This is a genomic window from Chitinophaga sp. 01L420, assembly GCF_056399985.1.
In genome coordinates, this window is sequence record NZ_JBFTSK010000010.1 from 1 (window position 1) to 115,343 (window position 115,343).

A 115,343-nucleotide genomic window follows, 5' to 3' on the forward strand; every position below is an offset into this window, starting at 1 on the left:
CCTGTACATATATACCTACTCTGTTCGTAGGTGCATTAGATACCGATTTAAGGGTATCACCAGGCATATCGGTACGGCGTGGGTACATAGAAGGATTCAGTACATTGATGCTATCATAGATACCAGTAGTCTTATTAATAGAAGGCACCCCGTAAGCATAAGTACCCGTCAGATATCTGTCTGCATCTACACCAGCCAGGACAGTATGTTCCAGGGAACCGGTTTTAAATGTACCGGTTAAATCCACCTGACCGGAATAATAATCTTCGTTGGTAGCATTAGCGCCCAAAGGACGTAAGAAGTTACCGTTTCCTTTAGCCTGTATTCTTTCCAGTGAGTAATAATCACGTTGGTATTTGGAGTAAGAAACAATACCATTCAGCGTCCATCTTTCATTCAGCTTATGTCTGATACTGGCGGAAGTGCTGGTTTGTTGTGTATGTGCATAGTTCCATCCTTCGCCATAGAAAGTATTGCGGGATACTTTATTAATAGCAGTATCACCAATGGATCCAATACCAAAATCAGGCGTAAAATCATGTTTCAGGTAATCCGCCTGTACCAGTAATTCCGTACGGTCGCTCAGTTTGAACAACAGGGAAGGATTTATATAATAACGTTTGGAGTGTACCTGGTCACGGTAGCTGTCTGCTGTTTCGAAGGTACCATTTACGCGGTACGCTACTTTGGAAGACAATGGGCCATATATATCAAATGCTGGTTTTAATAAACCATAGCTACCAACGCGCAGATTTACTTCTCCACCGAAATTAAACTTAGGTTGTTTGGTGACCATGTTCAAAATCGCACCTGGTGCTACGTTACCGTATAAGATAGCCGCACTGCCTTTCAGTACCTCCACTCTTTCCAGGGAGCTCATTTCCGGCATCGCACCGGAGTTAACACGGGCGCCATTTTTAAAGGTATTGGTGCTGGAAAAGCTATAACCACGGGCGTTAAAGGTTTCCTGGGTACCGGCTCTGGTAGAAGCCATGTACACACCATTTATATTTTTCACCACATCGCTCATGCGTTGTGACTGTTGATTTTCAATTACTTCATGGCCTATCAGCGCTACCGCCTGTGGCAAATCCATTACGGGCACCGGTAATTTACCAATGCTGACAGGTCTTTTATTAATGGTCCGGGTGTGAGTACCATCTACCACCACCTCATTCAGCTGACTGGAAGTGGCTTCCAGTGCAAATGTCACAGCAGTTACCTGATCCGCTGCTACCGTTACCTGGCTATGCAGGGTTTTGGTGCCTGTGCAGGAGATGACCAGGGTGTAATTACCCGGTTTCACGTTTTTCAACGCAAACTCTCCCTCTTCATTGGTGAGGGTACCTTTCTTAGTATCCTTTAATCCAATAGTCACAAATGGAGCAGCATGTCCGTCTGCTGAACTGATTTTCCCTTTAATGATACCGTTTTGAGCGAGTACTGTAAGGTTAATTAAAATGAGGCCGATGATAAAATAAAAGTGCTTCAATACCGTAATTTTGCGCAAAGGAACGTTAAAGCGGGCTGTAAGGATGATCGGATCGGGAAAATGATTTACGCAATCGGGAAACATTTTCCTGATTGCGTAAACGGAAACCTTTTGATCCGGAAAGATCCCGGAAAAAATTTGGGGAGATGTATATGGATATATCCATATACATCTCCCCAAACCCTTTCCTGTCCTTGCTATTTCTTCATTTCGTTAATCCATTGCTTAATCAGCACCACCCCTTCCTTGTGAATCACGGTACGCGCCAGTTCCGGCATTGCAGTGCCTGGTTCCACGCTGTTCATGCGATAGGCCAGGATAGAATGGAGGGCATCGCCGGGAACCACGTCAAAATCAAGCCCACCTGCGCCGCCGCCGGCAGAAACAGGCGATTTCAGGATACCCAGGTGGTCAGCACCCGTTTGCTCGTACTCCAGGAAAAGGCCGGTATTATAGGCATCTCCACCCTGGGTATGACAATGGGCGCAGTTTACGTCCAGGTAGGCCCGGGCCCTTTCGTTAACGGTATAATGAACACTGTCTTTCCAGTTGGGCAGCTGTGCTACCTTGTCCATGGCAGGGAGGCCCGTCAGCAATCCGTTGGCAGCCCATTGCTGCAACTGGTTCTGCGTTTGGCCGCTGCGGGTGAAGTTCAGGTTACGCGCCTTGGGGCCAATCGGCGTCAATACGCTGTTATTAATGTGACAGCGCTTGCAGTCGTTCGTATTGGGCATCTGGTACACGGTGGACTGCTGCTGTCCGCTGTCATCCAGGAAGGTGATCGGGATCTTCTTACCCAGGATCCACTTCTCCGCATCCTGCTGGGCCGCATTCCACAGGTAGTTCATCACCTTCCATTGCTTATCTGCCGGATCTTTGAAGAGCAGCCGTGTTTCGATCATGACCTTCTGATGGGCAGGATTTGTATAGGCAAAGTTTTTAACGATGAATGTCGAATCGGGAAAATCCAACGCGCCATGGGAAGTATACTGCATTGTCTTCCCTTCGGGCAACACAATGAAACGGTCTTTTACCGAATAGTCCGTAAACAACGGGGTGGATAACTCATAGTTCTGTACTCCTTTACGTGGCAACAAATCCTTGAGCGCACCGGTAAAGAAGCCATAATCCGATAATTTCTCTTTGAACTGAAACGGCCCTGCTGCCGCAGCAGGTGCCGGTTTCTGCTGGCAGCTCTGCGTAGCGGCGATCCAGCATATAAAACACACAATAATTAAGCAAGGCTTCCTCATCTCCCTAAAAAAAATTTAATAAAAACTATTTACAAACATAAGGCGTAACATCCGTGCTGGGATGCCAGTTCTTTGATGTCATATTCATGGCATCTACATTTACGAATAAATTGGGGCCTGTTTGTTTAATACAGAGTGAATCCGGATTTACAGCGGTACCCTTGGTCAGTATATTAGTGGTGATGCCATCGTAGGTGATGAAAGGTAAACGGGCATTTTTACGTGCCGGGTCCATCGCATTTAGCTGCTGCTCTATGCCTACCAGTATTTTACCGGTATGATGTTCGTATACAGCAGGCGGAAATGCGTTACCCACTTCCATGGTATTATCATGGATGTATACATTTTTGGGGATAGGGAAATAGTGGTCGTTAATTTTTGCACCTGCATTTTCATCTATAAAAAATCCGGATACCACAGAAATGGCACTGGAATTATTGTTGATGATACGGTTATTATACAGTTCTATATCTGAAGCGGCCAGAATCACCACACCACTGCCGGGAGCAGCATTACCAACGCCCCAGGTAGAACCGAAGCTACCGGATTTGGCAAAATTCCTTTCATTATTATCATGGAAATAATTGTCGTGTGCTTTTACAAAACCACCACGTTTTGACAGGTCAGGCAGGTCGAAAATCAGGAAGCCCGCGGTATTTCCCCAAAACTCGTTGTCATAAACCTGTGCATGTGAGGTGTTTTCTATTTCGCAGCCGGCTACATTTTTAAAGGCTTTGCATTTACGCACGATGGCGCTATCTGTTTGTCCTACGTAGATGCCCGCATCGGAAGCGCCCTGTGCATAACAGTTTTCTACCAATACATTTTTACACATCACCGGGTAAATGGCATAGCCTCCGCTGGTAGAATCGGATACCGTCCAAACAGCATGGAGATTGGTTACCACCACATTTTCGCTTTTGTTGATCTTTATCAGATCGCCTTTGGAATCGCGCAGGGTAAGGCCATCGATCGTAAAGCCTTTCACATCGGTTACCCGGATTCCTTCCCCACCCTGGCTTTGGGCCGAAAAGTCGAGAATCGTTTTGTCCGGACCCGCACCCTGGATCAGGATATGCTTTACCTGGGCAATGCTCAGGTTATCGAATTTGTAGAGGCCTTCTTTCAATGTAATGCTACTGCTGTCTGTCAGCGACAGGAAAGCTTCTGCAATCTTTGTTTCTTCACCGGGGCCGAAGTTCAGCCGTGTTTTATAGCCGCCGGTTTCTTTTACTTCCGGGTTATTATGACAGGCGGCCAGTAAGGCAATCAATAATAGGCAGACATGATATCGTTTCATATATGGGTTTTTAAAAAATCAGAAAACATTGTAAGCAAAAGTAACATAGTACATGCCACCAATAGCGGGGCTACCAAAGCCATTCCTGTAATACGTGTTGGTCAGGTTAACTCCCCCCAGTTTGATGGTGGAATGGGCCTGCAGCAGGCGATAGCTCACCTGCGCATCTATCACGGCGGAAGCTGGTACGGTACCGCTGCCAAAACCTATCTGGTAGAAATAGGCCGGGCGGTAACGGAAAGTGGTATTGAAAGAGAAATGTTCTTTCTTTCCAAAACCGGTATTACCAAAGTCTATATTGAATTTATAGTTGGGCGTATTGAAATTATTCACCTGGCTGTTGTTCCTGTTTTTCAGGAAGTCGGAGGAGAAATTCACTTTCGCCAGGAAGTGATGCGACAAGTCTACGCTTACGCTGGCAGCATAACCATAGGTATTCACTTTTTCTGCACCGTTGTAAGCAATGTTATATTGTATGTATTTGCTGTGATCCAGGAAGTCGTTCGGATCCTTGCTACCAGGTGTATTGGCCACATTAACGTATCCGATAAAATTTTTCCAGGTAGAATAGTAGCCCAGTACATCAATGAGTACACGGCCGGCGATGAGGGAAGAATAACCTAATTCAAACGCATCTACGGACTGCGGCTTGATATCACTCAATGTAAACTGCTTGAGATCTGCCGGGTTTTTGGTGCGTTTAAAACTATCTACGCTGGCCAGTGTGTAGGCAGGATACTGATCAAAATGATACACACCATTGAGCAGGCGGTCGGAGCCTCCGGAAGCAAAGCTGTTATAGTCTACCGGCGTGCTTTGCAGCGATTGTATATTAGACGGGAAGCTGTAAGCATTCTGGTAGGAGAAACGGATAAAGCTTTCCTTGTTTACTTCCAGTACGGCCGATACCCTGCTGGTGATGCGGGGTTTGGCGAACAGTGTATTTTTATCGTAGCGGAAAGCGGCCGCCAGGCTCAGTTTCTCGTGTATTACTTTTTTGGTGAGATGCGCATAAGCACTGTACTCTGCCACATCGATCGGGGAATCATTGTCGGGGAAAAGCGTCCCTTTCGAATCCAGGCGGTAGAGGCGATAGTTTAAGCCGGCAATGAGTTCCGCAAATTTTATCAGGTGTGTAAAATTATATTGGGCTTCTGCATTAAAGAGCCGGCTCCTGTCGGTGAACAAGGTACCTCCTTTCGAGGTAGGGACATTGGAGATACTGTCTTTCAGCCGCAGGAACTGCGCACTGCCGGCATCGGGTCTGCCCTGATCAGCAAATGTTCTGGCCAGGTTGCTGGCGTCCAGGTAACTTTTCCCCTGAGACATAGCTTCCAGTAAGGCACTGGTGTATTGCGGATACCAGCCATCGCCGGTGTTGCCATCGTAGCTGGGCTTCCAGGCTTCGTTGATCAACTGGGCAGTAGGCATTGCAATGATGGTATGCCCTGAATTTTCCCGGCTGGTGTAAGCACGTACAAACCAATGTTCAGCTTTCACTTCTGCACGGTACTGGCCCAGGTGAAAACCGTTCAGCGCGTAACGGGTATCATTGCTGTATACCGCATCGCCTTGTCCGTAGGTGCCGGAGAGGATCGCTTCCAGTTTGGGCCGTATCTTATAACGCAGTTCCACATTGGCTTTAAACATCTTCGCATCGCTACTGAGGTAACCATACTCGGGATAGCCGGTACGGGCTACGTTGTGATTACCTTCTGCCAGCAAAGGGTTGATGATAGGCGCCAGCTCCGGCACCTGTTGCAGGGCGCCTTCCAGGAAGGGGTTAATGTCTACAGAGGTTTTGCTACCGTAGATATTTACCCCGTTATAGTTGGGGTCCTGCAGGGGGCCACCGGGGCCGTTGGTGTTGGTGGTGTCATTGGCCATCCAGTCTTTCGCCTGGGTGTATTGCACATTTATTTTGAAGGCAAACCTGTCATTCACTTTTTTCGCCCAACGAACGGTCCAGTCGTAGTACGGTGAAGGACCCAGCGGATCGTTCGCCTTTCCTTTACTTAGGTGGTTGATGCCCTGGGTAATCTGGGCACTGAGGCCCTGGTATTTGAAAGGGTCTTTACCGGTCATGACCATGGTACCATTCAGGCCGCGGGAGCCGTATAAAGCCGAGGAGGCGCCGGAAAGCACCTCCAGGTTATCTACGTCCAGCTCTGTTAACCCGATAATAGCGCCTATGGGGAAGTTCAGGCCGGGGGCCTGGTTATCCATTCCATCTACGATCTGGGTGAAGTTAGTATTACCGCTGGTATTAAAACCGCGGGTGGTAACGGTAGTGAACAGCAGGCTGGAGGTGGTAACGTCTACCCCTTTGAGGCCCTGCAGCATATTATAGTAGCTGGGCTGGGGCGAATTAATGATGTCTTTGGTGCTGATTCTTTCAATGGTAACGGGAGATTCTATCTTTTTCTGAACAAACCGGCTGGCAGAAACCACCACTTCCTTACCCAGTACGGAGGCCGGCGACAGCTCTATTCGCTGGAATCCAGGGCCGGAAATGATGATTTCTTTTGTTTCAAAGCCTACCGATGACAGTATAAGGGTAACAGGATAACTTTTCCTGGTGGAGAATTTAAAGTTCCCCTGGTCATTGGTATAGTCGCCGTTAGGTGCTTCCTTCATGGTAACGGATACTACAGGAACCACTTCTTTAGTAACGCTGTTGCGGACGTTTCCTGAAAGTACGGTTTGTGCCAAAGCGCTATACGGTAACAGAAGCAGGCAAACCAACCCTATAATTATGGATCTTAGCATCGGCCGGGGAATTTAGATGGTTTGGTTGTAAGATTTTACGTGTGTGATACAGGTAATGTGACACAGCGATATTACCAAAATACCCTGAGTGGAAATGGCAGTGGTGGTGACTTTGGGGCGAAATAGTGGCTATTGGGGGTAAAATCAGGCGGCCGGGGCGAATCGTTCCTGGAAGGTGGGCAAGCAGGTAGCTGATACCGGGATGCTAATGTCATTTAAACCTTCCAGTTGCAGGTAATGTCCTTTTGCATTTTTCTTAAAAAGCACCACTTTGGTCAGGTTGACAAGATACGAGCGATGCGCCCGCACAAAAGTGCCGGCAGGTAAACCTGTCTCCAGCTTTTTCATGGAAGTTCTGATCAGTTCTTTGCAGATGGTATTCCCCGACAGGTAAAACACCTGTACATAATTATCTTCTGCCTTCATGAGCAGCAATTTACCCGGATGCAGGGTTAATACCGGCTTATCATGTTCATCACGGAGGAGGATACAACTGTCATCCGTTTTGGCTACCTGCTCCTGTTCCGTCTTCAGACTTTTCAGCTGGGCGATCTTTTCCCGGGTGAAAAACCATAAAAGGCAGATGCAATACGGCAAAGGCAGGATCAGCGCAGTATAATGAAGGGTATTGATAAACTCTGTCCAGGTAAAGAAGAAAGTATCAGTAATGGTTACGTTTACGATGGTAACCATGAGCGATACCAATATGATTTCACCCAGGAACCAGCAGCCATAGGTAGCGTTGGTCAGCTTGCGGCGCCACTTGAGTTTTGCCAGCCCGAATTGGGTGATACACATCACCGCCACTCCACATAAAGTAAACATGAGGAAGAGTGGCATCAGGGAAAGACCTTGCCCCTCATACCACATATTGATATTAAAGGGCAGGAAGATATACATGAACAGGAAGCTGAACACGCTGCAAAAAGCGATCAGTGAAATCCTGTTGGYGACCGGGTCCAGTAAAGTAAAGCGGGGTTGCTCTGCGGCATATTTTGAAATAAGTGGCAAAGTTTGCAAGCTTTTCATATCGTGGATGATTTTCTTCATTTAAGATAAGTAAAAAAAACCGGAATCCCGATACCCGGTTTACCATTCGCGCCATAAATCAGAGATCCCTTCTCCATCGGCATAATCCGAGGGCTGTAATCCCGCCGCTATGGTGATCATATCCAATACTTCGCAGAGGTCTTCGCGCTCTCCGGTTTCTATGAAACCGGAAATTTCATCATTCAGGTCGTTGTATGCTTTTATCGCTTTTTCAAAAAGGGCGAGTTTAGTTTGTTCGGCTGCATTTTCACCGGCAGCCTGCAGGTCTGCGATCAGTTCATCCATAATCCCGGTGGCGGTGTCACAGTTTTCAGCACTGTATTGTTCCATACCACCTACATCATTTTCGTCCGGGTAAAATGCTTCACTCCATTTTTCAAAAGGGTAATGTACTTTTACTGCCTGCAATTTCTCCTGGTATGTCATAGCTGTTTTTTGAGGCTGCAAATATATAAGATATTATATTACAGGTGTATTTTAAAAAACGTAGATATGCCACCCATTTATACCACAGAGCGGTTTCGTATACCGGATTTTTTCAGGATGATGTGTTTTGTGCTAAGCGTGGTCATGCTCATCATGGCTGGTTTCACCATTTCCATGCTCCATGTATCTCCGGTGCTTATCTTTATTGGTCTGATTTTTTTATTCCTGGCATGGTCGATGTTTACATATGCACGGCAGGAGCTGATCCTGTCAGATACCTCGATTATTTTTAAACAGGCATGGAAACCGCACGATATAGACTGGCAAACAATTACGAAGGTAGATATGGCAGAAGTGGGGAAGTACGACGATCCTCAAACCACGATCTATTACCTGGACAGGAAGCTGAAAATAGCGCACAGCATGTTTCTCCGGCGGCAGTACAAAGAGATTCTGTTGTTGCTGGAAATGAAGTTGCCTCCGGAACTATTTACCGCGAAATATCAGCAACTCCGGGAAAAGCTGGCGAAGAAATGGTGATTATTTACGGTCATAGAGCGTCATTACTTCACCCACTATACAACCGGAACAGGTAATAACGGGGGCATTTCTTTGCTTAATACGACCGTATAATTTACTATTGAGCTTATCTATGGTCACTCCTTTTTTGATCAGCAAATCAATGGCTGTTACACCGAAAGCCTGTATTTCGCAAGACAGATGTTGCAACATCGCCGTGATTTCCGGGAGCGGGTCATCTTTCAATACAAGATCATTTATACGCTTGCCTTCTTTTGTCAACGAAGCAGCAATACCGCAATTCATGGCATACATCTCGTTGCCCGAAAGCTCTACTGATACATCGTTTACCGTTTTTTCAGCGCCGTAAAAGTTATTCCGTTCTTTCAGAAAAAGGTTGGTTACAGGTGCATTATAATGTATCGCCCTGACAGTGTTATCCGCCTCTTTAAATCCTGGTCCTTCCGAAAAGGAACTGGTGGTGAAATAGACCGTACTAAAAAAAATGCTGTCATTTCTTGTCAGTAAGTTGACGAAAAAATTGTTAGGATAAAACCTGATGGCGATGCGCTGATGATTAAAAGCACCATCAAGTGGTCGGTTCAATTGTAAACCTACCCCACTACGGGATTCCATATAATTTTTCAGCAGAACATTCAATCGCGTCATTAAAGCTTTCGTTGTTTTGGCACTATCCACCACTGCGTTAATAATATCAAAATCTTTTTTTGCAAAATGCTGACTATAGCTGTTCACACACAGCAATAAGGCAAGGGCGATAAGAATATTTGTACGGAAAAACATAGTTGGCGTTATTTAAAATCTGGTATTTCTCCGGGCTTCAATTCTCTGCCACGTTTCTTTTCTGCTATCACGAAAGCTTCGTCTGTCAATGCTTTGAAGCCCTTGGGCGCTTTATTGGCCGGTCCTTTATAAATACCTATAAATGGTTTTGAAAATGTTCTGCGGGTAACGGGATCGGTCATACGAAAATACTGCGTATACCATCCTTGTACGATGCTGGTATCCGGCAGTGGTTTATTTGCCGCTTTATTCCTGTTAGCGAGTATTTTGTCCAGGGAGATATTGTCCGCATCGGCTGTAGAGAAGAAATAAACTTTGCGTCCCCGTAGCGACTGGCCGGCACTACTCTTAAATACGCCGGCATGATGCCATTCTGTAGCAAACGGCTCCAACTCCTTTGCTGCTATTTTAGTATTGAATTTCTTTGACAGCAAAGTCGCTACCTCACCGGCTTTCAGTAAACCCTTATCTTCTGCGTCCTGGTAATTTTCGGACTTCCCCTGCCGGAGGTAATGACTCATTTTCATAGCGGCAAGATACAATTTATGAGGGAGTTTGGAAATTTTGCCGCACCCTATATATTTTCATACTTCATTCTTAAAATTTCTTCTTCAATATCAACCAGTTCATGGTATTTCCTGATAATTTCATGCTCTGTACGGGGATCTTTATTCAGGTCATGCAGCACACTGCGTTGATGCTCCAGCATCTTCAGGTATACCTTTTTATACACTTTATGATCCACCCCTTCCAATTTATTGTGCATGGATACGGACTTACGGTGTATCAGGTCTTCCCGCAGCTGCTGCAGTGCAGGATTTGATTTCAGCTCCTCCGGAAAATGTGTATCCAGGTATTGCACACTGTGTTGTAATAATGCTTCGCGGATATTCTTTTCCTGTTCTGCCGGCGACAGATGATTATCCGGATCTTCCATATTTACCCACTTAATCACCAGGGGCAGGGTAAGCCCCTGCACCACGAGGGTGAGCAATATCACCGTGAAGGTGATAAACAGGATCAGGTTGCGTTGTGGAAATAGTGCACCATTGTCCATGTAAACAGGAATGGATAATGCGGCTGCCAGCGATACCACTCCCCTCATGCCTGCCCAGCCGATAAGTAATGGGCCCTTCCATCCGGGACGATTGTCGGCAGTCGTAATATACCGGCTGATGAACACCGTAAATACAGATGCTCCCAGCGTAGAAAGTAATCTTGTTACAATTAAAACGCCTGTAATGATAAGCCCGTATTTAATAGCCTCTCCCAAACTCACCGTACCCAGCTCCCTGATGATCACCGGCAATTCCAGCCCGATGAGCATAAACACCAGTCCGTTGAGTAAAAATCCCAGCGTAGACCAAACATTGGCGCCCTGTAAACGGCTTCTGTAATTGAGGATACGCTGACTCCTGGCAGAGAGAAAAAGCCCGCCACTCACCACTGCCAGCACGCCGGAGCCATGAAAGGATTCCGCCGCAATGTACATCACATAAGGCGCCGTGAGGGTTAATAGTACATCCATTTCTGTACTGGTAGGCAAAAAACGGTGCATCACATAATATAATAACCCAACCAGTAAGCCAATCGCAATTCCCATCACAATCACTACTACAAAACTCACCGCTGCGTCCCGCAACACAAATACCCCGGTCATGACCGCCACTTTGGCGAAGCCGAACACAATTAAACTGGACGCATCATTCATCAGGCTTTCCCCTTCCAGGATAGCCGACATACGTTTCGGCACTTTCACATACTTGAGGATAGTGGTGGCTGAAACAGCATCCGGCGGCGACACAATACCACCCAATAAGAATCCCAGCGCCAGGGTAAAACCAGGAATAAGTGCATGAGATACCACCGCTACCACCAGTGAGGTAACGATCACTATCAGAAAAGCGAAGCTGGCTATCACCCGCCGCCATCGCCAGAACTCCTTCCAGGAAGTATACCAGGCCGCTTCATACAGCAGCGGAGGCAAAAATATCAGTAAAATCAGTTCAGGATTAATCTGTATAGAGGGCAGAAAATGAAACATGCTAAGTATCAACCCTCCTATTACCAGTATAATAGGATAGGCTATTTTCAGCTTCTGCGCCAGCATCACCAAAAAAAGGATAATAAAAATCAGGATAATATACTCGATGACGTTAGTAAGCATATATGAGCGCTATAGATTTTGTGGCTTAAACTTTCCCGGTAAGGCCATATGCTTTCCCGATACCATAAATACCCCTTCTCCCCTGTAGTGAACAGTTCTGGGATATTTGGGATAAACGGCTGCCTGTGCCCTTACCACTTCCAAGATAAAAAAATTATAGCCGGATAACAACTGGGTGTCCACTACTTTGCATTCGTAATTGGCATAACATTCTTTTATCAACGGCGCTTTTACGATGGCTGCTTCTTCCGCAGTAAGACCAAATTTTCTGAATTTGTCCAAATGTGTCCCCGTACTGTTGCCAATTCCAACCACTTCGTTGATCAGGTCTACAGTTGGAATATTGATCACACACTCTTTGCTCTTTCGGATCATCTCATAGCTGTGATTGGCACTGGTGATCATACAGCCGATCAGAGAAGGGGAAAACTCCATGACCGTATGCCAGCCCATCGTCATGATATTCGTCTTGTTTTTCCAGCGGGAACTCACCAGCACAATAGGGCCGGGTTCCAGGAACTTGCGGATCTTCTCTACCGGAAGATCCGCTTTTTTATAGACTCTTTTCATCATATCGGCGTTTCAAATATATTAATCAACATAAGGAAGTATTACATTGTTGAGCGTTCCCCCATTTGTGTCATTTCTCCCGGTAAAAAATATACCCACCGTGATACAGCGTATCAGGATCGTTAAAATCCCCGGTGGCCGTAAAGCCGGTATCGTCCCAGTATTTAATATGATCTCCGCTGATCTCATACCTGCCTGTGTAAGCACTTTGTTTATTGCCTCTTGCCTCATCATAGCGGCCATCAGGCAGCAGCTCCTGGCGGATATAACCGTTACTGGTTACCCACATACCTACGTATTTGTGTTGTTGTTGCATGGTTGCTTTTTTATACCACAAAACTACACCGCAGCAAGGGAAGGTCGTTTACAGAAATCAAACGGATCATTGCAAAATTCAAACATTATCATATTGGTTCACCTGCTTTCCGGAAACTAAAGAACTTGTCGTTTTTCTACAAATACCCAACAGCAGTTGCTATTTACCTTTACGGCTATATGAAAACAATCACCATGTTCCGGGTATTTTGTATGGTAGCGCTGTTAGCTGCCTTCAAAGCTTCCTCACAAACAAAAACACCTGCTATGAATCAACGGTTAAGTGTAATAACCATTGGCGCAGACAATCTCGCTGCTATGCGCGCTTTTTATGTAAACAAATTTGGCTGGACACCTGTTGCAGAAAACAAAGATATCATCTTCTTCCAGCTGAATGGCTTTTTATTTAGCTTATATGGCAGCAAAGATTTATTCGCGCATGCCGGAAAGCCCGTAACAGAGAAGGCCTCAGGATCTATTACCCTGGCCTATATGGTCAATTCCAAAGAAGAAGTGCTCGCGCTATATGCTTCCCTTAAAGAGAAGGGTGTAAAGATCATTAAAGAACCATTTACGCCTCCTTTTGGAGGACACTTTTTCCTGTTGGAAGATATAGAAGGCAATGTCTGGGAAGTGGCTTATAATCCCTTTATTCCGCTGGATAAAAACGGAGAGGTGATGACACATAAGCCTATAGATCATCTGTAATGATATACTATGTGGCTTTTCCTGTGGAAGGAAAGCCACATAGTATCCTTTATCCTCACGGATTAGCGGCAGATTTGGTTTCTGCCAGCTCCGCTTCATCGGGCTCCTGTTGCAGATCTCTGTCCAGGTTGTATAAAGCATCATCAGATGCTTTTTCACCACCGGCCACTTTAATTTTATCCAACAGATTTAATGCAAGGGTTTCTTCTTCTGTTTGCTCTCTTACAAACCATTGCAGGAAATTCCAGCTCGCCCAATCTCCTTCATCGAAGCTTAGTTTCACCAGCTTATAAATCGATGCGGTGTTCTCTATTTCCTGCTGAAATACTTTCTCAAAGCAATTCTGCACACTTACCGGATCGCCCGGCGGCTGTGGAATAGCTTCTATCGTTACCTTTCCTCCTCTTTCAAGAATGTATTCCAGGAACTTCGTCATGTGATTGCGCTCCTCGTTTGCATGCCGGAAGAGAAAATTGGCGATACCGCTATAGCCTTCACCGGAAGCCCATGCAGCATAAGATAAATAGATCTGGGATGCCAGCGCTTCCTGGGTCATTTGTTTGTTCAGCCCGGTTTCCATATTGGGCGAAAGCCTGTTCCTGTTCATGGGGAAGGTTTTAGAAGGTTATACAAATCTGTGCTGTTGAACGTCGACTCAAAAACTGCACCACTAATTACATGCAGATAGCAGACTGCAGCGGTTATTTCCTTTACAAATAGTATATTTAGGAAAATATAAATCTATGTGTAGCCCCAAATTCCATAGATATCGCATGCACTTGCTGCTGGTAACCGGCATGCTGTGTATCACCAGTTGTTACACTTATCGCGTGGCTACCCACGCACTGCCTTCAACAGATACCTCTCCTCTAAACAGTAAGCGGACATACAGCCTGTTCTGGGGGCTTCTCAACAAGCCACAGGTGATCAGCACGCCCGTATGCGATTCCCTGGGGGTAAATGGTGTATCAGAAGTAACTGTCAAAACTAATTTCGGCAATGCAGTACTCACCATTTGTACCCTTGGTATTTATTGCCCGGTTAAAATAGAATGGAAATGTGCCAAGCCTTGTTCACAGGAGGCTCCGCTATAACTCATTTCTTCACCCCATTATTCGTCTGCCATGAAAATTGTTAAGCACGGCGGCTTCCCCTGGAGTAACCTGCACAATACCTTCACACAACAGGTTACAGACCTCTATGACCTCGCCAATGATGTAACCGGCACGGTACTGCAGAAGTATAATAGTACGACCAGCGGCATTCAGCAAATCATAAAAGATGCCATACAAAGTGGCACCTCTCTGCGCACACTGGGCGGGAGTTGGTCATTTTCTCCTATTGCAGCCACCAAAGGTATTTTGCTTAATACGAAGCCACTGAATATTCGTTTTACCATCAACAGCAGCAGCACCGCAGCAGCCTATACCGGCGATCCCAAAAGACTTTGTCTTGCGCAATGTGGCAATGGCATCTGGGAATTAAACGACTCCCTGCATCAGCGGGGGCTGTCTTTATCGGCATGTGGCGCCAGTAATGGCCAGACGATTGCAGGCGCCATTGCTACCGGCACACACGGCGCCGCCATTGGCTTTGGCGCCGTACAGGAAGGGGTGGTAGGCCTGCATATCATTACGGGGCCGGATAAACATATCTGGCTGGAAAGAGCTTCCTACCCGGTGGTAGCCAACTCCTTTGCGAATAAACTAGGCGCCACCATTGTGCGGGATGATGAGGCCTTTAATGCTGCTGTAGTCAGCTTTGGTGCATTCGGTTTCATACACGGCGTTATGATTGAAGCGGAAGATGATTACCTGCTGGAATATTATCTCCGTCGCGTACCTTTCGATGATGCACTGATACATCAGCTCACCACACTTGATTTTGCATACCCCCATTTGCCTTTTCCGGACATCATCCCCTTTCATTTCCAGTCACTCATCAATCCCTACGACCTGAACAAAGGCGCCTATATGACCACCATGTATAAACGTCCTTATCGTGACGACTATACAAGACCCAAACCCAATGGTGCCGGGATAGGCCCCGGTGATGATGCACCATGCTTTATTGGTAAACTGGCAGGTGTACTGCCCGCTGCCGTACCGCTATTGGTCAATAAAGTACTGGCGAAAAGTCTTACGTTATGTGAACAGCAATTTGGGCGACTGGGAGAAATATTCAACAACACAACACTCCGTGGTAAAGTATCCAGTGCGGCAGTAGGACTTCCCGTTGCTGTAGTAGACCAGGTCATCAACGGACTGCTGCGGGTAAATAAAGAGGCAGGACCCTTTGCCGGATTATTCGCGTTCCGTTTTGTAAAAGCCTCTAAAGCCACTATGGCATTTACGCATTTTACCCCCATCACCTGCGTACTGGAACTGGATGGCGTACTGTCGCCCGAAACGGTACGCTTTTATGAAGCCGTATGGAATATGCTGGACCAGTTAAACATCCCTTTTACCTTCCACTGGGGTAAAATGAATACGTTAACGCCGGAACGATTACAACATATGTACGGCGACAAACTGGATCAGTTTCTGGCGGCACGCGCCAGGATAGTAGATCCGGATATGATACGGATTTTTAGTAATGAGGCCATGCAGCAATGGGGAATTGATCCCGTGTGAGCACTGTTTTCAGACGAGGTATTTTTCCCGGAGCAGGTTACAATGATGGATGCTATGTCCTACCACCATCCAGCCTAAACTTCTGGCGGTGTAAATATCTTTGCCACCGAATCCTTTGAAGTCAAGCATTTCATCCGTCATCCCGCTAAAAAGACTGATACTCGCATCTCTGATCGTCAAAAGCTCTGCTGCGATATCAGGTAAGGTACGATTCGCGGCATTGAAGTCTTTCGTATACCGCTCCCCTGCCGGTACTTCCAGGTGAACATCTATTCCTCTGGCGTAACAAAAAATTTTATACGCATAATATCGTTCATCATCTGCCACATGAATAAGCATCTGTTTGATGGTCCATTTCCCTGGAGCATAACTAAAGTCCGCTGCTGCTGCAGGAATGGAGTGAATTAATTGTTGTACCTGCTGCTTATTATTTTCCAACGCTGTTATTAAATCATCTCCTGCAGCCAGATCAAAGAAATATGGATACCAGTAAGGTGCATCGTTTATATCGGGGCGGTGAATTTTCATCTTATTTTTTTTAATGAGTTTGCCTTTCCAGATTATCTTGTCCTAACTCCTTATCTGTTCTTCACTCAACTTATTATCTTTGTAAACACGCACTATTTTGTCACTCAATTTAAGCAAAAGCGTATGAAAACAAGCCTGGCCATCATCATTTTATGCTTAACCAAATTTCTTGCGCTGGCTCAAGCGCCCCAGCAATCGGGGATTCACTTCTTTCAGGGCTCCTATGCTGAATTATTAAAGGAAGCACAGCAACAGCATAAAATGATTTTTATAGATGTGTATACTGACTGGTGTGGACCTTGCAAAGCAATGGATAAAAACATTTTCCCTTTAAAAGAAGTAGGCGATAAATATAATCCGTTATTCCTGAGTTATAAACTAAATGCAGAAAAAGGAGAAGGCATTGCACTCGCAAAAAAATTCAACATCGAAGCCTACCCTTCTTTTCTTTACCTTAACAGCAGCGGTGATCTGATTCATAAAGCAGTGGGCGACGGCCCTGCGGCAGCATTTAACGGTCATGTAGACAAAGCAGTAACCCTCTCAGGAGATAAAAATCAGTTAAGCAACCTGGAGGCAGCGTTTACATCCGGCAACCGCCAACCCGAATTTCTGCGCACCTATATTTCAAGGAAACTGGCATTAGGACTCGACAACAGCCAGGCATTTGATGAATGGCTTAAAGTAGTACCTACCGATGATTTGAAAAAAGAAGACAACCTGGTATTTATTGGACAACATATGATCGGTACCCAAACCAGTGCCTTGGTATTTTTAATGGAGCATTATGATGCATTGAGTGAACCATCGAAGGCTGTCATCAAACGGCGGCTGTATGACCAACTGGCTGAAACGGCCATTCCAAAGGCCATCGGGGAGAAAAAACCGCTGGAAATAAAACAACTAACCAATTACGTACAGCAACTGGGTACACTCAACGAACAACAATTGGTACACATGAACCGGATCAATTTAATTTATGCAGGCATGGTAAAAAATGAGTCCCTGGCGAAAAAGTGCGGCTATACCATGGTGGGTAACTTGATGAACATCTCCATAGATTCCATTCACGCACAAGATGCCCGGCGATATGAACAACTGATGGCACCTTTCCTCAAAGGCGAACAGGATAGCACCAAAATGCCGGGCTTCCAGGAAGAAAAAAAATATATTGTCAATGTTTTTTCGAGAGAAGTGTATTCCAGGCTCTTTACTGCTGCCTCGTCCTTCAGCACGGTACTTGACAGTAAGGATAAGGCTTTGGAAGATGCACTTAAATGGGCTACAAGGGCAGAGCAGTTAATACCAGGTGTGAAACAAACCGCAGATCTCATCACTAAACTGAAAGGTAAATAGCTATTTTTTAATCAGGTGATCATTGATCAGTTTCATCAGCTCTTCTTTATAATTTTTACTCACAGGAATTTTGTGCGTACCAATTATGATTTCATTGTTGGCAATAGATTGAATTTTATCTATTGCCACAATAAATGATTTTTGTATCCGCAAAAATTTGGCCGCCGGCAGCTGTTCTTCGATGGCCTTCAGCGTACTCAGTGTCAGAAATTTATTTTGCGCCGTATAGATGGTCACATAGTTCTGGCTGCCTTCTATATATAAAATATCCTGGTAGGCTATTTTTTCGTAGCTATTACTGCATTTAATAAAGAAGAATGTGTTTGATGAAGGAGCCGCCGATTGCTGGGATTGCAAAAACTCCTGCGCGCGGTTTACGCTACGCAGAAAACGTTCCGGAGTAATCGGTTTTACAAGATAGTCGAGCACATTGAGTTCAAACCCTTCCAGGGCGAAATTGGGATAAGCTGTGGTGATGATCACGAGTGGCTTGGTAGTAAGACCCCTCAGGAAATCAGTACCCCGTATTTTCGGCATCTCAATATCCAGGAACATCAGGTCTATTTTCTCCTGTGATAATACCTGGCTGGCTTCCATCACATTCCTGCAGATAGCAGCCAGTTGAAGAAAACCGGTATCCCGCACCAGTAGTTCGAGTCCTTCCCGCGCCAGCGGTTCATCGTCTATAATAATACATGATATGTTCATAAGATATTGATCGAAAGTAACACTCCGTAATGTGTTGCACCCGGAGTAATGCGCAAGTCGTAATTCCCTTTGTAAATAAGTTCCAGTCTCCGCTTTACATTTTCCAAACCTATACCACCCCGTTTATCATCTTCCCGGGGGATAGCCGCTTCCGTGGTATTATCTATTTCCAGTGTAAATATATCATTTTGATAGTGCAGATGTAGCCGTATACTGTTTTCTTTGTTGGTATAGGTGGATACGTACTTGTAGGCGTTTTCCACGAAAGGGAGCAACAGCAGCGGCGCAATCGAAAAATTCCGCACTTCTGCACCTACCTGGTAATCCAGTTGCAGCGACTTTCCTTTACGAAGTTGTTCCAGTTGCACGTAATTATTCAGGTAATATATTTCCCGCTCTATCGGTATATTAGGGGTGTTGCATTCATACAACTGATAACGCAGCATATCCGCAAAAGTAGCCAGCGTACTGGCGGCCATTTCCTGGTCTTTTCTGATGAGCACATAAATGCTGTTAATGGCATTAAAAAGAAAATGGGGGTTCATCTGTGATTTGAGAAAGCGCAGCTCATTTTCCGTGCGTTCTTTTTCCACTGCATGATGGTGGCGATCGCTGACTATTTTATTCTTAATCAACTTTGCTGCAATAAACACAAAGGAGGTATAAAAATTAGTCATACCTATAAAGAGGGAAAAGTACAGCAAATTTGCAGACGTTTTGAGCTGCTCACTGCCTATAAGGTATATTTCTATACATGCAATCAGAAAAGCAGAAGCCACTAATAACAAGATAGCAGCTGTCATAAATTTCCCATACTTTTTCTGATAAAAATACCGCGGTAGCAGCCAGTAAATAATCAAATACACCAAAGTCGCCTGGAAAAACAGCCATATACCAGTAGATATAAAAGCAAATGGCAGAGATGCATCGTAAGATCTATAGGAAAAGACGGACCAGAAAATCAGATCGGCCAACCAGAACAGGATATGAAACCCTTTATATTTAGTAAAGAATAAACGCATAATGGGTAACAAGGTATTTTGGGTACTACAAAATACCAATATTAATTGACGAAAGCACACTGCCGGTTGATCAAATGTAAAGTAGCCGGAGGAATGAACCATAAAGTAGTGAATATCCCTTTAAATAAGACCTTATCCTTTAAAACACCTGTTTGGTCAATATGATTTCCACAGCCAGCACGTAATGCTTCTCTTTACGGAAACAATAAAACTTTTTTTATGAAACAGGTCTTTTCACATTTACCTGCCCGCATCCTCATAATAGCTTTCCTCTTTCTGGGCACCATACCCATTAACGGATACGCCGCTCATGCCTGGTCGTTTGCCGTTAAAAAAGAGGGACAGGGCAAACCGATTATTTTCATACATGGACTCTACTGTTCCGGCGCCGTTTGGGATGAAGCAGTCGCGCATTACAAAAAAGATTATACCTGCTATGAGATTACATTACCGGGCTTCGCCGGACAAGCCCCGATCCGGTCAGACAGCATTCTCCAAACCGTTACACGTGAACTGGCAGACTTTATCCGTGAAAACAAGTTAAACAAGCCCGTGATCATAGGACATAGTCTGGGAGGCTGGCTGGCCATACAATTGGGCATATGGTATCCTGATCTGCCGGGTAAGCTCGTATGTGTGAGCACAGGACCTTTTCTGCCGGCATTTATGATGGGGGCTGGTGCTACGCCGGATAGCAGCCGTGCCATGGCCCTTAAGATGAAAGAAAGAATGTCGTCCCTTACTGGTGAACAGATCCGTGCGGCGCAGAAATATATGCTGGGCGGCATGATTACGGATAGTGTCAACATTAAAAAGATAACAGAGATGGCCGTTACTTCCGATTCACCTACACAGGGAGAAGTGATGTATGAATTATATACTACTGATCTGCGGGATCAGATGAATATGATCACCTGCCCTGTTCTGGCACTGGCAGACTGGGCCGCCTATAAAAGCTATGGCGCTACCCACGAAAATGTGTTGGAGAATTATCATCAGCAATACCGGAAAGCTCCGCAAACAATTGTTGCGATARATGATGAATCCAAACATTTTATCATGCTGGATCAGCCGAAATGGTTTTTTGAACAGGTAGATGCTTTTCTGGCTAAATAAATAAAAGGGATCGTCTTGTTGGCTAAAGACGATCCCTTTTATTGGCACTAGTTGTTGGGTGCATTCCAAACACCGGCTTCAGCGGTATTTTTAGCATAGGCTGCAAAATCCCTCGGAGCTCTTCCCAATGCACGCTGTACGCCGTCAGTCAGATAGGTATTCCGACCATCCAGTACTTCTGCAAATAAATAGGTCACCAGCCAGATGAAGTCCTCGGGGATAGCGTATTCCTCCATCATGGCTTTATATTCTTCCATAGATACCTGCTGATACTGAATAGGCTTTCCGGTAGCATGGGCAATTTCTCCAACTGCTTCTGCAAAAGTCATCAAACGGGGCCCGGTGAGCTCATATAATTGCCCGGCATGGCCTTCTTCCGTAAAGGCTGCAACGGCTGCATCTGCAATATCATCCGCATCTACAAATGGTTCCACCACACTGCCGGCAGGCAGTGCCACATGACCAGCCAGCACGGGGTCTAACAAATGACCTTCACTGAAGTTCTGGTTAAACCAGGCCGCCCGGAGAATGGTCCAGTCAATACCGGCATTCATTACAATTTCCTCACAGGCCTGCGCTTCTTTTTCACCGCGGCCAGACAATAACACAATATGCCGGATACCATTTTTCACAGCAGTTTCGGTAAATGCACGAATAGTATCCACTGCACCTGGCACCGCCAGATCAGGGTGATAGCTGAGGTATACCGCATCCATACCCTGCAATGCAGGCTCCCACGTTGTTTTATTTTCCCAGTCAAAAGAAGGATTGCCTGATCTCGAACCAATACGTACCGGCCAGCCTTTCGCCCTCAGCTGCTCTGCCACTCTGCTACCGGTTTTACCGGTGCCACCTAATACAAGTACATTCAATGGGTTGTTCTTTTTCGCTTTCATAATTATTTTCTTTTCCCAAAACTAAGACGACCCACATCCGGAAAATAGAACAAAACCGACATGGGCAATAAAAATGTCCGGAAATTAAAAGAATGTTGAAAAAGGGTCCTTTGTTTTTCCACCTGCATTTACGTTGCGTTATTCCATTTTAATTTAGCCTTCTCAACCCCACCATTGACACCCTATTGCTCATCTCAAAACAATCAAACCATGAAACGTAAGCTATCTATGTTCTTATTGCTGACATTCATCTGTTCCAGCGTCTCTGTTGCAACTACTCCCACTAAAAGCACGATGAAAACGACCGTCAGTCGTGCCCGTATTCATGCGCACCTGCAGTTATCACAGCGCGTGCTGGGTATTGATGTAAACATACCTACTGCGCTGTATACTGTGGTCAACCTGAACACAAGTGCCAACGGCACTATTTACAACAGTAATTTGTATGATGTAGAAGTACAGGAGGGAGATGTACTTTATCTGAATACATTGGGATTAATACCTTCTATTACTTACACGGTGACCGCGGCTGATATTGCCAGCGCGTATATCCATGTGTCTATTTTGTCGCTTTAATGAATTTGTATGATTTAATAAACTAAGCCACCCACATGATGTGTGGATGGCTTAGTTTGTCGGATGATAACATGTCATTTATTGTACCCTAATCTTCTTTCCATATTTTTTTTATGCTACCTTCCAGATGCAGATCCCGCCAATGTCCTTTCTGATTCTCATTACTGATAAATGTTGTTAAATTATCTCTCTTCTTTATTTTAAAATACAAATTCAAATATCGTCTGGCCATACTTTCGTCTTCTAACTTGTAATACGACAAACTAATTCTATATCTGCAATCATTCTTAATTGATTTTGCTCTTCTGATATCGACATTTGTATATTTACAAATCTTCTCAATCCTCCAATTAATAATTCCCTTCGAAAGAATAATTGCTTTTTCATGCCATCCCAACATCTCTAAATCTGCAGAAAGATTGGCCATATGAATAGCATTTTTTCTATTACACATCCACGCACGCCTGTCATAAACATATGCTTTCTTAAAATTTTTCTCCCCGTAATAACTGGCTGCGATCTCACATAATATATCCGGATCTTCACCTGCTTTCTTTAAAGCTGCGAATAACTGACGTCTCGTCTTCATAATACTATTCTTATCAAAGCAGCGGGCGTAATGAACGCTCCGGCCCCATTAAATTAATACTAAAAAACATATCTTTCCTTTAAAACCCGATCATGGTAAATTACCGTCATCCTGCAAATGATGTGTAACTTCCACTATCCAAAACAGGTATTTTCTCCCATATGAAAATAAAAAAACTGACGGCTGCATTTTATCAGCAAAAAGATGTGGTGAAGATCGCCAGGGAATTACTGGGCAAAATGCTGGTCACGGAGATAGATGGCGTACGTACTGCCGGCAGGATTGTAGAAACAGAAGCTTATGCGGGTGTTACCGACAGAGCTTCCCATGCCTGGAATGAGCGGCGGACCAACCGCACCGCTGTGATGTATAGGCCTGGTGGACTGGCCTATGTGTACCTGATCTATGGCATCCATTACCTCTTTAATGTGATCACGAATGTAAAGGATACGCCTCATGCCGTATTGATCCGGGCCCTGGAACCGGTGGATGGCATTGATATGATGAAAGCCCGCTTCCTTCCCCTCCTCACCCAAAACATGACCGCCGGACCGGGGAACCTGAGCAAAGCACTGGGCATTGATATCGCGCTTACCGGGGAAAGCCTGACCGGCAACAAAGTATGGATAGAAGACGCCCCCAACCTCCCCGATGATCAGGTTGTGATATCTACCCGCGTAGGCGTGGCTTACGCCGGAGAAGACGCCTATCTCCCCTATCGCTTTAGCATAAAAGGTAATAAATGGGTGAGCAAAGGCAAAGGACTCATAAAAAATTCTCCGGGCAAAGTGTGATTTTTCAGACGTTGGTGCGAATAATGAAGAAAGCAACATTTTTTCAATCTGATACGCAGACAATTACAACGCATGAAGTCAATTGACAAATCGGAACACTTTCTTACCGTTATTCAAACGCACAAAGGCATTCTATATAAAATAGCAAATGCTTACTGCCACGATGCGGAAGATAGAAAAGACCTCGTGCAGGAAATTATTGTGCAGTTGTGGAAATCATTTGACAACTACTCCGACCAATATAAATATTCCACCTGGATGTATCGTATCGCTTTAAATGTGGCCATTTCATTTTATCGCAAAGAAAGTCGCAGAAAACAGGTAGACAATCCACTATCGGAAGGTGTATTGAATATGACAGATACAGCCGCACCGGACGAAACAGCCACCAATATTGGATTTCTACAACAGTTCATCGCTGAACTGAAAGAGTTAGACAAGGCCCTGATGCTGCTCTACCTCGAAGAAAAAAGTCATAGGGAAATCGCTGAAATCATGGGTATCTCCGTCAGTAATGTGGCAACGAAAGTCAACAGAATCAAAGCCGTTCTAAAACAGAAATTTACGCATCTCAAAACCTAGCACAATGGAAGACACAGAAATGATCCATCTCTGGAAATCTTACGACAAAAAGCTGGAAGAAAACCTGTCGTTCAACAGGCAAAATGCAGCCGATATCACCCATATGAAAGTCCAGTCAGCCCTGGCTTCCATGAAACCGCTTAAAATATTTACCATCCTTATAGGTATTATTTGGGTGATTTGGGTAGACAGTATACTGATCAGCACCTTCCGCATCGCCAACCCGTTTTTCCTGGTTTCAGCAGGAATACAGGTACTGCTGACCAAACTGGCCATTGGGATATATCTCTACCAACTCCTCCTCATTCAACAGGTAAACATTAACGCCCCGGTACTGGACACCCAGGAAAAACTATCGAAGTTGAAATCCTCTACGCTTTGGTGTGCCCGGTTGCTTTTCCTGCAGCTGCCGGTATGGACCACCTTCTACTGGAACCAAAGTATGCTGGACAATGGCAATGGCTGGCTATACGCGCTCCAAATCATCGTAACGGTATCATTTACCTACCTGGCCATCTGGCTGTTTATCAACATCCGGTATGAAAACAGCCATAAAAAATGGTTCCACTTTATTTTCAATGGCAAAGAATGGAACCCGGTAATAAAAGCGATGGAATTACTACACCAGGTACAGGAATACCGGCAATAAAGCCTGACGGCAGGTAACTCATTTGCTATCCGCTGTTAAGCTGTTAACATACGCAATCAGCTTTACCAGGTCTTCGTCATTCTTTACATTCAACTTATTACTACGGATATACGCTTCCAATGCGGTGCTATTACCACCAAGAGCTTCCAGTACCGCTTTTTCATTTTTCTTAATGATTACAGGCTCTCCGTTTTTTGCAATAAAATAGGTAGTGTATTCTTCTATCGTACGAACAGTAGTAGCAGAGCCATATGCTTTATCCTCACGCACCTTTTTCACCTTTCTGACCAGCAGCTGTATTTTACCATCGGCTAATACCTGGTAAAAGGAATTTTCGTTGCCATTCTTTACCGGGGTAAAACCATTGCGAAATAACAGCGGCTGATTGTCTTTCCGGTTGGTGATCGTAAAAGATTGTACCGGCTGCGCAAATGTGTTCATCTCGTTCTTTTCATTTCTAAACAGCAACACATCTTTTACCTGGTCATATTTCAGGGCCACGCCCTTATAAGATTTACCGTTCTTAAGTTCCACATTTCCTATTGCCCATTCCTCCTGCAGATAAGGGGATCCCTGCACATCTATGTAACTCTTTTCAAATACAGGATTACCATCTGCACCTTTGGACAACAAAGCCGCACCCGCCTGCGCAGATAGGCGTCCCAGGCTAACGATCAATACGAATCCGGTTAACAACCAACGTTTCATGATATATTCTTTTAGCATTTTATGGCGCTAAAATACGAAAGGGCAACAGGTATTCTATAGCTACTGCCTTTTATTTTTAACCCCAAACAAAAACCCGCCTCGCAGCGGGTTTCGTTTGGGGTTAATGCTTGATAATTATAAAGCGCTTACTGTTTTACCAGTGTATTGATATTAATATGCGGCCACATAATTAATCCGGCTTCACCGAAGCGGGGCAGGAAATTAAAATTCGTCTGCTGCGTATATTGCAACTGCAGGAAACTGGTATTACCCGCTGTCACCTCTTCTACCCAGAAAGTGGTGTTAAAATTATTAGGGTTTACATGCTGCGTAGTAAAAGGAATATTCAGCAGACTGGAAGTATCCAGTACAAACGTCGTTACTTTACTGATCTGTTGATTGGTTAATGCTTTCCGTAGTGTAGCATTAGGATTCTTCACATCAAAATCGGGAAACTTTGTTTGCGCCTGCAGGTATTGATCCAGGTAGCCTAAAGGCACGTTGGGACCAGCCTCCGGAGTAGAACTATTATCTGCTATAGCCGGTGTCCCCTGAGAAATAAAGGAGTTCCCCAGCACCAACACGGCATCACCATGCGGAATACTGGCCTGCCGAGCAATCGTCTGGGACGGTGGTGCCATGGGAGCCACAGCAGTAAGCTCCACTTTTTGTGGTTCTATATGAGACAGATTAAGCCACATACCATTTTCCACATGCAGCACGCCACCCGTGAGATTATCCGTTACCACCAGGTCATATAAAACAGCACCTACCATTTGTTCAATAGTACCACCACGATTAGGCACCGGCGCACTCACGGCAGTGAAGTTGATCGTTTCTGTATAATTCTGTATCAATAACAGGAAGCCTTCAGCACCATTGGGAACTGCTACCAGGTTCCAGCCACTGGAGCCCTTCCAGGTTCCGAGCAATGCCGCCAACGGGCCTAACTCTTCCTCAATCTGGGCATTGGTACCGGCCAGGCGGACAAAATTCCTTAAAGGGGGAACGTTTTGAAATGTTTGCATGATATAGCTATTTTGGGAGTGGATAAAAGCAGTGGACTACTCCGGCATCAACGGCATTACATCCCCTTACGGTAGTTGCGTACCACTGATAAATTTTCGAAGTAGGAAAATGGATGAATTTATTATTCAAACAATAATAAATTCAGCTCAACTATCGCTAAGCATCTGTCATTTTATTTTTAGTGTACGGATGTTTTTGTAAATAAGTACTGCATAGATACGCAGCTACCAAAGGTAGTCTGTGGAGAAGGGAACTGTCCTTGTAAAAAGGTACATACATTTCTTTCCTGATGTAATCAAACATGCTGTGGTGGTAAATTTGAGGGTATCATGAGAATTTCAAGGTATGCCGTAAATAGAGAGAAAACCAGCTTTGTAATTCTATTAATGGATAATTGAGTCGTTATCTTAAATTGAGCCTTTGAAATTCCTGATAGCGGTTTTATAGTCGTACACTATAAATGTAAAATAATTTTAGCTAAAAAAGAAATTGATTTCCAGTGGATAGTATATGCTGAAACGCCCTTTTTGTTTTGCCTCGCAAAGGAATTTCCCTCATCATACTATATCTTTACTTTATATTCATCAGCACTATGGATGACCAACTTTACCAGGCCGACCCGCATATTGTAGCAACATGGGCAAAAGGATGGGCTATCGCCCGGGAAGTATCCCCTCCGGTGCCCGACAGCGGTGCATTCCGGATAGAAGTGGGACTCCCCGATCACGTGAGGCGCTACATTTTTTCCGCTGCTACTGCAGCGGTGCGGCAACTCGCAGATACCATTACCGACCCTTATATTTTCCTGAAGGTATGTGCACCACCCGATGTGGTAAGCACACTCCTGCCTCCCGGCTGGATCATACAACCGCAGGCTTATATGATGACCTGCTTCGGAGCCATGGCGCCGGTTAACACCGTACTGCAGGAAGGATATGTACTGGATATCAGCGAAGACATTCCCGTTCCCATTGTCAGGATATTAACAACGCAGGGCGAAGTAGCTGCTATTGGTCGCATTGCCTTTGTAGGTGATTATGGTATCTATGACCGCATTGAAACACATGAAAGTCACCGCCGCCGCAAACTGGGAAGTGTGATCATGAAAACGCTGGAAGCCGTTGGTACCGCCCATGGTATTAACAAAGGGCTGCTGGTAGCCACCAGGGAAGGCAGAGCACTATATGAAACACTGGGTTGGCGATTACATTCACTGTATACTACTGCTGAAATTCCCGGCCCTGTATTACCTGGTTAACCAAACATTCTCAACGGAAAAGGCTAAACAGTTCACTTCTCCGCCACTATCACGAAACGATCTTTCTGCACATCCAGGTAAGGATGAACAGCGAAGTAATCTTTCAGCAAAGCCGATATTTTTGTGAAATCAAAATCATCATAGTCTTCGAATAAGTAAGGCATAGACCGAACATAAAATAACAACGCTTCCGGATCATAAAATCTCATAAAGCCCACATCCTGCGCTTTAAAGGATATTTTAAAAGCAGTGGGCACAAATTCCTGCAATGCATAGTCCAGGTTCCAATGCAAAAATTCTTCATTAGGCTTTACCTGAAGTACCGTGGCTACAGACAAATCACTTCTCCCATCGACCTGTTGTGTAATAAAATATCCGCCGGGCTTTAAGATGCGGTATACTTCGTGTACATCATAACTTTCATGACGATCTATCACCAGATCAAAAAAATTATCTTCAAAGGGAAGATGGTCGTCTGTATAGTCAGCAATCAGTGTACCACCAAATGTTTGTAATCGTTTGGTGGCCAGTTCCACATTCGGCGCATACCCTTCTGTGGCATATATCTGAAGCGATGCCTTATCCGGCAACAGGCTCAGAAACTCGCCTCCCCCTGTCCCGAGGTCAAGTAATACACTCCCGGGTTTAAGATGCTGACATATGGTCACAAAGTAATTCCAGGGCAAAGGGCTTTCCATCATCCTGCCCGTGTTCGTTAAATAAGTAAAGTCCCAACCGGTTGCTTTATCTTCCTGCATATCACGAAAATTTTCTCCAAAGAAATTAAACTTAAGTAAAAATGCCGGATTAAAAGAAAGCGATGGTGGGTCATCTGCATTAATATTTTTCGGGAGAAGATAAAGGCAAAGTTGTTTTATATAATCGTTCCGGTATTCCGGCGAGTGCAGATGAATGTACCTGTTCTCCTAATCCGTAGAATTGCTGAAAGCTCATGATCAGTGGACGCCACTTGTCAGGATCTATCCTGTTAGGTTGTCCGCTCATCAATATCGTTTCTTCCACATGTACCCTTTCTATTTTCAACTCAAAAGTAACGATGCGCCAACGTTGCTGCGGATCATCTTCTCCAATAGGATGCACAGCGGTGACAGTTGCTTCCATTTGTACCGGGCACTCTGCAACGCGGGGAGCACCCACTTTGTCGGCCGCTACGGGTGTAAGTCCTGCGGCTTCAAATTTATTGGGCTCAAAACGATAACCCCGTTGCCGTTTCCTTTCAGGCACCGGATTGGTTCCGGTAGTTAAGGCCAGCTGGTCAACTGCTGCTGCTTCATGCACGGAGGGCAGATTTAACACACATTGCCTGGTGCGCAACAGGTTCTCTGTTGTTTTAGACGACATCCCCAATCCTATTATACAACGCCATCCCAGCCAGAAAACGGAAGACATGGGCGCCAGGTTATAGCTGCCGTTTCCATTCACGGTGCTGATAAGCACTACCGGCGTACCAAAGTACAGAATGGCGGGTTCACTGATTTTATGCATATATCATGTATTAACGAATACTCAAAATTGGTGATTCTCCACCCGGAGGCAAACCCGAATCTTGCGATGTTACAGTAAACCTCCTTTGAACAAAAAAAAATACTTGTTCAGTTTCCGGTTGCCACCCAACTACAACTGGCCTACTTTTGGATAAAAGATATACATGCTGACTCATGAAATCATGTACCAGGCGCTTGTTGATAAGGACGTTTCTTACGAAGGGACTTTTATAGCAGCTGTGAAAACAACCGGCATATTCTGCCGGCCTACCTGTACAGCCCGTAAGCCGAAGCAGGAAAATGTGGAGTTCTTTCAATCAACAAAAGAGGCGATACTAAAGGGTTACAGACCCTGTAAGGTGTGTAATCCCCTGGAAAAAATGAACGAAACACCACTGCATATAAAAGAGATCCTGGACGAACTGAATGCAGATCCATCCAAAAAATTCAAAGACGCAGACCTGCTTCAAAAAGGCATTGAGCCCATTACTATCAGACGATGGTTTCTAAAAAACCATGGGGTGACGTTTCAGGCTTACCAAAGGATGTTTCGGATCAATTCTGCCTTCAAAAAAATACAAAACGGGGAACCTGTTACCTCCGTGGCTTTTGATGCAGGGTACGAATCATTAAGTGGCTTCTCTGACTCTTTCAAATCAATATTCGGGGTATCTCCCTCCAATAGCAGGGATAAACAGATCATCAATATTACCCGGCTGGAAACGCCGCTGGGGACGATGTTTGCCTGTGCAGTAACACAGGGCATCTGCCTGCTGGAATTTACCGATCGTAAAATGCTGGAAACAGAACTAAAATCCCTGGCGAAGCAACTGAATGCAAATATCATCCAGGGCGCCAATCCACATTTCGAGATGTTGAAACAACAACTGGAAGAATACTTTGAAGGAAACAGAAAAGTGTTCACCGTTCCGTTGTTTTCGCCGGGAACACCGTTCCAGGAAACGATCTGGGACATACTGCAAACCATTCCGTATGGTGCTACCAGCTCTTATAAACAACAAGCCCTGGCGGTTAACCGGCCCGAAGCCATTCGTGCCGTAGCCAATGCCAATGGTATGAACAGGATTTCTATCCTGGTACCCTGTCACCGCGTAATTGCCGAAGATGGCCAACTCACAGGCTATGGCGGCGGGATATGGAGAAAGAAATGGTTACTTGACCACGAAAAAACAAATTCAATTTAACCCGGATATCACGATTGTTATGGAAAAGAAAAGTTCTAAGTGGATGGCACTCCTCGTCATCCTCACGGCGCCCCTATTGTATGTTATTGACATTTTCATCATCAATATGGCAATCCCGGGCATCAAAAAAGGAGTACATGCCACGGATGGAGAAGTGCAACTGGTAATTGCAGGCTACCTGCTGGGCAGCGCCTCCTTCCTTATTACCGGCGGCCGCGCAGGCGACTACCTCGGCAGAAAGAAAGTATTTTTCTGGGGCATGTTCTTCTTCACATTGACATCTTGTTTATGTGGCTTATCACAAACCGCCCTGGAACTGAATATCACCCGTTTTTTTCAGGGTCTCAGCTCTTCTTTTATGGTACCGCAGTCGATCGCATTTATACAGGTACTCTTTACCGATCCACGCGAAAGGGCCAGGGCTATTGGCTGGTACGGTATCACCCTGAGCATTGCTGCCATCATTGGTCAGATATTGGGCGGTTACCTGGTAGATACACATTTCCTGATAGAAGGCTGGCGCCTGATTTTCTTTATCAACCTGCCGGTAGGTATCATCGCGTTGTGGGCCATTCACCGGTATCTGAAAGAAACACCCAGGGATACCGGGCAGCGGTTTGATTATTCAGGCGCGCTGATCCTCACTACCGGGCTTGTCTGCCTTATTTATCCATTGACCAAAGGACGTGAAATGGGATGGCCGTTGTGGAGTATTGGTGTGATGCTGCTATCGCTGTTCATTTTTGCTTTCTTTATCCGTAATCAGCAAATGAAGGTCGCCCTGCGCAAAGGCAGCTTAATTGATACTGCGCTTTTTAAGATCCGTGAATTTAATATTGGTCTGCTGGCGGTGCTGTTTCATTTTATGATGCATACTGCTTATTTGCTCATGAGCGCTATCTACTTACAGAACGGGCTTGGATTCACTGCCCTCGACTGTGGCCTCGCATTCATCCTGCATGCGGTACTATTCATGATCTCTTCTATTATCGCATCGCGGTTGATTGTGCGGTTCGGGAAGTGGGTGTTACAGGCTGGTCTTTTGATTATCCTGATTTCTTTCCTGCTGCAAATATTACTCTTTAAACCGGCCGTAAGTCCGGTTTGTGTAACGTTACTGATTGGCATTTATGGGCTGGGTAATGGACTGGTATTGCCTTTTTTGTTGAACATCGCATTGAAGAGTGTTCCGGTAAAATTCGCCGGGGTGGCCGCAGGTGTATTCTCTACTTTTCAGCAAACAGCATCTGCTTTAGGGATCAGTATACTGGGCGGTGTTTTCTACTATGTTGTCAGCCAGCAGACTTCATCTCCAAATTATCTCAAAGCATTTGATACTGGCATTGCCTTTAGTATTATTTGCCTGGGAATAGTAGGTATCATGTTATGGATGTTACCCAAAACAATGGAAGACAATGTGGTGGAKTTGCAACCCGAAGGAATCTGACAGTTATTTTATCCGGTCCCAGTAAATGGTTTTTCCCAGCAGTGAAATGCCCACATAGCCCCTGATTTCCAGCCGGCCATTCCTGACTTTCATATTGGCACGGTAAGATTTGCCAGTGGTAGCATCATAAATTTCACCACCTTCCCATTGCCCGTCCTTATATTGAAAACCAGTCAGCATCACCATATTCAGCCATTCCCTGCTTCTTAATCTTACATCGGGGTTCTTCGTATCTTTACGAAGAACTCCTTTTTCATCGAGCATGTATTTACCCCATAACAGTTTCCCCTCGTAGATATTTCCTGATTGATAGATTTCAATTTTACCCGTTTTATCTTCGTTGAACCATACACCCAGTACACTGTTGGCAGGACTATTCTGTGCATTTATTTTTATCGCGAAAGAAAAAAGACAACAAAAAAACAGAAGGGCTTTCTGGGCTACCGGATGATATTTTTTCATTAGCATTTGATTAAATAGTATGCGCATTATGGTGTTAAGATAAGCGTTCATCGCGTAATATGGCATGCACTTGTTTTTTTAAATAAAAAATTTGCTGTATACTGGCTTTTTATACAGATGAACATGAAGAAGAAATTACTTTTTTTAACGCTTGCCTGCAGCGTAGGCACTGCTTTTATAGCTCATGGACAACAATCGTCTTATGTAAGTATTTTACCGGGAGATGATGGAGCCACCATTATCCGGAAGGCAGCGAATGTACGCCCTACGGAACGGCAGTTGCGCTGGCAGGAGCTGGAAGTAACCGGCTTCCTTCATTTTGGTATGAATACTTTTACAGAAAGAGAATGGGGAGATGGCAAAGAATCACCGTCCCTCTTCAACCCCACCGAACTGGATGCCACCCAATGGGTACGGGCAGCTAAAGCCGGCGGCATAAAACAACTGATCCTGACAGCTAAGCATCACGACGGCTTTTGTTTATGGCCCAGTAAATATACAGATCATTCCGTAAAAAACAGTCCCTGGAAAAATGGGAAAGGCGATGTGGTAAAAGAAGTAGCGGATGCTTGTCACCAGTCGGGCATGGGCTTCGGCGTATACCTGTCACCATGGGATAGAAACGCTCCCATGTATGGTACCGATGCTTACAATGATTATTTCGTAAACCAGCTAACGGAGCTTTTAACCAACTATGGCCGCATAGACGAAGTATGGTTTGACGGCGCCAATGGAGAGGGCCCGAATGGTAAAAAACAAGTCTACGATTTTCAGCGTTGGTATAGCCTCATCCGCAAACTACAACCCGGCGCCGTGATTGCGGTAATGGGACCTGATGTACGCTGGGTAGGTACAGAATCCGGCTATGGCAGAAGCACAGAATGGAGTGTGGTGCCTGCCAACAATTTAGATCAGAATACAGTGGCGGCTTTATCTCAAAAAGAGCTGCTGATAAAACCCTCCGGGTATGGCAATGGCGAAGATATGGGCAGTCGCGATGCCTTATACAAAGCCAACAGCTTAGTATGGTATCCCGCTGAAACAGATGTATCTATCCGGCCAGGATGGTTTTATCACAAGCAGGAAGATGACAAAGTAAAATCGCCGGAAAAATTGCTGGACATCTACTTCAATTCCGTTGGCAAAAATGGGGTACTGCTCCTCAACATCCCACCGGATAAACGGGGACTGATAGCCGAAAGTGACGTGAAAAATCTTACAGCATGGAAAAATTCGATTGATCACATCTTCTCTGAAAACTTTATCAACAAGGCTAAAATTACTGCCAGCAGCGGTAAAAATACAAAGGGCCTCGCCGATGCGAATAAAAATACCTACTGGACAACTAAAGATAAAGACACCACCGCCACTATTGAATTCGACCTGGGTGCTGTAAAAACGTTCAATGTATGCCGCTTACAGGAATACATTAAAAAAGGGCAACGGGTAGAAAACTATGTATTGGAGTATAAAGCAGGCAATGACTGGAAAGAAGCTACTAACGGCACCACCATTGGTTATAAGCGGATGCTCACTTTCCCGGATGTGAGCGCACAATTCATCAGGTTGCGTATTACATCTTCCCGCACGGAACCGATGATTTCGGAGATAGGCATTTTTATGCAGCAAAAATAAAAGCAAATACAAGATATTTAAAGCATGCTCACCAGCACAGCCGGGTTACTCCAGCTGTGCTATTTTTTGCTGAATCGTTCGTTTATCCGTTCCCGTTTTAGCCAGCGTTAATGCGTGCTGTAAATGCTGTATGGCTCTCCTGTTATCAACATCCGTGTACAGTTCGCCCAACAACACAAAGTAATAGTGGTTGCCGGACAATTGTAATTTTTCTGCTTCGGCAATCGCCACTTCCTTTCCCTTTACTTTTGATAGCGCATAGGTTCTGTTCAGTGCCGCCATGGGTGAATATACCAGTTGTAATAAGCGATTGTATAGTTGCAGAATATGATCCCATTTTTCGGGGGTATCTGTTTTCTGCGTATTCCAGTAAGCAATCGTGGCTTCTATATGGTACCTCGACATCTGCTTTCCCTGTGATGCCGCATGAAGGAAGTACACGCCTCTGCCAATCAACTCCTCATTCCAGCGTGTTTCATCCTGGTCCTGGTATAAAACAATTTCCCCGTTTTCATTTTTCCGGGCTTCAAATCGGGAAGCATGAAAACACATCAGGGAAAACAGGGCATTTACGCGGGGCTGATTGGTCTGTTCATTTTCAATAAGCAGATAAGCCAGGCGCATGGCTTCCAGGCAAAGGTCTTCCCGCAACACCACATCCTGACTTTCGGAATAATACCCTTCATTGAATAATAAATAAAGGGTAGTCAGCACGGTGTCCAGCCGGTTATTGATTTCTCCTTTATCAGGAAACAGGATGGTTACTTTTTCGAGGCGCAATTTTTCTTTGGCCCTGAAAAGTCGTTTGTTGATCACATCTTTACTGGTGAGAAAAGCATTGGCAATTTCTTCAATACCAAAGCCACACAGAATGCGGAGCGCCAGGCCTATTTGCGCTTCCACAGGGATAACCGGGTGACAAATTGCAAATAACATTTGTAACTGGCTATCCGCTATATTTTCGGCCGATAAATTAATTTCCATTTCAACGGCTCCGGGAGTATCTGCTTTTACCTGGGCAGCAATCTTCTCTGCAAAGAGCTGGTTGCGTTGCAGATAATTTTTTGCTTTATTTTTTGCCACGAGATAAAGCCATGCGGTGGGGTTTTCCGGAATTCCTTTATAAGGCCAGGTTTCCAGTGCCGATAAAAATGTTTCACTGGCCAGGTCTTCCGCAATCTCCATATGTTCCATACCAAACACTTTACAGAGCACAACTGTAATTTTCCGGAACTCTGACCGGAACAAATGTGGTATCAATTCGGATGGCATCATACGAACAAAGGTCCCGCAATATCCTGCTGTTTATGGGGGCATTTACTTTTTAATGAACACCGTCTGCTTTGGCAATTTTACGGACTTCCACCGTATTACCTTCTCCCTGTAAAACAGGACAACCCTTTGCAAACTCCACGGCCTCTTCTACGGAATTGGCCTTCACGATGATATATCCGCCAATCGTTTCTTTTATTTCACCAAAAGGGCCATTTGTTACCATCTGATTGGAATGCACTACCCTGCTGTCATCGAAAGGAAGTCCATTCCCACCGCTGAATTTGTTCTGGGCAGCAATCCCACCTATCCAGTCCATCGTTTGTTTCATCCAGATCTGTATCTGTTCCGGAGAAGCGACCTTTTTGCCGTCTTCATGTCTGAAAATTAACATAAACTCATCCATGTTCTTAAGTTTTTAGTGTTCGGGAATAATGATACTATACCCTAATAACAAATGGAATGTCGGCAATAGGACATAGGGTGCAGAAAATAAATCGATTCTTTACAGCGCAGGCTGGTATTCTATATGGTGTTTCAGGTCTGCCAGCCGTTGTTTCACATTATTTTCCAGACGACGTCTGATAGATTTTGCCAGCAATGTAAAGGGAAATCTGACTGCAAAAGAATATAGGAAGATGACCTCCGTGGTATGATGGTCGATGGCTTTAAATGTCCATGATCCCAGGAATGATTTAAACATATAAGGCCCTTTGGTCATTCTGACGGCCGTTACTTTAGGAGGATTGAAGGTAACATACTCTGTTACCATGCCCAGTCCGTTTTGTGCCACACAGTGGGCCTTTACGCCTTTAGCGGCAGTGCTGGCGCCATCCATGAGGTCTGCCTTTTTCAGGAAGGTATCCCACTGAAGCCGCTTACCATAATCCTGCGTATAGTCAAAAACGTTCGCAGCATTTGCCTGAATGCGGATAGCTGCCGTAAATTTGATTACTTGCATAACGGGAGTAATATTTATGATGCTCTGGTTGATCTGTTGAACGGGGCGGCTGGCACCCGGCGCTTCAATAGCCACTTAAGATACGGCTTTCCTGTCAGAAAACGACTTCAACAAAGGTAAAGCCCCCAAAAGTTTAAACTTTTGGGGGCTTTACAAAAACTGCCTTATTTATTTTACCTTATCCCAGCAGTTGTGCAAAATGCTGCAACTCCTGCACATATAACGCTGGTGTTTCCAGTGCTGCAAACCTTCCACCCTGCGGCAGCTTGTTAAAGCTCTTCAGATTCACGCGGCGTTCTGCCCATTCTTTCGGTGTATTGCTGTCGGCCGGGAAGATAGATACCGCCGTAGGTACTTCTGTTCTTGGCACTGGTTTAGGTCCGTGTTCTCCAAACATAGAACGTGCATCTTCCAGGTATCTTCTGATGGAAGTATTGATGCTGGAAGACACCCAATAGATCATAATATTGGTGAGTAATTCATCTTTTGTAAAACTGTTTTCAATATTTCCTTTGGTATCGCTCCAGGCATAAAATTTCTCTAGTATCCAGGAGGCCAGTCCTACCGGTGAGTCGTTCAAGCCATAGCCCAGTGTTTGAGGCTTGGTAGATTGAATCATGTTAAAAGCGCCTTCCATGAACCACCAGCCCTGAATAAACTGTCCGAACTGTTGCTCTGCCGGCGACATGGTGGACCAGTCTTCCGTGCCATTAGGATAGCCGGTATCGGTAAGGTGAATACCTTTTACCTGTGCAGGATAGTTTTGTGCCAATGAAGTGGTAACTGCGAAATCACCTGCTGCCAGGAAGTTGGAGTAGCCGAGTACTTCCGTCATTAATTTCGCCCACAGATGTGCCGTTTTTTCAGAGGTCATAGCAACCTTGCCGGAAAAGCCGTGACCTGGCATAGAAGGAATGATCAGGTCAAAAGAAGGCGCTCCGTTTGCAGGTTCCGTGAGCATCGGAATTACTTTATAAAAACGGAAAAAAGAGTCAGGCCATTCATGTGTGAGCAATAACGGCTTTGCATCATTTCCTTTTCCTTTCACATAAATAAAATGGATCTCTACGCCATCAATTGTTGCCTTAAACTGAGGAAAGCTGTTTAACAGGGCTTCCTGTTTACGCCAGTCGAAGCTATTCTGCCAATAGTCTGTCAGCTCCCGCAGATACTGCGGATTGGTACCATAGTTCCAACCGGCATTTTCCGGTTCATCTGTCCAACGGGTTTGTTTCAGCCTTACTTGCAGGTCAGTGAGCAGGTCTTCAGATACTTCGATTTTAAAGGGCTGTAGTTGTTTCATGATCGTATTTTCTTTAAGTGATTTTTTAATGTTGCAGCGTAGGTAGCTCCTATTCTGAAACAAAGCTAGTCACGCAATGTGACAACAGTCTGTCAGTTGAAAAAAAGAAAGTTGAAATATTTTTTTAGGGAGATGAGGTGGAGGATAGCCATATCTTAGCATAATACCATTTTTTCTGCAGTCCCCGGCAAATTTCCCCGGCGGCAGAACGATCCTCCAGGTATACATCTCCCTGTACTCAAAAAAAATTTGACAAAAAACTTGTTTACTTAAACGTTTAAGCATATTTTTAAGAAATGAAGAAGGTCTCGCTGAAAGATATCGCTACAGAAGCAGGTGTGTCCACGGCACTGGTATCCTATGTGCTGACAAATAAGGAGAAAGAAGCCAGGGTTGGGGAAGAAATTGCCAAAAAGATCCGGGAGATAGCGCGCAAGCTCAACTATCAGCCCAATCATATTGCCCGTAGCTTAAAAAGTGGCCGGTCTTTCACCATAGGATTGATTGTAGCAGACATTTCGAACCCTTTCTTTGCCAACATCGCCCGTACCATAGAAGATGAAGCCAAGCGGAATAATTATACGGTGATCTTTGGCAGCTCAGATGAAAACGTGGATAAATCCAGGGACCTTATTAATGTATTATTAAACCGGCAGGTGGATGGATTAATCATTACGCCTACGGAGGGATCAGAAGAACAGATCAACCAACTGAAGGCGCAAAAAGTACCCTTTGTGCTGATTGACCGTTTCTTTCCGGATATAGAAGCCAGTCATATTGCCGTGAATAATTATGAGGCGGCGTACAATGCGGTATCGCACCTGGTAAAGATGGGCAGGAAACGCATTGGCATGGTCGCCTATAAAACAACCCTGCATCATATCAGTGAGAGAAAACGTGGTTATAAAGAAGCATTGCAGGCGCATCATATGACAGGGAATACGTTGCTTAAATCAGCAAGGTATTCACATCTGAAAGAAGATATTAAAGTATCGATCGATCAGCTGCTCAGTGGCCGTCACCCGGCCGATGCCGTTTTTTTTGCGACCAACAGCCTCGCCATGGAGGGATTGAAATATATTAACTCATTGGGAATACGCATTCCCGATCAACTGGCTGTGATCACCTTCGATGAAGGAGAAGCACTTGACCTGTTTTACTCACCCGTTACGTTTGTACGGCAGCCCATTCTGGAAATGGGAAAAGCGGCGGTACGTGTGCTGCTGGAAGAAATCAAAGACAATAAAAAAGAGATCGAACATATTTGCATCGACACGGCACTGGTGGTCAGAAAGTCCTGTGGTAGCCGCTAACAGCGGTTATCCTCTACACACCATTGCATAAGATGCCTGCTATTTTTACATTAATGCTTAAACGTTAAAGCGTYAATTAACTAAAAGCTAAACGCTAACTGCTAACAGCTAAATCAATCCACACATGATGAAAAAACTGCTGCTGCTATCTTTATCTGCCTGTCTCAGCTGGGCCACCTACGCACAACAATCCTTCAACGGATTAGACATGAACATGGGGAATCTTTTCCGTCTCTCCAATGCGAAAACACGCTCTATCAGTCCGGAAAACCTTACCGGCGAAACCGGCAAAGGAGGCATGGCCACACTCGATCAGGGCAACGCCCGCGGCGCCGCCAAGGACCTGGGTCAGGGCTGGAAAGTAAACCCTTATATTTTTATTGAACCCGGCAAAACAGTAACACTGGCCGAAATAACCGGCCCCGGCGCCATACAGCATATATGGATGACGCCCACCGGCAACTGGCGCTACTCAATCCTCCGCTTCTATTGGGATGATGAAACTACTCCTTCTGTAGAAGTACCGGTAGGTGATTTCTTCGGCATGGGCTGGGGCGAATATGCTCCCCTCAGTTCTCTCGCGGTATGCGTAAATCCCGGCAGCGCCTTCAACTGCTACTGGGCTATGCCTTTCCGGAAGAAGTGCAGAATCACCATGGAAAATATTAATACAGAAAAAATGACCCTGTACTACCAGGTCGACTATACGCTGACCACCGTACCGGAAGATGCCGGTTATTTTCATGCGCAGTTCCGCCGCAACAACCCGGTGAAAGATGCGTCTTTCACAATGTTGGACGGCGTTAAAGGACAGGGACAATACGTGGGTACCTACCTGGCCTGGGGCGTTAATAACAACGGCTGGTGGGGCGAAGGAGAAATAAAATTCTTTATGGATGGTGACGGCAAGTTCCCTACCATTTGCGGTACTGGTACGGAAGACTATTTCTGCGGCTCCTATAACTTCGATCACAAAGGGCGTTATGCAGAATTCTCTACCCCTTATACGGGTCTGCACCAGGTGATCCGCCCCGATGGATTATATAAATCGCAACAACGCTTTGGCTTGTACCGCTGGCATATTATGGATCCCATCCGTTTTGAAAAAGAACTGAAGGTGACCATACAGGATCTGGGCTGGCGCAGTGGTGGCCGTTATCTGCCACAGCAATCGGATATCAGCAGCGTGGTGTTCTGGTATCAGCGCGAACCACATGCCCCTTTCCCCAAGTTGCCATCTATGAATGATCTGGAAGTAAACTGACCACTAAAATTACCAACAAGATGAGTCGAGCATTGTTAACAGGATTACAGTTGATAGGAAATAATTTTTCCGGAGAAGGTGATCACTTATTCCGGGCATTTGATCCGGTGCAGCAACAGTGGTTGCCCCAGGAATTCAGGGAGGCGACCACCGGGGAAATAGATACCGCTTTAACCATGGCGGCCAAAGCATTTATTACCTATAAAAAAACTACGCCTGCGCAACGGGCTGCTTTTCTGCATGCCATTGCAGATGATATTGTTTCCCTCGGAGATGAATTAATCAACGTGGCCTCGGCGGAAAGCGGTCTGCCGCTACCGAGGCTACAAGGAGAAAGAGATCGCACCACCGGGCAGTTGCGGTTGTTTGCCAACACCATCAAAGAAGGCTCCTGGGTAAATGCACGTATCAATACGGGCACACCCGATGTGCGGCAGATGCAGATTCCCCTGGGTGTCATCGGCATCTTCGGCGCCAGTAATTTCCCACTGGCATTTTCCGTGGCTGGTGGCGACACGGCTGCTGCACTGGCCGCTGGTTGTCCGGTTGTATTCAAAGCACATCCGGCACACCCGCACACCTCCTACCTGGTAGCTACCGCCATCCGTAAAGCGGTGATGCGCACACAAATGCCGGAAGGCGTGTTCTCTATGGTACACGGCACCTCGCACGAAACCGGCCAATACCTGGCGGCGCATCCACTCGTATCCGCCATTGCATTTACCGGTTCTTTCAAAGGCGGTAAGGCACTATACGACACGGCTACACGCAGAGCGGTACCTATACCGGTATATGCAGAAATGGGCAGCGTTAACCCGGTGTTTTTTCTGCCGGGTATATTACGGGAGAAGGGATCCGCACTGGCCATGCAACTGCTGCAATCCGTGACCCTTGGCGTAGGACAGTTTTGTACCAACCCCGGCATGTTTATCACGCCTTCTGAAGAAACGGCTGCTGCGTTTATCAGCACCCTGCAACAAGGTATTGGTGGTATGAGCGGCGGACATATGCTTACCCCCGGTATTTTACATGYCTACCAGCAAGGCATCGACTCGCTTCAACAGGAAGGCGTTGCCGTACTGGGCACGGCCCATCCTGCGCCCGAACAGGCCACCCCTTACCTGCTACAGGTAACGGCTGCCAAAGCACTGGAAACGCCTGCTATCTGCCAGGAAGTATTTGGTCCGGCATCCCTGCATATTCAGGCAGGCAATATAGAAGAAGTATATGCCCTGGCACGCAGACTCGAAGGTCAGCTCACCGCTACCATTCACGGTACGGAAGAAGACCTGCAGGAGCATGCCGGTCTCATTGATATCCTGAGAGAAAAAGCAGGCAGGATCATCATCAACGGTTTTCCTACAGGCGTGGCCGTTAACCATGCCATGGTGCATGGCGGTCCCTGGCCTGCTGCCACCCCTGCTGCCGGCACCTCTGTAGGTACTGCCGCCATGTACCGCTTCTGCCGGCCGGTATGCTTCCAGGATTTCCCGGCCTACCTGTTGCCACCGGAACTACAGGATCATAATCCTATGCACATCTGGCGACTGGTAAATGGAAACAATGAAAAATTACGAATTACAAATTAGGAATTACGAATTACAAATTACGAATTACGATTCTGTGAGAGGACATACGAAGGTGTCACATAGGTCTCCCCACAAATCCGTAATTCGTAATTCCTAATTCGTAATTCTAAAAAACCAAATTATGGACCTGGGCTTAAAAGATAAAATCATTATAGTAACCGGCGGTGCCAAAGGTATTGGCGCTGCCATTACTTCCGTGCTTGCCGCCGAAGGCGCTATACCAGTCATCATTGGCAGAAGCGGGGAAGACAACCTCCTGCAACTGGCCCACATCCACAGTGCCGGCGGAAAAGGCGCACATGTCATCGCCGAACTCACCGACCCCGCTGCCTGCAAACAGGCAGTGGAAGAAGTTACCGCACAATTCGGCCGGATAGACGGACTGATAAACAATGCCGGCATCAATGATGGCGTAGGACTGGAAACCGGTTCCTACGAAGGATTTATGCAATCGCTGCATCGCAACCTGGTACACTATTACCTCGTGGCACATCATGCACTGCCCTTCCTGAAATCCAGCAAAGGCGCTATTGTAAACATCACCTCCAAAACCGCAGAAACCGGACAGGGCAACACTTCCGCCTATGCTGCTGCCAACGGAGGCCGCAACGCACTCACCCGCGAATGGGCCGTAGAACTCCTCCCCTTCAGCATCCGGGTAAATGCCATCGTAGTTGCGGAATCATGGACACCTTTATACGAAAGCTGGATCAACACCTTTGAAGATAAAGATGCCAAACTGTCCAGCATCGTGGAACGTATCCCACTGGAAAAACGAATGACCACCCCGGAAGAAATTGCACAGATGGCCGTATTCCTGTTGTCAGAAAAGTCCAGTCATACTACCGGACAACTCATTCATGTAGACGGCGGCTATGTACACCTGGACCGATCGCTGCTATAACTTTTTGCTCTTCTTACTTTATGCTAACGACCATGAAACAGACAACTTTAAAGATCCACCCCGGTGATAATGTATGGGTAGCGCTGCAGGACATTCCTGCCGGCACCCGCGTGGAATGCGGTGGTGAAACGGTAACGGCTGTACGTAATATTGAAGCCAAACATAAAATAGCTGCCCAACAGCTTCCAAAAGATAGTCCGGTGATGATGTACGGCGTACTGGTAGGCATCGCCAACGATGATATTCCTGCCGGTGAACTCATCACCACCAAAAATATCCGGCATGCCTCCGGGCAGTTTGCCGTGAGCGGAGAACGTCACAATGAATGGACGGCGCCAGATACATCTCCCTGGGAAAACCGCACCTTTGAAGGCTATCACCGCACAGATGGTCGCGTAGGCACCGGTAACTATTGGGTGATCATCCCACTGGTATTTTGTGAAAACAGGAATGTGCAGCTATTACATGAAGTGCTGATAAAAGAACTGGGCTACCGCAAGCAGCACACCTACGAAGCCATGTTGCAGCAACTGCTGCAGGACTTCCGGCAGGGCCATACCAGCAGCCATATCGCCACCGCGGAAAATGGCGAAGGCATCACGGTGCAGGGCCGTACTTTTCCCAACATCGATGGTATCAAACTACTCACGCATACGATGGGCTGCGGCGGTACTAAACAAGACGCTCGTACGCTTTGCGGATTGCTGGCCGGCTATATTACCCATCCCAATGTGGCAGGAGCCACAGTACTGAGCCTGGGCTGCCAGAATGCGCAGATAGATATGCTGAAAGAAGAAATAGAAAAACGTGTACCCGGATTCGACAGAACAGTGATCTACCTGGAACAACAACAAACCGGTTCCGAAAAAATATTGATGACGCAAGCCATCCAAAAAACATTTGAAGGATTAGCGAAAGCCAACACTTTCCAGCGGCAGCCTGCCCCACTCAGCAAATTATGTATTGGCATGGAATGCGGCGGCTCCGATGGATTCTCCGGTATTTCTGCCAATCCCGCAGTAGGCCGTGTTGCCGATATCCTGGTGGCCCTCGGTGGCTCCGTCATCCTCTCTGAATTTCCGGAGCTATGCGGCGTAGAACAGGAACTGAGCGACCGCTGTGCAGATGAAGAACTAGCCGCGCGCTATGTACAACTGATGCGCGACTACGCCAGCAGCGCCGAAGCAGTAGGCTCCGGATTTGACTCCAACCCTTCTGCCGGCAATATCCGTGACGGGTTAATCACCGATGCAATTAAATCTGCCGGCGCTGCCAAAAAAGGCGGCTCTTCACCGGTAACAGATGTGATTGATTATCCCGGCTGGGTGCAACGTCCTGGCCTCGCATTATTATGCACACCTGGCAGCGATGTAGAATCTACCACCGCAGAAGTGGGTGCCGGCGCTAACGTAGTGTTGTTTACCACCGGCCTCGGTACACCAACCGGCAACCCGGTAACTCCCGTGATTAAATTATCTACCAACAGTAAACTCGCTGCGAAAATGCCCGATATTATAGATCTGGACACCGGCGCTATTATCAGCGGCGATGTATCTATTGATGAAGTAGCGGCCAATATTTTTGAACTCGTGATCGCCACCGCCAGCGGACATTACAGCACAAAGGCACAACAGCTCGGACAAGATGATTTTATCCCCTGGAAGCGGGGAATATCGCTTTAGCTGTTAGCTTTTAGATTAAAGCGGAGGGATTGGTGCGGAAGGATTTTTACTTTTTATCAACTATTATTTATCATTTCAATTCCATCGATATGAAATCCATTCTCCTTTCCGGTTGTCTGGCTGCGGGGCTTGCCGCGTGTAACGGCGGCGGAACCACGCATGAACAAAACCATATGAAGCCTGTCAACTTTGGTGAAGACGTTGCTTTTCTTCAGCAGCATTTAAAAAATGTAGTCGTATTAAAACATGCCGGCGACAGCAGCGGCCTGGTGGTAACCGGCGATTATCAGGCGCGGGTAATGACCAGCACCACCGGTGGTAGTGCCGGCAAAAGTTTTGGCTGGATTAATTACGACCTCGTAGCATCGCAAAAATTCGCACCACATATCAATGCATTTGGTGGAGAAGAACGTTTCTGGATGGGCCCTGAAGGCGGTCAATATGCATTGTTTTTCCCGCCGGGAAAAACATTTGATTTCGCCAACTGGCAAACACCCGGACTGATAGACACCGCACACTATGCCGTGACTGCACAATCCGATACCGCTATCACCTATCAGCAGGAAGGCAGTCTGCAAAATTACAAAGGCAGCACCTTTAAATTACAGATCAGCAGAACCATCCGCCTGCTGGGCAACAACGATATTACTTCCCGCCTTGGATTTACATTACCGGCAGGTATTAAAAGCGTGGCGTATGAAACAGATAATGCCGTCACCAACAGTGGCGACAGCGCCTGGCAGGAACAAAACGGACTGCTGAGCATCTGGCTGCTGGGCATGTTCAAACCCTCCGACCAAACCGCTATCATTGCACCTTTTCAGCATATTCCCGATGCAAAAAATCATATTACTGATGATTATTTTGGTAAAATTCCTGCACAAAATTTATTGATAAAAGACAGCCTGTTACTGTTTCGTGCAGATGGCAAGTCACGCGGAAAACTGGGTCTGTCGCCATTGGTAGCGAAAAGAGGCGCCGGTAGTATAGACCTTCAAAACAATATTCTCACTGTACTGCTCTACGAAGTTGTTCCACAGGGCCGTTATGTCAATTCAAAATGGGAGTTGCAAAAAGAACCCTTCAAAGGCGATGCGGTGAATTGCTATAACGATGGACCACTCGCCGATGGCACACAAATGGGCCCATTCTATGAAGTAGAATCTTCCTCAGATGCACGTGCACTAAAACCAGGTGAAACGCTCCGCTACCGGCAGGTGACCATGCACTTTGAAGGCGATGCCCAGGCACTGCAAGCCATGGCTTCACAGTTATGGCAACTACCGCTGAAAGATGTAGCACAATTTCTTGCTAAAAAATAAACGTGAGACCTAACACATGGTGCCAACGATAAATAAACCCGATAACAATACCACATTTCTTCATTACCAAATAAATCAACATGGAGATCATCCGCATTTATAAAACCTCCGCCGCTTTACTGGTTGCCTACCAGGATCAGTATTACACAGTGGCCGCCAACTGGAACAGCTATGTCAACAGGTCCGGATTATTTGATTATGTAAAGGCCGATATAAAAGGGAAAACACCTGTTCCAAATGCCATAGCGGAGCAACTGCTGGCAGGCGATCTGCTGGCGCCTATTGGCGCGCAGGAAGTATGGGCAGCCGGTGTTACTTATTACCGCAGCCGTACTGCCAGGATGGAAGAATCTGAAGTATCCGGCGGTGCTACCTTCTACGATAAAGTATATGTAGCAGAAAGGCCGGAACTATTCTTTAAAGCTACACCACACCGCGTATCCGGACATGGACAAATCCTGTTCATCCGCGAAGACTCCACCTGGGATGTACCGGAACCGGAGCTGACTTTATTTATCAGCAGCCAGGGAACAATTGAAGGTTATACTATCGGCAACGATATGAGCTCCCGTAGCATAGAGGGCGAAAATCCACTGTATCTGCCGCAGGCAAAAGTATATGAGAAATGCGCAGCACTGGGCCCCTGTCTCATGGTACCGGATGCGCCTATTCCACCGGATACCGTGATCAGCATGTCGATTTTCCGCAATGATCAGCAGCAATACTCCGACAGCATACCTATCAGTCAGATGAAACGCAGTCACCAGGAACTGGTGAATTTTCTTTACAAAGGCTGCGCTTTCCCGGATGGTTGTTACCTGATGACAGGCACCTGCCTCGTTCCCGACAACGGCTTCACCCTACAGGACAACGACCGTGTAGAAATCAGCATAGATCATATTGGCCAGTTGATCAACGAGGTACAGACCTGTCGTTTATAGCCCACCATAAAACCATCTTTTATGAATTCCACTATTGACATAAAGAAAGGGGCGTCCGCGCCCCCTTCCAGCAGCAGTCAACTGAAAGTCGCCTCCATACTCATTATCAGCCTTTTCTTTTTATGGGCGCTCACCGGCAACCTCATTCCTGTACTCATCCCCCATCTGAGAAAAGCCTGCCAGCTAAACGATTTCCAGTCGGCCTTCATTGACGCGGCTTACTGGATCAGCTACTTCTTTTTTGCATTGCCCGCCGCCTGGGTGATGCGTAAGTGGAGCTATAAAACAGGTATCATTACCGGTTTGCTGATCGCAGCAGCCGGCGCAGTATTATTCTTTCCCGCCGCAGAATTGCGCTCTTTCGGATTGTTTCTTTTTGCCTTGTTCCTCGTAGCTGCCGGCATGACCTTCCTGGAAACCGCCGCCAATCCATATATCACCATGATGGGTACACCAGAAACATCGGTGCAGCGGCTCAACTTTGCGCAGGCATTCAATGGACTCGGCGCATTCGTTGCCGCATTTTTTCTCAGTAAAGTGATCCTTTCCGGGAAAGAGTTTACGCATGAACAACTCAGCAGCATGTCACCGGATGTACTCAATAACTACCTTTTATCTGAAGCCCGCTCCGTACAGGTACCTTATCTCGCTATCGCCGGGGTGCTGGTGCTTACCGCCATCCTGTTTATGATCGTACATTTCCCTAAAATACAGGAAGAACACAGCGATGGACTAAGCATCAACTTTCGTGTATTCCGGCATATACATTTTCGCTGGGGCGTGATCGCACAATTTGCCTATGTAGGTGCACAGGTATGTATCTCCAGCTTCTTTATCCGTTATGCAGGATATAGTGGGCATATGCCGGAAAAAGAAGCTACTACTTTTCTGGGATTGCTGTTACTCTGTTTTATGGTAGGACGATATGCAGGAACGCTGCTCATGCGAAAAATAGCACCCCGTCAGCTACTGTTGTTTTACAGTGTGGCCAGTGTAGTACTGTTATGCTATTGCGTGGGCATTGGCGGAAGACCAGGTGTCTATTGCTTACTCGGTGTAGAATTTTTTATGTCGATTATGTTCCCTACTATTTTTTCGCTGGCCATCCGCGACCTTGGCAATGAAACGAAATCCGGATCCGCTTTCCTGGTAATGTCTATTGTTGGCGGAGCGCTGATACCGCTGGGGCTGGGCGCCATTACGTACTACAGCAATGTACAGCTAGGCTATACGGTTCCATTGATTTGCTTTGCCGTAGTGGGTTATTATGCATGGCGACATGCACTGCCGGTATTAAAAGTGATCAGGTAAGTAATAAAAAAATGGCTGCGGGTGAGTTTCCCGCAACCATTTCTATAACAGAAATTTCAAGCCGTTATTCCGATAACAATTGTTGTATTGTTTTACGTGTAAGTCCAAAATAGATTTGCTGACCCGGACGATATTGTTCCCTCAGTTCAAAATTTTCGAAAGACGGCCCGCCTGGAATATCGATATAGTCAGCCGGATTCCGGCTACCTCCACCCCAGTATTTCGCCCTGCCATTCACACGCACCAGCAAAGAAGTATCCGCCTCATGAGCGGCTACCCGCCAGTATTGTGTGAGCTTGTAGAAAGGACGATAACGCCAGCCCCACCTGGCGGTATAAGCAGCTGTTTCCGGCCACGCAGAGAGCTCATTCAATGTTTCGTCTGGTTGCGCCATTACTATAAAATCACCACTTTTGTTATGTAACATTTGCTGCGCCGGGTAAGCTGCTTTTTCAACAAAATCAATATCCTTGTAACCGGCATATAATGTTCTTGCATTCACTACTTTATCTTTCAGGTATAAATTCCTCAACCTGGAATAATTACCCATAGTAGCCGTCACCCCACAACGCTGCATGGGAGCGCTTCCTGGCTGCTGAAATACTTCTATACATAATTCCTCCGGTTGAGCACTACGGATACTAAGACGGAGATAAGGATGCGCACCGTTCAGGAATTTCTCCATAAAAACATACAGATATAAAATAGTTTTTTCCGGATGCTGCGGATCGGGTGCTACTACGCTCATGGTATCTGACACAATTATTCCGCGGGTGCCGGCACTCGCTAAAAACCTTCCCGGATCCGACGTTTCGCCGGTCCACATCAGCTTACCCCATTTACCATCTACCTGTGAGGGAGACACTTCACTGAACTCCATCTGTCCATTTACCACCGGTTCTATGGCGATGTAGTTAATGTGATAAACGATGTGCTGCCATTCATATCCTATCCGTAATAATCCACGTGGACCGCCATCATTGCCTGGTCTGGGGTTTTCTATGGCCGCAGGCCAGAGCCCCACCACAATGCCATTCCGGATACCCCATATAGGAGGACTGCCGGCATTATCAGGCCGGATCCATTCAGTAGGTGTATTCGTTGCGGATGGCTTTTGTCCTACCATCCATGCCGGCCATAATAGTATACTAACGGCAACGCCTATGGCAAAAACACATTTGCGTTGCCCGTTGATATGATACCATTTCATGGCAGTTATCTTCTTACAAAATCTGTTCATCCTGCTTTACTTTATCGGCCACTGGTTTGTTACTGTTAATATAACCTTAATACAAAAAATCACCAACCGGGATTTTGTACCAGGTTTGGATTTTTATTTATTTCTGCCTGTTGTATTGGCCACAGGTAATGCTTAGGTGCTACAAACACACGCCTTTCTATCACTGTTCTTTTATAAAAGTTATCATCATTGAGCGAAGCGCCGGCGCCTATATTCATACCGTGAATTTCTTTATTATCAATATTCCCGGCGATTTTCCAGCGATGGGTATCAAAATAGCGATGTGCTTCAAAGGCCAGTTCTATGCGGCGTTCATGATGAATACGTTCCCGCATATCTATCTGCGATAAGCCGGAAGGCAATGCCGGCAACCCTGAGCGGTCACGGATGGCATTGATATATTTGTATACATCTGCCACCGGCCCGTCTGCTTCATTCAGTGCTTCTGCATAGTTGAGATATTCTTCGCCTATGCGGTAATAGATCCAGGTATTTAAAGAAAACCTGTTTTGGAAGATGTCGGAAGTAGGGTTGACCATTTTCTTCATCAGGTAACCGGAGATGCAATAATCGGAGCCGGCTCTCTTTCTGCCGTCCAGCCCTTCATTCCAAAATTGTATGCCGCGATTTTTCCAGATGGCGCCGTTAAAGTTGATGCTGGCATAAAAACGCGGTTCCCGTTTCACATACATATTACGCACACCTGCCGGGTAATAATTGTTAGGATGATTAGCAGCCGCATAGCCCGTTTCCACATAGCCCGAGGCGGCATTGATCACCGGTGAACCATCGGCATTATACCCGGTAATAGGCCGTTGTCCGTTGTCCATTTCATAGTCATCTACCAGTTCCTGTGTGGGGCAAAAAATAGAGTAGCCACCATAACCGATTGGATTACTGCAACGCTCAAAGTGGGAGTGTTCACCGGCATTGCGGGCAAATAACACCTCTGCGTTGTTGCGTTCAATAAATACTTCCTGGTAATTTCTTACCGGATCGTTGGAAGCTGAGCGATACAATTTATACCCATTGGCTTCTGCGCCATCGATACATGCTTTGGCGGCCGTAGCTGCCTGTCTCCATCTCTCTTTATCAAAAGCCGGAAAAAGGGCGATGCCTTCCTTGTCTTTCAGCCCCACGTAATCGGGGTTACCATTCCATAAAGGGCTGGCCATATATAGCAGGGCCTGTGCTTTCAGCGCCAGCGCAGCGGCTTTGGTTACCCGGCCGTATTTGTCGGAGGTCACTGTCCAGTCCAGCAGCCCCGCTGCCTTATCGCATTCTGCCACAATAAAGCCGATGACCTTATCTATGGGTTGCCGGCGTATTTTCGTATAGTCTTCCGTGAGCGTATATGCATGATCACCGATCGGTACCGGCCCATAAATGCGGGCCAGCATAAAGTGAAAGAAGGCTCTTAAAAAAGTAGCTTCCCCGATCCACTTCTTCCGGTCTTCTTCCGGCATAGGCACCAGTGCTACATTCTCCAGGAAGATATTTGTTTTGCGGATACCTTCATACATAAATCCCCAGATATCCGGGTAGTAGTCATTGGCACTCCAGGCGCCTGAGTTTAACATGTGCGAGTACGCTCCCAAAAAGGTGATCTCCATTTCATCACTGGCGCCGGTAAAGGGATTGCGCTGGTCCCAGTCTGCCGCTCCCAGCATCACCGGAATATTGTTATAGGCAGATGTCAAAAAGGATTCTGCAAACTTTCTTTCGGAAAAAACTTTTTTGATATCCAGGTCTTCGTCCGGTGCTTTTTTCAGATAATCTTTTGTGCAGGATGGCACTAGCAGCACCAATAATCCCAATAAAAGGATGCTGATCTGCTTTTTTATTGTTGGAAATATTTTTTTCATCTGTCAGGTTTGAAAATTGAGCATTGGTTTAAAACGTGAGCTGGGTACCGAAGTTTATGCTGCGTTGTAAAGGATATCCGCCGGTACCATATTCTGATTCAGGGTCTATCGCTTTTACCTTATCCCAGGTGATCAGGTTATAACCATTTATAAATAGTCGTATGCCTTCCAGTCCAGGTCTGCTACCATGTTTCAGGTGGATGTTGTAGGCCACTTCCGCACTTTTCAACCGCACGTAGCTCGCATTTTGCAGGAACATGGTAGAGGTCCGGTTGTTATTCGGATTTTGCAAAGGCGATACCCGGGGATATTTAGCATTTGGATTTTCCGGTGTCCAGCGGTTATCATAGTATTCATGTAAAATATTAAATGTGCCGAGGCCCATCTGGAAAGCATACATAGAAGGTCCGTCTACAAAAAGACTGGCCTTAGCTGCGCCCGTGAAAAACACACTCAGTTCAAATCCTTTCCAGGCAAAGCTGGCGCCGGCGCCATATACAATTTGTGGCGTTCTGGCATAGCCGATAGGTACACGGTCATAATCATCGATCACGTTGTCGCCGTTTGTATCCTGGTATTTAATATCACCTGGTTTTACCTGTTCCATAAAATTCTGTCTGGGGCTTTTATCGATATCTGTCTGATCTTTAAAAAAACCTAATGCCACCAGTCCCAATGGCTGACCTATCGGTTGTCCTACGAATGACTGATACGCATATTTCGGGATAGGATCATCGTTTTGTGTACAGATGCTTCGGGCATAGGTAAACGTACCTCTGAAGCTATAAAAGAACCCACTATGTGTAGTTCGTTTCACTTCCAGCATCGCATCCAGTCCGCTGTTTTTAGCCATTCCCAGGTTGGCATATGGCAGGATGCCCGGATAGTAACCGGTTACCCTGGGTATCACACCCCGTTGAATTAAAATGCCTTTCCTGTTTTCTTTAAATCCATCTACCTGCAGGGTCACTGTACCATCGAATAATTCGAGATCTATCCCAAGGTTAGACTTGGTAGCTACCTCCCAGGTCACATCATCATTACCTAATTGTGCTTCATCAAATCCCTGGTAAAAGCGTTGGTTGTCGCCGAAGAGGTAAGACTGCCCGCTGCGGTTAATGGTGGTGAGGAATAAAAAGCGGCGGGCAGCAGGATCTATACTGATCTGGTCATTACCCACCTGTCCGTAGGATCCCCTGATTTTGAGATTGGAAATCGCTTTGATATGCCAGAAACTTTCATTGCTAATCACCCAGCCGGCGGATACAGACGGGAAGAAGCCATATTGTTTTCCTTCCGGAAAATTTTCCGATCCGTTGTAGCCCGCATTCACTTCCGCGAGATAGCGGTTTTTAAAGTTGTACGTAAGTCGTCCGGCCAGCCCCTGCCGGCGATACGGAAGATTGTTAATGGTGGTGCCGGCAGTCAGGTCTATAAATTCGCGGCGGTTGCCGAGGATCATACCGGTTACGTTATGACTGCCGAAGCTGCGGTTATAGTTAATTGCCAGCTCCGTATAGATGGCACGGTTAGCCCTGTTGATGACCGTGTATCCCATAGGCTGCTCTTCTCTTATGGTTGCGTAGAGATCATTGCCATTATTATCTTTTCCTCTGTATTGCTGAATGGCGTAAGGCTTTTTACGTTCTGTGGAAGCAAAGTAATAATGATCATAGGAGAACATGCCCCGCACAGAAAGCCCTTCTGTGACGAGTGAAGACAGGTCCCATTTACCACTGAAAGTACCTTGCAGGGTATTCATGTCCTGCCGTGTGTAACCAGCGCGGGTAACGAGCCCCCAGGGATTATTCTGCAGGTAGGACGTGGAAGCGCCGGCAATGGATCCATCCGGATTTACTTTTGGATAGTTAATGGGAGAAGTAATTTTCAGTGCGTCAAAAATATCAGGTGCTCGGGTGCCCGGATAGTTACCTTGCTGGATCACCCCGCCAACGCCCAGTTCCAGGCTGATTGTTTTGGATACGTTGATGTCTACATTCGACCGGAAGTTATAACGCTTCATTTGTGCATTGGTCTTATAAGCATTGGTAGGATCCTGTTTATAAATACCATTCAGAATCGTATAGCCTACATTGGTATAATACTTTATAATTTCGCTGCCGCCTGTTACACTGAGGTTATTGATGCTCTGAAAAGTATTTTTCTTCAGTACCGCATCTGACCAGTCTACGTCGGGGTACAGGTAAGGATCGGAATGGTCTTTAAATTTCTGTAGTTCTTCCGGTGTATATTTTACGGGAAGATGATCATTGTTCAGGGCTTCATTGATTAAGCCGGCATATTCGGCGCCATTAATATAATTGGGCAGGCGCAGGGCATCGAGGGTAGCATTTTCTGTGCGGAATACCACCTGTGGTTTTCCGATCTTTCCTCGTTTGGTGGTAATGAGGATGACGCCGTTGGCACCGCGCACGCCGTATACCGCCGTGGCAGAAGCATCTTTGAGGATAGAGAAGCTTTCAATTTCCTGTGTGTTCAGGTTGTTGATATCGCGTTCTACACCATCTACCAGGATGAGTGGACTGCTGTTGGCCCAGGTGCCGAAGCCGCGGATAAAAATGGCGGCGCCGTCATAGCCGGGTTCGCCGGAACTTTGCCTGGTAATTATTCCCGGCATACTCCCTGCCAGTGCGTTAGATAAAGAAGGCGTGGCAATCCGCTGCAGGTTATTCACCGGAACGCTGGAGATAGCGCCGGTCACGGATATTTTCTTTTGCTTGCCAAACCCTACTACCACTACATCTCCTAATGTACTGGATTGTTGTTTCATGGCTACATTCAGCTCCGTCAGTGTTTCCACGGGTATCTGCTGCGTTTCATAGCCAACATAAGTAAATACCAGTGTTACGTTCTTTTCTACTTTAATAGCATAGGTGCCGTCAGGATAAGTAGTAGTGCCTACCGGTGTACCTTTTACAATCACATTCACTTCTGCGAGCGGCTTGCCATTTGCGGCGGCCGTCACTTTTCCGGTAATCACTTTTTGTGCAGATAAGGTATAGATCGAAATGAAAAAAAAGAAAAGGAAGCCTGTACATCTTTTTTTTAAAGATCCTGGCATGGGAGGCCTTCCTTGAAGGGAAGCTTTCATAAACGTGTGGATTTTGGTGATTGGTTTAATCTGGCGTTACTTTAATCGTTTAAGCAACTGGAATTAAAGACGATTTGATGATGAATGCCTGTCTGTGTATAAGCGTAAATTATTATCGGAAATAGTGCTGCAATGATGCGATGGATATTGCGCCCGGCCTGCCCTCACCGGGCGCTCTTTATCATGCAGACAATGTTATTTTTTTACCGTCCACGATTGCACGTGTGGCGGGTATGATTCCATAAGCCACCTGCAGTGACGGGATACCTTTTTTCCAGCTAACGGTACCAAATCCTTTTTCAGTAGCAATAAAGCTGCTGAAGTCTCCAATCCTGGAATCTATGTAGATGGCTTTGTCTACTGCATCGTATCGCACACCGGTGAGTCCCTGCAATAGTCCGTAGCTGGACATGGCCCTTGCGTACCAGTGACCACATTCGTACTCATTAAAAGGATTACGTACGGTACCATCATATCTCTGGCGACAGGCCCGTACAATCTCCAGCCCTTTCGCTACTTCGCCCTGGAACATCAGGTGAGAAGCTACCTGGTATTCGATGCCGGTCCATACTTCATTGCTGTATACAAAGGGGAGCGACAGCATACCACCTTTAGGCCAGGAGCATAATAACAAGCCGCCTTCATTGCCCAACGCATAGGTAGAGCGTTGCGGATTCACGTGATTACTTAAATCTTTTTTCAGATTGTATTGGTGTACTGCGAGCAAATGACTTTTTGTTTTAGCCCTATCTACGGGTTCTTCCATGCCGCATACCCGGGCTATCCAGGAGCCCAGAATACCGTCCGACAAGCATCCCGTGCCATACTGATACTTAGGCCCTTCTTTTTTCAACAGCACCACTGCCTCGTCGGCATACTGAGTGCTGAATGATTGTGCCTTCACCGGATCAGGGGCATTTAATCCTGTCCATTGTATTTTTTGTATGAAGTATTCGCCGTTATAGAGTTCTGTTTCCAGGAGTTGTTTTCCTTTGTGATAGAGCGCGGTATATTCCGCTACATCATTACCCAGGAAAGTACCCATTAATGAAAACGCCTGTAAGGCACCCAGGTAAAAGCTGGTACACATACCAGTTGCTCCCCAGAATTCAATATCATAGGTATTATGGTGTGGTTCTTCCACCAGTCCTTTGCGGCGTGGATCCCAGGTACGGATGCAATAATCCATGCTCACTTTTACAAGTGGATACATTTGCTTCAGCCATTCATTGTCACCGCTGATGCGCCATTCGCGGTATACTTTCATGATGCCTCCCAGTTGTCCGTCTGCTGCCGAATGAAAATTATGTACCAACGGAGAGATGGGGATGTTAGCCCTGAAACCCTGATGCCCTTCTGCATTCTGATTTTCGTTGAACTCCGTATGACGCAAACTTCTTTCCAGCGCCGGAAATAAATGCGGCACCGCCTGTGCATAATTCCATACATGCGTGCATGTACCATGACAACTACCCCAGGTATCGCCGGAGCCTTCCCAGCACCAGAAACGGCCATCATACTGCCGCATCACCGTAGCTGATTTCAGAATGGTGAGGTTGGCGGCTACTGCTTCCAGTACTTCGGGCGGCAATGTACTTTTATAAAAAGCAGCTGTAAACAGTGCGGTCTTTTTATACAGGTCGGCATAGTTATCTTTCCAATAATCACTGACGGCGGCGATATCTTTAAACCGGCTACTGTACCATGGTTTATAATATTTCCCGAATGCATTAGCGTGTCCACTTACGTCCTCCCCTATACGTAGTTTTGAATCCGGTACATACCAGGCCATCATAAGACGGATTACTTTTTTCTCACCCGGCTTTAAACGAAATGGTACAAACAGGGAGCCACCGGGTGCATCTTTTTCTACCGGAGGTGTATTGCGCGTGTTTCCGTCTTTCAAAGTATTCCACACCATGGTCAATGGATCAAACCAGCCACCACGGAACCAGCAATGATCCACAACGGTATTAGGCTCCGTCGTAAAAATGGCGAAGTGGCCTTGCTTTTCTGTTGCATTTTCCGGTGCGGCCTGTGTTAGTACAAATCCGTTGGACATTGCTTTTATCGTGTGCAAGGTATCAGCCTGCCGCATAAAATTGCGCGCATTATAGGAGAAGATAAATTCTTCCGCTTTATTACCGGTATTCGTAAAATGATATTCCATTGCACCAACAGGCATACTGGCATGGTCTTCATCACCTGGAATGAAAGGACTCCAACCTTTTATGGCCACCTGTACCGGCATAGCCGGATCCTGGAGTGTGATGTCTGCAAACGGAAAGCGGGCTTTCATGACCGCATTTTTAAACCGTGGGAGTCCCCAGGTAGCGCCGCCGGTGCCGCCCAGTCCGGCATCCCGCTGACCAAACTTTTTCCAGTCGGGCACAGGTCCTTCCAATACCCTGGCTCCTCCTCCTTTCATGCTGATGGCTGCAAACATGGCCGGCTCATAAAACATTTCGGGATTGTGGTGTATAGACATATGTGAAATGGCGCCTGTGCCTTCCAGGCAAAACATACCGGCGCCAATACCTCCAATAGGAAACGCGATGCGGTTATTATATTTTCCCTGATAGGCATCATTAAAACGTCGGTCTTTTTCCATCGCCGGCGAGAGTTGCTCCTCTTCTTTTTTACCGGATGTATTTTTTGCCAGTGCAACTACCGGCAATGCAGAAACGCCCAGGTAGGCGACCGCAATATTTCTCAGAAAAAAACGTCGGTTGTTACTTTTTTTCATGTATCAGTTATTTTTAAAAATCAGCTGGCAGATGCGCTGGCCGGGCAATCGAATACACACGTAGGTTCACCTGCAAAGCTGGCGTAGCATTACTTCTTCTCTTTTTTACAATAGTTTTTCATACCACACCATGCAGTGTCTGATTCGTTTTGTTTTTCCGTGGCGCTTAACGCTTAATCGTTTAAGCAAATAGGCAATAAAAAAAATACTTTATAAAATTGAAACTATAATATTTTATCTGCGCCTCCAAATTTATTTTTAGAAGTCAGATAAAATCGTTGGCATTTTCGGATTAAGGTGTGCTCACTAACCGTTGCTTTTCGACTACTGTTGTTTCAATACCTTTCTCACTGATGGTAATAATCCTGTAGCCAAAAAAATGCTTATCAAATGCAATTACTGTCGAAGTTCTCACGAATTGTAAGGAAACAGCCGGCGTTACATACTGTTGTATATTTCCCTGCGACTGCATATCATCGAGGTGAAGATGTCCGCAAAAAATATATACTTCCTGCGGATGCTGCCGCAAAACCTCTGCTATTTTTTCGCGGCCTTTTAAAGGATACGCCCGGTCTACCTCTGCATTCACCGGCAGTATGGGATGATGTACAAACAGGATCACTTTCTGGTTGGTCTGCATCTCTTTTTTAAACCATTCCAATTGTACCGGGCTTATTTCTTCGGTCGAAGAGTCCAGGAAGATGTATTTATACCCTCCCTTTTCATCTGTATAATAAAGCTCCGTTCTTTCATCTGGCAACGGATTATAAAATGGAATGACTTCTTTAAAATGATCATGATTGCCCAGTACGATGCGATAGTTACCCGGATACTTATTTAAAAGATCAAAGAAGAAAGGATGCGAAGATTGATCTCCGATATCACCTCCAAAAACCACTTCCGTGATCCCGGCTGCCTGTACTTCCTGCAAAATATTTTTCAGGTCTTCTCTTGCATCCACCTGTCTGCCAGTAGTAAAAGCTTCGTCCATATGCGGATCAGTAATAAAGGCAATAACGTTTTTCATATGCATGGTTTGATACTAAATATACGGATTACTGATTGGGTATTCACTCATCCTTTTTTATATATCTGTTCCATGGAATAATATCGCTCCTACCTGCACATGTGCTGCATCTACCGGGAAAACAGACCTGCTCTATTTTCCCGGTATGCCATTTCTTATTGCGGCAGCAGCTGTTTTTGTAAGCCTTATTTTTCTTATTTAAACCAAACGGAGTGATCGTTTACAAACGCCTCGGCAGTACGTGCTGGCTTTTGGAGTATTTCCGCAACGGCGTTGCTGACATATGCTGCATCGCCGCGGCGCTGTACTTCCGTATATGCCATCAAAGTCTGCACAGCCCAGGGAGGTAATCCTTTCTTCTCCATCCATTGTTTGCCTTCCTCCAGGGTCAGCGGAATATAGGTAACCGGCTCTCCTACCACCTGGCTGAGGATGGCAGCGAGTTGCCCGTAGTTGATAGCTTCTCCACCGGTCAACACATAAGTGGCTGCTACATGTTTATCCGGCGCTGTCAGAATACTAAAAGCTACTTCTGCGATATCCCTCACATCGATATACGCTCTTTTCCCATCACCAGTGGCCTCCTGGATATTGCGTTCGTGCTTCACCCGCTCTGAAAATTCCCCTAACCAGTTTTGCATAAAACCGGTAGGCTGCAGCACGGTCCAGGGAATACCGGCTGCCCTTAACAGTTCTTCTACTGCACCGTGCGCCTGCCCGATCTGTGAGCTGGGCATATGCGTAGGCGAGCTTTTCGCTGCTGCTGCGGAAGATAACTTCACCAGATGTCCTACGCCTGTTTCAGCAGCCACCTGTATCACCTGGTGCTGCTCGTCTACAAAATTAGGCCCCATTCCGGATGACAGGAATACGGCGCGGCTATCTGCCATCGTTTTGTGTAAACTCGCCTTATCTGCCATATCTGCTTCCACCCATTCCACAAAAGGCAGCGCTACGGCCTTGCTTTTATTACGCGTAACCCCTATGGTAGGGACTTCGTTGGCTGATAAAAACCGGAGCAGTTCACTCCCTATCTTCCCGGTGGCACCAAATACAGTGATATACTGGTTCTTTTCCATTTTAATGATTTAATTTAGTAGACCCAAAGGTAATGGCCACAGCGGCCGCCGGTTAACGGGAAAGGAAGTCTCATCAACGCAAAAAGAAGTTTTATGATCAGCAGTTGCCAGGCGGGTAGTGCAGACAACACCCCGGTTCAGGAAAAAAAAGTCCGGATCAACGATGCTTCCGGTTTTCATATACAGCTGGAAGAGCTCTCCATGAAAGAGGTAGACCTCCGTTGGGGAAATTACAGCAACCCTACCCAAAAAGTATTGTCTTTTCTCCCCGCTAAAAAAGCCATTGTATCGCATTTCCGGATACAGGACGATAGTATCACCACCGCTACTACCATACCCGAAAAACATTTTGCTATTTTCCGGGAATCGCCTGAACCCTATGAAATGATCGTATCGCCTACGCTGCATAAAAACCGCGCCTTTTTTGAACTCCTGATGTCGGAGCATTTCTATCAGCATTTTTTTACGGAAGAAAGTCCGTTCATGAGCAGCTTCCAGCGCGATGAAACCATCAATACGCCCTCTCCCGCTTTCACCGCGCAAATGATGCCCGCCATGCAGGCTATCATCAACGACATGCGGCAAACACCGTACAACGGCCATTTACAAGCGGTATACCTGGAAGCCAAAGCCATCGAGCTTTTCCTCATGCAGGTGAAACAGCTCGATCATCAACATCTCCCGAAAAAAACAAAGTTACCTGCAAAGGATATTGAAAGTTTACACGCCATAAAGCAGTACATGGAGCAACATTACGAACAGCCACTGTCCATTACGGCACTGGCCCGCAAAGCAGGGATTAACCAGATGAAGCTCAAAAATGGCTTTAAGGAATTATTCAATACCACCGTGTTTGGCTACCTCAGTGATATCCGTATGCAGGAAGCGAAACGATTACTACAGGACGAGAAACTGTATGTAGGCGAAGTAGCAGACAAAATCGGGTATAAGCATCCGCATCATTTTACTGCAGCGTTCCGGAAAAAATTCGGCATGATGCCGAAAGATATCCGGAAATAATCTATCAGGTCAGATTTTTCCTACCTTTGATTTATTTAATTTTAGGAAGTGGAAAAAGTAAAAACCGCTTTCCTTCACCTGGATAACATTATACTTAATTGTTCCAAAAAAAGTGGATCATGCCATTAAAAAATGACATGATCCACTACGAAAATAATTCTTGCAACATCTGCCCAACAGAAGAATTCAATACAACGGATTCTGCACCATCTTCGGATCCGTTTGCGTTTCTATATATGGAATCGGCCACAGATAATCCCTTCCTGCGTTAAACGTCCGCACTTCTATCACGCGCATATCTGCCCTGTTAGGTACCTGGCTATAGTCCGCAATACCGTTGGCATCAATAGCAGGGGCGCTGGCTAAAAGACCTCTCGGTACACGGCCATACAAAGGCCCTTTCATTACTTTCTCTGCAATTTTCCAGCGACGTATATCAAACAACCGGAAACCTTCATTCGCCAGTTCATACATCCGTTCTTTACGCACCGCGGAACGCAATGCTGCCTGTGTGGATCCTACCGCAATCTCCGGCATGTTTACACCGGCTCTTTGCCGCACATCGTTGATCGCTTTAAATGCGGATGCATCCAGTTCATTGGCTTCCATTTTTGCTTCGGTATAGGTGAGCAATACTTCTGCATATCTTATCAAGGTGATGCTCATGGTAGACATGCGCATATTGTCTTTATCTTTCAGATCGATGTATTTACGCCAGCAATAACCGCTGAAGGAAGCATATGCGTTAACGGCGTCCTGGTTGACAATGCGGGTAGCCGGTGTAGTATTATAGTTCCAACTCATCAAGCTATCCTTATGCGTTTCAAACTGGTAATTAAAAAAGATAGATCCCGGTAAAGCAATCGTATACCCTAATCTTGGATCACGGTTTTCAAAAGGCTTCTTAGGGTCATACAGTGGTGATTTATCAATCGTAAGCCCATCGGTACATTCATAGCTGTCTACCAGCGATTGAGAAGGTACTTTGTTGGAAGCGCCGCCGGCATTCCTGCATAAAAGCGGATAAGGGCCCCCCCAATTAAGTACGGGCAATTGGTATTGCAAAGCCAGTATAACTTCTCCGGAATTTTTATTGTCATAAGAAAACAAGCGGGGGAAATTATCTTCCAGCTTATATACATTCAGGTCCATCACAGCTTTGGCGGCATCTGCTGCCACTTTCCATTTTTCATTATACAAAGCCACTCTTGCTTTGATAGCCAGTGCGGCGCCTTTGGTGGCACGTCCCGACTCTGCAGCAGGATAGGTTTTAGGCAGCCAGGCGGCAGCGCTATCCAGTTCTTCAAAAATAAAATCCAGCACTACCTGTTTCTCACTACGGGGCAACTGTGCTGTTTCTAAAGTAAGGGTATGCGTTACCAGTGGTACACCACCAAATAAAGAAATCAGTTGTTGATACATGTAGGCCCTGACAAACCGGGTTTCACCCATACTGCGCTTATACAATGCGGCATCTGTGAGCGGTTTTACTTTCTCTGCGTTGTCCAGTATATAATTACAGCGACCAATTACTTTATAAAAGTCGGTCCATAGCCCTTGCGTATAAGTGTTGTTGGCGTCATGATTGCCGGTACCTATTTTCTGCAGGTCGCTGGCATTACGTTCATAGCCAATATCGGTGGCTGCATCCAGCATCAGGCTAACGGTGGGACCTTCCAGCTGTCCGGGATCATAGTCATCCATCGGTTTGTTCATGGCCCTGTATAAGCCGTTTACCGCCAATAACAATTCATCCTGACTTTTAAAGAAAGATGCATCAGAAGGACCTCCGAGAGGGCTTTTATCCAGGTAGTCTTTATTGCAGGCTTGTATGGCCAATAAAGAAATAGTGATGATAATATAACAAGTAAAATGCTTCTTCATGATGACGGTTTTAAAAATTTACATTAACACCAAAACTGTACACCTTCATGACAGGATAATTATCCGCCACGCCAACAGCCGTTTCTACATCATAGCCCGGCCAGAATTTAGCAACCGTAAACAGGTTAGATCCATTTACAAAAACACGCACACTATTCAGCTTCGCCGATTTTGTCAGATGCGAGGGCAACGTATATCCTATCTGCAGATTCTTCAAACGCAGGTAGGCCGCGCTTTTCATCCAGAAGCTGGAAATCTGCTGGTTGTTGGTACCACCGAATACCAGTCGCGGGAAAGCTGCATTTGTATGTTCGGGTGTCCAGTAATCCTTAAATCTTTCCTGTGCCGTACCACCTACGGAACTCACATAAAAAGGCATGATGCCCGCGCCGTAAATTAATCCATCTACCTTACCTACGCCCTGCAGAAATGCACCGAAGTCAATACCTTTCCAGGAAGCATTCAGACTGACACCGTAGGTATAGCGCGGAATAGTATTTCCCATCACCACCTTATCATTTTCATTGATGATACCATCACCGTTCTGGTCTTTGTATTTAATGTCTCCTGGTGCAATGGTACCGAATTGTGTAGCATGTTTGGCTACTTCATCTGCATTCTGAAAAAAGCCTTCTGCTTCTAATCCAAAAATAGCATTCACCGGATATCCCTCTCTGCTAACGGTTACAGCAGATTGATTGATGCCGTGCATATCCACCACTTTGTTTTTCACATCAGAAACATTCACGCCAATGTTGTATTTAAAGTCTTTGATGTTACCATCGTAATTGATGCCCAGCTCCCAGCCTTTGTTACTTACTTTACCGGCATTCTGATAGGGAGCTTTGAGCCCGGTGATGAGTGGTATATTCAGCAGCAGCAGGATATCTTTTGTTTTGCTGCTATAATAATCTGCTGTTATAGAGAGATGTGAAAACAAGGTGACATCCAGCCCTACGTCACTCATCTCGGTACTTTCCCAGGTGATATTTCTGTTTGCCAATGCGTCCATAGCAGCTGCATTTACAATTTGTCCGCCGATGGTATAAGAGCTAAGATTCACTACTGTTGCCGATGGATAATTACCTATGTTCTGATTACCCAGTTTCCCCCAGGAGCCACGAAGTTTTAGTTCGTTGATCGCAGGTTTCAGTGCCGCCATAAAGGCTTCCTCTGAAATACGCCAGCCTGCAGAAGCGGAAGGGAAAACGCCCCACTTTCGGCCTTCCGCAAAACGGGAAGATCCATCGTTACGGATGTTTAATTCCAACAGGTATCTTTCTTTATAGTTGTAATTGACCCTGCCAAAAAAAGAGCGTAAAGACCATTCTGCACCGGAACCACTATTCTTCATATTACCCGCACCACCCGCATCCAGCACCGGATAATCAGGTAGGATATAGTTATCACGGGAAGCATTCAGTATATCCTGCCGGTAGCTGTTTTGCTCCGCGCCACCCAATATTTTCACATCGTGCTTACCCCAGGTTTTGTGAAAGGTGAGCGTGCCCCGCATGTTATTATAAAACTCTCTTTGATTGGATAGTTCCAGTAAACTTACCGTTGGATTTTTATTTGCCAGGCTCCCATCCGGGTGATAGGTCTGTAATGCTTCCGTAAATTTGTTCGTATAGCTTTGCACATATTTAGGGGCAATATTGAAAGAAGCTGTTAACCATTCTACTGGTTGATAGTTAATGGTCGTGTTCATGCTACCCCAGGGAGCACTTAACTTTTTTAACCCTCCTTCTTTGGCAGAAGCAGCGGGGTTGTTACCTACCCATCCTTCTCCCCGCGTGCCATTGGAGTTCACAGCCAGCTGGTTGGGAGAAATATTATTCATGTAAGCGAACAGCACATCTGCACCTGCCGATGGCTCTGTGGTCACAGGACTGATGTATTGCAGATCGAACTGCATGTTCAGCTTTTTAGAAAAAATGATATCTGTATTGGCACGGACCGTGAGGCGCTTAAATTCCGACTGTTCGATCAATCCCTTCTGATCAAAGTAGCCTACAGACAATAGCATTTTTACTTTGTCCGTTCCACCATTCACGGTCAAAAAATGACTTTGCTGAAAACCGGAACCGGTTAATACTGCTTTCTGCCAGTCGGTGTTGGGGAGTGAGTCGGAGCTGCCATTGCCCTGCCGCCGGTACTTTTCCAGTAATGTCTCTGAATACAAAGGGGTGCGACCGGAATTTTTATAAGCTTCGTTGGTCAGCAGCATATAGTCCAGTGCGTTGGTGAGTGCAGGCAGGTTGGTCGCCTTTTGCCAGCCCACATAATTGTTATAGTTGATAGAAAGCTTACTGCTTTTGCCACGTTTTGTTGTTACCAGGATAACGCCGTTGGCTGCCCTGGAACCATAGATAGAAGCAGATGCTGCATCTTTCAGTACGGTAACGGAAGCAATCACGTTAGGGTCAATGTTATTAATAGATCCTTCTACCCCATCTACCAGTACAAGCGGATCAGGATTTTTCAGTGTACCCCATCCGCGGATGCGGATGGTACCACCGTCGCCACCGGGTTTACCATTGCCTTGTGTGATGGTGACGCCTGGCATGGTGCCTTGCAAGCCGGCGGATGTTTGTCCAACGGGTCTGGCGGCCAGTGTTTCACCGGACACGGTGGCTACCGCGCCGGTGAGATCTACTTTTTTCTGCGTGCTGTAACCTACTACCACTACTTCCACAAGTGATTTTGGTGTGGGTGATAACCGGATACGTAAATTGGTCTGATCTTTTACCGGCTCCTGTATGGTTTGATAACCGATACTGGAAATCGTGAGTACATCCTGATCACTGATGTTGTTAATGGTGAAATGTCCGTTCACATCGGTTTGTACGCCTTTTGAGGTCGACTTCACACCTACCGACACACCTGGCAACCCCATACCGGTACTATCGGTGATGGTGCCGGTAATGGTTTTGTTGGACGCTTCTTTTCCGTTACCTGACGGAGTCGACTTTGCACCTGGTGTGCTTCTTTTTATCACTACCGTTCCATATTTAATCAGGTAGGTTAGTGGCAAATCTTTCAGGCATATTTTCAATGCTTCGTCCAGGGTTTTATTTTTGATTTCCACGCTGAGCGGTGGTGTATTCTCCAGCAACTTTTCATCACAGATAAACTGGTAACCGGTTTGTTTGCTGAGTATATCAAAAACTTTATCCAGCGGCATTTTGTTAGCCGACAGTTTTACCGTTTGCGTTTGTGCGCTGGCGGATAAGGCGCCTGCCATCAGTAGCCAGATGCTCAGCTTCCTGACCAGCCATGTTTTAAGTTTAGCCGGCACGCGGCTCCTCCTCCCGTGGGAGTGGGAAATGGTAAGCAGTTCCATACTATCTTTTGGTTGAGTTTAAAGTAAAGGATCGTTAAATATAAATGCGGGTGCTAAACGTGGAAAAGCATTATTTCATCATTGCCGGCATCACGGTAATTTTATTACCGTTGGTACTGAAATGCACCATACCGGTTTGTTCCAACAGTTCCAGCAACTGGGCAACATTTTCTTTACGGGTCATGCTACCATAAAGTTTAATGCCGGATAAATCTCCTTTGTATTCGATATCCACATCATACCATCGGGCAATTTGCCGCATAATCATACTGATATCTGTTTTACGGAATCTGAATTCTCCTTCTTTCCAGGCCATTACGTCTTCTATATCGGGCTTGCTGATCATAAACGTGGTGCCTGCATCGTTGATGCTGGCTTGTTGCCCGGGTTGCATCAGCGAGGTAGCATTGCCCTGCGATACACTCACCGCGCCTTCCACCAGGGTGGTTTTTACGCGGCCTTCATCGGTATAAGCCATTACGTTGAAGTGGGTACCCAATACATTTACCTGCATACCTCGGGTGCGTACAATAAAAGGCTTGTCGGCATTTTTGGCCACTTCAAAATAAGCTTCCCCTGTTAAGGTCACGGTTCTGTCGTTGCCGGTAAATGCTACTGGGAATCTCAGGGAGGAAGCGGCATTCAGCCATACCTGGCTGCCATCCGGCAGTACTACCTGGTACTGTCCCCCTCTTGGGGTGCTGATAGTATTATACTGTGGGGCCGCATTCGCATCTCCCTGGTTGGCGGTGTAAGCCAAACGGCCGCTGTCCAGTTTAATGATGCGTGTGTTGCCCTGACTACCCAGCGCTCCGTCGCGGGCGCTGTCTAAAACAATGGTGCTGCCATCTGCCAGGGTGAGTACGGCTTTGTTACCACCCGGAATAATAGCGCGCGTTGTGTTACCAGCCACTACTGCCACGCGGTTTACAGACCGATACCACCAGGAAAATCCGGTTCCCAGCAGGATCAGCAATACCGCTGCTGCAGCCAGTTTATACAGGATATGGATATGGGAAGATGTGGAAACAACAGAAGACGTATCGGCAGCAGCGTGTTCATTTATCATGGCTTCCCGCTGTCCTGCTTCCTGCATCACATCATGGAAAGCCTGTTGCAAATCCACGTCATGTTTTTCCGTATAACGATCTTCCGCCAGGATGGCGGCAATCATTTCGCCCAGTACCTGTTCGTTGTCATTCCCCTGCACCTGTACCTGCAGGCGTTGCAACTCCTCCGGAGTGATGCGATCGCCCAGGTACTTTTCCAATAATGCTTTTAATTCCTCATTTGACATAAAACCGGATGAAATATCAGCACACTCTCATGAAGGGCTGCTATTATAAAGACGAAAAAAATAATGATCAGAATCCCTGGCAGATAAAATAAATTACGAATTACGAATTACGAATTACGAATTACGAATTACGAATTACGAATTACGAATTTGCGCGGAGACAGTAAACGCAAAGAACATCCGCTGTTATCTACCCACCAATCCGTAATTCGTAATTCGTAATTCGTAATTCTTTATACCTCCAGATGACCTGTTTTAGCAGCCAGATGTTTCCTGATCGCTACAATAGAACGGGCAATATAGTTTTTGGAAGTAACGCGGGAAATATTCATCTGCCGGGCAATTTCATCGTGTGACATGCCCTGGAAGCGGCTCAACCGGAAGGCCTGTTGCATTTGCGTTGGCAACCGGTTGATCGCTGCATTCAGCTGTATTTCTACATCTTTGAATTCCAGTTTATCCTGCGCGGAAGGGAGATCTGATTCCATGTATACATCATAGCCATTTTCCTGCACCGTAGGTAACACCCGTTTCCTGAATTCATCCAGGATCATGTTTTTAGACATGGTATACAAAAAAGCGTCAAAGCGGTTGACTGCCGTTAACCGTTCCCGGCTCATCCAGACTTTGATAAATATTTCCTGTGTAAGATCTTCTGCCTTTGCCGCCGACTTCACAAATTGCAGGGCATTGGCATACATCTTCTCCCAATAACGGTCAAATAACAGCTGGAAGGCCTGTTGGTCTCCCGCAGCCACGCGCTGCAACAGCTCTTTTTCATTATGTAAGCTATCTTTCAGCAAGGAAGGTCATGGAATTTAATACAAAATAACAATTTTGTGGAATTACACGGTATATACTACGTTACTGCTAAAGACGGTAAAAAGAATCGGTCGAATCCTTCCGCGATATTATTTTTTTAAAAAGATTTTATCTCGGTATAAATAGTACCGCATCCGCCACCACAATACCCTCTGTTTTGTGGTTATCAATTTCCACATAGGCGCCGGTGCCGGTTTTTAATTCATAACTACCCAAACTTACCCATTCTCCGGAAGTTTGCCCCAATACCTTCACCGTTTGCGCAGCAATCAGCTTCTCCGTAGTACGCTTCCCATCATTGATTTTCACATGCATATTACCATCCATACCGGGCAACCGCGGTACATAGGTGTACACTTCGTATTTGCCTGCTTTTTTCACCTCCGGCGTAAAGCGTACTGATTTGGCGGTGGCGCCTTTGCTGTCGTCTGTCAGCAAAGAAGGGCCATACCCGCCATGGATAGCCGTTTTCCATTCACCCGTAATGGTTACATGGGCAGCGTCATTATCATCTACCAAAATCTCCACCGGACTGTTATCCACCAAAGGATTGGTGAGCAACAGCTGCTGTACTTTCTTGACATCCGTTTCCTGTACAGAAGTTTTATTATCGATGGCTACAGCTGCGGCTGTTGCGGCCGATTGGCCCAACACCATAAACACCGGCTCCATGCGAATGGATCCATAGGCAATGTGCGTAGCAGACAAACAAACAGGTACCAGTACATTACGGGCATCTCCGGCTTTTGGAATAATAGAGCGGTAGGAAACAGGGTAAGGGCTCAAACCGCCAATTTCTACATCTCCTTCATTCTTCACCATACCGTTTACGACTATACGCTGGCAGTTATGAGAATCCATGTTATAAGCCGCCATGCCTACTCCATCTGTAACCACTTCCCTCCTTTCACAGTTAGCCTGCGTCATCACGTAGTCGCCTATCATCCGCCTTACTTCTCTCACATACATTTGAGGGGACCAATGGCCATTATCTTTGTATTCGTCTTTGGGATAGCCCCAGGTCAGCATTTCAGTCCGCAGATGAGCAGGCACCCGCTCATCATGTCCTATAAAGTACAGTAAGCCTTTGGTATAGATTTCATGGTCATGGATGATTTTTTTTCGCGTAGCATAAYCCGCGTCCGGATAGTCATAGTTCATCCCGATCATGTCCGTGGAAAAAGCGCCTTTATTATTGATATCTGTTTTGCCGTTGGGCATCAGGTCCAGCTTGAGCATGGGCGACAGATTTTTCGGCTTTGTGTTTTCCAGCAGGCGGAGCAATAATTCGTATTTAGTCGGATCGTATCCTTCGGGGGCTGTAATCGGAATCCGGTTAGCCGGCTCGTTAGTCAAACAAATCCTGAAATTATAAGCCTGTACAAATTTATCTCCGGCGCCATGATCTGCCAGGGTACCGCTGGCAATTCCCCAGAGCAGGCCGCTTTCCGGTTTGCCAGGTATTTTGTACGGGTCTATACCATCCGGGAACTGGTGTATTTCTCTCAACTGTACGCCGTTATAGGTTTCATTGTACTGACTGTTGGCTTCGCGGCCTACTGTATAGGCGATGCCTGCTTTCGCCATCAGATCGCCTTCATAGGAACAGTCGATGAACATTTTGGCTTTCACCACACGGGTGTCTGCACCATTCACCACAATTTCCGTGATATAGCCATTCTCCTTTTTAGCGCTGCTGATGGCATATTCATAGAGTACCGGTACATTGGCTGTTTTAATATATTGCTGAAACGCATTTTCGGCCACGCCAGGCTCAAAAATCCATTGTTCCAGTTTACCATAGTGCTGTCCCATCCGGCGATAGAAGTCGCGGGATAAGCCGGTAATCGCATATTTATTACCAATATCTGTATAACCCAATCCGCCGGAGGTGAGTCCGCCCAGGTGTTTATCGGGTGATACCAGTATCACGGTTTTGTGTAATTGCTTTGCGGTATAGGCAGCGATTACACCGGCAGAGGTGCCGCCATATACGCAGATATCTACTTCTACAGGCGCGGCAGCATAGCATAGATTACCCGCAGGAAAGAGGCAACAGGCCCCCAGGAGAACGTGCTTATATCGCCCGAGGAGGGCGGAAATGATGTTCGTCTTCATACGCAGAATATAAATAATGACCGTTTAGGAGGTCTTATGCTATAAAGACGAAAAAACAGGTAGCAGGAATTCGTTGTGCAAAAAATAAATTTTACGCCGGATAATTCCAGACCATCGGCATATGGAACTTTATAACCGGTTAAGTATCTTTGTGCCCTTCAACAACGCAGATACCGCAACAATTAACGAATAAAAGATTTTAATATGACAGCAACATCTATACTGCTAGACGGGAAAGCTTTATCCAAAGAAATGGAGGCAGATTTAAAGGTAAGGGTAGAGAAAATCATCGCACAAACAGGTGTAGTGCCGGTATTGGCCACTATCCTGGTAGGCAATGATCCTTCTTCAGAAGTATATGTAAAAATGAAAGGTAATGCCTGCGAGCGCGTGAGCATGAAGTCACTGCGGGTACATTTACCGGAAGAAACRACGACAGCGGAATTATTAGCGGAAATTGAAAAATTAAATAATGACGATCAGATCTGTGGTATACTGCTGCAGCATCCTGTTCCTCATCAGATCGATGAAAGGGCCTGCTTCGACAAAATTGCCATCCATAAAGATGTGGACGGAGTTACTTGTCTGGGTTTTGGCCGCATGTCCATGAGCGAACCCGCTTATGGCAGCGCCACACCAGCCGGCATTATGGAGCTGCTGAAGCATTACAAACTGCCTATTGCCGGCAAACATGCGGTAGTAGTAGGTCGTAGCCCTATTCTTGGTAAACCGGTAGCTATGATGCTGCTGAATGAAAATGCCACTGTAACCATTTGCCACTCCAAAACCAACAACTTAGCGGAGCTGATCAAACAGGCCGACATAGTAGTTGGCGCCGTAGGCAGACCTGAATTTATTAAAGCAGAATGGATAAAAGATGGCGCTATTGTAGTAGATGCCGGATRTCATAAAGGCGGACTGGGTGATGTGGAAATCAATAAAGTAAAAGATCGCGCCGCTGCTTACACCCCGGTACCAGGTGGCGTTGGCCCGATGACCATTGCTACCTTAATAGCACAGACGGTGGCATCTGCTGAAAAGAAAATAACCGCATAATAAAATATGGTGAAAGGTGTTACTGTATAGTGGCACCTTTTACTTTTTACCCATTACCTCTTTATAAATTTCATCGAAAGATTTTCCTTTATGCCCCTGAAATAAAGTGGAGAACTTCATTTCCGTTTCTTTTAATAACTGTATACATAAGCGCTTATCATCCTGCCCCATTTCAGCCAACATCATCTTTGCCAGTTTCCCGATGCGTTCCTGGCAAACAGCAATTACCTTTTCGCCCTGGGTTGTCAACTCCAGTCGCTTTGAACGTTTATCAGTTTTGTCGTTGATTTCCTTCAGGAAACCTTTTGCTTTCAGGCGGTTCAACATATCCGTTCCGCTGGACACCTCCAGCAGACATGCATAGATCACTTCCGATTTTTTCGGATGCTTATGTTGCTGGATCGTTAGCAGCAATCCAAATTCTTCCATCTGGGTAACGCCCGTATTTTCGAAAGCCGCATGCGCATAGGTCATGTTCAGCTTATTGATCCTCCCGATTATCCGCAGCAGCAGTCCGTCTGTATGAGGCACCACACCACCTGCCAGTGCGCCTGAGCTGTTGCTTTCTCTTGTATGAATCAGCTGATACCGGCAAAAGTCTTCAATGCTGGCTCCCGGATGCCGCTCTGCAAATTCGCCCCACCGGTTAATGAGTTCAATTGTTTTCTGCATCAGTTATTTCGTTTTCGTAGTAAAAGTAAAAAAAAGATGAGCGATACGTACCAACTATTACGTTTTCGTATTACATTTGTTATAATAAACAATGTTTACGTAATAAAACAATGATAACTATGCTTTCTCCCTATCTTCTTCCTGCGGCTTTAGTATGCCACATCGCAGGACTGGTCATGATGGCTGGTACTACTTTATCCGACTTCATTGCTTTCAAACAGTTTTGGAAACACTATCCTGGTAACCCGCTCAGTACACAGGGCTTACAACAAACCATGTCTAAATTCCCCATGATCATGGGACTCGGTGTGGGATTGCTCATTTTGTCCGGCGTAGCCATGATGGCCCTTACCCAGGGAGTGTTTGCAGAGATGCGCTGGTTCCAGGTAAAGCTGGCCGTGGTCATTATATTGATATTAAACGGGTTATTGGTGGGCAGAAAACAAGGCGTAAAATTACACCAGCTGCTAACCGTTGCAGATGGTCATATGAGTAGTGAGCTGCAACAGGTGAAGGTGAACCTGCGCCGCTTTCATATCATGCAGTTAACACTATTTGTTATCATCATCATTTTAAGTGTATTCCGGTTTAACTGAGGTGTGCGTGGCTGTCTTTTTATACGACAGCCACTTTTGACAGCCTGATGATTGTCGCTTTCGACCCGCTATATTGGCGTGTTAGCACCCGATACAAACCAATATATCCCGTTAAGTTTGCAGTAGACAAAACGATCCGCTATGAAAGCACAATTAATCAGTGAGATAGATCTCACCGGCAGCACCCTTTTACGGTTACTTTCTTCTTTTACAGAAGAACAATTAAATAAGATTCCCTTTGAAGGCAGCTGGACCGCCGGACAGGTAGCAGAGCATATATGGAAGGCGGGAGACTGCAGCCTGCTCTATGGTCCTGCCACACCAACAGATCGAGTACCCGATGAAAAGGTCGATGCCATCAAAGCCATGTTTTTAAACTTCAGCATTAAAATGACATCGCCTGACATGATTCGTCCCGGCAATGATTATCTTACTAAAGAAGTGATACTTGGCAACATTCACCAGATATGGGAAAAGCTGACCACTGCTGCACATACACTCCATTTACAGGAAGAATGTACCAGCTTTGAAGTACCTGGCTTCGGACCTTTTACCAGGTTGGAATGGATACAGTTTATCAACATTCATACACAACGACATATACATCAGCTGCAAAACATACAGGCACATTTGATAAGCGCACAATTACACGCCTAGCCCGATCTTCATTCGCTCTATTTGCCGCCGGTGACGCAAAATGTGTACTATGGCATGTTCCATCAGTTGTTCGATGTCGTATAACTGTCCCCAGTTGGTAAATATTTTCTTTGCATTATCCGGTTGTTCCAGCTCATCGTCTTTAATGTCGTTGAATACTTCGGTGGTAAACCGGAATGCATCTCTCAGATCATTTATATAATCGCCGGCGGCAGAGCGCAACTTCTTATCCGGCTTTTCATACACATGCCCCTTGAAACGGTGGATATAACCTGCGTAGGAATACATGGAACCAGCCACGTGCGCTAACACGGTTTGAATGGACCGGCAGTCAGGATTGAGGGTAAGTGGATCGGCAATAGCTACCAACGCAGTATCAGGAATACCTGTAATGCATACCACCAGTTCAGCTACCGCTCTTTCATATTCGTCCAGTAAGGCGCCAATGGCGCCTTGTCTATATACTTTATCCATTTTACAACTCCCCGGTAAAAGAGGAGCGATAAAATTAATGTTTTCCTATTTAAAATTGATGCCAAGACCAATCTGTGCCTGTTGTGTTTTCCACTGGTAGCGGTCATCAATATTATTTACATCTGATAATCCCAATACATAGCGTGCATATACATGTAATATATCAAACGTTAAAGTGGCGCCGGCAGCCAGTCCCAGGTCACTGCGTTTAAAAGCGGCCCGGCTATAAGTGAGCAGATTTTCATTGGCATAAAATAAATAACTGTACTCCGGACCTGCATTTACGGTGATCATTTTGTTGATATTGTAACGCAGCAATACCGGCACGGTAAGGTAACTTAACTTAATGCTTTTGTTGGCGCCATCATTACTGGAGTGAATATATCGGGAACTGAAGTCATCGCCACGTTTTGGAGAAGCCTGTGAAAACAATAACTCCGGCTGAATGCCCCATTTCTTTGTAAAATCATAACTCGCAAAAACACCGATTCTTCCGCCTAAGGTATAATTCGATTTTATCCCTTCTCCGTTCAGCCTAAACATATTCAGATCGGCCTTTATTCCGTAATGCAATTGTTGTGCGTTCACTACGGAAACAACAGCGCATAGGATAGCCACTGCCAATATTCGTTTTTTCATAGTTGATCAATTTAACCATAAAGAAACGAATTGATCAGATGCGTATTGCAGCCGCATTACCACTAATAGATGATCCTCCTGTTTTTCACTATCACGTGCGGAATTTCCTCGGCCAATCAGATACGGTCAAAGGCTCAGATTTACTTTTTGCCCTGTTTTGGCCGCTTTATAAATGGCATCAATGATCTTTAAGTCTTTCACGGCCTCCTCTCCGTTCACCGGCACAACCGGCTGTTTTCCTTCCAGGAGGATGCCTGCCATTTCTTCCATCTGCACGGTTTGATGGGTTACATGTGGCTGTGTTAACTCGCCCTTGCTGGTGCGTCCTTTAATAGGACCGTAGCCGGTGGATGGCCATAATTCGGCAAATCCTTTTTCGCCGTTTAAGAAAAAGCGGTCCAGGTTATTCATGTTATACGTGGATAAACAGGAGGCTACTGCCCCTCCCGGGAAGCCAAGCTGGAATTGTATGGTTTCATCCACACCTGCTTTAAATTTCACCGGATCTGTTTTTGTTTCCTGTGCAGTCACCCATACAGGATCTTCTCCTACCATATAACGGGAGCCGTTGATGGCATAGATCCCGATGTCCATCATAGATCCACCACCTGCCAGTTGTTTATTTAGACGCCACTGTGTAGGATCACCGATTTTAAAACCGCATTGTCCCTGGAAAAACAGGATCTTACCCAATTCGCCTGCATTTCTCATACGGATGATCTCCAGTGTTTTGGGCTCAAAATGCATGCGGTATCCTACCAAGAGCTGCACATTTGCCTTTTTGCAGGCATCCACCATTTCCTGCCCTTCCCGCGCATTTACCGCCATGGGCTTTTCACAGATCACATGTTTACCTGCAGCGGCTACACGTATTACCTGGTCATGATGCAGGCCGTTAGGTGTGGTGATATACACTACATCAATGTCTTTGTTATCTTTTATCTGGTCAAAGTTGTCGTAGTTGTAACAGTTCTTTTCCGGAATAGCGAAGCGGCTCTGCCAGTCTTTAATTTTAGCAGGGGTACCACTGATCACTCCTACCAGTTTAGCTTTTACGCAAGCGCGCATCGCTTCTGCTACACGGTTACCATAGCCACCTAACCCCATGATGGCCACCCTTAAAACGGGCCCATCGTAGTTATTCATGCGCGCGGCCCACCCGGTCAGCGGCATTAACGGCATTACCATAGCAGTAGCAGCAATTTTTTGCAGAAAGTCACGACGTGAGTTCATAACGGGAATATTTTGGGTTTCATGTATGGATTAATGATACAAAAAATATCCAGCATTTTTATGCGCGGAGGCAGCTAAAATATAACGAAACGGGTATACGAAAATGAGGCGGGAATAACGGTAGCAACAAACGGGGGTATCTCCTGGAGTGGTGGCAGGGCCGCTATGGGCGGCACCTGCCTTCCGGGTATATCAACAACTTAATCCTTTACATCATACAAAATAACAAACTCTACTCTTCTGTTCTTTGCCTTGCCGGCTTCGGTGTCATTGGTGGCCACCGGGTCGCGGTCAGACAGGCCCCAGGTAAACATGCGGTCATTGCTGACATTATAACTGCTGAGCAATTTTTTGGCTCCGGCAGCACGCCTTTCAGATAAATCGCGGTTATAGGTAACAGCCCCTGTATTATCAGTATGACCAGTGATCAGGATTTTTGTTTTGTTGTACTTGTTCAGCACTTCCGCAAAATGTCCGAATGTTGGCTTTACGCTTTCATTCACCTGGTCGGATGCCGTGGCAAAAAGAACGTTATTGGGGAAGATCACTTTCAGGCTGTCTTTGATGATGCTCACTTCGGCCTCGTTCAATATATTTTTCAGCTCTTCATATTGCTTGTTCATATATACATGCTGACTGCTGCTTTTCTTTGAAGCTGCGCAGGAAGCCATAAAAGCAACGGCTACGATAGCCAGCAGGTAATAACGTGAGGTCAGGAACATTCTTTTCATTATCGGGTGTGTTAGGCCACAAAGGTATGTAAAATAGCCATTATCAAGCTGTTGCACCGATAATCTATAATATTCACAAAATCATATATGCGTTAATGCTATAACTCCTCCCAGGTATCTGCGTGTATGCGTCCTGCAGGATATCGAAAACAGCTGCTTCCACGGGGAACATCCTCCCGGACCTGCATGGCAGTAAAATGACCGGCATTCAATGTGGCCAGTTTAGGAAGATCGGCTAATGTCACCGGAACGCCATTTAATGCTTGTTCGTAAATCATTTCTGTTGACATCAATTACTTTTATTTCTTTGCCACTCAAGGCTAAGGAGTATTTATTTTTTAGAAAAGATAGGGAAATATCATTTCTTTGAGACCTTTCGATCTTAAACAGCAGGAGCAAAAAACAGGTATTCCTTCGTTAACAGGCGCAGGAGCTGTATATATATTGGCAGATTTTAATGGTGAACAATTCATGAAAAAATTACTTCTACTAGTTCTTTTAGCCTTTTCGGGCGCCGCATCTTTTGCGCAGGAGGCATCGCAAAAATCCAAAGTTTTCTGGCAGGAAAATTTCAAAACCGCGGAGCTCCCGGCAGGATGGAAAAATGTGGATTCCAGCAAACGGGATTTAAACTGGATCGTTACAGATCAACCTTACCCAGGCTCCTATCAATACCAACAACAGGCACCACCCATTGCATCTAAAAGCCGCGGTCATCATTTACAATTTCAGGCAGGCTATCTTGTGGATGAAGATCAACCTTCCTGGGTGAAGAAAAAAGTATATCCGGATACCTGGATACAAACCAGCAGTATTAACTGTGCCAACAAATCATCTGTTATCCTTCGCTTCCAGCACACGTTCCGGTACAACAGCGAATTTGCTGCACCGGGAGCAGCGTTGCTCGTAGGTGTTAGCACAGACGGCATCAAATGGACCGACTACAATGTGATGAATAATGTACCGCCGGCCAATGATATGTTTATACCTATCAATCAGGAACTCAACATCACGGCGATTGCTGCTAATCAACCAAAAGTATATATCCGTTTCTATTGGAAAGGATTTTACAGCTGGTACTGGATGATAGATGACATTGAACTGGCGGAAGCTTATAAAAAAGACCTGGCAATTACCCGCCTCGTTTCACACAATGAAGAGAAGAATACCTTCACTACTGCAGATGAACTCACCGTTACGGTAAAAAATACCGGCATTGAAACATTGAAATCTGCTTTTAAAATAAGTTGCAAAATCGATCAGCAGAAAGAGATAGCCGCAGTAATACCCGCCAATAAAAAGGGACTGGCACCGGGACAGGAAATGACCGTGAAATTTCCGCCAACAGATCTAACTGACCGCACCTTGCATGCACTTGCATTCACGCTTCACTATGACGGAGATGAGCATGCGTTCAATGATACACTTCGTGCCCGGGTGAATGCCAAAGAATCACACGTTGGTAACTTAACCGACTTCAAAGGAACGGGCAATGAGTTTAATATCAAATCCGGCTTATCGGCCTTTAAACTGATTTTTTATACCGATGATATCTTCCGCATCTGGATGGCGCCGGATGGTGAGTTCAGCAATCCTGCCGGCAATGATATTGTGGTGGATTACACACCAAAGCCATCAACAGTAACGGCTACGGATAAAGGAAGTTATTACCAGGTAAAAAGTAAAGACTGTATCGTTCGTGTATATAAACAACCATTGCGGTTTGCGATGTATGACATCACAGATACCCGGGTGATCTGGGAAGAATCTGCGCCGATGTCGTTCGGATCCAGCACCACGCAAACCATGCGCCGGCAGCCCGATGAATACTTTTATGGCGGCGGCATGCAGAATGGCTACTTCTCGCACCGCGGACAGGAGGTGTTAATTGAAAAAGGTAATGGATGGGATAATGGAGGCAGACCCAACCCCGCCCCTTTCTATATGTCTACTGCCGGATATGGCGCCTTTAGAAATACCTTTGACGTGGGCCGTTATTCTTTCAAAGAAGAATTACAGTTTGCACATAATGAAAACCGTTTTGACTGCTTCTATTTTTATGGCCCTGCTTTAAAACAAATCCTCAACGGCTATACGCAGATAACAGGCCGCCCTTTCTTAATGCCACGCTGGGCGCTGAGTTTAGGCGATGCCAACTGTTACAATCGTGGTGGCAGCGGTACTGATTCAAAAGCGTATAAAGGTACCGGTACTACCGGCACCACCCCGGATGTAATTAAACTGGTGGCCGATAAATATGTGGAAAACGATATGCCCCGTGGCTGGATATTACCTAATGATGGTTACGGATGTGGTTATACGAAATTAGATTCTACCATTACAGAATTGCATAAACGCGGCTTCTATACCGGCTTATGGACTGAAAACGGTGTCGACAAAATCGCACGTGAAGTAGGCACCTATGGTTCCCGCCTCGCAAAGCTGGACGTAGCCTGGGTAGGACCAGGTTATAAATTTGCATTGGATGGCTGTAAAGCAGCCTATGAAGGTATTGAAAACAACAGCAATGCCAGGGGGTATATCTGGAGCGTAATGGGCTGGGCTGGTACGCAACGGTATTCTACTGTTTGGTCCGGCGATCAGTCCGGCAACTGGGAATATATCCGCTTCCACATCCCCACCATTATCGGGGCGGGGCTTTCTGCACAGAACGCCGCTACCGGCGACGTAGATGGTATCTTCCGCGGCAGCGACTCTACCTACGTACGCGACCTGCAATGGAAATGCTTTACGCCGGTATTTATGGTGATGAGTGGCTGGGCAAAGAAAAACAAACAACCTTATCTGCAGGGAGAAGCCAATACGGCCATCAACAGAAAATACCTGCAGCTGAAGATGAGAATGACACCGTATATGTATACCCTCTGTGCAGAAGCACATGAAACAGGAGTACCTGCTTCCAGGGCCATGGTATTGGAATTTCCGGAAGATGAGATATGCAAGGGTACCCAAACGGAATATCAGTTCATGAACGGGCCTTCCTTGCTGGTAGCACCCGTGTATAAAAGTGAAGGAAAAAGAGATAGTATCTATTTACCACAGGGCACCTGGTTTGACTACTGGGATGGCACTGCGTATTCCGGCGCTACCGTTATCAATAATTACACCGCGGGACTGGAGAAATTGCCGTTATTCGTAAAACAAGGCGCCATTATTCCGATGTATCCACTCATGAATTTTGATGGGGAAAAGAAAACAGATACACTGACACTCGATATCTATCCTTTTCACAAATCATCTTTTGATCTGTATGAAGATGATGGGCTGACACGCGACTACAAAGCCGGTGCTTTTGCTAAAACATTGATTGAAGTGGACGCTACCAAAGGAGTGCAGGTGAAGATCAACGCAGCAAGAGGTGAATTTGAAGGTAAGAATAAGCAAAGAATCTATTTGCTGGACGTGCACCAGCCGGCTAAACCTAAAAAGGTAACTGTCAATGGCCAGTCTTTGAAAATATATACGGATCTGTCAGCGTTCGACAAAGCGGCTACCGGCTGCTATTTCAGCGCAACGGAGAAAAAAGGCACCCTGCATATTAAAACGAACTGGTTAAGCACTGCTACCACACAGGAAGTGAACGTGTTATAACCAGGAATTACGAATTAGGAATTACGAATTACGGATTTGCGGGTAGATAAAAGCAGATGATCAACATTTGCCTATCTACCCACAAATCCGTAATTCGTAATTCCTAATTCGTAATTCCCTATATTTATCCCTGTTAAACACCAAAAACGATGAAAGGACTAATTCTGTCATTAGGTGCACCCAATGACACCGCCGGCAACCTCAGCCCCATAGCCCTGGACAGGTTAAATGCCGTACTGCAGATTTTCCGCTACAACCCTCAATTCCTCATTGCCTGCACCGGTGGCAAAGGACCCCATTTCAATGAAACGGAACATCCACATTATCATTATTCGCAGTGCTACCTGCAAGCCCATGGAATTCCTGCGTCCGCACTGACGAACCCGGTAAATTCCGCCAGCACCATAGATGATTTCGTGCAGGCAAGGGCGTTAATATATACCATGGCGCCGGATATATTGTGGGTGGTTACTTCCGACTTTCACGTACCTCGGGCAAAGATAGTCCAGGCACAAAAAGTCAACTATCCCAACACCATTTTCTGGGGAGCCCCTTCTTCCATGACGGCGGAAGAGCTGGAAGTATTACTCGCACATGAACAGAAAGCGATGGCTGCTTTATCGATGTAACGCTATCCTCATTGCTGCAAACAAGAAAGCAATTAATTACTATCTTGTACTGCTATGAATACCATTCCACTGATACAAAGCATACTGGGATTGCTGGCTGGCATTGCCCTGATTGTGTTGCTCACTGCCCGTTTCAGGGTACATGCCTTCTTCGCGTTATTATTGGCCAGTATACTTACCGGTGGTATCTTAGGACTGCCTGTCACTGAAATAATCGGCAGTATCAAAACAGGTATTGGTAATATCATCGGTTCATTAGGATTGCTGATTATTCTCGGCACTACGCTGGGATTAATACTGGAACATAGCGGCAGCACTACCGTGCTCGCCAATTACGTACTACGCCGCACCGGCACGGGACGCTCCGCCATGGCGATGAACATCATCGGCTACCTGGTAGGCATGCCCATCTTCTGCGATTCAGGATTTATTGTACTCAGTGGATTGAACAAAGCATTGGCCAGACGTTCCGGCATTCCGATGATCGTCATGGCTTCTTCGCTGGCTACCGGTCTGTATGCAGTGCATTGCCTGATGCCGCCGCATCCGGGCATCACCGCGGCGACCGGTACTATTCATGCCGAAACAGGAAAGGTGATGTTATACGGATTACTCATTGCCATTCCCGCTGCGGCCAGTGGGTATTTTTGGTCCGTATTTGCCGGACGCCGGATAGCCGTTACCGTTAGCAACGATGCTGTTGTTGCTGAAACAACCCTGCAAGGTCCTTCCGTCCTGATGTCCATCTTACCGGTGGCTATCCCTATTCTGCTCATTGCCATCCGTTCGCTCAGTAGCCTGGAAGTAACACATCCCTCTCCCTTTCTACAGCTCATCGCCATACTGGGGATCCCGGAAGTAGCGCTCAGCACAGGTATCCTCCTGGCGCTGACGCAACTGAAAAGTAATATGAGTACTATCCTGCAGGAAGGCGCAGAAAAAGCAGCCGGCATACTCATCATCATTGGCGGTGGCGGCGCATTTGGTGCCATTCTCGCCAAAGCAGATATAGGTAGTCATATTGCACAAAACCAATCCGTCGCTGCCATGGGGCTGCTACTGCCTTTCCTGGTCACCGCCCTGTTAAAAACAGCCCAGGGTTCTTCTACTGTAGCAGTCATTGCCGCAGCCGCCATCATGCAACCCCTGTTACCTGTGATGGGCCTCGACTCCGCAAATGGACGCATCATCTGTGTACTGGCGATGGGCGCAGGTTCCATGATGATATCACATACCAATGATGCCTATTTCTGGGTGATTTCCAAATTCTCCGGCCTGGAAATTAAAGAGATGCTGAGGGTGTACAGCACCGGGAGTATTGTTATGGGTCTGGTATCTGTGGCAGGAGTTTATTTACTATCGTTGTTGCTGTAGATAAATTCTACCTATGAATTGCTTTCTTATTTTTTACTGTTTTACTGGTCACCTTTCTGGACGGAACACGCTTCTTCTTACCGGTTGTTTTATAATGAGAAATAACCTCGCTAATCATTTTTTTATCCTTTTCCGTCAAGGGCTTGGGATCAACAACAAATTCCACACCTTTGGGTTCAGTAATATATCCCATATTATTTATTTAAAAAATACTTACAAACTAGCTTCAAAGCTGCATCTGGAAAGATATTTTGATTGTCTGGGCATCTACAAATTTACAAAAAAACATTCAGCTCAGCGCCTGCTCCAGATCCCGCAAAATATCCTCCACGCTCTCCAACCCCACACTGATACGGATCAACCCATCAGAAATTCCCGCTTTCTCCCTGTCTTCTTTCTTCATTCCGGAATGCGTCATAGAAGCCGGATGTGATACCAGCGTATCCAATGTTCCCAGCGATACGGCACGTACACACATCTGAAGCCGGTCAATAAAACGCACAGCGGCATCAAAACCGTTTTTCAATTCGAAGCTCATTACGGCACCGGGATAGCGCATCTGGCGGGCAGATAATTCATAATCCGGATGAGAAGGCAGTCCGTTGAAATTTACTTTTGCTACGGCGGCATGTGCATATAGAAATTCCGCTACGCGCATGGCATTGCTGCAATGTTGTTTCATGCGCAACTCCAGTGTTTTAATGCCCTGAACCAGCAGGAAGGTGTCGAAAGGGTTGGCGCAGCCACCCAGTAATTTGGCAGTCTTATTCACTTTCTGCATCAGTGAAAGGTCTTTCCCAAGAAGTACACCGCCAATGGCAGTGCCATGACCATTCAGGAATTTGGTGGTGGAATGAAATACGAAATCGGCGCCATACCGGAAAGGCTGTTGCAGGTATGGTGTAGCAAAGGTATTATCAACGCTTACTTTCACGGAGTAGGCATTGGCTATTTTACAAACAGCGGCAATGTCCACACAGCGCATAGAGGGATTGGCGGGCGATTCAATATGGATCATCCTGATGGTATGATCTTTCTGCAACAGTTTCTCTACACTATCCAGGTCATGCAGATCGGCGATCAGCGCTTTCACGCCGAATTTCGGGAGGAAGTCGAACAGGAACTCATGGGTCCCGCCATAGAGGGAGTAATGAGTGAGCACCGTATCTCCGGTTGCTACGTTCGCCAGGAACATGCTGGCCATAGCTGCCTGTCCGCTGGAATGCAGCAAGGCTTTCAGGGGCAAAGGGCTGCCATCTTCCTGTACAATACCAAATGCTTCCAGTGTGGCGATCAGTTTTTCCGCTACCGATACGGTAGGATTACCAAACCTGGAATAAATATACCCTGGAGCCGTGCCGGAGAAACGGTCCATTCCCTGTTGTGCGTTATCGAAGGTAAAGGTAGCGGTAGCGTAAACCGGTACCACGTGGGCATTTTCTCCCATATCAGACTGGGCGGCATGGATGGCGGCAGATGCCATTTCTGTAAATTGCGGATGATTTTCCATGCGCTAAATTAATGGTTTCTGAAATTGATTTCCAGGAAAAAAAGTCGCGGCAGAAAGAAAGCGCTTGCTGGAAAAGCGGAAATGATATAATATTGATCAATAGTTTTTGCCATAAAATCCAGAACACGCTTTGAGTTTAACTGAGGACAGGCTTCTTTTTTCAAAAATTGCAGATGGAGATGAAACAGCCTTCCGTTTATTGTATCATCGCTACAATGCAGTACTGTTAGGGTCTGTAAAAAAACTACTGAAGTCAGATGCAGCTGCAGAAGAAGTACTACAGGAGGTTTTTCTGAAAGTATGGCTCATACGTCATACCCTGGGAGCTATTGAAAATCCCGGTGGGTGGATGTATACACTGGCGTCTAACTATTCGCTTTCTGTACTGAGGAAACATGCACGGGAAAGAAACCGGCAGGATGATATCGCAGAAGATATGCCTGACAATGAAGATGTATCGGCCGGCATCTATGCCAGGGAATTACAGAAACTCATTAAACATGCAGTGGAAAAGTTACCGGCCTCCCGCAGGGAGGTTTTTATGATGAATACCCAGGACGGCAAATCCCGCAGGGAAATTGCAGAAACGCTGAACATATCCGAGCACACGGTCAAAAACCAACTGGTTACCGCCCGTAAATTTATTCGTGAATACCTGGAAAAACAAACAGGAACACGACTTCCTATCCTACTGATTATACTCCTGTCCAGATTTTTTTAATTTTTTTTAAAGACGCATAGTACAGTATCTGTTTCACAGCGTCTATGAGCAAAAGAAGGGATTGTATCGTGGAAGCAAAAGAGTACTACCGGTTTTTATTGCATCGTTATTATAACGGTACCGCTACCGCAGCGGAAGAAGAAGAGCTATTCGCTGCGCTGCGTGCAGACGGTGAGGAAGAAGAATGGACAGCCATGATCAGTGAGCTGCATGCTTCCGCTACCCCCGACCCTGCATACAACCCGGCCCTGTACGAAGCCACCATTAATCAGATCCTGCAACCGGTGGCGGTTACCCGGAAAATAAAATCTTATCGCTGGTACTACGCTGCCGCAGCTGCTGTGCTGTTGCTGATAGGCGCTGGCGGTTACCTGATGCGGCAGCATCGGGACACACAAGCACCTGTGTTAGCGGCCATTACCACCGATGTAAAACCCGGTAAGAACGGCGCGGTACTCACCCTCAGCGATGGCAGCCAGGTAGTACTGGACAGCCTGCATAACGGCATTATCAGCACACAACAGGGCACAAAGCTGCTGCTCCACAACGGACAACTGAGCTATGATGCTTCAGCCGCTGGCACGGTAAGCTATAATACCATGACCACACCCAGAGGCCGGAAATTCCAGCTGCAACTGCCCGATGGCACCCACGTATGGATGAATGCCGCCAGTGCCATCACCTTCCCTACTGCCTTTGCCGGCAACAACAGGAGTGTAACACTTTCGGGAGAAGCTTACTTTGAAGTGGCCTCCAATGCTGCGTTACCATTTATCGTACATATCAACAACGAAACAGCCGTGGAAGTCCTCGGCACACATTTTAATATCAGCTCTTACCACGATGAAAACAACATCAGCACTACCCTGCTGGAAGGTGCTGTGCAGGTAAAAGTAAAAGAACAAGCCAGGCGCCTGCAGCCAGGACAACAACTGGACATCAACAAAACATCCGGTGCAACCACGCTCAACAAACAGGTAGATACGCTCGCAGTAATTGCCTGGAAAAACGGCACACTGAACTTCCAGGATAAAAAACTTACCGCCGTCATCAGCATGATTGCCCGGTGGTACGACATTGACGTAGTATATGAAACAACACCTCCTGATATCACATTTGTAGGAGAAATAGGCAGTGATGTAACACTGGCCAGCGTACTGACATTCCTCCGGGAATCAGGTATCCACTTCCGTTTGGAAGGCAGAAAGTTAATAGTAGGATCTTAAAATATCATGTTATCAGACAACCAGAAAAAAGAATGTTATAGAAAAACGGTGAACTAAAATTCAAACATCTATGCAAGGATACCTGTAATAAAAAACCGAAGGTGTTTCGACCACCTCCGGCTAAAAGATTACAGCTATGCAAAACAGTTGAGTATTCCATACAACTATCTATTTACAAGCCAAATCAATGCAAAGCTATGCAAAAAATTGCTCTTTGTAACCAGCCCCGTCATGTACCTACATCAGGTAAAGTACTGACCAGGAGCTGGTTTCCAACCAAAATGCTGTTAGTTATGAAACTGACGTTTTTATTGCTTACGGTCGTTCTGTTAAATGTGCATGCCACGGGATTCGGGCAACTGATTACCTGGTCAGGCAGGAATGTACCGGTAGAACAAATCTTCGCTGTCATCAGAGTACAATCCGGCTACACCGTGGTAGCCAGCAGGGAAGTATTGAAAAAAGCGAATCCTGTGACCATGAAAGTGGAAAATGCATCCATCCAGGCATTCCTGGACCTGATGCTGAAAGGACAGCCGTTGAAATATGAAATCGTGAACAAATCCGTTTTCATTTCTCCCAAAGTGGCTACCCCTAAGGGAGAAGAAATAACGCTGGCCACTCCACCAACAGATGTAAAAGGAAAAGTAACCGATGAAGCAGGCGCACCTTTACCCGGTGTGTCTGTTAGAGTAAAAGGTAGTTCCCAGGGCGTGAGCACCGGCAACGACGGTAGCTATGCCCTTCACATTACCGCAGAAGGCCCCCAGATATTGGTATTTTCCTACCTGGGCATGATACCGCAGGAAGTAACCGTTACCGGCAACGGCACTTTCAATATTGTATTGAAAGCATCCGTAGAACAACAAACGGAAGTGGTAGTGGTAGGTTATGGTACCCAGAAAAGAAGTGATGTAACAGGCGCAGTGGCATCTGTTCCTAAAGAAAGGCTCCACAATTTACCCGTTACCAACGTTTTGCAATCGATTCAGGGAACAACTCCCGGCGTAAATATTGTCAGCAACAGCAGCAAGCCAGGCAGCTCCCCTGCCTTCTATTTACGTGGACTCAAATCCATCAGTGCCAGCAACTCACCATTGATCGTATTGGATGGTATCCCCTTCAGTGGCTCTTATAATGATATCAACCCGAATGATATTGCCGCCATTGATATGTTGAAAGATGTATCCGCATCTGCCATCTATGGCGCCAGAGGAGCCAATGGCGTGATCATGATCACCACCAAAAAAGGAAAAACCGGTAAACCTGTTATTTCCTACAGCGGCTACGCCGGACCGGAATATCAATCCAACACGGTACAACAAATGGATGGTGAACAATACCGCACCAAAAATCACTGGTATAATATCCAGGCCGGCCGCCCAGACGCACCAGACCTGCCTTACCTATCTGAACAACAGAATTTTGCCAATGGCAAACCAGAAGTAGACTGGCTCAAAGAAATCCAACAACAGGGATATATCCACAGTCATGAACTGAGCATTTCCGGTGGTACCGATAATGTGAAATATTATATCTCCGGTACTTACCTGAAAGAAGATGGTACCGTCAAAGGGTTCCAGTATAACCGCGCCAGCATCCGCGCCAATGTAGACGCGAATGTAACTCCCTGGATGAAAGCAGGTGTGAACATGTTCTTTGTAAACAATAACCAGGACGGTGGTAAAGCCACTCTCTTCGATGCCAATGCACTCAGTCCTTATGGTACCCTCTACAATGCCGCCGGTGACTATGAAGTATATCCCATTGCACCGCAAACACTGTATATGAGCCCGCTCATCAACCTATATAATCCCGGATTGGACCGTGGCAAAAACATCACGGCCAGCGGCTATGCAGAAATAGCACCTACCTTCCTGAAAGGACTGAAATACCGCATGAACGCCTCCTACTCTTTCCGGCCCAATCGCACCAGCGACTATTCCGGTCGCAAAATGGGCGACATGTTAGGTACTGCTAAAGTGTACAATGAAGAAAACAAACAGTGGATCGTTGAAAATCTCCTGACGTATAACCTGCATGTGAAAAAACATAACCTGGATTTCACGGCCTTATATAGTGCCCAACAGGATGAACAATTCACATCACAACTGGATGCCAACTCTTTTATAAATGATAACCTGGACTTCAGTAATATGAAAGCCGCGCAGGTACAGAAAACGACTACCTCCTATACCGGCAGTGCCCTGTTATCACAGATGTTCAGAATAAACTACAACTACGACAGCCGCTATCTGCTCACTGCTACTATCCGCCGCGATGGCTATTCCGGATTCGGCGCCAATAACAAGTATGGCGTGTTCCCGTCTATCGCTGCCGGATGGAATATCCAGCAGGAAAAATTCATGGCCGCTGTACCTACGATTTCCCAGTTGAAATTAAGGGCTTCCTATGGTAAGTCCGGCAACCAGGCAGTAGGCGCTTACCGTACGTTAACAAGAATGACAACCGCCAATTACATCTACGACGGCGCTACTGCCATAGGTGTTGTTCCCTCTACACTGGGGAACCCTAACCTGAAATGGGAAACCACTTCCGGATTAAATATTGGCCTTGATTTCGCCGTGCTGCACGATCGCCTCAGTGGTAGCATTGAAGCTTACAGCACACATACCAACGACCTGTTGCTGAGCAGAAAAATACCTGCTATCAACGGCTATACTTCTGTATATGACAACATCGGGGAAACTGCCAACAAAGGACTGGAAATATTACTGAACAGCCGGAACATTGAATCCGATAATTTCTCCTGGCAAACATCTTTCAACATCTCCTTCAATAAAAATAAAGTAGTGGCACTTTATGGTGATAATAAAGATGATATCGGCAACAACCTGTTTATTGGTAAATCAATGCTGGGTATTTACGATTATACCATGGCCGGCATCTGGCAGGTAGGTGAAGATTCCAAAATCGATCCGGGTACCAAACCAGGCTATATCAAATTCAAAGACATTGATAACAGTGGTAAAATAGATGCAGCTGATCGTTCTTATCTCGGCTCACAATTACCCAAATATGTAGCCGGCTTAACCAATACTTTCCGCTACAAAAACTTTACACTGAACATTTTCTTCCAGGACGTACATGGCTCATTACGCCCAAATAATATTCTTGATAACAGAGACCAGGCCGGTATTGTAAACCTGCCGGCAGACATTCCTTACTGGACTTCTGACAACAAGATCAATACCAATCCATCACTGCCTTATACCAATCCTAAAGGATATAAATACGCACAGGACGCCTCTTTTATCCGCCTGAAAGACGTTACACTCAGTTATAATTTTGATAAACAGGTATTACAGCGTCATAAAATTTCCAATCTGCAGGTGTATATGAGCGGTCGTAACCTCGCCACCTTTACCAAATGGAAAGGTTATGATCCGGAAACATCTCCCTCTGCTATCGCTACATCAGGTACTACTAAAGACATGCGCTTAGCCAACGGACAAGGTCCTGATCAGCAGAGTTCAAATTTTTATCCGCTTAACACCACCATCATCATGGGGGTAAATATCAGTTTCTAATCTAAAAAGATATGACCATGAAAAAGAGCTTATATATATGCGGAATGCTGGCAGCAGGTGTATTCATCACCTCCCTGTCTTCCTGCAGCAAAAGTTTTCTCAACGAACAGCTGAAATCTGATTACGCACCGGATAATACCCTCGTAGATCCATTGGGCTTTGAAGCTGCCAGCACCGGCATGTTAAGCATCGTGCGTGCCGACTATGGTGATGTGCAGGGCTTACTGGCCACTTTTTACGTAGGTACCGACATGGCTATTACCGGGCAGCCCAACACAGTACAGGCGCCTTACGAGAATTACCAGAATCTAAATTCTCAAACCGGCTCCCTGAGCAGTATCTGGAACTGGGGCTATAAAGTGATCAACGCAGCTAACGTAGTCATCGATGCTTCCGCCAATCCCAAAGCATCACTAACGGATGCACAACGTGACTTCTATAAAGCAGAAGCCTGTTTCTTCCGCGCTTATGCATACAATCACCTGTCTATTTTATTTGGCGGTGTACCACTGATTACGGCGCCGGTAGCCGTTCCACGCACTGATTATACCAGGGCTACAGAAGATGCGGTAATACAACAGATGATCACAGATCTTACTTTTGCAGAAGCACATCTTCCGGATCCTGCCAATGTGGTAAAACAGGGTCGCATCAATAAATTCGCAGCCACAGAGCTGTTAGCAGAAGCCTTACTCCGTGCCAAGAAACCGGCAGATGCAGAAGCTGCTGCCAAAAGAGTGATCGATAGCAAATTCTTTACCCTGATCACCAACCGCTATGGCACTAAAGCATCCCTGCCCGGTGATCCGTTTGCGGATATGTTCACCTACGGCAACATGCGCCGCAGCCAGGGCAATACAGAAGCCATCTGGGTAATAGAACAACAATACAATGTAACCGGTGGTGGTGCTGTTACCAACTTTGATCAGCGCCGCCGCGAATGGGGCCCCTTCTATGTGAACGTAGCCGGCATGAAAGTATGTGACTCCCTCGGCGGACGTGGCATAGGCAGGATCAGACCTACCAACTGGTGGACGTATGAACTGTACGAACAAAAAGACATGCGCAACTCTCCGTACAATATCCGCCGTAAGTATTATTACAATGATCCGGCCTCAGCTAAATACGGACAACCGGTCATCGTGAGCGGCTTCGATACTATCCAGAATATTTATGCGCATACCACTAAATGGTATGAGTTTCAACCGCAGGATATCCAAGGGGCGCAGTCTTATAAAGACAGGATACAAATGCGTCTCGGGGAAACTTACCTGCTGCTGGCGGAAGCACAGCTATTACAGGGACGTCCCGGTGATGCGGCCACCAGTATCAATGTGATCCGCGACCGCGCACATGCTACACCGGTACAGGCATCTGAAGTAACTATGGATTATATCCTCGATGAAAGAGCCAGGGAACTCACGGCCGAAGAACTACGCCGCCTCACCCTTATCCGCACCAAAAAACTGGTGGAAAGAGTCCGGAAGTATAATCCGAAAGTAGCTCCTACCATCAGCGACTTCAATATACATTTGCCTATTCCGCAATCGGAAATTGATGTGAACAAAGATGCCGTACTGCAACAGAACGAAGGATATAGCAAATAATCAGAACAGATGAACAAACACACCCTCATAACATTCCTGACTGTACTCCTGTTTTTACAGGGGTACGGACAGGAAGGAAGAAAAGTAATTCCCTTCAACGATGGATGGGCTTTCCGAAAAGGACCACTCACCGCTGATTCCAGCCAAACAGATACCACCTGGGCAAACGTGCACATTCCGCATACCTGGAATAACAAAGACATGCAGGAAGGCAAAAATTTTTATGCCGGCGATGCTTGTTATAAAAAGATTTTTAAAGTAGATCCGGCACTGAAAGGGAAACGATTATTTCTCCGGTTTGACGGAGTAGGCTCCGTGGCTACACTGTATATCAACAACCGGTTAATAGCCGAGCATAAAGGTTCTTACGCTGCTTTCTGCTTCGAAATCACCAACTCCGTAAAATATGGAGCAGAAAATACCATTGTGGTGAAAGCGAATAACCAGGCCCGGGAAGATGTACTTCCGATCAACAATTTCCTCTTTGGCATTTTCGGTGGCATGTACCGCCCCGTGAACCTGCTCATCACCAACGATATCAACATCACGACCACTGATTACGCATCGTCCGGGCTCGCGATCAGCCAGGAAAATGTCAGCGATAAAAACGCAGACATCAGCGTAGTTGCAAAAATTGAAAACAAACAATCACATCATACTACTGTACAGGTACAAACTGAGATTAAAGATAAGCAGGGAAAACGTATATCCGTAGTAGTTAAGGACGTGGTACTCAGYCCACAGGGCATTAACATCATCCGGCAGAACCTTCCCGTTACACAGCCACACCTGTGGAACGGCATGAAAGATCCGTATCTTTATTCACTCACCACTTCCATCATCGCAGCGGGTCATATCATTGACGCAGTAACACAACCACTGGGCATACGCAGTTTTGACGTGATCCCCGGCAAAGGCGTTTTCCTGAACGGACAACCCTACGTCATGCACGGTGTTACCCGTCACCAGGAATGGCAGGACTGTGGCAACGCGCTCAGCAACGAACAGCATAAAGCGGATCTGGACCTGATCCGCGAAATAGGCGCCACCACCATCCGCTTTGCACATTACCAGCAATCGGATTATCTCTACTCCCAATGTGATAGCATGGGTTTTGTGATCTGGGCAGAGATACCCTTTGTTAATAACTTCTCGGGAAAAGAAAGTGAAAACGCCCGGCAACAACTCACAGAACTGATACGGCAAAACAGGAACCACCCCGCTATTTATGTATGGGGCATGCACAATGAAGTATATTCCAAAACACCCGATGAACATGTGGCGGTGTTAACACGACAACTGAATGACCTGGCTAAAACAGAAGATCCGGGCCGGTATACAGTAGCTGTAAGTGGTTACGGTGAAATGAACCGTCCCGCTAACCTGGCAGCAGACATACAWGGCATGAACCGCTACTTCGGCTGGTACGAAGGAAAGATCAACGACATAGAAGAATGGGTAAGCGGACTGGAAAAAAATTATCCTGACTATAAACTGATGCTCACAGAATATGGTGCAGATGGAAATATTAACCAGCATACAGATAGCCTTTCTACAGATTTTGATCCGGTAAGCGGACAATTCTTCCCCGAAACCTATCAAACAGCTACTCACGTAAAACAGTGGTCTGTCATAGAAAAGCATCCTTACATTGCCGCCTCGTATTTGTGGAATATGTTTGAATTTGCCGTTCCCATGTGGAACAGAGGTGGTGTAAATGCACGGAATTTAAAGGGTTTAATCACCTATGACCGCAAGCAGAAAAAAGATGCTTTCTACTGGTATAAGGCTAACTGGAATCCGGAGCCAATAATCTACATCGCAGAGCGCCGCAATAATATCCGGAAACAGGCGCAGGTGCAGGTGGAAGTCTTCAGCAACCTGGAAAACATCACACTTACCCTCAACGATGGCAAGCCGGTAACCGGCCATCAGGGCGCTAACCATCGGGATTTTATTTTCGACAACATCCTGCTCAAAGCTGGTATAAATACCCTGAAGGCTACGGGCACTCATAATGGAAAAGCTATAACAGACACTATTACCTGGACGCATTAACTGATAACGATGAACAAATTTTGTACGGCTGCTGCCACCGCATTGCTGTTATTACAACTACAAAGCCAGGGCCAGACAAGCATACCAGCAAAAGATAGTATCACACTCGAACATGGCGCGCACCGCACCGGCAACAGAACAGATGCCGACATGGAGCGCTGGAGATCCCTGCGCCTCGGACAGTTCATTCACTGGGGATTGTACGCCATTCCAGGCGGCGAATGGAAAGGCAAAACTTACAATGGCGCAGCCGAATGGATCCGCTCCTGGAAAGAAATGCCACAGGCAGACTATGATAACTTATACAAACAATTTAACCCCGTTAATTATAACCCGGACCAGTGGGCCCAACAAGCGAAAGACATGGGCGCCGGCTACATGATTATTACCACCAAACACCATGATGGCTTCTGTTTATGGCCCAGTAAGTATAGCCGCTACACGATAGCTGCTTCTCCCTGGAAAAAAGATATCATTGGTCCCATGGTTACCGCGTATAATAAAAAAGGTATTGATGTATACCTCTACTTTTCTATCATCGACTGGAACCATCCTGACTACCGCGCGTCACTGAAAACGCCGGCGGACAGTCTTGCCAACAACCGTTTTAAAGTGTTTGTAAAAAACCAGCTACAGGAACTGCTGTTAAAATATCCAACGGTAAAAGGGTGCTGGTTTGACGGCACCTGGGATGACTCCTGGAAAAATGATGGCGCCTTTTCAGATGAACTGGAACAGTACCTGCAAAAAATACATCCGGGCCTGATCATTGGCAGCCGCTTACGCGCCGACGAAAAAGGCGCCAGGCATTTTGACTCCAATGGTCACCTGATGGGCGACTATGAACAGGGCTGGGAGCGCAAGCTACCGGAAAAATTTGCCGACATACATGGTAACGACTGGGAAGGTGTGATGACCATTCCGGAAAATCAATGGGGCTATAATGCGAAGTGGGCAGGGCATATAAAAACGTCGAACGAATTAATTGAAATGCTGGTAAAATCTACTTCCCTTGGCGGCAACTTCGTGATCAACTTTGGGCCTAAAAGCGATGGTACTTTCCGTACAGAAGAAGTGCAGCGCATGCAGGAAATTGGTCAGTGGATGAAAACAAACGGCGCGGCCATCCGTGGCGGTGGCTATGCCGGTTTTGAAAAACAGGATTGGGGTTACTATATCCGTAAAGCCAGTACCGACAGCGTTTTTATGGTGGTATGCAATGTACCGGTATCCGGTAGTCTCCGTGTAAAACTACCAACACAAACCACGCTGACAAAAGCGGCTTACCTGGACAATCCAACACAGACACTCTTACCGGAAGTAATTGGGAAAAATGAATACTTCCTTCACCTGGATGCTAAAAACTATCATACGCCGGTAGTCATTTTATTACAAACCAATCGTAGCGGCAGTGGTGATAACGGGCACTTTGAAAAAGCAAAGACCTGAATTAGAATTACGAATTAGGAATTACGAATTACGGATTTGTGGGTAGATAGGCAAATGTTGATCATCTGCTGTTATCTACCCACAAATCCGTAATTCGTAATTCCTAATTCGTAATTCTAATCTACCTTCGAAAGAAAAAAGGTTATGATAGCATTCTTAGGCATGGGCCTTCTGGGATCAAATTTCGTGAGGGCACTTATCAGTAAAGGAGAAACCGTACAGGTATGGAACCGCACTACCGCTAAAGCTACCGCGCTGGAAACCTATGGCGCCAAAGCATTTGCTGAAGTGACCGAAGCCGTAAAAGGCGCAGACCGCATACACCTGACACTTAAAGATGACCATACCGTAAATGAAGTACTGGAGGCAGCGCTCGCAGGACTGAAGCCAGGGGCGATGATCATTGATCATACCACTACTTCTGCCGATGGCGCCGTTGCAAGAACGAAAGAATGGGCCGCACGTGGATTCACGTACCTGCATGCACCCGTATTTATGGGACCTTCCAATGCGCTGGAAAGCACCGGGTATATGCTGGTTTCCGGCGATCAGACAGTGATCAGCAACATCACACCAGCCCTCGCTAAAATGACCGGCCAGGTGATCAATTTTGGAGATACTGTTGGCAAAGCAGCCGGCATAAAACTAATTGGTAACAGCTTCCTGGTTAGTCTGACGGCTGGCCTCGCAGATACCCTGTCACTCGCTAAAGCACTCGACATCTCTATCAGTGATGTCAGCACCCTATTTGGTACCTGGAACCCCGGCACAGGGGTACCAGCCAGACTGCAAAGGATGACGTCTGGTACCTATAACAATGCTTCCTGGGAACTGAGCATGGCCCGGAAAGACACGCAGCTGTTTATTGATGCCGCAAAAAAAGGCGATACCCATCTGGCAGTATTACCGGCTATCGCAGCAGAAATGGACCGCTGGATAGAGAAAGGTCATGGTAATGATGACTGGACGGTAATAGGAAAAGACAGCATAGAAGGAATTACGAATTAGGAATTACGAATTACGGATTTGTGGGTAGATAGGCAAATGTTGATCATCTGCTGTTATCTACCCACAAATCCGTAATTCGTAATTCCTAATTCGTAATTCTCTTTACTTACCCTCTCCTTTCAACGTCACCTTATAAGCGGTGCCAATAAACGTTTCTGCCTTCGGCTCTGTAATCACCTCTATGGTCATGCTACCTGGAGCAGGCGCAGTAAGCTTATAGTGAATAATGGCCTCGTTAGCGGCCGTAAAATCGATACGGGTAACACGCAGTTCATAGCCTCCGGTAGGCTTGCTGCCAGCGGAAAGTACAATACTGCTTACCTTGTCGTTTACCGGCGTGGTGGTAAAGGTAACAGCACCATCTGCCTTTTGTCCTTCTCCGGCATTTTCTTTATGCGACTGTATAAATTCGGCAGCTTTCTTTACCATAGTAGCAGCTTCTGCTTTGGTGATGTATGCCTTAGGACGGAAATTGCCGTTCTCCAGTGCCACTACATTGAATTTGATGAGCGTTTGTACGGCATTGAGAGCACTGCCTGTAAAAGACTTTTCATCTTTTATATTCAGCCACATCATATTCACCGGGTACTGGTTTTTAGCGGTGATGGCTTCATATAAAGCAAGAGCAAACTGCTCCCTGGTGGCTGGTGACTCCGGGTTCCGGTCACGGCCAGACTGGATACCGTTATTGCCGGCGATGATGAGCGACTGCGCATAAGGCGCTTTGTCATTGGCCAGTTTAAAGTAATCCGTGGCCTTAGGGGCTTTAATAAAGCGGATATTGTCGATATTTAAACCCAGACCTTTTACGATAAGATCAATGCCATTACCAAAAGAAATTCGCGATTGGGGTTTGGGGGCTGTGTATTCTGTTACAGGTTTATCTTTGCTGTAAAGGTCCTGAGGCTGTAAAGTCAGGAGGAATACCGGTAATGCTACTGCCGTGTATAGATTCATAAAAACAGGTTTTTATACGATGGGGCGAAATTAAGGTATTTGTGAATAGGTTTAAAAATCCGTGTAATCTATTACCCTCCTTCCGCCCGAATTCCACACTTTGGGGCACCCGCTCGTTTTCCCTTAATCAATAGCGGTGAGCATTAGCGGGTTTAAAATTAAAATTAATCCTAATGGCATCCACTTTGACTGTACGAAGGTGGACAAATATTAACGGATGAAAATTCTTATGGTAGATGATGATGCTGACGACCGGGATATCATTCGGTTTTCAATGGAGTCTATAAATGCACCTGATACGATTTCTTTTGCGGAAGATGGAGAACAGGCGCTGACTATTTTGCAGGAAAACGATGCACTTAGCCCGGTTCCGCTCCTCATTATATTAGACCTGAACATGCCCAGGATGAATGGCACGGAAACGCTCAGGAACCTCAAACAGGATGACCGTTTAAAAAACATACCTGTAATCATTTATTCTACTTCTATCAACCCTTTCGAAAAAGAGAAATGCATGGAACTTGGTGCACATTCTTTTATCACCAAGCCGATTTCTTACCAGGAAAGCCTGGATATTGCCCACACCTTCTTACGCTTTCTATAACTTGCTTAGTAAATAATCCTGAACGTTAAATTAATTCTTGGCTGCAAAGGTCGGGAGGACTTGGCTATACGATGCTCCCATTGTTGTTGCAGGTCTCCTTTCATGATCAGCAATGAGCCGTTGCCCAGCTTCAGGGAATATTTGCGCTGATGATCTTTCTTATGTCTGAAGTCAAAGTTCCTCGCCTGCCCCAGGCTTAAGGAAGCGATATTGGGATGCTTCCCCAGCTCTTGCTCATGATCGCTATGCCAGGCAACAGAGTCGTTACCATCCCGGTAATAATTCAGCAACACACTGTTGAAATGTAGCTGCGTGAAATCCTCCACCTTATGTCGCAATGCCAGCAATGCCGGAGTCCAGGGGAGTGGATCAAATTGTTTTTCAGAGAGACGATAACTGTATTTCGCATCTCCATACCAGGCCAGCAGTCGTGGTGTAAGGATCACTTTGTCTTTTATCGTTAGAGTAGATTGCTTCCAGGGCACGGTGCTAACCAACTCATTCAGGAGTGCGATGCCTGCTCCTCCTTCTAGGAAATGCGGATAATATTCCAGCAGATTCTCCGGAAAAAGCAAGCTCTCATTATCATCAAAAAAACTTAGCTGCGACATATGGTTGTATACTATCTCAATTTTATGCCAGAAGGTTCATTGGGTAATGAAAAACGCTATTTTACAGGTAAACGCCCCACCTCCGGAAGGGGAACTCAGGCGCTTAAAAAGAAGCAACATAGTCGTTCCGCAGCTCATCATTATTTCTTTTGCGGATTCAGTACCTGCAATGCTTTATACGCCGCGTTGTGCAAAATAGTCAGGTGCGTTTCCTCAGGCATGGGCACAAACACCACCGACATGCCCATTACCGGTTCCGCCTGTAGCTTATCTGACAGCGCCTTTGCATCATCTTCCATTTGTTTTCCTTCAGTACCCACCGCAATAAAAATCTGTGCATCTATTCCTGTATCACAGAAGGGTTTCTTTATTTTGGCCAGCAACGATTCATTGTCCCACCATAAGCTGGGGCTAATGATCACATAGCGGTTAAACAAATGAGTATGTTCCACCAGTATTTGGGTAGCCAGTAGACCGCCCAGCGATTGTCCAATGATAGTGCGGACATGGTTGGTTCTGAAATGTTGCTTTACATAGGGTTGCAATTCCTTCTCAATAAAACGGATAAATTTTGCAGATCCTCCTCCGGTAGGCAGGTCTTTTTTATCTTCCACCACCGTAGACGGAAAGGTAAAATCCCTTTTCCGGTCTATGTTCGCAATACCCACTATAATAGAAGGTGGCATTTGCTGGATCATGGTTAAAAATTGTACCAGTCCTGCTATATGCAAAAAGTCTTCATTCGCAGAACCATCCAGCAGGTATATGACCGGGTAGGTTTGTTGGATATTTTTTTCATATCCCTCCGGGAGATAAATATTCAGCGTGCGTGTTTCATTTAATTCCGTTGACCGGATCTGCTGTACTTCACCGATTGAAAAAGGAGTGGTTTGCGCATTTGCTGTACTAATGAATAAGATGCCAAGCAGAAAGATTAACAGACGCATTTTTTTCTTTCAAACTTAAGCATAAAAAAGATATCCACCGTTTGTTGGCTTAACAATGGCGTAACATGCCCCCGCTATATTTGTGATGTCATGATTAAAGTCCAGATACCCGATGGAAGATTTTTCTGCAATTGAAGTGTATGTGCGGGAGTGGCTGAATGGAAGCGACCTGCAGTTCAAACCTGTTTTTCATTATTGCTTTCCAAGGCTGTTAAGATACGCTGCCCGCTTTATCAACGATCATACGCTGAGTGAAGAACTGGCGATGAACGTACTATTTAAGGTATGGCAACAGAAAGAACGGATGGCAGGTATTGATGATTTCAACAGCTATCTTTTTATCATGATGCGCAATGAAGTAGTGAGTATGACCCGCCGGAAGAAAATGCTGACACAGGAGATCTCTCCGGACCACGACTACCCTGCTATTCAGCCCTCCGACAAGCTTCACTACCGGGAACTGGTGCAGCGCTACCAGCAATGCCTCGATAAGCTGCCCCCACGCAGAAGAGAAGCATTTGTGCTGAACCGAGAAAAGGGATTGAGTTATGCAGAAATTGCCAGCCAGCTGAACATCTCCGTTTATACCGTACAAAATCATATTGCCTCTTCTCTTAAAATGCTGCGCGCAGAGCTGCAGGACTATGCCGACCTCCTGCCATTTGTATTCCTTGCCTTACTCCCAATGTTAAGCGTATATTAATTCAACCTTTGCGGATAGTTTGACCGGTTTCTTACCTGCGTCTTATAAAGATGTAAACAGTTACCGTGGAACGACCAGCTAAAACATTCATGATTGCCTACTTCGCAGGAACCCTGCCGGAGCAGGACCGCAGCATCGCAGAAGATTATATTGCCAGTGGCCAGGATACCGCCTTTGTACAGGCCTGTATGGAAACGGCCTGGCATCAGACGACCACCGCAGGTATACATTACCTGCCCGACCAGGATGCCTGGGAAAAATTTTATCATCGTACCCGTATAGATATAATGGTGAAGGAACCTTTACCGCAACAGCAGCTGCCCCGCCGCCGTTTCCTTCGGGTTGGTATAGCCGCTGCCGTTATAGTGTTGCTTGGAACAGCCTATACTTTCTTTGCTTCCCGCTCCACACCAACACCTATCAGCTGGACCATGGTAACAGGTACGCCTATGCTGATAAAAAAGGTACAGTTGCCCGATGGTAGCAGCATCACCCTGTTTCCCGGCGCCAACATCCGTTATAATAATGAGTATAACCAGCACGAACGTACGATTTTACTGCAGGGCCGCGCCTTTTTTGACGTAGCTGCTGCCGCCGGGAAACCTTTCCTCGTTAAAACAGGTAACTACACCACACAGGTACTGGGAACACGTTTTGAAATACAGGAAGAAAGCAATCGTCAGCAACTATCCCTTATCCTCCAATCCGGTAAAGTGCAGTTATTAGCTGCAGACAAGCCGCTAGGGGACCTCCATCCGGGAGAACAGCTCCTGCTGCATACCGGCAACGGGCAGTTTAATATCCATCCTGTAGCCACAGCAACAGCTACCGCCTGGATAAGTGGAGAACTCAGCTACGAACAAACTGATCTCGTTGTAGCCTGCCGGGAAATGGAAGCATGGTATGGGGTACAGATCACCATACACCGGCCGGAACTGCTGCATAAACATATTACCGCCAACTTCCACCGTATGTCGCTGAAAAGTGTGCTGGACATCCTCTCACAAACAGCCCGCTTCACCTGGCAACAGGATCAGCAACACATACACATCTATTGAAACAGCTGTTAGCTGTTAGCTATTAGCTTTTAGCTTTTAGCCTGTAGCATTTGTTTTCAGCGATACTAATTATAAACTATTATCAACAAATAATAATCTAAAAGCTAACAGCTAATAGCTAACAGCTAACAGCTAATCATAAACTATTATCAACAAATAATAATCTAAAAGCTAACAGCTAATAGCTAACAGCTAATCATAAACTATTATCAACAAATAACAAGCTAAAAGCTAACAGCTAATAGCTAACAGCTGTTACCTGCCATCTATTCAACTATAAAATAATGAAAACTATGTCATCGCATCGCTTTATGATGTTGATCTTACTGTTATGTGTGGGACAGTACAGTCTCGCACAGCAATCACCCGGCAAACTGATCACCCTCAGCGGCAGTAAGCTGAGCGTGCAACAGTTTATCCAACAGGTGAAATCACAGCAATCCCTGAAATTTACTTTTGATGAAGAAGTAAATGAACGGATGCAGCAATCCATTAGGATCCGCAAAAGCCCGGTGGCCCTGCCGGATGCACTGGAATGGCTGACTACGGACGCGGGTATACGCTATCGTATCGTCAACGACTATATTATTCTCAGCGTAGCTAGTACCATCAATAAAAAAGAAAGTAATATCAACGGGAAAGTATTTGCCGACACACAGGAACCACTGGCCGGCGCTACAGTACGACTAACAGAAACACGTCAGACTACCGTTACCGGCGCTGACGGCAGCTTTCACCTGCCTGCTGCTCCCGGCAGTTATACCCTGGAGATCAGCTATATCTCTTTTAAAAAACAAACCATTTTTGGCGTCACCGTTAACACAGACCAGCCCACCATAGTAAATGCTACTATGCAGCCCGCAAAAAATGCGCTCAACGAAGTAGTAGTCACCGCACTGGGTATCAAAAAAAGTGAACGCTCCCTGGGGTATGCTATCTCCCAGCTGTCGGAAAAAGAGGTGAGTGATGTACCACAACCCAACGTACTCAACAACCTCACGGCAAAAGTACCTGGTGTAAATGTACGCAGCACCGGATCTGATCCGGGTTCCAGCGTAATGGTCACCATACGCGGACAATCCTCTCTCAGCAAAGACAACCAGCCTTTATATATCGTGGATGGTGTGCCGGTGGCACCCGCTATTCAGAATCCGGCACAAGCCGTTGRTGGCAAACAAACCATCGACTACGGCAGCCCTATCAGCGATATCCCGGCAGATGATATTGCCAGCATCACCGTGCTGAAAGGCGCCAGCGCCGCGGCATTATACGGCAGCCGCGCAGGTTCCGGCGTCATCCTGATCACCACCCGCTCTGGTGCACAGAAAAAAGGACTGGGCGTTTCGTTTAACTCCACCGCTATGTTCGACAAAGCCTGGATGTTTCCTCATTTTCAAAATGAATTCGGTTCCGGCGACTGGGCAGGATCAGATAATACCATCAGCACCGGGGCCTGGGGCCCACGTCTGAATACCGGTGTTAAACTGGTACAGTGGAACAGCCCCCTCGATGCCAATGGTAAACCCATTCCGCTGGAATGGAAAGCTTACCCGGATCGCGTAAAAGATTTCTTCAATACCGGTCAAACCTATACGAATAACATCGCAGTATCCAAAAGCAGCGACGCCGGCAACTTCCGCATCTCTTATGCCAACATGCAGAACAATGGGATTGTGCCTAATACCGGCATGAAAAGAAATAATCTCACTTTTTCCGGTGCATATAATATTCGTCCTTCTATTCGTATCAGCAGCAATATTGCGTATACGAATAACCGTAGTGATAACCGCCCTTCCGCCTACACGGAAAGTGTGACTATGCAGGTATATAAGCTCACACCTAACGTAAACATTCACGACCTCCGTAACTACTGGGTACCGGGGAAAGAAGGAGTGCAACAGTACAATCCCTACTCTACCGATGATAACCCTTACCTGATCGCTTACGAAGAAACCAACAGCTATAGCCGTAACCGTCTAACAGGTAACGTGCAGTTGTTTGTGGATATCCGTCCGGATCTGACGCTGATGCTGCGCACCGGCTTGGACTACTATTCTCTGAACCAGGACCAGAAGCGTCCTTTCAGTGCCAAAAGAAATCCTAAAGGCGCATTTGTATTACAGAATGATCTTTTCCAGGAACAAAACAGCGACTTCCTCCTAACGTGGAAGCCTAAACTAAAAGGTGATATTGCTTTCTCTATTGCAGCAGGTGGCAACCGCATGGATCAGCAAAGCAGCAGCAATCAGGAATCTACTGGTAGTCTTACCCTGCCAGGCATCTACAATCTTTCCAATGCTGCGGCCGGCGCCATGACTTACAGCCAGGGCAAATCACATAAAAGAATCAACAGCGTATATGCGTTAGGGGAACTCAGCTACCGTCAATATCTTTTCCTGAGCATGACGGCCCGCAACGACTGGAGCAGCACGCTGCCACCGGAAAATAATGCTTACTTCTACCCTTCTGTATCTGTCAGCGCCATTGTATCTGATATGCTGCATATGAAGTGGCAGCCACTCTCCTACCTGAAAGTACGCGCCAACTGGTCGCAGGTAGGTGCGGATACGGATCCTTATCAACTGCTGAACACTGTGCCTTTTGATACCGACTGGGGCAACGTAAAACGTGCTACCGTTACATTTAACCAGAAAAATAACCAGTTGAAACCAGAGATAGCCACCTCTTATGAAGCCGGTATAGATGCCAGCTTTCTGAAAGATCGTATAGGCTTTAACGTAACCTGGTATAAAACCAACAATCGCAACCAGATCATCCTGGCGCCTACCACCATTGCTTCCGGCGCCAACAGTATGCTGATCAATGCAGGTAATATACAAAACGAAGGATGGGAAGCCTCCCTGAACCTGGTACCGGTAAAAGGTCGCTTCACCTGGAAGTCTGATATCAACTTCACCCGCAACCGCAATAAAGTCATTGAGCTGACCAAAAGCGTGAGCAGCTACATGCTGGGCAGCACAGACGGTAGCAACATCGAATACCTGATCAAAGAAGGCACACAGATGGGCGATTTTTATACCCGCAGCTGGCTGAAAGTGAAAGATGGCGAATATGCAGGTCAGGCACTGCTGAACAGTAAAGGCCTGCAACAACAGGATAATGATTTTACCAAAATCGGTAACTACAATCCTGATTATATGATTGGATTCAATAACAACTTCCACTACCGCAACCTCACGCTGAATATGCTGATAGACTGGAGACAAGGTGGACAGTACTACTCCTATGTAGCGAAAAGCCTCATCCAGGACGGACGCACCGAAAACACACTTCCCGGCCGTGATGCCGCGCATGGCGGTCTTAACTGGACGGATGCCAACGGCAACAAACGTGATGACGGCATGATCATGCAGGGAGTGATTGCCAACGGCGATGGAACCTATCGCAAAAATGAGGTGATCATTGCAGCAGCAGATTACTACGATAATAAATACTGGAAATACTACGAGAATGAAACTTACAGCGCTACCTATGTGAAGCTGAAAGAAGTTTCCCTCACGTATGCTTTTGGTCCGCAGCTGATGCGCCGCCTGCCTTTCCTCAGCAATTTATCCTTGTCGCTGATCGGCAGCAATCTCTATACCTGGACATCCGCCAACAACGGCTATGACCCGGAAATCACGATGAGCCTTTCTAACCAGCGTTATCAGGGCGTAGGTCACTGGACTTTACCCGGTACCCGTTCCTATGGCGCAAAACTTAGCTGTAATTTTTAATACCCGCACTCATGAAAAAATATATCCGCATATACGCCACGCTTTTCGTAGCACTAACGTTCAGCGCATGTACGAAAGATTTCGAAAATATCAATACCAACCCAAACAGTCCCGTAACCACCCGGCCGGAATATCATTTCACCGAAGCCATTACGCAAACCGCCTATGCTTATGAAGAAAATGCATTTGACCGGCGCCCCGCAGCATTAGGCAGGTATATTACCCTGATCCGCAACAATGATTATGAATTGTTCCGGTGGACAGCAGTAGACTGGAGCGATATTTATCAGCGTGCCATGGTGATCAAAACCATGCAGCAGGAAGCAGGTGCCGCAGGTAAATCTACCTACGTGGCGGCAGGCAACGTACTGATGGCATTCAACATGTCGTACCTCACCGATTTGTTTGGAGATGCACCCTATTCAAAAGCACTGCAGTCATTGGAAAACGGTAACATCAAACCTGCTTACGACAAACAACAGGACATTTATATGAGTTTGTTGTCGGTATTGAAAGATGCCAACGAACAATTGAAGAATGCCGGTACCGGCATAGATGCCGGCGCCGATGCCCTGTATGCAGGCAACGCATTAAAATGGCGTAAACTAGCTAACTCCCTGCGTTTACGGTTATTGATGCGTTGTTCCAAAGTATATGCCGACGCATACAAAGACATACAGGAAATCGTTAACAACAAAGAACAGTATCCACTGATTGCTGCCAACACAGATAATGCAGAAGTGATCTATCCAGGTGTAAAAAAAGATGATAGCTGGCCGGGCGGTCCCCTGAATATGATCGACAACGATTTTCTGAAAACCAAAGCCAGCAAGGAACTGGTAGATGCGTTGCTGGAAAGAAATGATCCCCGGCTGGAATTGTGGATAGCACCAGTCAGCAGCAGTACCGGTGCTACCGTAGATCAAAACAAGTATGTAGGTGTACCGCATGCTGCGGTGAATCCTGCTGACTATAACGGTGGTGAATCACATCAGTCAGTCTTCTCGTCTTTCTTCCGTCAGAATAAATCTGCCAGTCTCAAAGCCAGTATGATGGTGTATTCCGAAGTATGTTTCCTGTTGGCGGAAGCGGTGCAGAGCGGTAAGGTAACCGTGCCCGGCACTGATGCTGCCACACTTTACCATGATGGGATTGAGTCTTCCATGGACTATTATGGTCTGAAAGCTACTGCCACCAGCCGCAACTACTACGAACAACCACTGGTGAAATACGATGGTACATTGAAACAGCTGATCACACAGAAATGGCTGGCCATGACTTTCCGCGGTGCCGAAGGCTGGTTTGATTTCCGCCGCACCGGCTTCCCGGCTTTTGTAGCAGGCCCGATGGCTTTTCAGTCAACCTTCCCGGTAAGATACGCCTGGCCCACTTCTGAGCAGGATGTAAACCTGGATAACTACAAAGCAGCGATCAGCGTTTTTGGTCCGGATGATATCAATACTAAAATGTGGTACCTGCAATCACGTTAACGGATAAACGATTATAGCTATGCAACATATGGAGAGAAGAAAATTTTTAGGCAACTTCCTCAAGGCAGGGAGCCTGCTCCCTTTTGTAGGAGGAGCCGTATTGCTGGAATCGGCCACGGCGGGTCCTGCGGCGGATAAATCTACAATACCTCATCCCGCACTGGAAAGTTTTGAGCCGCTCCCTTATCCTGCCACCAACATACCGGATCGCATTATACTAACGGTAACGGATAAACCGGCTACATCTGTTACGCTGAACTGGCGTACCGCCGATGCTACCGGCGCACATTATGCAGAATATACGATCGCGGATGCTCATCCTGATTTCGCCGCCAAAGCCAAACGTGTATCCGCAGATGCCCGCAGCTTCCGGTTTGAGCAGGTGAGCGCTGCCCATCACCGTGTGACGCTGCAGGACCTCCAACCCGCTACCACGTATACCTATCGCGTGGGCAACAACAGCGGCTGGAGTGAGTGGACCTCTTTTCGTACTGCTGCGGCAGATAACAGCAAACTGTCTTTCATCTACCTGGGAGATGCACAGGTAGGCATCCGTCCTTTCTGGAGCCGCGTGATACGGAAAGCTTATGCACAGCTACCGGATGCGCAGCTGATCATCCACGCCGGCGATCTGGTAAACCGCGCGAACAAAGACGAAGAATGGGGGCAGTGGTTTGAAGCAGGTGGTTATATACATGGCAGCATTCCGGCCATTGTAACACCCGGTAATCATGAATATACACATGAAGATGATCAGCCGCATCTGTCGGTGTACTGGAAAGAACAGTTTGGCCTGCCGGCCAATGGTACGGGAGATGACAACCTCGAAGGAAGTGTATACTATACGGATATCCAAAACGTCCGTTTCATTTCGCTGAATACCATGATGCTGGAAGAAGCGGCCAACGAAGCCCAGATACACCGGCAAACAGCCTGGCTGGAAAAGTTGCTGAAAAACAATCCCTGCAAATGGACCTGCATCACCATGCACCACCCGGTGTTTTCCACCAAAAAAGGGCGTGACAACAAGCAGGTAAAGGCCTGTTTAAAGCCACTCTTCGATCAGTATAAAGTAGACATTATACTGCAGGGACATGACCATGCATATGGCAGGGGCATGCAAAAAGTGGCTCCAGGCGGTACCATGTACCTCGTGACTGTCAGTGGCTCCAAAATGTATGAATATGATACGTCTATAGAATGGACGGATGTAGTAACAGGTGACATACAACTGTATAGTCTTGTTACTATCGATAACGATACATTGTCGTTCCGCTCCTGTCTGGCTACCGGTGAGGTATTCGATGCCTTCGACCTGGTGAAACAGCCCGGTCGCCACAACCGGTTGATTGACCGCAGGCCTTTATAACTGTCCCCTATCCCTATATGTAAGGCTGTTTCCTTTCCGGAAGCAGCCTTTTTTTGATACAATTTGTAGAAAGTTTGAGTCAATTACGATATCTCGCAAAGCGGATAAAGTATATTTTGGCATTGAAATTTATATCGACTATAAAGATGATGAAACTGATTGCTATAGCTTCCACGATATTGCTGGGTCTTTCCCTTTCCACCCTGGCACAGCAGCAACAACGTACTGTTGTGCCAACTTATTACCCGAATCGCGCACCACTCCATCCCAAACCTTACATCGCACTTCCCCTGGGGGCCATTACGCCTAAAGGCTGGTTGCTAAACATGCTGGTGCAGCAAAAGAATGGCGCCACGGGGCAACTCGACAAATTGTACCCGCTGGTAATGAACCAGCGTAATGGATGGCTGGGCGGTGATGGCGACCAGTGGGAACGCGGCCCCTACTGGATAGATGGCCTGCTGCCGCTGGCCTATATCCTGAAAGATACGGCCCTCATCGCCAAGGTAAAGCCCTGGGTGGAATGGTCGCTTAAAAGCCAGCAGGCCGATGGCTATTTCGGTCCTTCCAAAGATTATAGTCCCGAACCTGGCATACAACGGGACAACAGCCACGACTGGTGGCCCAAAATGGTGATGTTGAAAGTATTAAAACAATACTATGATGCCACCAGCGATCCACGTATTATTCATCTCCTGACCAACTACTTCCGGTATCAACTGAAAGAACTACCGCAAAAGCCCCTCGACCACTGGACGTTCTGGTCACGCTACCGGGCAGGTGATAACCTGATGGTGGTATATTGGTTATATAATATTACTGGAGATGCATTCCTGCTGGATCTTGCCAAACTGCTGCATCAACAAACATTTGATTATACCGATGCCTTTTTACATACCAACCTGCTCTCCACAGCTGGCAGCATTCATGGTGTAAACCTGGCACAGGGGATGAAAGAACCTGTGATCTATTATCAGCAGCAGCCGGATAACAAATACCTGGAAGCTACCCGTAAAGGTTTTGATGACCTCCGCAAATTTAACGGCATGGCACAGGGCATGTATGGCGGCGATGAAGCCCTGCATGGCAATAACCCTACACAGGGGGCAGAGCTGTGCAGCGTTGTAGAAATGATGTTCTCACTGGAAAGCATACTCGAAATAAGCGGAGAAGTATCTTATGCCGACCAGATCGAAAAAATTGCATTCAATGCCTTGCCGGCACAGATCTCCGAAGATTTTATGACCCGGCAGTACTTCCAGCAGGCCAACCAGGTAATGGCCACCCGGCATATCCGGAATTTTGATGTGAACCATAGCGGTACCGATCTTTGTTATGGCTTGCTCTCTGGTTATGCCTGCTGTACCTCCAATATGCACCAGGGATGGCCAAAATTCACGCAAAACCTATGGTATGCCACCACAGACAGCGGAGTGGCAGCCCTCCTGTATGCACCCAGTGAAGTAAAAGTATATGTGGGCCGGCAAATACCGGTAACGTTTAAAGAAGAAACGAACTATCCTTTTGAAGAAAGCATCCGGTTTACCCTTAGCATACCTAAGAAAGTAAGTTTTCCGTTTCACCTACGCATACCTGCCTGGTGTAAAAAAGGAACCATCAAAATAAATGGCAAAGTATGGCAGGAAGCGGGCGGCAACCAGATGGTGAAGATAGCCCGGGAATGGGCACCAGGCGATGTAGTAGAGCTGCAATTGCCGATGCACATCTTCCGGAATACCTGGTTTGAAAATTCGATGTCGGTAGAACGTGGCCCTATCACGTATGCACTAAAAATCGGGGAAGCAGAGCAGGAAGTCACCAACACAATAGATCCGGTGGATAATGGTAAAACCTATACCGAAGTGCGCCCTACCACTCCCTGGAACTATAGCCTTATCGCCACTCCCGATAATAAGATGCAAGATCGTTACAAAGTAACAACCACCGGTGTGATGCCCGCTTATCCATGGTCATCTGCGCAGGCACCCATCTCCATAAAAACAACCGCCAAACGAATACCCTCCTGGCTATTATATAATGAAATGACAGGACCCATTCCGTACAGTATTACTTATGGCATGGAAATGGGCGCCGAAGAAGAAATTACGCTCATACCCTACGGCTGTACAAAGTTGCGGATTTCACAGTTCCCGGTTGTAGGTAACTGATAAATAAATGGGGTGTATCAAAAAATGATACACCCCACTTTTTAAATTTATTTATTTTTATGCTGCAATTTTGTTTGCAGTCCTGTTTTCAGGTTTAACTCCACTTCAAACTTAGACTCTGCTAAAACAAACAGGCTGCGGATCTTCTGGATATTATCCAGCTTCGATAATTTGGTCAGGTTAAATTGTTCGTAGGCTTCCATATCAGCTACCAACACCTTCAACAGGTAATCAAACTGTCCGTTCATTTTATAACATTCCATGACTTCGGGGAAGGTATTGATCTTTTGTTCGAAGGCTGGCAGGCGGTCATGCCCGTGTTCCTTTAACGTAACGCTGGTATAGGCCACGAGGTTTTTGCCCAACTTATTTTTATTGAGCACGGCAATATAGCGTAAGATATACCCTTCTGCTTCCAGGCGTTTTACTCTTTCAAATATAGAAGTAACTGACTTACCTAACCTGGAAGCAATCTCTTTATTAGTTGTTCTGGCGTCTTCCTGTAATATGTCCATTATACACATATCAATCTGGTCAGGTATGAAACTCATGATGCTATTTTTATCAAAAATAGCGATACTGCTACTGATTTAGGAAAAAAAGTCGGTGGAAGCAGTTTTTTTTAGTTTTGTTTTCGCTTTTGAATCCGTTGTTGTCATACCATCGTCACATAGCATAATTTGCTTTCATAGAAAACAAACCACGTTTGGAAGACGTACATCATCCTTCCATTTTTTTTATTCATTAAACTCATTTTTATATGAGAGAAAGTATTGTACTGCCGCTAAAAGCGGTGGGCCTGGATGCTATTGCCCTTGTTGGCGGTAAGTCGGCCTCATTGGGAGAAATGATTGCTAACCTGTCAAAAGTAGGTGTTGCCGTTCCGGATGGTTTTGCTATCACCACTACCGCCTATTACGATTTTATGAAACAAAGCGGGCTCGAAAAATTCATTGCAGAACAGGTAGCCACCGTTGACTTTAACGATATCATCACCCTCCGCAGAGCCGGGCAGAAAATAAGACAAGCAATCAGCAGTACCCGGTTTCCGCACGAGCTGAGTGACGAGATCATTGCCGCCTATCAGCAGTTATCACAGCAATACGGACAGGAACAAACAGATGTAGCCGTAAGATCATCCGCCACCGCGGAGGACTTACCCGATGCCTCTTTTGCAGGACAACAGGAAACCTTTCTCAACGTAAGAGGGCCTGCTGCCTTAATTGATGCCGTAAGAAACTGCTTCGCCTCCCTGTTTACCGACCGCGCCATCAGCTACCGGCAAAATTTCGGCTACGACCATTTTAGTATAGGCTTGTCCGTATGTGTTCAGAAAATGGTCCGCTCCGATCTGGGAGCTTCCGGCGTTGCCTTCTCTCTCGACACCGAATCAGGATTTAAAGAAGTAGTGGTGATCAATGGTTCCTTCGGTCTTGGTGAAATGGTAGTGCAGGGTGCTGTATCACCGGATGAGTTCATCGTATTCAAACCCTGCATGCAAGCCGGTTACACCCCCATCATAGAAAAAAAGCTGGGTGTAAAAGATAAGAAAATGGTGTACGGCGAAAGCAGTGATGAAAGAACGAGGATCATCCCGGTAGAAAAAAAGCAACAGCAACATTTTTGCTTGAGCGATGCACAAATTATGCAACTGGCTACCTGGGTACGTTGTATTGAAACCTATTACTCCCAAAAGAAAGGCCGCTGGTGCCCGATGGATGTGGAGTGGGCTGTAGATGGGCTCACCAATGAACTGTATATCGTACAGGCACGCCCCGAAACCATTCACTCCCGGAAAGATCATAACATGATCACCTCTTATGCCATTGATCATACCAACACCGCCAAACAATTATTAAAAGGTATTGCCGTAGGTGATAAAATAGCCGCCGGTAAAGTCAATATCCTCTTTTCCCTCGACAACCGCTTAATTACCGGTAGTGAATTTAAACCCGGTGATGTACTCGTCACCGACATGACAGATCCCGACTGGGAGCCCATTATGAAAATGGCTTCGGCCATCGTCACCAATAAAGGAGGACGTACCTGCCACGCCGCCATCGTTGCACGCGAAATGGGTATCCCCGCTATCGTTGGCTGTGGCGACGCCACCGAGAAATTAAATGCGGATCAGGAAATCACCGTTTGCTGCGCAGAAGGCAGCGATGGTATTGTATACGAAGGCATACTGCCTTTCCGGGAAGRTCAACTGGACCTCACCAAACTCCCGGCCATACGTACCCCGCTCATGCTCAACGTAGGCTCTCCTGCCATGGCTTTCCAGTTTGCCCACCTGCCCAACAAAGGCGTGGGACTGGCCAGAGAAGAATTCATTATCAACAACTACATTAAAGTACATCCGTTAGCGTTATTAAAGCACAAAGAACTGCACGATGCAGAGCTCTCCGCTAAAATAGCCCAGCTCATTCAGGGACACGATAATGAAGTAGACTACTTCGTTAATAAACTGGCCTATGGCGTTGGAAAAATTGCGGCTGCTTTTTATCCCGAAAAAGTAATCGTACGTTTTTCCGATTTCAAAAGCAATGAGTACTTCAATCTGTTAGGTGGCAAATACTTCGAGCCTACAGAGGAAAATCCGATGATCGGCTGGAGAGGCGCCTCCCGCTACTACTCCCCACAATACAAACCTGCCTTTGAACTCGAGTGCAAGGCACTGCTCAAAGTACGGCAAACCATGGGACTGAAGAATGTAGTGGTGATGATTCCTTTTTGCAGAACCGTAGAAGAACTGCAGCTGGTACTTGCTACCATGGAAGAATTTGGATTGCGCCGCGGCGAACACGGCCTGGAAGTATACCTGATGGCAGAACTACCCTCCAATATTATGATGGCGGAAGAATTCTCCGCTTTCATTGATGGCTTCTCGATAGGATCAAATGATCTGACACAGCTCACACTTGGTCTCGACAGGGATTCTTCCCTGGTGGCCAATCTTTACAATGAACTGAATCCGGCAGTACAACGGCTCATTGCACATTTGATTAAAGTAGCAAAACAACAAAAAGTAAAAGTAGGTATCTGCGGACAAGGCCCATCGGACTTTCCGGAGTTTACTAAATTCCTGGTACAACAGGGCATTGATAGTATTTCAGTTACACCAGATGCAATCATAAAAACGGTGATGGCGATTCATGAGGCGGAGAAGTAAGAAAAGAGCGCGCTGGAGCCTGAGGGCTTCAGCGCTTTTTTGATTTGTGAATTATTCCTGCAGTTGTATGGAACATATAATATTCATTACTTTTTCGATAAACAGTTCATGTTCCTTCTTTTTACCTTTCGCCAGTAACTTAAACTCAAACATCACACCATCTCTTTTCAAAATAGCAAGAGCACTTATATTGTAGCTTTGTATATCATTTATTTCGTTGAAAACGCCCACCACCGGGATCAAATGCTTACCTACCTGCATGATAGTGTCTATCACGAAATGAGCGTGGCAATTATCTGTTAAAAACATTTTCCTAATATTCTCACGAAACTGCCTGATGGCATTTAAAGAATCTTTCGCCACCTGCGTTTCTCCCTGTTGTATAATCGTTAACTGCTCAATTGAATCGTGAGGAGACCTTGTGTACATCCATCCGTCTTCCAAAGCAATAGGAAAAACCTTAGGCTGAAACCTGTATTTAATTTGGTCGCATGGCAGGCCGCAGTCAGAATGATGTGTCCACTGTAATGCAGTATCCCAGCCCGGAGGTAAGTCCATTTTAATAATGCCGCGGTTATCTTTTAACACCAGTGTTGTCGTACGATGATGTCCCTTCGGAGAACGACAGGAGCAGGCAAGGATCACAATAATAAGGTACAGGGGAATACGCATGAACTGAGTTTACTGCCCCATAACGCCCGGGTTAAAAAAAGATTGCATAACTTTCCCCTCCGAAAATAAATATTATGCAACACTTAACCCCCAATTCTGAAGCTGATGGCTTATTAAAAGTACTCAACGATTATACTTATGCGTTAGATATACTTGACAAGTACGATCACCAGGTACTCGAAATTGAATCCACTACCCTTGAAAATATTTTTGAAATTACTTATCAGAATGCCATGAACGCGATCATGGGACTTCGCGATAAATTTGGTGGCAGCAGCCTTTTCGGCAATGAGAAAGATGAATCTTTCCAGGGATCGCTAGCGGCCATCTATCAAACTTTCGGAGGCCAATTCGTTTATCCCAGTGTAGAAGAAAAAGCTGCGCATCTTTTATACTTTGTTACCAAGAATCATTCTTTTTCAGATGGCAATAAAAGAATAGCCGCATTTTTATTTGTGTGGTTCCTCGATAAGAATGCTATTCTTTATCGTGAAGACGGGTCTAAAAAAATTGGCAATAATGCACTGGTAGCGTTTACGCTGATGATAGCGGAATCTAAGCCGGAGGAAAAAGACATGATGATAAAGGTATTGGTGAATTTAATGAATGGGAATAACTAACTCACCGCGGCATATTAATCGCCTCCATAAACTGTTTCATATATGCATCACCGATAGGCACATTATACTCTCCTGTAAAAATGCGTTGTCTTTCTATGCTATCTATTTTATCCAGGGAGATGATATAGGATTTATGCACCCGTAAAAAGCGAAACGGCGCCAGGATTTCTTCAAAGCTGCGCAGGTTCTGTAAAGTGAGTATCTTTTGCTTGGTAGTTTGTATGGCCACGTAATTACGTAATGCTTCTACAAAAAGAATATCTTTTACATCTACCCGTACAATCCGTTTATCGGTGCGAACAAAAATATAATCTGTGCCGGCAGGTTGTGAGATAGCGGGGGTGTTTTTTGCCTGTACCCGTTGCACTGCCCTGGCGAAACGTTCAAAGGATACGGGCTTAAGCAGATAGTCTACAGCTTCACGATCAAAACTCTCTACCGCGTATTCATCGTAGGCAGATACAATGACGATCTGTATTCCTGCCGGCGCTAATTGCATAAATTCAATGCCGCTGAGTTCCTGCATTTGTATGTCGAGGAATACCAGGTCTACTTTTTCCTGCTTCAGAAAAAGTAATGCTTCCTGCGGATGAAGAAATGTTTTCACTAACTGCAGGTCCGGCGTTTTATTGATGAAGGATACCAATACCTGCGCCGCCAGGGGCTCATCGTCTACCACTATACACTTTACTGCCATATGGTTACCAGTTGATCACTAAGTTACTATAATATTCGTCTTTCATATCCACTACTTCCAGCTCATGTTTTCCAGGGTAAATCAATTGTAAACGCTTACGCACATTATCAAGCCCGATACCGCCGGTTTTATCCCGCTGATGACCGGAAATATAATTATGCACCCGGAAAACCAACTGTTGTTCATCGCATTCCAAGGTAATGCGAACCGGCTTTTCCGGGCGATTGCTCACGCCATGTTTGAAAGCATTTTCTACAAACGGCACCAGTAATAAAGGTGCCACTTTTTTATCCGGCAACTGTTCCGGGAATTTAAACACCACCCCTTCATTACAACCGGTACGTATACGTTGTAAAGTTACAAAGTCCTGCAAATAACGGATCTCCTCCGCAATAGGCGCACGGTAAGCAATATCTGAAGGCTGCTCTACCATATAGGCCAGCAGATCGGTGAGGGTTTTATGCGCCGTTACCACTTCCGGTGAGTCCATCAATGCCAGTGAGTAAATGCTGTTAAGACTGTTTATAAGGAAATGAGAATTTAACTGCATCTTCAGAAAACCAGATTCCGCCTGTAGTTGCTGCTGCTGTAGCAGGGCTCTTCGCTTATCTTCCTGTAACCATAAAATAAAAAAACAATAAGCAAATGCAGCCACCACGATCACCAGACCACTCCATAAGCCGCTGACAAAATACATCCGGAAAGGTTGATATAATTGTACTTTTTCTCCGTTAACATAGCGATAACCGGTATTCAATATGATATCCCGGAAAAAATTATCTGCAATCAAATACTTCAGTACGATACTGCCCGTCATTAATGGCAGCACTGTTGCCAAAAGCCGGCCCCAATTATTGTATTGCAGAAATGGAGGTACCACCCAACGCACATACACATAGCACAACAGGAAATTCAGCAAGCCAAAAAATCCGTAATTAATATGGAAGTTGTGCATCACCAGCGGGGTACGTTTCACAATGGCAATCGCATTCAGCCCRTATACCAGCAGCATCCACACCACCATTAGTGCAAAAAACTCAATGATATTTTTACGGACATTACTCATTGGCAGGATATATATTTATTTTATCCGGTAAAACATGACCAGTAGTATTTTCCGGTGTTACAGACAAAAACACGGTATCGCCGGAAATATCAAGTGTAATCACCAACGCTCCGGGAATCCCCTGTAGTTCCCGCATTCTTTTGTCCACCAGGTACTGTAAACGCAATGCTTCCACCAGTCCGGCCGGTTCAGCGCCTGTAATCTGCAACACTATTAATTGTGATGCATTACAGAGATTACGTAGATCCAGGTAACGCTCGAGATTCAACAGCTCTCTTTTTAAACTCACTTTATCATTTTCCAGGGCTTTATCATAAAGCATATATCTCAGCAAATCCGATAATAACAGCATGGCGCGTGTACCCTCCTTTTCACGTTTCTTCGGGTCCTCCAATAACGGAGCCAGTTGCTGCAAATTATACAACAACTGCCTGGACCCTTCCTGCATCCGCTCATACCGCCGCCGGGCATGGGCGGCCGTAGTAGCCAGTAACCGGTCTTCCGGTGCTGCATTACGCCACTCCAGGAAGAGGCGGTAACTATACGCCAGTAATGCAACACCAGTACCTACCTGTATCGTCAGCGGCAGATACTGCATAAAAGTCATAGGCGCAGGCGCCGCCATCCGGCCCGCCATTGACATCATTTTCAACGGAATAGCCCTGAACAATACCTGATCAGGAAATATAAAATAACCAATGAGATATTTGAGTATGGAAAACCCCAGAATTGAGGCAATAGTATATATCACCATACGCCCGTACTGCTTTTTCTTTACTGCAGCAGGCAGGAAAAAGAATACCAGCAGGTAAAACAATTGAAAATTAATAAATCCATACAGCACATATTTTACCGAAGTCCATTTCAACAAAAACAGGTTTGACCACGCCCCCTTCATCGATGGATATATGTATAGCAGTATGAGGGCCATCCAAACAGCCAGGTGTGCAAAATAACGGTATGGTTTACTGTGTCGCATATACACTTACAACATTGAAGATAGTATTTGCAACCACTGTTTCGGCATAATTGCCTACTTATTTTTTTCGTACCTGTATAAGCGCCGTTCGTACTTCCCATTGCACTGAAAGTACCTGCTGACGGTCATTTCATGGTTGCTCACCCTCCATTGCTTCAAAATTGTTTCATCCATGCAAAAAGAGGGAATGTACATTCTGCA

General features: G+C 46.1%; 98 protein-coding genes. 45 read left to right on the forward strand and 53 right to left on the reverse strand.

Annotated elements, in window-relative coordinates:
• The 6 genes from AC1DP6_RS12120 to AC1DP6_RS12145 form a co-directional block, all read right to left on the reverse strand.
• Positions 1 to 1,492, reverse strand: a 1,492-nt coding sequence (locus AC1DP6_RS12120) for a carboxypeptidase-like regulatory domain-containing protein (protein ID WP_477055043.1), incomplete at its 3' end; no start/stop codon positions are given.
• 197 nt (positions 1,493 to 1,689) lie between these two features.
• Positions 1,690 to 2,745, reverse strand: coding sequence for an SO2930 family diheme c-type cytochrome (locus AC1DP6_RS12125; protein WP_477055044.1), 1,056 nt, complete (start codon positions 2,743 to 2,745; stop codon positions 1,690 to 1,692).
• A gap of 25 nt (positions 2,746 to 2,770) precedes the next feature.
• Positions 2,771 to 4,045, reverse strand: coding sequence for a parallel beta-helix domain-containing protein (locus AC1DP6_RS12130; RefSeq protein ID WP_477055045.1), 1,275 nt, complete (start codon positions 4,043 to 4,045; stop codon positions 2,771 to 2,773).
• An 18-nt stretch (positions 4,046 to 4,063) separates the two neighbouring features.
• Positions 4,064 to 6,814, reverse strand: a complete 2,751-nt coding sequence (locus AC1DP6_RS12135; protein ID WP_477055046.1) for a TonB-dependent receptor — start codon at positions 6,812 to 6,814, stop codon at positions 4,064 to 4,066.
• A 144-nt stretch (positions 6,815 to 6,958) separates the two neighbouring features.
• Entirely contained in the window at positions 6,959 to 7,843 is an 885-nt protein-coding gene (locus AC1DP6_RS12140) for a LytTR family DNA-binding domain-containing protein (RefSeq protein ID WP_477055047.1), read from the reverse strand.
• Positions 7,844 to 7,903: 60 nt separating this feature from the next.
• Positions 7,904 to 8,290: a hypothetical protein gene (locus AC1DP6_RS12145; protein WP_477055048.1), complete on the reverse strand. Its 387-nt coding sequence runs from the start codon at positions 8,288 to 8,290 to the stop codon at positions 7,904 to 7,906.
• 66 nt (positions 8,291 to 8,356) lie between these two features.
• Between AC1DP6_RS12145 and AC1DP6_RS12150 the strand changes: the two genes are divergently transcribed.
• The gene (locus AC1DP6_RS12150) at positions 8,357 to 8,830 is read left to right on the forward strand and encodes a hypothetical protein (RefSeq protein ID WP_477055049.1); all 474 of its coding nucleotides are present in this window, start codon (positions 8,357 to 8,359) and stop codon (positions 8,828 to 8,830) included.
• On the opposite strand, the gene AC1DP6_RS12155 is transcribed toward AC1DP6_RS12150, so the two are convergent.
• The 5 genes from AC1DP6_RS12155 to AC1DP6_RS12175 all read right to left on the reverse strand — a co-directional run bounded on the left by AC1DP6_RS12155 (position 8,831) and on the right by AC1DP6_RS12175 (position 12,666).
• Complete coding sequence (locus AC1DP6_RS12155; RefSeq protein WP_477055050.1) at positions 8,831 to 9,613, reverse strand: hypothetical protein; 783 nt, start codon at positions 9,611 to 9,613, stop codon at positions 8,831 to 8,833.
• 8 nt (positions 9,614 to 9,621) lie between these two features.
• Complete coding sequence (locus AC1DP6_RS12160; RefSeq protein WP_477055051.1) at positions 9,622 to 10,140, reverse strand: hypothetical protein; 519 nt, start codon at positions 10,138 to 10,140, stop codon at positions 9,622 to 9,624.
• 47 nt (positions 10,141 to 10,187) lie between these two features.
• Positions 10,188 to 11,780: a Na+/H+ antiporter gene (locus AC1DP6_RS12165; protein ID WP_477055052.1), complete on the reverse strand. Its 1,593-nt coding sequence runs from the start codon at positions 11,778 to 11,780 to the stop codon at positions 10,188 to 10,190.
• A gap of 9 nt (positions 11,781 to 11,789) precedes the next feature.
• Positions 11,790 to 12,353, reverse strand: a complete 564-nt coding sequence (locus tag AC1DP6_RS12170) for a flavin reductase family protein (protein ID WP_477055053.1) — start codon at positions 12,351 to 12,353, stop codon at positions 11,790 to 11,792.
• A 67-nt stretch (positions 12,354 to 12,420) separates the two neighbouring features.
• Positions 12,421 to 12,666: an Atu4866 domain-containing protein gene (locus tag AC1DP6_RS12175; protein WP_477055054.1), complete on the reverse strand. Its 246-nt coding sequence runs from the start codon at positions 12,664 to 12,666 to the stop codon at positions 12,421 to 12,423.
• 179 nt (positions 12,667 to 12,845) lie between these two features.
• On the opposite strand from AC1DP6_RS12175, the gene AC1DP6_RS12180 reads away from it, so the two are divergent.
• Complete coding sequence (locus AC1DP6_RS12180) at positions 12,846 to 13,373, forward strand: VOC family protein (protein WP_477055055.1); 528 nt, start codon at positions 12,846 to 12,848, stop codon at positions 13,371 to 13,373.
• A gap of 55 nt (positions 13,374 to 13,428) precedes the next feature.
• Here the strand turns inward: AC1DP6_RS12180 and AC1DP6_RS12185 are convergent, their stop codons facing one another.
• Positions 13,429 to 13,980, reverse strand: a complete 552-nt coding sequence (locus AC1DP6_RS12185; RefSeq protein ID WP_441574199.1) for a ferritin — start codon at positions 13,978 to 13,980, stop codon at positions 13,429 to 13,431.
• 166 nt (positions 13,981 to 14,146) lie between these two features.
• Here AC1DP6_RS12185 and AC1DP6_RS12190 point away from each other — a divergent pair, with 166 nt between their 5' ends.
• Together AC1DP6_RS12190 and AC1DP6_RS12195 are read left to right on the forward strand one after the other, a co-directional pair.
• Complete coding sequence (locus AC1DP6_RS12190) at positions 14,147 to 14,467, forward strand: Bor/Iss family lipoprotein (RefSeq protein ID WP_477055056.1); 321 nt, start codon at positions 14,147 to 14,149, stop codon at positions 14,465 to 14,467.
• A gap of 30 nt (positions 14,468 to 14,497) precedes the next feature.
• On the forward strand, positions 14,498 to 16,006 hold the full coding sequence (locus AC1DP6_RS12195) for an FAD-binding protein (protein WP_477055057.1): 1,509 nt from the start codon (positions 14,498 to 14,500) through the stop codon (positions 16,004 to 16,006).
• Positions 16,007 to 16,015: 9 nt separating this feature from the next.
• Here AC1DP6_RS12195 and AC1DP6_RS12200 read toward each other — a convergent pair whose 3' ends face one another.
• Entirely contained in the window at positions 16,016 to 16,534 is a 519-nt protein-coding gene (locus AC1DP6_RS12200) for a DinB family protein (protein WP_477055058.1), read from the reverse strand.
• Positions 16,535 to 16,657: 123 nt separating this feature from the next.
• On the opposite strand from AC1DP6_RS12200, the gene AC1DP6_RS12205 reads away from it, so the two are divergent.
• Entirely contained in the window at positions 16,658 to 17,890 is a 1,233-nt protein-coding gene (locus AC1DP6_RS12205) for a thioredoxin family protein (RefSeq protein ID WP_477055059.1), read from the forward strand.
• Here the strand turns inward: AC1DP6_RS12205 and AC1DP6_RS12210 are convergent, their stop codons facing one another.
• Both AC1DP6_RS12210 and AC1DP6_RS12215 read right to left on the reverse strand, forming a co-directional pair.
• Positions 17,891 to 18,598: a LytR/AlgR family response regulator transcription factor gene (locus AC1DP6_RS12210; protein ID WP_477055060.1), complete on the reverse strand. Its 708-nt coding sequence runs from the start codon at positions 18,596 to 18,598 to the stop codon at positions 17,891 to 17,893. It abuts the gene before it with no gap.
• Positions 18,595 to 19,401, reverse strand: coding sequence for a sensor histidine kinase (locus tag AC1DP6_RS12215; RefSeq protein WP_477055061.1), 807 nt, complete (start codon positions 19,399 to 19,401; stop codon positions 18,595 to 18,597). The genes AC1DP6_RS12210 and AC1DP6_RS12215 overlap by 4 nt, the downstream gene beginning before the upstream one ends.
• A 438-nt stretch (positions 19,402 to 19,839) precedes the next feature.
• Here AC1DP6_RS12215 and AC1DP6_RS12220 point away from each other — a divergent pair, with 438 nt between their 5' ends.
• Complete coding sequence (locus tag AC1DP6_RS12220; RefSeq protein WP_477055062.1) at positions 19,840 to 20,736, forward strand: alpha/beta fold hydrolase; 897 nt, start codon at positions 19,840 to 19,842, stop codon at positions 20,734 to 20,736.
• Between the two features lie 47 nt (positions 20,737 to 20,783).
• Here AC1DP6_RS12220 and AC1DP6_RS12225 read toward each other — a convergent pair whose 3' ends face one another.
• Positions 20,784 to 21,632: an NAD(P)H-binding protein gene (locus tag AC1DP6_RS12225; RefSeq protein ID WP_477055063.1), complete on the reverse strand. Its 849-nt coding sequence runs from the start codon at positions 21,630 to 21,632 to the stop codon at positions 20,784 to 20,786.
• A 210-nt stretch (positions 21,633 to 21,842) separates the two neighbouring features.
• Between AC1DP6_RS12225 and AC1DP6_RS12230 the strand changes: the two genes are divergently transcribed.
• Positions 21,843 to 22,208 carry a hypothetical protein gene (locus AC1DP6_RS12230; protein WP_477055064.1) on the forward strand — a complete coding sequence of 122 codons (366 nt, stop codon included), beginning with the start codon at positions 21,843 to 21,845 and terminating at the stop codon, positions 22,206 to 22,208.
• 88 nt (positions 22,209 to 22,296) lie between these two features.
• On the opposite strand, the gene AC1DP6_RS12235 is transcribed toward AC1DP6_RS12230, so the two are convergent.
• Positions 22,297 to 22,797 (reverse strand): hypothetical protein, encoded by a 501-nt coding sequence (locus tag AC1DP6_RS12235; protein ID WP_477055065.1) that lies wholly within the window; start codon positions 22,795 to 22,797, stop codon positions 22,297 to 22,299.
• Positions 22,798 to 22,958: 161 nt separating this feature from the next.
• Between AC1DP6_RS12235 and AC1DP6_RS12240 the strand changes: the two genes are divergently transcribed.
• From AC1DP6_RS12240 to AC1DP6_RS12250, 3 genes are all read left to right on the forward strand, one after another.
• Positions 22,959 to 23,591: a DNA-3-methyladenine glycosylase gene (locus AC1DP6_RS12240; protein ID WP_477055066.1), complete on the forward strand. Its 633-nt coding sequence runs from the start codon at positions 22,959 to 22,961 to the stop codon at positions 23,589 to 23,591.
• Positions 23,592 to 23,663: 72 nt separating this feature from the next.
• Complete coding sequence (locus tag AC1DP6_RS12245) at positions 23,664 to 24,173, forward strand: RNA polymerase sigma factor (protein WP_477055067.1); 510 nt, start codon at positions 23,664 to 23,666, stop codon at positions 24,171 to 24,173.
• 4 nt (positions 24,174 to 24,177) lie between these two features.
• Positions 24,178 to 24,822, forward strand: coding sequence for a hypothetical protein (locus AC1DP6_RS12250; RefSeq protein WP_477055068.1), 645 nt, complete (start codon positions 24,178 to 24,180; stop codon positions 24,820 to 24,822).
• Between the two features lie 18 nt (positions 24,823 to 24,840).
• Here the strand turns inward: AC1DP6_RS12250 and AC1DP6_RS12255 are convergent, their stop codons facing one another.
• Both AC1DP6_RS12255 and AC1DP6_RS12260 read right to left on the reverse strand, forming a co-directional pair.
• A complete protein-coding gene (locus AC1DP6_RS12255; RefSeq protein WP_477055069.1) occupies positions 24,841 to 25,530 on the reverse strand; it encodes a hypothetical protein in 690 nt (229 codons plus the stop codon).
• Between the two features lie 146 nt (positions 25,531 to 25,676).
• Positions 25,677 to 26,558, reverse strand: coding sequence for a heme-binding protein (locus AC1DP6_RS12260; RefSeq protein ID WP_477055070.1), 882 nt, complete (start codon positions 26,556 to 26,558; stop codon positions 25,677 to 25,679).
• A gap of 593 nt (positions 26,559 to 27,151) precedes the next feature.
• Between AC1DP6_RS12260 and AC1DP6_RS12265 the strand changes: the two genes are divergently transcribed.
• Positions 27,152 to 27,817: a GNAT family N-acetyltransferase gene (locus tag AC1DP6_RS12265; RefSeq protein WP_477055071.1), complete on the forward strand. Its 666-nt coding sequence runs from the start codon at positions 27,152 to 27,154 to the stop codon at positions 27,815 to 27,817.
• A 32-nt stretch (positions 27,818 to 27,849) separates the two neighbouring features.
• Here AC1DP6_RS12265 and AC1DP6_RS12270 read toward each other — a convergent pair whose 3' ends face one another.
• Positions 27,850 to 28,575: a class I SAM-dependent methyltransferase gene (locus AC1DP6_RS12270; protein ID WP_477055072.1), complete on the reverse strand. Its 726-nt coding sequence runs from the start codon at positions 28,573 to 28,575 to the stop codon at positions 27,850 to 27,852.
• Positions 28,576 to 28,654: 79 nt separating this feature from the next.
• The gene (locus tag AC1DP6_RS12275; protein WP_477055073.1) at positions 28,655 to 29,323 is read right to left on the reverse strand and encodes a flavin reductase family protein; all 669 of its coding nucleotides are present in this window, start codon (positions 29,321 to 29,323) and stop codon (positions 28,655 to 28,657) included.
• A gap of 163 nt (positions 29,324 to 29,486) precedes the next feature.
• On the opposite strand from AC1DP6_RS12275, the gene AC1DP6_RS12280 reads away from it, so the two are divergent.
• Positions 29,487 to 30,527: a bifunctional transcriptional activator/DNA repair enzyme AdaA gene (locus AC1DP6_RS12280; protein ID WP_477055074.1), complete on the forward strand. Its 1,041-nt coding sequence runs from the start codon at positions 29,487 to 29,489 to the stop codon at positions 30,525 to 30,527.
• Between the two features lie 19 nt (positions 30,528 to 30,546).
• Positions 30,547 to 31,974 (forward strand): MFS transporter, encoded by a 1,428-nt coding sequence (locus tag AC1DP6_RS12285; protein WP_477055075.1) that lies wholly within the window; start codon positions 30,547 to 30,549, stop codon positions 31,972 to 31,974.
• A gap of 3 nt (positions 31,975 to 31,977) precedes the next feature.
• Here the strand turns inward: AC1DP6_RS12285 and AC1DP6_RS12290 are convergent, their stop codons facing one another.
• The gene (locus AC1DP6_RS12290; RefSeq protein WP_477055076.1) at positions 31,978 to 32,436 is read right to left on the reverse strand and encodes a DUF2147 domain-containing protein; all 459 of its coding nucleotides are present in this window, start codon (positions 32,434 to 32,436) and stop codon (positions 31,978 to 31,980) included.
• 123 nt (positions 32,437 to 32,559) lie between these two features.
• Here AC1DP6_RS12290 and AC1DP6_RS12295 point away from each other — a divergent pair, with 123 nt between their 5' ends.
• Entirely contained in the window at positions 32,560 to 34,071 is a 1,512-nt protein-coding gene (locus tag AC1DP6_RS12295; RefSeq protein WP_477055077.1) for an alpha-L-fucosidase, read from the forward strand.
• A gap of 45 nt (positions 34,072 to 34,116) precedes the next feature.
• On the opposite strand, the gene AC1DP6_RS12300 is transcribed toward AC1DP6_RS12295, so the two are convergent.
• The 4 genes from AC1DP6_RS12300 to AC1DP6_RS12315 all read right to left on the reverse strand — a co-directional run bounded on the left by AC1DP6_RS12300 (position 34,117) and on the right by AC1DP6_RS12315 (position 37,607).
• Positions 34,117 to 35,265 (reverse strand): RNA polymerase sigma factor, encoded by a 1,149-nt coding sequence (locus AC1DP6_RS12300; RefSeq protein ID WP_477055078.1) that lies wholly within the window; start codon positions 35,263 to 35,265, stop codon positions 34,117 to 34,119.
• Positions 35,266 to 35,395: 130 nt separating this feature from the next.
• Positions 35,396 to 35,749: a YciI family protein gene (locus AC1DP6_RS12305; RefSeq protein WP_477055079.1), complete on the reverse strand. Its 354-nt coding sequence runs from the start codon at positions 35,747 to 35,749 to the stop codon at positions 35,396 to 35,398.
• A gap of 99 nt (positions 35,750 to 35,848) precedes the next feature.
• On the reverse strand, positions 35,849 to 36,304 hold the full coding sequence (locus AC1DP6_RS12310) for a type II toxin-antitoxin system RatA family toxin (RefSeq protein ID WP_477055080.1): 456 nt from the start codon (positions 36,302 to 36,304) through the stop codon (positions 35,849 to 35,851).
• A 178-nt stretch (positions 36,305 to 36,482) separates the two neighbouring features.
• On the reverse strand, positions 36,483 to 37,607 hold the full coding sequence (locus AC1DP6_RS12315; protein ID WP_477055081.1) for an epoxide hydrolase family protein: 1,125 nt from the start codon (positions 37,605 to 37,607) through the stop codon (positions 36,483 to 36,485).
• A gap of 296 nt (positions 37,608 to 37,903) precedes the next feature.
• Between AC1DP6_RS12315 and AC1DP6_RS12320 the strand changes: the two genes are divergently transcribed.
• The 8 genes from AC1DP6_RS12320 to fucP all read left to right on the forward strand — a co-directional run bounded on the left by AC1DP6_RS12320 (position 37,904) and on the right by fucP (position 47,933).
• The gene (locus tag AC1DP6_RS12320) at positions 37,904 to 38,920 is read left to right on the forward strand and encodes a LacI family DNA-binding transcriptional regulator (RefSeq protein WP_477055082.1); all 1,017 of its coding nucleotides are present in this window, start codon (positions 37,904 to 37,906) and stop codon (positions 38,918 to 38,920) included.
• A gap of 124 nt (positions 38,921 to 39,044) precedes the next feature.
• On the forward strand, positions 39,045 to 40,184 hold the full coding sequence (locus tag AC1DP6_RS12325; RefSeq protein ID WP_477055083.1) for a glycoside hydrolase family 172 protein: 1,140 nt from the start codon (positions 39,045 to 39,047) through the stop codon (positions 40,182 to 40,184).
• A gap of 20 nt (positions 40,185 to 40,204) precedes the next feature.
• The gene (locus tag AC1DP6_RS12330) at positions 40,205 to 41,773 is read left to right on the forward strand and encodes an aldehyde dehydrogenase (NADP(+)) (RefSeq protein ID WP_477055084.1); all 1,569 of its coding nucleotides are present in this window, start codon (positions 40,205 to 40,207) and stop codon (positions 41,771 to 41,773) included.
• Between the two features lie 121 nt (positions 41,774 to 41,894).
• Entirely contained in the window at positions 41,895 to 42,677 is a 783-nt protein-coding gene (locus tag AC1DP6_RS12335; RefSeq protein ID WP_477055085.1) for an L-fucose dehydrogenase, read from the forward strand.
• A gap of 32 nt (positions 42,678 to 42,709) precedes the next feature.
• On the forward strand, positions 42,710 to 44,359 hold the full coding sequence (locus AC1DP6_RS12340; protein WP_477055086.1) for a UxaA family hydrolase: 1,650 nt from the start codon (positions 42,710 to 42,712) through the stop codon (positions 44,357 to 44,359).
• An 89-nt stretch (positions 44,360 to 44,448) separates the two neighbouring features.
• Complete coding sequence (locus tag AC1DP6_RS12345; protein ID WP_477055087.1) at positions 44,449 to 45,681, forward strand: DUF6786 family protein; 1,233 nt, start codon at positions 44,449 to 44,451, stop codon at positions 45,679 to 45,681.
• 80 nt (positions 45,682 to 45,761) lie between these two features.
• Positions 45,762 to 46,622, forward strand: coding sequence for a fumarylacetoacetate hydrolase family protein (locus tag AC1DP6_RS12350; protein ID WP_477055088.1), 861 nt, complete (start codon positions 45,762 to 45,764; stop codon positions 46,620 to 46,622).
• A gap of 21 nt (positions 46,623 to 46,643) precedes the next feature.
• On the forward strand, positions 46,644 to 47,933 hold the full coding sequence (gene fucP / locus AC1DP6_RS12355; protein ID WP_477055089.1) for an L-fucose:H+ symporter permease: 1,290 nt from the start codon (positions 46,644 to 46,646) through the stop codon (positions 47,931 to 47,933).
• A gap of 64 nt (positions 47,934 to 47,997) precedes the next feature.
• Here fucP and AC1DP6_RS12360 read toward each other — a convergent pair whose 3' ends face one another.
• From AC1DP6_RS12360 to AC1DP6_RS12385, 6 genes are all read right to left on the reverse strand, one after another.
• The gene (locus tag AC1DP6_RS12360) at positions 47,998 to 49,173 is read right to left on the reverse strand and encodes a hypothetical protein (protein ID WP_477055090.1); all 1,176 of its coding nucleotides are present in this window, start codon (positions 49,171 to 49,173) and stop codon (positions 47,998 to 48,000) included.
• 59 nt (positions 49,174 to 49,232) lie between these two features.
• Positions 49,233 to 51,038, reverse strand: coding sequence for a RagB/SusD family nutrient uptake outer membrane protein (locus AC1DP6_RS12365; protein ID WP_477055091.1), 1,806 nt, complete (start codon positions 51,036 to 51,038; stop codon positions 49,233 to 49,235).
• A gap of 28 nt (positions 51,039 to 51,066) precedes the next feature.
• Positions 51,067 to 54,150, reverse strand: a complete 3,084-nt coding sequence (locus AC1DP6_RS12370) for a SusC/RagA family TonB-linked outer membrane protein (protein ID WP_477055092.1) — start codon at positions 54,148 to 54,150, stop codon at positions 51,067 to 51,069.
• Positions 54,151 to 54,331: 181 nt separating this feature from the next.
• Positions 54,332 to 56,896, reverse strand: a complete 2,565-nt coding sequence (locus AC1DP6_RS12375; protein WP_477055093.1) for a GH116 family glycosyl hydrolase — start codon at positions 56,894 to 56,896, stop codon at positions 54,332 to 54,334.
• 292 nt (positions 56,897 to 57,188) lie between these two features.
• On the reverse strand, positions 57,189 to 57,923 hold the full coding sequence (locus AC1DP6_RS12380; RefSeq protein ID WP_477055094.1) for a metallophosphoesterase family protein: 735 nt from the start codon (positions 57,921 to 57,923) through the stop codon (positions 57,189 to 57,191).
• A gap of 194 nt (positions 57,924 to 58,117) precedes the next feature.
• Positions 58,118 to 59,002: an NmrA family NAD(P)-binding protein gene (locus AC1DP6_RS12385; protein ID WP_477055095.1), complete on the reverse strand. Its 885-nt coding sequence runs from the start codon at positions 59,000 to 59,002 to the stop codon at positions 58,118 to 58,120.
• 93 nt (positions 59,003 to 59,095) lie between these two features.
• Here AC1DP6_RS12385 and AC1DP6_RS12390 point away from each other — a divergent pair, with 93 nt between their 5' ends.
• The gene (locus AC1DP6_RS12390) at positions 59,096 to 60,022 is read left to right on the forward strand and encodes a helix-turn-helix transcriptional regulator (RefSeq protein WP_477055096.1); all 927 of its coding nucleotides are present in this window, start codon (positions 59,096 to 59,098) and stop codon (positions 60,020 to 60,022) included.
• 186 nt (positions 60,023 to 60,208) lie between these two features.
• On the opposite strand, the gene AC1DP6_RS12395 is transcribed toward AC1DP6_RS12390, so the two are convergent.
• From AC1DP6_RS12395 to AC1DP6_RS12415, 5 genes are all read right to left on the reverse strand, one after another.
• Positions 60,209 to 61,906, reverse strand: a complete 1,698-nt coding sequence (locus tag AC1DP6_RS12395; protein WP_477055097.1) for a RagB/SusD family nutrient uptake outer membrane protein — start codon at positions 61,904 to 61,906, stop codon at positions 60,209 to 60,211.
• A gap of 10 nt (positions 61,907 to 61,916) precedes the next feature.
• Positions 61,917 to 65,252: a TonB-dependent receptor gene (locus AC1DP6_RS12400; protein ID WP_477055098.1), complete on the reverse strand. Its 3,336-nt coding sequence runs from the start codon at positions 65,250 to 65,252 to the stop codon at positions 61,917 to 61,919.
• A 70-nt stretch (positions 65,253 to 65,322) separates the two neighbouring features.
• Complete coding sequence (locus tag AC1DP6_RS12405) at positions 65,323 to 66,549, reverse strand: FecR family protein (protein WP_477055099.1); 1,227 nt, start codon at positions 66,547 to 66,549, stop codon at positions 65,323 to 65,325.
• A gap of 233 nt (positions 66,550 to 66,782) precedes the next feature.
• Positions 66,783 to 67,352 carry an RNA polymerase sigma factor gene (locus AC1DP6_RS12410; protein WP_477055100.1) on the reverse strand — a complete coding sequence of 190 codons (570 nt, stop codon included), beginning with the start codon at positions 67,350 to 67,352 and terminating at the stop codon, positions 66,783 to 66,785.
• Between the two features lie 127 nt (positions 67,353 to 67,479).
• Entirely contained in the window at positions 67,480 to 69,489 is a 2,010-nt protein-coding gene (locus tag AC1DP6_RS12415; RefSeq protein WP_477055101.1) for an FAD-dependent oxidoreductase, read from the reverse strand.
• A gap of 204 nt (positions 69,490 to 69,693) precedes the next feature.
• Between AC1DP6_RS12415 and folD the strand changes: the two genes are divergently transcribed.
• A complete protein-coding gene (gene folD / locus AC1DP6_RS12420) occupies positions 69,694 to 70,545 on the forward strand; it encodes a bifunctional methylenetetrahydrofolate dehydrogenase/methenyltetrahydrofolate cyclohydrolase FolD (RefSeq protein WP_477055102.1) in 852 nt (283 codons plus the stop codon).
• A 39-nt stretch (positions 70,546 to 70,584) separates the two neighbouring features.
• On the opposite strand, the gene AC1DP6_RS12425 is transcribed toward folD, so the two are convergent.
• Positions 70,585 to 71,217: a MarR family winged helix-turn-helix transcriptional regulator gene (locus tag AC1DP6_RS12425; protein ID WP_477055103.1), complete on the reverse strand. Its 633-nt coding sequence runs from the start codon at positions 71,215 to 71,217 to the stop codon at positions 70,585 to 70,587.
• A 119-nt stretch (positions 71,218 to 71,336) separates the two neighbouring features.
• Between AC1DP6_RS12425 and AC1DP6_RS12430 the strand changes: the two genes are divergently transcribed.
• The gene (locus AC1DP6_RS12430) at positions 71,337 to 71,813 is read left to right on the forward strand and encodes a hypothetical protein (protein WP_477055104.1); all 477 of its coding nucleotides are present in this window, start codon (positions 71,337 to 71,339) and stop codon (positions 71,811 to 71,813) included.
• Between the two features lie 141 nt (positions 71,814 to 71,954).
• Complete coding sequence (locus AC1DP6_RS12435; protein ID WP_477055105.1) at positions 71,955 to 72,470, forward strand: DinB family protein; 516 nt, start codon at positions 71,955 to 71,957, stop codon at positions 72,468 to 72,470.
• On the opposite strand, the gene AC1DP6_RS12440 is transcribed toward AC1DP6_RS12435, so the two are convergent.
• From AC1DP6_RS12440 to AC1DP6_RS12460, 5 genes are all read right to left on the reverse strand, one after another.
• Entirely contained in the window at positions 72,459 to 72,944 is a 486-nt protein-coding gene (locus tag AC1DP6_RS12440) for a DinB family protein (protein ID WP_477055106.1), read from the reverse strand. The two genes, AC1DP6_RS12435 and AC1DP6_RS12440, sit on opposite strands and share 12 nt — an antisense overlap.
• Positions 72,945 to 72,989: 45 nt before the next feature.
• A complete protein-coding gene (locus AC1DP6_RS12445) occupies positions 72,990 to 73,583 on the reverse strand; it encodes a porin family protein (RefSeq protein WP_477055107.1) in 594 nt (197 codons plus the stop codon).
• A gap of 126 nt (positions 73,584 to 73,709) precedes the next feature.
• Positions 73,710 to 74,816, reverse strand: coding sequence for a Gfo/Idh/MocA family protein (locus AC1DP6_RS12450; RefSeq protein WP_477055108.1), 1,107 nt, complete (start codon positions 74,814 to 74,816; stop codon positions 73,710 to 73,712).
• 200 nt (positions 74,817 to 75,016) lie between these two features.
• Entirely contained in the window at positions 75,017 to 75,547 is a 531-nt protein-coding gene (locus AC1DP6_RS12455) for an OmpA family protein (RefSeq protein WP_477055109.1), read from the reverse strand.
• A 98-nt stretch (positions 75,548 to 75,645) separates the two neighbouring features.
• Entirely contained in the window at positions 75,646 to 75,837 is a 192-nt protein-coding gene (locus AC1DP6_RS12460) for a hypothetical protein (protein WP_477055110.1), read from the reverse strand.
• A gap of 76 nt (positions 75,838 to 75,913) precedes the next feature.
• Between AC1DP6_RS12460 and AC1DP6_RS12465 the strand changes: the two genes are divergently transcribed.
• The 3 genes from AC1DP6_RS12465 to AC1DP6_RS12475 all read left to right on the forward strand — a co-directional run bounded on the left by AC1DP6_RS12465 (position 75,914) and on the right by AC1DP6_RS12475 (position 81,162).
• Positions 75,914 to 79,159, forward strand: coding sequence for a glycoside hydrolase family 31 protein (locus tag AC1DP6_RS12465; RefSeq protein ID WP_477055111.1), 3,246 nt, complete (start codon positions 75,914 to 75,916; stop codon positions 79,157 to 79,159).
• Between the two features lie 149 nt (positions 79,160 to 79,308).
• Positions 79,309 to 79,788 carry a YdcF family protein gene (locus tag AC1DP6_RS12470; RefSeq protein WP_441574264.1) on the forward strand — a complete coding sequence of 160 codons (480 nt, stop codon included), beginning with the start codon at positions 79,309 to 79,311 and terminating at the stop codon, positions 79,786 to 79,788.
• Positions 79,789 to 79,842: 54 nt separating this feature from the next.
• Entirely contained in the window at positions 79,843 to 81,162 is a 1,320-nt protein-coding gene (locus AC1DP6_RS12475; protein ID WP_477055112.1) for a GntP family permease, read from the forward strand.
• 7 nt (positions 81,163 to 81,169) lie between these two features.
• Here the strand turns inward: AC1DP6_RS12475 and AC1DP6_RS12480 are convergent, their stop codons facing one another.
• Together AC1DP6_RS12480 and AC1DP6_RS12485 are read right to left on the reverse strand one after the other, a co-directional pair.
• Positions 81,170 to 81,355 carry a hypothetical protein gene (locus AC1DP6_RS12480; RefSeq protein ID WP_477055113.1) on the reverse strand — a complete coding sequence of 62 codons (186 nt, stop codon included), beginning with the start codon at positions 81,353 to 81,355 and terminating at the stop codon, positions 81,170 to 81,172.
• 96 nt (positions 81,356 to 81,451) lie between these two features.
• Positions 81,452 to 82,672: a trans-sulfuration enzyme family protein gene (locus AC1DP6_RS12485; protein ID WP_477055114.1), complete on the reverse strand. Its 1,221-nt coding sequence runs from the start codon at positions 82,670 to 82,672 to the stop codon at positions 81,452 to 81,454.
• Between the two features lie 130 nt (positions 82,673 to 82,802).
• Between AC1DP6_RS12485 and AC1DP6_RS12490 the strand changes: the two genes are divergently transcribed.
• From AC1DP6_RS12490 to AC1DP6_RS12520, 7 genes are all read left to right on the forward strand, one after another.
• Complete coding sequence (locus tag AC1DP6_RS12490; protein WP_477055115.1) at positions 82,803 to 83,393, forward strand: RNA polymerase sigma-70 factor; 591 nt, start codon at positions 82,803 to 82,805, stop codon at positions 83,391 to 83,393.
• Positions 83,394 to 83,437: 44 nt separating this feature from the next.
• Positions 83,438 to 84,619, forward strand: coding sequence for a FecR family protein (locus AC1DP6_RS12495; protein ID WP_477055116.1), 1,182 nt, complete (start codon positions 83,438 to 83,440; stop codon positions 84,617 to 84,619).
• Between the two features lie 293 nt (positions 84,620 to 84,912).
• Positions 84,913 to 88,170, forward strand: a complete 3,258-nt coding sequence (locus tag AC1DP6_RS12500) for a TonB-dependent receptor (protein WP_477055117.1) — start codon at positions 84,913 to 84,915, stop codon at positions 88,168 to 88,170.
• 17 nt (positions 88,171 to 88,187) lie between these two features.
• The gene (locus tag AC1DP6_RS12505) at positions 88,188 to 89,777 is read left to right on the forward strand and encodes a RagB/SusD family nutrient uptake outer membrane protein (protein WP_477055118.1); all 1,590 of its coding nucleotides are present in this window, start codon (positions 88,188 to 88,190) and stop codon (positions 89,775 to 89,777) included.
• A 9-nt stretch (positions 89,778 to 89,786) separates the two neighbouring features.
• Positions 89,787 to 91,835, forward strand: a complete 2,049-nt coding sequence (locus AC1DP6_RS12510) for a glycoside hydrolase family 2 protein (RefSeq protein WP_477055119.1) — start codon at positions 89,787 to 89,789, stop codon at positions 91,833 to 91,835.
• 9 nt (positions 91,836 to 91,844) lie between these two features.
• Positions 91,845 to 93,284, forward strand: a complete 1,440-nt coding sequence (locus tag AC1DP6_RS12515) for an alpha-L-fucosidase (RefSeq protein WP_477055120.1) — start codon at positions 91,845 to 91,847, stop codon at positions 93,282 to 93,284.
• Between the two features lie 144 nt (positions 93,285 to 93,428).
• Positions 93,429 to 94,292: an NAD(P)-dependent oxidoreductase gene (locus tag AC1DP6_RS12520; RefSeq protein WP_477055121.1), complete on the forward strand. Its 864-nt coding sequence runs from the start codon at positions 93,429 to 93,431 to the stop codon at positions 94,290 to 94,292.
• A 102-nt stretch (positions 94,293 to 94,394) separates the two neighbouring features.
• On the opposite strand, the gene AC1DP6_RS12525 is transcribed toward AC1DP6_RS12520, so the two are convergent.
• On the reverse strand, positions 94,395 to 95,249 hold the full coding sequence (locus tag AC1DP6_RS12525) for a protease complex subunit PrcB family protein (RefSeq protein WP_477055122.1): 855 nt from the start codon (positions 95,247 to 95,249) through the stop codon (positions 94,395 to 94,397).
• Between the two features lie 217 nt (positions 95,250 to 95,466).
• Here AC1DP6_RS12525 and AC1DP6_RS12530 point away from each other — a divergent pair, with 217 nt between their 5' ends.
• Entirely contained in the window at positions 95,467 to 95,853 is a 387-nt protein-coding gene (locus tag AC1DP6_RS12530) for a response regulator (protein ID WP_477055123.1), read from the forward strand.
• Positions 95,854 to 95,858: 5 nt separating this feature from the next.
• Here AC1DP6_RS12530 and AC1DP6_RS12535 read toward each other — a convergent pair whose 3' ends face one another.
• Together AC1DP6_RS12535 and AC1DP6_RS12540 are read right to left on the reverse strand one after the other, a co-directional pair.
• Positions 95,859 to 96,464 carry an alpha-ketoglutarate-dependent dioxygenase AlkB family protein gene (locus AC1DP6_RS12535; RefSeq protein WP_477055124.1) on the reverse strand — a complete coding sequence of 202 codons (606 nt, stop codon included), beginning with the start codon at positions 96,462 to 96,464 and terminating at the stop codon, positions 95,859 to 95,861.
• 140 nt (positions 96,465 to 96,604) lie between these two features.
• Positions 96,605 to 97,411, reverse strand: coding sequence for an alpha/beta hydrolase (locus AC1DP6_RS12540; protein ID WP_477055125.1), 807 nt, complete (start codon positions 97,409 to 97,411; stop codon positions 96,605 to 96,607).
• Between the two features lie 112 nt (positions 97,412 to 97,523).
• On the opposite strand from AC1DP6_RS12540, the gene AC1DP6_RS12545 reads away from it, so the two are divergent.
• The 6 genes from AC1DP6_RS12545 (at position 97,524) to AC1DP6_RS12570 (ending at position 107,936) form a co-directional block, all read left to right on the forward strand.
• Positions 97,524 to 98,114 (forward strand): sigma-70 family RNA polymerase sigma factor, encoded by a 591-nt coding sequence (locus AC1DP6_RS12545; RefSeq protein ID WP_477055126.1) that lies wholly within the window; start codon positions 97,524 to 97,526, stop codon positions 98,112 to 98,114.
• A 65-nt stretch (positions 98,115 to 98,179) separates the two neighbouring features.
• Positions 98,180 to 99,172 (forward strand): FecR family protein, encoded by a 993-nt coding sequence (locus tag AC1DP6_RS12550; protein WP_477055127.1) that lies wholly within the window; start codon positions 98,180 to 98,182, stop codon positions 99,170 to 99,172.
• Between the two features lie 293 nt (positions 99,173 to 99,465).
• The gene (locus AC1DP6_RS12555; protein ID WP_477055128.1) at positions 99,466 to 102,909 is read left to right on the forward strand and encodes a SusC/RagA family TonB-linked outer membrane protein; all 3,444 of its coding nucleotides are present in this window, start codon (positions 99,466 to 99,468) and stop codon (positions 102,907 to 102,909) included.
• A gap of 11 nt (positions 102,910 to 102,920) precedes the next feature.
• Positions 102,921 to 104,399: a SusD/RagB family nutrient-binding outer membrane lipoprotein gene (locus AC1DP6_RS12560; RefSeq protein ID WP_477055129.1), complete on the forward strand. Its 1,479-nt coding sequence runs from the start codon at positions 102,921 to 102,923 to the stop codon at positions 104,397 to 104,399.
• 28 nt (positions 104,400 to 104,427) lie between these two features.
• Positions 104,428 to 105,768 (forward strand): purple acid phosphatase family protein, encoded by a 1,341-nt coding sequence (locus AC1DP6_RS12565; protein ID WP_477055130.1) that lies wholly within the window; start codon positions 104,428 to 104,430, stop codon positions 105,766 to 105,768.
• Positions 105,769 to 105,914: 146 nt separating this feature from the next.
• The gene (locus tag AC1DP6_RS12570) at positions 105,915 to 107,936 is read left to right on the forward strand and encodes a beta-L-arabinofuranosidase domain-containing protein (RefSeq protein ID WP_477055131.1); all 2,022 of its coding nucleotides are present in this window, start codon (positions 105,915 to 105,917) and stop codon (positions 107,934 to 107,936) included.
• A gap of 47 nt (positions 107,937 to 107,983) precedes the next feature.
• Here AC1DP6_RS12570 and AC1DP6_RS12575 read toward each other — a convergent pair whose 3' ends face one another.
• A complete protein-coding gene (locus AC1DP6_RS12575) occupies positions 107,984 to 108,487 on the reverse strand; it encodes an Lrp/AsnC family transcriptional regulator (protein ID WP_441574285.1) in 504 nt (167 codons plus the stop codon).
• A 209-nt stretch (positions 108,488 to 108,696) separates the two neighbouring features.
• Here AC1DP6_RS12575 and ppsA point away from each other — a divergent pair, with 209 nt between their 5' ends.
• A complete protein-coding gene (gene ppsA, locus AC1DP6_RS12580) occupies positions 108,697 to 111,108 on the forward strand; it encodes a phosphoenolpyruvate synthase (protein WP_477055132.1) in 2,412 nt (803 codons plus the stop codon).
• Positions 111,109 to 111,159: 51 nt separating this feature from the next.
• On the opposite strand, the gene AC1DP6_RS12585 is transcribed toward ppsA, so the two are convergent.
• A complete protein-coding gene (locus tag AC1DP6_RS12585) occupies positions 111,160 to 111,780 on the reverse strand; it encodes a hypothetical protein (protein WP_477055133.1) in 621 nt (206 codons plus the stop codon).
• A gap of 74 nt (positions 111,781 to 111,854) precedes the next feature.
• On the opposite strand from AC1DP6_RS12585, the gene AC1DP6_RS12590 reads away from it, so the two are divergent.
• Positions 111,855 to 112,400 carry a type II toxin-antitoxin system death-on-curing family toxin gene (locus AC1DP6_RS12590; RefSeq protein WP_477055134.1) on the forward strand — a complete coding sequence of 182 codons (546 nt, stop codon included), beginning with the start codon at positions 111,855 to 111,857 and terminating at the stop codon, positions 112,398 to 112,400.
• A gap of 1 nt (position 112,401) precedes the next feature.
• Here AC1DP6_RS12590 and AC1DP6_RS12595 read toward each other — a convergent pair whose 3' ends face one another.
• From AC1DP6_RS12595 to AC1DP6_RS12605, 3 genes are read right to left on the reverse strand one after another with little or no spacing between them, the layout of a single operon-like run.
• Entirely contained in the window at positions 112,402 to 113,097 is a 696-nt protein-coding gene (locus AC1DP6_RS12595) for a LytR/AlgR family response regulator transcription factor (protein ID WP_477055135.1), read from the reverse strand.
• Positions 113,098 to 113,101: 4 nt separating this feature from the next.
• Entirely contained in the window at positions 113,102 to 114,163 is a 1,062-nt protein-coding gene (locus AC1DP6_RS12600; protein ID WP_477055136.1) for a sensor histidine kinase, read from the reverse strand.
• On the reverse strand, positions 114,156 to 115,142 hold the full coding sequence (locus AC1DP6_RS12605) for a LytS family sensor histidine kinase (RefSeq protein ID WP_477055137.1): 987 nt from the start codon (positions 115,140 to 115,142) through the stop codon (positions 114,156 to 114,158). Before AC1DP6_RS12605 ends, AC1DP6_RS12600 begins: the two co-directional genes overlap by 8 nt.
• Positions 115,143 to 115,343: the final 201 nt, after the last annotated feature.

Excerpts from the sequence above, each read along its gene's own strand:
- AC1DP6_RS12130 (WP_477055045.1), bottom strand. The coding sequence starts at position 4,045 with ATGAAACGATATCATGTCTGCCTATTATTGATTGCCTTACTGGCCGCC.
- AC1DP6_RS12370 (WP_477055092.1), bottom strand. The coding sequence starts at position 54,150 with ATGAAAGCTTCCCTTCAAGGAAGGCCTCCCATGCCAGGATCTTTAAAA.
- AC1DP6_RS12160 (WP_477055051.1), bottom strand. The coding sequence starts at position 10,140 with ATGAAAATGAGTCATTACCTCCGGCAGGGGAAGTCCGAAAATTACCAG.
- AC1DP6_RS12290 (WP_477055076.1), bottom strand. The coding sequence starts at position 32,436 with ATGAAAAAATATCATCCGGTAGCCCAGAAAGCCCTTCTGTTTTTTTGT.
- AC1DP6_RS12250 (WP_477055068.1), top strand. The coding sequence starts at position 24,178 with ATGGAAGACACAGAAATGATCCATCTCTGGAAATCTTACGACAAAAAG.
- AC1DP6_RS12505 (WP_477055118.1), top strand. The coding sequence starts at position 88,188 with ATGAAAAAGAGCTTATATATATGCGGAATGCTGGCAGCAGGTGTATTC.
- AC1DP6_RS12155 (WP_477055050.1), bottom strand. The coding sequence starts at position 9,613 with ATGTTTTTCCGTACAAATATTCTTATCGCCCTTGCCTTATTGCTGTGT.
- AC1DP6_RS12315 (WP_477055081.1), bottom strand. The coding sequence starts at position 37,607 with ATGAAACAACTACAGCCCTTTAAAATCGAAGTATCTGAAGACCTGCTC.
- AC1DP6_RS12340 (WP_477055086.1), top strand. The coding sequence starts at position 42,710 with ATGAAACAGACAACTTTAAAGATCCACCCCGGTGATAATGTATGGGTA.
- AC1DP6_RS12235 (WP_477055065.1), bottom strand. The coding sequence starts at position 22,797 with ATGAAGACGAGACGTCAGTTATTCGCAGCTTTAAAGAAAGCAGGTGAA.
- AC1DP6_RS12470 (WP_441574264.1), top strand. The coding sequence starts at position 79,309 with ATGAAAGGACTAATTCTGTCATTAGGTGCACCCAATGACACCGCCGGC.
- AC1DP6_RS12495 (WP_477055116.1), top strand. The coding sequence starts at position 83,438 with ATGAGCAAAAGAAGGGATTGTATCGTGGAAGCAAAAGAGTACTACCGG.
- AC1DP6_RS12450 (WP_477055108.1), bottom strand. The coding sequence starts at position 74,816 with ATGAACTCACGTCGTGACTTTCTGCAAAAAATTGCTGCTACTGCTATG.
- AC1DP6_RS12425 (WP_477055103.1), bottom strand. The coding sequence starts at position 71,217 with ATGCAGAAAACAATTGAACTCATTAACCGGTGGGGCGAATTTGCAGAG.
- AC1DP6_RS12375 (WP_477055093.1), bottom strand. The coding sequence starts at position 56,896 with ATGAAAAAAAGTAACAACCGACGTTTTTTTCTGAGAAATATTGCGGTC.
- AC1DP6_RS12300 (WP_477055078.1), bottom strand. The coding sequence starts at position 35,265 with ATGGAACATATGGAGATTGCGGAAGACCTGGCCAGTGAAACATTTTTA.
- AC1DP6_RS12585 (WP_477055133.1), bottom strand. The coding sequence starts at position 111,780 with ATGCGTATTCCCCTGTACCTTATTATTGTGATCCTTGCCTGCTCCTGT.
- AC1DP6_RS12200 (WP_477055058.1), bottom strand. The coding sequence starts at position 16,534 with ATGAAAATTCACCGCCCCGATATAAACGATGCACCTTACTGGTATCCA.
- AC1DP6_RS12535 (WP_477055124.1), bottom strand. The coding sequence starts at position 96,464 with ATGTCGCAGCTAAGTTTTTTTGATGATAATGAGAGCTTGCTTTTTCCG.
- AC1DP6_RS12320 (WP_477055082.1), top strand. The coding sequence starts at position 37,904 with ATGAAGAAGGTCTCGCTGAAAGATATCGCTACAGAAGCAGGTGTGTCC.
- AC1DP6_RS12260 (WP_477055070.1), bottom strand. The coding sequence starts at position 26,558 with ATGCAAACATTTCAAAACGTTCCCCCTTTAAGGAATTTTGTCCGCCTG.
- AC1DP6_RS12480 (WP_477055113.1), bottom strand. The coding sequence starts at position 81,355 with ATGGGATATATTACTGAACCCAAAGGTGTGGAATTTGTTGTTGATCCC.
- AC1DP6_RS12605 (WP_477055137.1), bottom strand. The coding sequence starts at position 115,142 with ATGCGACACAGTAAACCATACCGTTATTTTGCACACCTGGCTGTTTGG.
- AC1DP6_RS12560 (WP_477055129.1), top strand. The coding sequence starts at position 102,921 with ATGAAAAAATATATCCGCATATACGCCACGCTTTTCGTAGCACTAACG.
- AC1DP6_RS12170 (WP_477055053.1), bottom strand. The coding sequence starts at position 12,353 with ATGATGAAAAGAGTCTATAAAAAAGCGGATCTTCCGGTAGAGAAGATC.
- AC1DP6_RS12270 (WP_477055072.1), bottom strand. The coding sequence starts at position 28,575 with ATGCAGGAAGATAAAGCAACCGGTTGGGACTTTACTTATTTAACGAAC.
- AC1DP6_RS12455 (WP_477055109.1), bottom strand. The coding sequence starts at position 75,547 with ATGAAAAGAATGTTCCTGACCTCACGTTATTACCTGCTGGCTATCGTA.
- AC1DP6_RS12405 (WP_477055099.1), bottom strand. The coding sequence starts at position 66,549 with ATGTCAAATGAGGAATTAAAAGCATTATTGGAAAAGTACCTGGGCGAT.
- AC1DP6_RS12325 (WP_477055083.1), top strand. The coding sequence starts at position 39,045 with ATGATGAAAAAACTGCTGCTGCTATCTTTATCTGCCTGTCTCAGCTGG.
- AC1DP6_RS12515 (WP_477055120.1), top strand. The coding sequence starts at position 91,845 with ATGAACAAATTTTGTACGGCTGCTGCCACCGCATTGCTGTTATTACAA.
- AC1DP6_RS12590 (WP_477055134.1), top strand. The coding sequence starts at position 111,855 with ATGCAACACTTAACCCCCAATTCTGAAGCTGATGGCTTATTAAAAGTA.
- AC1DP6_RS12265 (WP_477055071.1), top strand. The coding sequence starts at position 27,152 with ATGGATGACCAACTTTACCAGGCCGACCCGCATATTGTAGCAACATGG.
- AC1DP6_RS12570 (WP_477055131.1), top strand. The coding sequence starts at position 105,915 with ATGATGAAACTGATTGCTATAGCTTCCACGATATTGCTGGGTCTTTCC.
- AC1DP6_RS12150 (WP_477055049.1), top strand. The coding sequence starts at position 8,357 with ATGCCACCCATTTATACCACAGAGCGGTTTCGTATACCGGATTTTTTC.
- AC1DP6_RS12310 (WP_477055080.1), bottom strand. The coding sequence starts at position 36,304 with ATGCAAGTAATCAAATTTACGGCAGCTATCCGCATTCAGGCAAATGCT.
- AC1DP6_RS12545 (WP_477055126.1), top strand. The coding sequence starts at position 97,524 with ATGGAAGATTTTTCTGCAATTGAAGTGTATGTGCGGGAGTGGCTGAAT.
- AC1DP6_RS12305 (WP_477055079.1), bottom strand. The coding sequence starts at position 35,749 with ATGGATGAGTTTATGTTAATTTTCAGACATGAAGACGGCAAAAAGGTC.
- AC1DP6_RS12175 (WP_477055054.1), bottom strand. The coding sequence starts at position 12,666 with ATGCAACAACAACACAAATACGTAGGTATGTGGGTAACCAGTAACGGT.
- AC1DP6_RS12125 (WP_477055044.1), bottom strand. The coding sequence starts at position 2,745 with ATGAGGAAGCCTTGCTTAATTATTGTGTGTTTTATATGCTGGATCGCC.
- AC1DP6_RS12275 (WP_477055073.1), bottom strand. The coding sequence starts at position 29,323 with ATGCATAAAATCAGTGAACCCGCCATTCTGTACTTTGGTACGCCGGTA.
- AC1DP6_RS12280 (WP_477055074.1), top strand. The coding sequence starts at position 29,487 with ATGCTGACTCATGAAATCATGTACCAGGCGCTTGTTGATAAGGACGTT.
- AC1DP6_RS12520 (WP_477055121.1), top strand. The coding sequence starts at position 93,429 with ATGATAGCATTCTTAGGCATGGGCCTTCTGGGATCAAATTTCGTGAGG.
- AC1DP6_RS12430 (WP_477055104.1), top strand. The coding sequence starts at position 71,337 with ATGCTTTCTCCCTATCTTCTTCCTGCGGCTTTAGTATGCCACATCGCA.
- AC1DP6_RS12445 (WP_477055107.1), bottom strand. The coding sequence starts at position 73,583 with ATGAAAAAACGAATATTGGCAGTGGCTATCCTATGCGCTGTTGTTTCC.
- AC1DP6_RS12395 (WP_477055097.1), bottom strand. The coding sequence starts at position 61,906 with ATGAAGAAGCATTTTACTTGTTATATTATCATCACTATTTCTTTATTG.
- AC1DP6_RS12525 (WP_477055122.1), bottom strand. The coding sequence starts at position 95,249 with ATGAATCTATACACGGCAGTAGCATTACCGGTATTCCTCCTGACTTTA.
- AC1DP6_RS12180 (WP_477055055.1), top strand. The coding sequence starts at position 12,846 with ATGAAAACAATCACCATGTTCCGGGTATTTTGTATGGTAGCGCTGTTA.
- AC1DP6_RS12215 (WP_477055061.1), bottom strand. The coding sequence starts at position 19,401 with ATGACAGCTGCTATCTTGTTATTAGTGGCTTCTGCTTTTCTGATTGCA.
- AC1DP6_RS12335 (WP_477055085.1), top strand. The coding sequence starts at position 41,895 with ATGGACCTGGGCTTAAAAGATAAAATCATTATAGTAACCGGCGGTGCC.
- AC1DP6_RS12205 (WP_477055059.1), top strand. The coding sequence starts at position 16,658 with ATGAAAACAAGCCTGGCCATCATCATTTTATGCTTAACCAAATTTCTT.
- AC1DP6_RS12595 (WP_477055135.1), bottom strand. The coding sequence starts at position 113,097 with ATGGCAGTAAAGTGTATAGTGGTAGACGATGAGCCCCTGGCGGCGCAG.
- AC1DP6_RS12295 (WP_477055077.1), top strand. The coding sequence starts at position 32,560 with ATGAAGAAGAAATTACTTTTTTTAACGCTTGCCTGCAGCGTAGGCACT.
- AC1DP6_RS12230 (WP_477055064.1), top strand. The coding sequence starts at position 21,843 with ATGAAACGTAAGCTATCTATGTTCTTATTGCTGACATTCATCTGTTCC.
- AC1DP6_RS12185 (WP_441574199.1), bottom strand. The coding sequence starts at position 13,980 with ATGAACAGGAACAGGCTTTCGCCCAATATGGAAACCGGGCTGAACAAA.
- AC1DP6_RS12390 (WP_477055096.1), top strand. The coding sequence starts at position 59,096 with ATGATCAGCAGTTGCCAGGCGGGTAGTGCAGACAACACCCCGGTTCAG.
- AC1DP6_RS12460 (WP_477055110.1), bottom strand. The coding sequence starts at position 75,837 with ATGTCAACAGAAATGATTTACGAACAAGCATTAAATGGCGTTCCGGTG.
- AC1DP6_RS12485 (WP_477055114.1), bottom strand. The coding sequence starts at position 82,672 with ATGGAAAATCATCCGCAATTTACAGAAATGGCATCTGCCGCCATCCAT.
- AC1DP6_RS12245 (WP_477055067.1), top strand. The coding sequence starts at position 23,664 with ATGAAGTCAATTGACAAATCGGAACACTTTCTTACCGTTATTCAAACG.
- AC1DP6_RS12360 (WP_477055090.1), bottom strand. The coding sequence starts at position 49,173 with ATGAACAGATTTTGTAAGAAGATAACTGCCATGAAATGGTATCATATC.
- AC1DP6_RS12575 (WP_441574285.1), bottom strand. The coding sequence starts at position 108,487 with ATGAGTTTCATACCTGACCAGATTGATATGTGTATAATGGACATATTA.
- AC1DP6_RS12365 (WP_477055091.1), bottom strand. The coding sequence starts at position 51,038 with ATGAAAAAAATATTTCCAACAATAAAAAAGCAGATCAGCATCCTTTTA.
- AC1DP6_RS12385 (WP_477055095.1), bottom strand. The coding sequence starts at position 59,002 with ATGGAAAAGAACCAGTATATCACTGTATTTGGTGCCACCGGGAAGATA.
- AC1DP6_RS12500 (WP_477055117.1), top strand. The coding sequence starts at position 84,913 with ATGAAACTGACGTTTTTATTGCTTACGGTCGTTCTGTTAAATGTGCAT.
- AC1DP6_RS12540 (WP_477055125.1), bottom strand. The coding sequence starts at position 97,411 with ATGCGTCTGTTAATCTTTCTGCTTGGCATCTTATTCATTAGTACAGCA.
- AC1DP6_RS12475 (WP_477055112.1), top strand. The coding sequence starts at position 79,843 with ATGAATACCATTCCACTGATACAAAGCATACTGGGATTGCTGGCTGGC.
- AC1DP6_RS12255 (WP_477055069.1), bottom strand. The coding sequence starts at position 25,530 with ATGAAACGTTGGTTGTTAACCGGATTCGTATTGATCGTTAGCCTGGGA.
- fucP (WP_477055089.1), top strand. The coding sequence starts at position 46,644 with ATGAATTCCACTATTGACATAAAGAAAGGGGCGTCCGCGCCCCCTTCC.
- AC1DP6_RS12240 (WP_477055066.1), top strand. The coding sequence starts at position 22,959 with ATGAAAATAAAAAAACTGACGGCTGCATTTTATCAGCAAAAAGATGTG.
- AC1DP6_RS12165 (WP_477055052.1), bottom strand. The coding sequence starts at position 11,780 with ATGCTTACTAACGTCATCGAGTATATTATCCTGATTTTTATTATCCTT.
- AC1DP6_RS12350 (WP_477055088.1), top strand. The coding sequence starts at position 45,762 with ATGGAGATCATCCGCATTTATAAAACCTCCGCCGCTTTACTGGTTGCC.
- AC1DP6_RS12380 (WP_477055094.1), bottom strand. The coding sequence starts at position 57,923 with ATGAAAAACGTTATTGCCTTTATTACTGATCCGCATATGGACGAAGCT.
- AC1DP6_RS12190 (WP_477055056.1), top strand. The coding sequence starts at position 14,147 with ATGCACTTGCTGCTGGTAACCGGCATGCTGTGTATCACCAGTTGTTAC.
- AC1DP6_RS12400 (WP_477055098.1), bottom strand. The coding sequence starts at position 65,252 with ATGGAACTGCTTACCATTTCCCACTCCCACGGGAGGAGGAGCCGCGTG.
- AC1DP6_RS12195 (WP_477055057.1), top strand. The coding sequence starts at position 14,498 with ATGAAAATTGTTAAGCACGGCGGCTTCCCCTGGAGTAACCTGCACAAT.
- AC1DP6_RS12135 (WP_477055046.1), bottom strand. The coding sequence starts at position 6,814 with ATGCTAAGATCCATAATTATAGGGTTGGTTTGCCTGCTTCTGTTACCG.
- AC1DP6_RS12565 (WP_477055130.1), top strand. The coding sequence starts at position 104,428 with ATGGAGAGAAGAAAATTTTTAGGCAACTTCCTCAAGGCAGGGAGCCTG.
- AC1DP6_RS12210 (WP_477055060.1), bottom strand. The coding sequence starts at position 18,598 with ATGAACATATCATGTATTATTATAGACGATGAACCGCTGGCGCGGGAA.
- AC1DP6_RS12530 (WP_477055123.1), top strand. The coding sequence starts at position 95,467 with ATGAAAATTCTTATGGTAGATGATGATGCTGACGACCGGGATATCATT.
- AC1DP6_RS12440 (WP_477055106.1), bottom strand. The coding sequence starts at position 72,944 with ATGGATAAAGTATATAGACAAGGCGCCATTGGCGCCTTACTGGACGAA.
- AC1DP6_RS12345 (WP_477055087.1), top strand. The coding sequence starts at position 44,449 with ATGAAATCCATTCTCCTTTCCGGTTGTCTGGCTGCGGGGCTTGCCGCG.
- AC1DP6_RS12145 (WP_477055048.1), bottom strand. The coding sequence starts at position 8,290 with ATGACATACCAGGAGAAATTGCAGGCAGTAAAAGTACATTACCCTTTT.
- AC1DP6_RS12435 (WP_477055105.1), top strand. The coding sequence starts at position 71,955 with ATGAAAGCACAATTAATCAGTGAGATAGATCTCACCGGCAGCACCCTT.
- AC1DP6_RS12225 (WP_477055063.1), bottom strand. The coding sequence starts at position 21,632 with ATGAAAGCGAAAAAGAACAACCCATTGAATGTACTTGTATTAGGTGGC.